This is a genomic window from Patiriisocius hiemis (assembly GCF_031846325.1).
GTDB lineage: Bacteria > Bacteroidota > Bacteroidia > Flavobacteriales > Flavobacteriaceae > Patiriisocius_A > Patiriisocius_A hiemis.
The window spans coordinates 57,672-173,014 of sequence record NZ_JAVRHZ010000004.1 but is presented as its reverse complement, the minus strand read 5'-3'; the positions used below and the strand labels follow the sequence as shown (position 1 = coordinate 173,014).

Sequence of the window (115,343 nt, the reverse complement as noted above, 5' to 3'; positions counted from 1 at the left end):
AACATTCGTAAACATGCAGATGCAAAAGAAATTTTAATTCAGTTACTTGGTGACAATCAAGAGGTCAATCTTATTATTGAAGATGATGGAAAAGGTTTTGATTATGAAAAGGCTTTAGAAAAAGGTGGTCTTGGACTTAAAAGCATTAATAGTAGAGTTCAGTTTTTAGACGGAAATATAGATTGGGACACACAATTAGGGCAAGGCTCTTCGGTTATTATTAATATTCCTGCAACATGATATGTAAGCGGAAAAACATATCAAAATTTATGCTAATAATCCTATTTGGATTCCTTAGCATCACGTTCTCTTTTTCCCAAGAAGTACTTAAGCAAAAAATAGATAGCACACTTCTTTCTATAAAAAACATAGAAGACTACGACCAAAAGAAAGCGGCATATTTTAAAATAAATAGACAGGTTTCTTTAAAAGGTGGTGATAACTATCAAGAACTCTTTACCTACATTATTACACAAGACAATTCTGCTCTTTCAAAAGCTGTGAACTATTTAACACACGCAAAAAAGGTATCACAAAAAGGAGATATTGATAAATCTATAGATTATAAACTGGCTGGACTAAAATTTGCAAAAGAGCTTGATGATGAGTATTTAATTATTGAATATTATATTGGCTTTGGGACTTCTTATGCATATAAAAATGAGCCAGACAAATCGCTTTTTTATTTAAATCAGGCAGAAGAGTTAGCCATAAAAGAAGAAAACAGAAGTTATTTATGGAGTGTGTTTTACCAAAAAGGAGTACTTGAAGTTACGAGAAAAAACTATGAAGTAGCCACCAATCATTACCTTAAAATGTGGGAGGAAATAAAAGACTATGAAAACACTTCTAGAAAACGTTTTGCCCTTTATATATTAGTTGATTATTTTTCTCAAATAGATAAGCCTTTAGAGCTTGCAAAATTTACGGGCTTATTAGCAGATGCATATCAAGAAGCTAACCCTAACTTGCCAAGTGGGCATATGCCTATTAAAAATATTTTTGAAAAAAATACTGATTCAGAAAATATACCTAGACTTAAAAAAGCAATTACTATAAGTGACAGTTTAAATAATATTAATTCACTAGCCTATTCTTCAATAGCACTAGCAAATACATACCTAGCAAATAAAAGGTCCAAAGAAGCAGTAAGCACACTCAATAGAGCTATTAAAAAAGTTGAAAGCACGCAGAAGCCGCAAGTACTTATAGACTTATATACAAAAATGGAGACCGCTGCTGTGGCAGCATCAGATTTTGAGAATGCTTGTAAATATAAAGCTAGAGAAGGAAAAATTAGAGATAGCCTTGCTTCAGAACGAATGCAAGAAAACATTGCCGAAGTTGAAGTTAAATACGACACCGAAAAAAAAGAACGCAAAATAGCAGAGCAAAACCTAGAACTAAAAAAAGAAGAACAACAAAAACAGAATAGCGTTTATGGGTTAATTGCATTGGTTGCACTACTACTGCTCTCCTTTTTATTTTTTAGGTATCGTTTAAAATCACAGCGAACTATTGCGTCCCAAACAGAAGAAATTCAGAAACAAGAGATTACTGAACTTCAACAAAAAAATAAATTACTAGCACTTAATAGCATGATAGAAGGACAAGAGGCAGAAAGACTTCGTATTGCAAAAGACCTTCATGATAGTTTAGGAGGGCTGCTTAGTACTGTAAAAGCTCATTTTACTACAATACAAAACGAAATAAAACAACTAGAAGAATTTAACCTAACAGATAAAACCAATCATCTTATTGATGAAGCCTGCATTGAGGTAAGGCGTATTTCTTATAATATGATGCCACACGCGCTTAGTATTTCTGGATTAAAGGGCGCAATAGAAGATTTTGGCACCCAACTCAATGATGAAGGATATACTACCACTATAGAAATTTCAAATTTGCCTGATATAGAAAATACTAAAGAAGTAATGATCTATAGGCTCATACAAGAAATTATTTCGAACATTAGAAAGCATGCAGAAGCTAAGGAAGTTTTAATACAGTTACTTGGTAATGAAGAAGGGGTTAATCTTATTATTGAAGATGATGGAAAAGGATTTAATTATAAAAAAGCAGTAAAAAAAGGAGGTCTTGGCCTTAAAAGCATAAATAGTAGAGTTCAGTTTTTGGATGGAACAATAGACTGGGACACCCAAAAGAATGAAGGAACATCAGTATTAATTAATATTCCAATATCATGATACACGTATTTATAGTAGACGATCACAAAATGGTAATAGATGGTATGCAACTATTACTAAAAGATGAACAAGATATTGTTGTTGTAGGTACGGCATTAAACGGAGAAGATGGTATTAAACAAATACCAGAAACAAAGGCAGATGTAATACTTTTAGACATCAATATGCCAGGTATTAATGGTATAGAAACCTGTAAAGAACTTTTAAAAATTAATCCTGATTTAAAGGTTATTGCCATTTCAATGCATAAAGAAAGTAGCCTAATAAAGTTAATGCTAAGTAATGGTGCAAAGGGGTATGTGCTTAAAAACGCAGGACAAGATGAAGTAATAGATGCTATTAAAACTGTATATGAAGGCAAGATGTATCTAGATGACACAGTTAATGAAATTGTACTTAATAGCGTAGCTAACAATGGTTCTGAAAAGTCTGTAAATCCATTCCCAAAGCTTTCTCGAAGAGAAAAAGATGTTTTGAATCTTATTTTGGAAGAGTATACTACACAGGAAATCGCAGATAAGCTTTTTATAAGCTTTGGCACAGTAGAAACACACCGAAGAAATATGCTAATAAAAACTGGTGCTAGAAACACAGCAGGATTGGTTAGAATAGCATTAGAATATGAACTTGTTAAATCTTAAATCATGAAAAAAATAATTCTATTACTAATTTGCATTGCTTTATTCTCTTGTGCCTCAGAAACCGAACAAAAAGGCCTAGATACTATCGCTAGCTTATATGATGCAACCGTAAGTTACTCAAAGGACTTTAATAGTTCAGCTGGACAAGAAACCCAAAGAACATTTAATGTAAAAGTATCAAACAGTAGTTTAATAGATAGTTTACAACCTAGTGTTACAACAGCTAACATAGCTATGCTTATTTTTGAAGGTTTTACTGCAGAGGAACAATCAAAGTACGATTATATAGATGTTGAACTTATTTCTACAAAACAAGATACTGCTGCTATTACTTACAATACTAAACTAGTAGAAAGGGTAAGTAAAAAATCAAAAAACTATAAACTCTTTTCAAAAAGTCTTATAGAGAAAGATTTTGCTACAATTGACAAGATTAAAAGTAAAAAAGACTTTCCTAAACCTATTGCTGCCGGTTTAAGACAACTTATTGACGAGCTAGAAAATGAGAAAGGGAAACTAATACGTTATCAACCTTTTGGTGTTGGAGAAACTAAAAACCAAGCAGGAGAAGTTGCTTTTCAATATCAAGGATTTCTAATTTTTGAAAATGGAAGAACTTCTTACTTTGTTTACGTGGAAGATGTCCTAGATAACGATAAAATTGTAGGCTTTAGAATTTTATAAATTACATGCGTTCTGGCACATTAATACCTAACAAATTAAAAGCAGTTTTTATTACCTCCCCTACTGCTCTACTTAGTTGGATTCTAAAAGATTTTTCAGCCTCTGAAGCAGCAGCAAAAATGGGTACATTTTGGTAAAAAGAATTAAATTCTTTTACTAAATCATAGGTATAATTAGCCAATAAAGCTGGACTATAATTTGTTGCTGCAGCATCTATGGTTTCAGGGAAAAGTTGTATTTGTTTTAAAAGTGACTTTTCTTTTTCATGAAGTTCTAGTGTCTGGTCGAGCGCAATCGAAACCTCATCACCTGCCTTTCTTACAATAGATTGTATTCTAGCGTATGTATATTGTATAAATGGGCCAGTATTTCCTTGAAAATCCACACTCTCTTCTGGATTAAATAAAATACGCTTTTTAGGGTCTACTTTTAAGATGTAATATTTAAGTGCTCCTAGACCAATAGTATGGTACAACGCTTCCTTTTCTTCATTAGAAAAATCATCGATCTTGCCGAGCTCTTCAGAAATATTCTTAGCCGTTGTAGCCATATCGCTTATTAAATCATCTGCATCTACTACAGTACCTTCACGGCTTTTCATTTTTCCACTAGGTAAATCTACCATTCCATAGCTTAAATGAAATAAGTTTTTTGCCCACTCAAAGCCAAGTTTTTTTAAGATTAAAAACAGAACTTTAAAATGGTAGTCTTGCTCATTCCCAACGGTATAAATCATCCCGTTAACATCTGGGTGGTCTTTTACACGTTGTATTGCTGTACCTATATCTTGCGTCATATAAACTGCCGTTCCGTCGCTACGTAGTACAATTTTTTCATCAAGCCCTTCATCGGTTAAATCACACCAAACAGAGCCATCTTCTTTTTTAAAGAAAACACCACTTTGTAGGCCTTCGGCAACAAACTCTTTTCCTAGTAAATAGGTATCACTCTCATAATATAATTTATCAAAAGAAACGCCAAGTGCATCATAAGTTATATCAAAACCATTGTACACCCAACCGTTCATTTTCTCCCAAAGGGCAACGGTTTCTGGATCACCTGCTTCCCATTTACGAAGCATTTCTTTAGCTTCAACTAGAATTGGTGCTTCTGCTTTTGCTTCTGCTTCAGTTTTACCTTCAGAAGTTAAGTGAGCTATCTCTTTTTTATACTCTTGGTCAAATTTTACATAGTAATTTCCAACTAATTTATCCCCCTTAATACCTGTACTTTCAGGAGTTTCATTATTCCCATAACGCTTCCAGGCCAACATACTTTTACAAATATGGATTCCTCTATCATTAATAATCTGGGTTTTATATACTTTCTTACCATTGGCTTGTAAAATTCGAGCTACTGAATCGCCTAGTAGAATATTTCTAATATGTCCTAAATGCAAAGGCTTATTAGTATTAGGTGAAGAATACTCTACCATAAAAGCTTCAGCACCTTCATTTTTAACTCCAAAGTTGGCAAAATTAGAAATGCTTGTAAAAAAGTCTAAAAAATAAGCATCGCTTAGTACAATGTTTAAGAAGCCCTTCACTACATTAAAGCCAGAAACCTCTTGTACGTGTTCAACTAAGTAGTTACCTATAGTCTCACCAATTTGTACAGGGTTTCCTTTTACTACACGAAGCATTGGGAATACAACTACTGTGATATCTCCCTCAAACTCTTTTCTGGTTGCTTGAAACTCTACAGTTTCTAAGGTAGCATCATACTTATTTTGTATTGCTTCTTTTATTTTTATAGAAAGGGTCTCTTGTAATGGCATCGCAATAATTTAGGCAACAAAGGTACGTGATTAACTATTTTTTAGGAAACCTAATTTGTATCTTTATATCAAGTAAAAATAAATATAGAATATGCTTCTAAACGTTTCCTACAACAACAAAGAAATTACTAGAAAAATTGATGCTGAAGTAGGTAAACCTTTTACCCTAGCAGAACGCATTAAACGAAAAGGAATAGGTTCTTCAAAACTTATTATTACAGAAACAAGTATCCAAATTCACAACCTATTAATTCTTGATACTAACAGAAACCAATGCAATATAGAGATGCGACCTAACGGAATAATCGTTGGTTTTAGATCGCTTTTGGAAAGCTATGCACTTGTAATACCCTATTACAAACTAAACCTATATAAAGGTAAAGCCGAGGAATACTCTATCTACAGAGACGATTATTTTATAAAAATAGAAGCGAAAGCAAAAGATAAAGCAACGCATAAGTTTATTCAGAAAGTTTTAAATGCAAAAGCGAACAATGCACCTACTCGTATTGAAGATTTGTAATGCAATTTTAGTTTTAAAGAATTGCTATAAACCAATTATGCGTCAGTTCGAGTGTCCCGAACTAGTTTCGGGATGTATTGAGAACAATTTTAAGAGCACAACGTTACTTCTCGATACAAATTTTTCTCATTCTACTCCAAAAATCCACTCGAAGAGACGAACTGTAAAAAATCAAATCCCTATTAACTCACTTTTAACGATTTGTCTAAATATTTCTAGTTATCTTTAAACAAACTAAACTGTCTTGAAAATACTTCTTACTGGAGCCAATGGATACATTGGTATGCGTCTTCTTCCTTTATTACTAGAACAAGGGCACGAAATTGTTTGTGCAGTTCGAAGCGCCAATAGGCTATCTGTAGATGAAGAAACAAGAGAGAAGCTTACTATTGTTGAAATAGATTTCTTAGACGAGCCAAATGCAGATATACTTCCTAAAAATATTGACGCTGCTTATTATTTAATTCATTCTATGTCTGCATCTACTTCAGATTTTGATGAAAAAGAAGAAATTTCAGCAAAAAATTTTAATACTTATTTAGCCGAAACTAACTGCAAACAAGTAATCTATTTAGGAGGTATTGTAAATGAAGATAATTTATCAAAGCATTTATGGTCTCGTAAAAATGTAGAAAATATTCTTTATCAAGGCACCTACAAGCTTACTGTTTTAAGAGCAGCCATTATAGTAGGTTCGGGAAGTGCTTCTTTTGAAATTATTAGAGATTTATGCGAAAAGCTCCCTGTAATGATTACACCAAAATGGGTAAAAACTAGATGTCAACCCATTGCCATAAGAGATGTACTCAACTACCTTACTGGTGTTTTAGGAAATGAGAAATGTTACAACGAGTCTTTTGATGTAGGCGGACCAGATATACTTACTTATAAGCAAATGATGCAGGGGTATTCTAAAACTAGGGGATTAAAATTATTTATCCTTGATGTTCCAGTAATGTCACCTAAGTTATCCTCCTACTGGCTGTACTTTGTCACTTCTACCTCATATAAATTAGCGCTCAACCTTGTGGACAGTATGCGTATTGAAGTGATTACAAAAGACACTAGGCTAGAAAAGATTTTAGATATTAAACCAATCTCATATAAAGAAGCTATCAACTTAGCTTTTAAAAAGATAAAACAAAATCAAGTAGTTTCTAGTTGGAAAGACTCTATGGTAAGTGGTCGTTTTAGGAACGATTTAAAAAAATATGTAGAAATCCCAGAAAAAGGTTGCTTGAAAGATGCTCAAAAAGTAAAATTGAAAGATACTAATAGAGCACTCGATAATATTTGGTCTATTGGTGGTACTAAAGGATGGTATTATGGTAGCTGGTTATGGAAGTTAAGAGGCTATATAGATAAACTTTTTGGTGGTGTGGGTTTACGTCGAGGGAGAACACATCCTACTAAAATTTATGAAGGCGATTCTCTTGATTTTTGGCGGGTTATTTTAGCTGACAAAAAACAAAAAAGATTGTTATTATTTGCCGAAATGCGTGTGCCTGGTGAGGCTTGGTTAGAGTTTGAAATTGACAAGAATAATGTTTTACACCAAACAGCTACCTTTAGACCCCGAGGCTTATGGGGACGTTTATACTGGTACGCTATGCTGCCGTTTCATTATTTTATTTTTAATGGAATGATAAATAAAATTGCTACTTCTTAAAACCAAAAAGGTATTAAGTTTGCTTAGGAAGAAACACCTCAGCCATCATACATCGAGCACTACCACCACCACAAGTTTCTATTGTTTCTAAGTCACTACTTAAAATCTCACAATGCTTTTCAATAGCTGAAATCTGGTCAGGTCTTAAACTTTTATGTGCTGCCAAACTCATTACCATATACTTTTTATCATTATCCCCTTTAACCTGAAGCATATTACCTGCAAATTGATGCATTTGCGCTTCGGTAATAGTTATGACCTCTTTTTTAGTTTCTTTGAGATGTCTAAGTACATTTTTCTTTTCGTGCTTATCATCTATGGTTTCTAAACAAATAACTGCAAAGTTTTCGGCAAGTGCCATCATCACATTAGTATGATAAATAGGCAATCTTTCATTATTAACTGATTGATTTGCTACAAAAACAACAGGATCATATTCAAAATCTTCACAAAATTCTATAAGTAACTCCTCGTCAGCTCTAGGAGATAAAGCACAGTATGCTTTTTTGTGTACTCTGTCTAATAATAAACTTCCGGTACCTTCTAAAAAATAACCTTCATCCTCAGCAGAGGTATAATCCATAAAGGCTTCAATTAGGTAACCTTCAGATTCTAAACGATTAATAATTTCTTCTCTACGTTCTCTACGTCTATTTTCGGCAAACATAGGGTATAATGTAACTATTCCATCATGATGAAAACTCACCCAGTTATTTGGGAAAATTGAGTCTGGTGTGTCCATTTTTACATCATCATTCTCTACCACCACATTCACGCCAACTGCTTTTAGCTTAGTCACAAAATCATCAAACTCTTTTTGTGCTTTGGTATTAATCTCGGCATTTTTTAACTCCAAATCTTCTTGGAAATAATTGTTTATAGCAGTTTCTTCGTTCATCCTAAAAGCTACAGGACGAATCATAAGTATTGTGTTTGTAATTTGTTGCATTAAGTAGAAAGTTTGAGATACAAATTTAGGGTTTTTACTATTCAAAAACTGAAAAAACTGTTTGCTTTAATAGCATTAATCTCTACTAAAATTATAACTTAATCCTGCTCCATAAATAGGACCTAAAAATATATTTCTCCCTCCTATGATATATGAAAAGGTGCCATATGCACCAAAACCATCTATTATTGGGGCAAAAATTGTAGCACCCACCTTGTGATATGAAACTCCAAACTCTCTAAAGTTTTGGGGACGAGGCGTGCCTAAATAATCTATTCCGCCTAGTCCAAACTGAGCATCATAATAAATGTCATAGTAAATATTTTTCTTAGCTCTACCAACTTTCAATGTTAGAGGTACACTATTGGGTACTTCTTCTAATTTATAAGAAAAGCCTGATTGAAGTGTAGCAAGCCAGCCACTATTTATTTTATAATGACTCATTACTCTGCTTTCTATAATGGTAGCTTGTTGTCCAATGTCAAAAAGACCACCAATTTTATAATCTGATACTGGAGTAGAAATGCCAGCACTACCACTTAATTCCAATACACTATTAGTATATACTTTATCAAAAAATCTATTTTTGAGCATAATAGAAATGTCTTGAAAGTTTTTATTTCTCCCACTTTCTATATAAGGCAATGATACATTTATGTCTAGATTATTTGTAATACCATAGCTCGTAAAAAGCGAAATGTAATAGGTCTTTCTTTCAAGCCCTGTTTTATCTTTCCCCGCTAAATATTCATTAGAATCTTCAATACCTCCACCTACAACAATAGTAGCATTTCCTTGGCCTTGATAAAATCCATCAATTTTACCCTGAGAGAAACAAAGACAAGTAGTAAACAACAAAAAAAGGGATAATAAAACTTTCATAACTATATATACGAAAGTAACGTTATAAGAGGTTTTTTATTCTCTAATTAATGGCATTGTACTGCATCGCAATAAGCCTTCTTGTTTCGAGATTTCGTAATATGGTACCTCCTCTACCGTAAATCCTTGAGAACGCAACCAAGTATTTAACCTAGTAAAGTTTTTTTCAGAAATGATTACATCTTCAGAAATAGAGAAAATATTACTATTCATATGATACATTTCTTTTTTATCAATATGAAAGCAATTTTCTTTTCCGAAGAAATCAATCAACCAATTATACTCTTCCTCTTCAAGAAAACCTTCTCTATGAATGATACATTTTCCTTTACCTATAGGTTGAAAACAACAATCTAAGTGTAATGCATTATCCTCTGCTACGGTATTGGATTTTCTAAGGTTAAAGGACTTTACTTTTTTATCTGGAAATACTTCTTGTAGAAACTTAACTGCTTCCATATTGGTGCGCGCGGTAATATAATTTGAATAATCATCACCTCGATACGTACCCACAAAAATGTATTCTCCATGCGGCATTACATCCCCTCCTTCTATATGTGCTTCCTCAGGAAAAATAATACGATTTTCCTTAGGAATTTGTGACCATACATGTTCTATAGCTTCATATTCACGCTCTCTGTCTGGTAAAATATTTGCTTTAATAAATTTATCTTCTATCACAAATGCAATATCTCTAGAAAATATCTGGTTATAACTCTCAATGGTTTCTGGGCGATAAACTGTAACTCCATACTTTTTAAAAACTACAGCCACAGCTTCCATTTCTTTTACCATATCCTCAATAGTAGGATAAGTACCTGCTTTAATATGTGCAGCAGATTTTGGATCATACGCGTCTTCTAATTTTGGAGTAGAACCGTTACTATCTGCACAGCCTAAAACAACTGCTTTTAAGGGAGAAAATTCGTTAGTTACATTGAGTTGTATCATAAAAGCAAATATAAAAAAAGCACCTTAGTTAACTAAGGTGCTTTACTAAATAGTATTCTAATTTTTTAATCCCCTAAAATAATGGGAAACTCTTCTCCGTTAAATATAAAAATTGCTTGATTATCACAATCACCGTTTCCAAAATCTAATTGAGCAGTAAAATCGTTTTGCTGTAAGTCTAATACACCACTTACAAGATATTGGCAAGACAACTCCCTTACTAAAGTTTCTGAAACCACACCGCTTCTAGTAAATCCGTTTGTAAGTTCGGTATTCCAGTTTCCAGTAATATTATAAACATTATCTGTCCAAGTTCCAGAACCAACACCTTCCACCCATTCTGCAATTCTAAGCCCTGTTCTTGTTGCAGTAACTGTAGTGTTTGGAAATGAAACAGTAATAGCAGCATTTACAGTAGATTGTGGATTACCATTGTCATTTGACAGCTCTCTAAAAATCTCTCCACCACCTATTACACCTTTATTATTGTAAGTAAAGTTATTATAGGTGTACGTAATAGTTCTTGTTGCAGATTCTATAGGACCATATTCAAGTAATACACTTCCCGTAACAAATGCCCCGTTGTTAAGTTGGCATCCATCTCCAAAATCAAGTATAATACTTCCTCCCCCATTTCCGTCTGGAGATATGGTTATTGTTGTACACTCTGGGAAAAAAGAATTGTTACTAGATCTACCCTCTTCGGTTTCGGAATAGCCATTTTCTATGATAGTTAAAGCTCCATCTGCTGCATTATCAGCTTGAGCTGCTCGTGTTGTATCTTCAGTAGAGAAGTTTACTTCGGTAGGTGTGTCGGTATCCTCACTACAACTAACAATAAAAAGTGAAGCAAGCAGTAGGATTACATAATTTTTGGCAAAAAAGGTTTTCATAATGGTTTTATCTTTAAAGTTCACAATATTAGGACTATACTAACGCTTAATAGTTTAATTTGGTATTAAATTTGTGTATATTTTTATATTATTCTCTTTAAAAGTTTTATGAAGTATCTAATCATTTTATTACTCCTTTATGCGCTCCCAGTCACAGGGCAGCAAAAGATTGACACGCTATCAATTTATTTTGAAAATGATATTTCAGCCGTAAACCCAATCCAAGAAAAAAGAATTGATAGTCTATTAGAAACTTCTTCAAAAATTAAAAGTATTATTGTTGAAGGGTATGCAAACATGTTTGCTAGTGAAACATACAATCAAAAGCTTTCAGAAAATCGAGCTACAAACGTTAAAGCAATTATAGGTGATAGTATTTCAGTAAAAAGTATTGGAAAAGGAGAGGTAGAAAGTCCCCTACCTGAAGAAAGAAGAGTAGACATTATTATTACTTACAAAGAAAAAACAATTGAAGCCCCACAATTTGTACCTCCAGAAACTTCACTAGAAATATCTTTATCCGAAGCTAACATTGGCGACACCGTTATATTAGAAGGTATTTTATTTATACCTGGACTAGATGTAATAAGAGAAGAAAGTTTACCAACTCTTTATAAAGTAAAAAGATACTTACTGGAAAACCCAGCAGTAAAATTTAAGGTTTTAGGACATGTTTGTTGCGGAATTAACGGAGAACCCTCCCCAATAGATGGTAGAAACAATAGAACAGGAAACCTTACTTTATCTCGTGATAGAGCAAAAGCAGTTTATAGATATCTACTAAAGGAAGGGATAAACGCATCTAGAATGAGTTACGAAGGAATGGCATTTAAATTTCCATTGGGTAAAGGAGACATTAAAGACCGAAGAGTGGAAATTGAAATTATTTCTAACTAAAAAGGATTTATCCCACATAATTTATTATTTTTGCGCTCTGATTATGAAAAACATAGTCAATACATAACAATCATTTACAATAATATTAGCATGTATTTAGCACCAGAAGAAAAAGCAAAGATTTTTGCAAAGCACGGAAAAAGTGCAACAGACACAGGGTCTGCCGAAGGACAGATCGCTTTATTCACATACAGAATTGAGCATTTAACACAACACTTAAAGAAAAATCACAAAGATTTTAATTCAGAGCGTTCACTAGTAAAACTAGTAGGTAAGCGTAGATCTTTATTAGATTATCTAATGAAAAAAGATATTTTACGTTACCGTGCTATCGTAAAAGAATTAGGATTACGTAAGTAATACATTTTAATGGGCTCTTAGGAGCCCATTATTTTTTAGTAACTTTGTTACTAAGTTGAGAGCAATCTCACTCTATATAAATTTCAAATACTGAAAAAGCTACCCTTAGGTTTTTCATTGGTCAACCACAACAACACAACAACACTACAATCGAAAACCGATTGTTGACCAATTTTTTAACTACGCATTTTGCTATGCGTATAATTTAATTAAAATGATACCTAAAGTATTTAAAGAGGTCATTGACCTAGGTGACGGGCGTGAAATCACACTCGAAACCGGAAAACTAGCCAAACAGGCACACGGATCTGTTGTGGTACAATCTGGAAAATGTATGTTACTATGTACAGTTGTTTCTAATTATCACCAAGCAGATGTTGACTTTTTGCCACTTACTGTAGATTACAGAGAAAAATTTGCAGCAGCAGGACGTTATCCTGGAGGTTTCTTTAAAAGAGAAGCAAGACCAAGTGACGGAGAAGTATTAACAATGCGTCTTGTGGACAGAGTATTGCGCCCATTATTCCCAAAAGATTACCATAGTGAAACACAGGTAATGATACAATTAATGTCACATGATGATGATGTAATGCCAGATGCAATGGCAGGATTAGCAGCATCTGCTGCAATTCAGCTTTCAGACTTTCCGTTTGAGTGTGCTATTTCAGAAGTACGAGTAGGACGTATTAATGGTGAGTTTATTATTAACCCTTCTAGAGCACAGCTTGACGAATCTGATATCGATATGGTTATTGGAGCTTCTGCAGATAGTGTAATGATGGTAGAAGGTGAGATGGATGAAATTTCTGAAGAAGAAATGACTGAGGCTATTAAAGCAGCTCACGAAGCTATTAAAGTACAATGTGCAGCACAAGTACGTTTAGCCGAAGCTTTTGGAAAGAAAGAAGTACGTGAGTATGAACCAGCTGTTGAAGATGCAGATCTTGAGAAAAAAATACACGATATGGTGTATGACAAAACCTATGCTGTTGCAAAAGCAGGCTCTGCAAAACATGAAAGAGGACAAGCTTTTAGTGATATTAAAGAAGAGGTTTTCAATTCTTTTTCTGAAGAAGAACAAGCAGAGCTTGGAAAACTTATCCATAAATATGTAGCAAAAGCAAATAAAGCGGCTATACGTGATTTAACCTTAAATGAGGGGTTACGTTTAGATGGTCGTAAAACAATCGATATTAGACCTATTTGGTGTGAGGTAGATTATCTACCTTCTGTACATGGTTCTTCTATCTTTACTCGTGGCGAAACACAAGCACTTGCCACAGTAACCTTAGGAACTTCTAGAGAAGCAAATCAAATTGACATGCCAAGTTTTGAGGGCGAAGAAACATTTTATTTACACTATAACTTCCCACCTTTTTCAACTGGAGAAGCAAGACCAATTAGAGGAACATCGCGTCGTGAAGTAGGACATGGTAACCTAGCACAACGTGCCTTAAAAGGAATGGTTCCAGAAGATTGCCCATACACAGTACGTGTGGTAAGTGAGGTGTTAGAGTCTAACGGTTCTTCATCTATGGCAACTGTATGTGCAGGAACTATGGCAATGATGGATGCAGGTGTGCAAATGAAAAAGCCAGTTTCTGGTATTGCAATGGGACTTATTTCTGAAGGTGAAAAGTACGCAGTACTTAGTGATATTTTAGGAGACGAAGATCACTTAGGAGATATGGACTTTAAAGTAACTGGAACAGCAGATGGTATTACTGCTTGCCAAATGGACATTAAAGTAAAAGGGTTGTCATACGAAATTCTTGTAAATGCATTAAAACAAGCAAGAGACGGAAGATTACATATCCTTAAACACCTAACAGATACAATTGAAACTCCAAGGGACGATGTAAAAGAGTACGCACCTAAAATGGTAACTACACGTATCGCCAATGAATATATTGGAGCACTAATTGGGCCAGGTGGAAAAGTAATTCAAGAACTTCAAAAAGAAACAGGAACTACCATTGTAATTAATGAAGATCCAGAAACCGAAGAAGGAATTGTAGAAATTCTAGGAACAGGTCAGGAAGGTATTGACGCTGTACTCGCAAAAATTGACAGCATAACATTTAAACCAGAAGTTGGTTCTGTTTATGAAGTGAAAGTGATAAAGATGCTTGATTTTGGAGCTGTTGTAGAATACATAGAAGCACCAGGAAACGAGGTTTTATTGCATGTTTCTGAACTAGCATGGGAACGCACCGAGAATGTAAGCGATGTAGTAAACATGGGTGATGTTTTTGATGTAAAGTATTTTGGTGTGGATAAACGTACTAGAAAAGAAAAAGTTTCTAGAAAAGCTATTTTACCTAAACCAGAAGGATATGTAGAACGCCCACCAAGAAACGATAGAAATCGTGACAACCGTGGTCGTGATAACAGAAATAAAGACAGAAAGAGGGATTAAGTAAATTTTCTTCCAATATCAAAAAAGCACCTTTCAATATTGAAAGGTGCTTTTTTTATGGAATAGTTTTTGGCGCTAATTTATTAAACCATCTTATTATGAAATATTTAAAATTACTCCTAGTATTACTTATTGTTGTTGCGTGTGAAGATGAACCTATTACAGAAGCAAATATTACAAGGAACTATATTGAAACAGACTCAGAATTATATAACCTATTAGATAGAGTCTCAGATGAGAATGATGATAACGAAGCAATAACCTGTATTGAATTTGACTACCCATTTGCAATATTCGTCTTTGACGAAAATCAAGAATTTATTGAATCTGTTGGACTTCAAAACGATCAAGAATTTGTTTTACTTCTTGATGAACTTCCAGATGGACATTCTATAAGTATTAGTTACCCAATTACTGGAACTAATGCTTCAGGAGAAGTCGTAGAAATAAATAATAATGAAGAATTACAAGAAGCTATAAAAAATTGTATGCAGACCCAAATTCTTATGGAATGTGAAAATCATATTGCAAGATTAAATTGTGTTTGGAATATTGAAAACCTCAGCAATACAAATACCAATTATGAAAGTTCACAATTTATTTTTAATTCCTTAGGTGTTGGAAAATTTTATCATAATGGAAATATTTACTTTGGGACTTGGACATTCTTATTCATAAATGAAGAGCTTCATCTTAATATTTTTGTAAATGATGACACAATTGGTCAGGATTGGAACTTTGATTGGAAAGCAGAAGTAGATTTTGAAAATAATATTACTACTTTAGTTAATGAAAATGGTGATGAGTATAAGATTTTTAGTGAGTGTAATCTTGATTGTAGCTCTGACGAAGCTTTTCAAGTTTGTGAAACAGAAGAAGGTTCTGGGACAGCTGATTTTATGTTATCAAATTATATTTATTGCTTTGGAAATGTAGCAGATATTAATAATGCGAATCCTGTAACCTATTCTTTTCATGAAACTGAAGATGATGCTCAAAACGGTACAAATCCAATTCTAGAAAATGTTTATAACAATACTGCCAACCCTCAAGATTTATATGTAAGAATTGAAGATATTGAAACTGAAAATCTGGTTGTAATAAATTACTTAACTATTGAGGCTGTTGTATGTGAAGATTAATAAATAGTAATTAGCAACTTCACTAAAAAAACACCCCTAATTCACTAAATATTATTACTTAACACCTATTGAAAATTATAATTACGAGGCTATATCTTAAAGAACAAAGAAATGAAATGATGCAAGTTAGTTAGCTACTTCACTAATAAATTTAATTCTATACAAGCGGAGTTCTTCGGTGTCATAATCGCCATCAAACTCTTCCATAGCAGCATCTATAGTATCGGTTTCAGCTTCTAGAAAATACTCGTGAATTTCTTCTTGTTGGTCTTCGTCTAAGATTTCTTCAATCCAATAATTAATATTTAATTTAGTACCGCTATATACAATAGCTTCCATTTCTTTTATAAAGTCTTCCATATCAAGACCTTTTGCAGAAGCAATATCATCAAGAGGTAACTTTCTATCTACATTTTGAATAATATACAGTTTTAATGCACTATTACTACCTGTAGATTTTACAACAAAATCGTCTGGACGAATGATATCATTTTCCTCAACATAATCTTGAATTAGTTTTAAAAATGATGCTCCAAACTTTTTAGCCTTGCTCTCTCCTACTCCATGAACATTAGAAAGTTCGTCCATTGTAATAGGGTATTTTAGCGCCATATCTTCAAGTGAGGGATCTTGAAAAATAACGAAGGGAGGGAGTTCAAGTTTATCTGCTACCTTTTTTCGTTCGGCCTTTAATAATTTAAACAAAGCTTCATCTGCGGTTGCATTTCCTCCTTTTTGATTAACTATAATAGCATCATTTACGTTTTCATCATAGGAGTGGTCTTCAGTCATCATAAAAGAGCTAGGCGCATCCATAAACTCTTTCCCTCTTTTAGTTAGCTTCACTACACCATAACTTTCTATATCTTTTCTAATATATCCAGCAACGAGTAATTGCCTCAATAATGCCATCCAATACGCTGCATCTTGCTCTTTTCCAACACCAAAATAGTCTTGACTACTAATACGGTGAGATTTCATTAATGCATTTTCATGCCCAATAAGAATATTTACAACCTCTTTTGCTTTGTATTGTTGATTAGATTTTTCAACTACATTTAATAGGGTAAGCGTTTCATCCTTAGCTTCATGTTGTTTTTTGGGGTGACGCATGTTATCGTCCATATCACCACCTTCGCCAGTTTCATTATCAAAATCTTCTCCAAAATAATGTAAAATAAACTTACGTCGAGACATAGAGGTTTCTGCAAATGCAACAATCTCTTGTAACAAAGCATGCCCTATCTCTTGTTCAGCCACAGGTTTTCCACTCATAAATTTCTCCAGCTTTTCTACATCTTTATAATTGTAAAAAGCTAAACAATGCCCTTCTCCTCCATCGCGACCAGCACGTCCTGTTTCTTGATAATAACTTTCTATACTTTTAGGAATATCATTATGTATAACAAACCTAACATCTGGTTTGTCTATACCCATTCCGAAGGCAATGGTCGCAACAACAACATCTACATCTTCCATTAAAAACATATCTTGATGCTTTACACGTGTTTTACCATCAAGCCCAGCATGGTACGGTACTGCTTTAATACCGTTAACCTGAAGCGTTTGTGCAAGTTCTTCAACTCGTTTTCTACTCAAGCAATATATAATACCGCTTTTCCCATCGTTTTGCTTTACAAAGCGAGTAATATCTGCATCAACATTCTTTGTTTTTGGACGGATTTCATAATAAAGATTAGGACGATTAAAAGATGCTTTAAAGGTATTTGCATCTGGCATTCCTAAATTTTTAAGTATGTCTTCTTGTACCTTAGGAGTTGCTGTAGCGGTTAATCCTATAATTGGAATGTCGTTTCCTATTCTATTAATTATACTTTTAAGATTTCGGTATTCGGGTCTAAAGTCATGCCCCCACTCACTTATGCAATGTGCTTCATCAATTGCTAAAAATGAAATTGTTTCATTCTGTAAAAAATCTACATATTCTTCTTTTGTCAGGGACTCTGGAGCCACGTACAAAAGTTTTGTGATTCCATTAGATATGTCTTCTTTTACTTGTTTTACTTCGGTTTTATTTAAAGATGAATTTAAAACATGAGCAATTCCGTTTTCAGAAGACAATGCTCTTAGAGCATCTACTTGATTTTTCATTAATGCAATAAGAGGTGATACTACAATTGCAGTACCATCCTTCATTAAAGCTGGTAATTGATAGCAAAGAGATTTCCCTCCTCCTGTAGGCATAATAACAAAGGTGTTATTATTAGCCATAATACTTTTTATAACATCTTCTTGTAGTCCTTTAAATTGACTAAATCCAAAATATTTCTTTAATGATGCGTAAATATCAATTTCAGCCACGCTGTTATTCGGTTTTTATATTTTATGTTAGACCTTAAATAAAATTGCAGAAACAGGGGAACAATTGTAATTTTGCAACCTTTAAGGTAATTATGTATCTACTTAATATAATTCTATACTAAATATAGTAATTTATGGATACAGTAACAAAAATTAAAAAGCGTAACATCTTGAATATCGAAGAAAGAGTAATATCTGTCGCTAAAAAGACCATTGTAACCGAGAGTAATGCTATTATGCATTTAGCAAGTTTGGTTGACAGGGAATTTTCTGATGCTGTAGACTATATCTTTAAATCTCATGGGAGAGTTATAGTTACTGGTATTGGTAAAAGCGCAAATATTGCTACAAAAATTGTTGCTACACTTAATTCTACTGGAACTCCAGCTATTTTTATGCATGCAGCAGATGCTATTCATGGTGATTTAGGAACTATTCTAGAAGATGATAGTGTAATATGTATCTCTAAAAGCGGGAATACGCCAGAGATTAAAGTTCTTGTACCATTAATTAAGGCTAGAGGCAATAAACTTATAGCAATTACTTCAAATAAAGCTTCATTTTTAGGAACGCAAGCAGATTATGTTTTAAATGCATATGTAGAAAAGGAAGCTTGCCCAAATAACTTAGCACCAACAACCAGCACAACTGCTCAACTTGTTATTGGTGATGCATTGGCTATGTGCTTACTAGATTTACGTGGTTTCTCAAGTAAAGATTTTGCGAGATTTCATCCTGGAGGATCTTTAGGGAAAAAGTTATATTTAAGAGTAAGTAACCTTACTTCTCTAAATGAAAAACCAGAAGTACACCCAGATACAGATGTAAAAGATGTAATAGTAGAAATATCAAAAAAAATGCTTGGGGTTACTGCTGTTGTTAAAGACAGTAAAATTATTGGCATAATTACAGATGGTGATTTACGTAGAATGTTAACCAAAGTAGATAGTTTTAAAGGACTTACTGCAAAAGACATTATGACCAAAAACCCTAAAAAAATTGATAATGATGCAATGGCTGTTGAAGCTATGAAGCTAATGGACAACCATGGCATTACACAATTACTTGCTGAAGATAAGGGAAATTACTGCGGCGTAGTGCATATCCATAATTTAACCAAAGAAGGAATTATTTAATGACAAAAAACGCAACCACATCTAATGAAAAAGAGATGTCTTTTCTGGATCATTTGGAAGAATTGCGTTGGCACTTAATTCGCTCAACTGCTGTTGTAGTAATAATGGGGACAATAGCTTTTATTGCTAAAACCTTCATTTTTGATATTTTACTACTTGGACCTTCTTATGGAAGTTTTCCAACATATGAAATTCTTTGTAAAGCAGCTACATTTTTAGGTTTTGAAGATAGCTTTTGTTTTGAAAAACTGCCATTTACTATCCAAAGTAGAACAATGGCAGGGCAATTCTCTGCACATATATGGACCTCTATTACAGCAGGCTTTATTCTAGCTTTCCCATATATTTTATATGAATTTTGGAAATTTATTAGTCCTGGCTTACGAGACAACGAGCGTAAAACTAGTAGAGGTTTTATACTAATCGCCTCATTCCTGTTTTTTATTGGAGTACTCTTTGGGTATTATGTTGTAACACCACTATCTATTAATTTTTTAGGAAGTTATCAGGTGAGTGAACAGGTTTTAAACGAGTTTGACTTAAGTAGCTATATAGGACTTGTAAGAGCTTCGGTTTTAGCAAGTGGATTAATTTTTGAGTTACCCATTATAATTTACTTCTTGACTAAAATAGGAGTTGTAACACCAGAAATTTTACGTAAATACCGTAAGTTCTCTTTAGTTGGAGTTTTATTACTTTCAGCTATAATAACACCTCCGGATGTTGCTAGTCAAATTATTGTTGCAGTACCAGTAATTATTTTATACGAAATATCAATTTTTATTTCTAAAGCGGTGATAAAAAACCAATTAAAAAAAGAAAAGAAAAGAAATGCCTAACATAGTAGATGAATTTAACGAGTATCGTTCAAAAATGAACGAGAAGTTACTAGAAGATAACAATAAGATTATAAAAAGAATTTTTAATCTAGACACCAATGCTTTTACCGAAGGTGCCTTACCCAAAAAAACAAAAGAACTATTAGGACTTGGTAATTCACTAGTACTTAGGTGTGATGATTGTGTACGATATCATTTAGAAGCTTGCCATAAGCTAAACATTACTAAAGAAGAAGTAGTTGAAGCATTAAGTGTTTCTTTACTTATAGGAGGAACAATAGTAATACCTCATCTTAGAAGAGCTTATGAATACTGGGAGGCTCTAGAGAATAACGCGTAATTTTTTCTTCGGAAAATTTAGCTGTACTTTTAACGTTTAGATGGTATCTAAAACATTAAAGTGCATAATTTTAAAAGATTTCCGTTTTCGCGGAAAAGAATATGAAACTAAGAGCTGAAAATCTTATAAAGTCTTACAAAGGCCGAAAGGTAGTTAAGGGTATTTCGGTGGAGGTAAACCAAGGAGAAATTGTTGGTTTACTTGGGCCAAACGGTGCTGGTAAAACTACTTCTTTCTACATGATTGTTGGTCTTATTAAGCCCAATGGGGGTCGAATTTTCCTAGAAGGAACAGAGATTACCAAATTCCCAATGTACAAAAGAGCTCAAAATGGGATTGGTTATTTAGCACAAGAAGCCTCAGTATTCAGGAAATTGAGTGTAGAAGATAATATTTTAAGTGTTTTACAACTCACTAAGCTTTCAAAAAAAGAGCAAAAACATAAAGCAGACACACTTATTGAAGAGTTTGGCTTAGGACATATTAGAAAAAACAGAGGAGATTTATTAAGTGGTGGAGAAAGAAGACGTACCGAAATTGCTCGTGCCCTAGCTACAGACCCTCATTTTATACTACTAGATGAACCTTTTGCGGGAGTTGATCCAGTTGCAGTAGAGGATATACAACGTATTGTAGCGCAACTTAAAAACAAGAATATTGGTATCTTGATTACAGACCATAATGTACAAGAGACCCTTGCTATTACAGACAGAACTTATTTAATGTTTGAAGGAAGCATCTTAAAACATGGAGAACCCGAAGAGTTAGCTGCAGACGAAATGGTACGTAAAGTATATTTAGGTCAAAATTTTGAGCTTAGGAAAAAGAAATTATCATTTTAAATTTCTTCCTCTTCACCAGTAAGTAGGTTAATTACTGGCATTCCTTTAATTTCTGCTAATCTAGTATCGCCTCTTAAATAAGAAAGAGAATAATCTTTATTTCTGCTTTCTCTAAATTTACTGTCTTTAAAAGCTTCTTCTATAGAAAGTTCACTAACATTTTTATTCAGAAGATCTCGACGAACAAAATAAGCATTGTTACCAGCTATCGTGCAGCCAACTAATGCATATCCTTTATTATTAGCTACATGCGTAAATGCAGGCAAAGAAGCTCCAAAATATAAGTTACTGTAATGCATATTGTTCCTTACAAAATCTTCTTTATAAGGTACTGTAATGTAACGATCTTTACCAAAGACCGCATTGTACTCTACTATAATTATTGAAGGGTTTAGTACACCTAAATCAATCTCTTCAAGAACATGGTAATCATTACCATCAATATCTACACTTAAAATTCCTAAACTTTTAAACCCAGAACTTAATAAAATAGAGTTTATATTATCTTTAGTAATAAAAGCACATTTCCCTCTTAAATCATATTTCCAATACCATTTATACTTCTTTAAATTTTTAATAAACTTATTAGAACCATCAATAATAAAGCCGGACCAATTATCGTGCATCATTAAAAAACGGGTATTCGACTCCAAATAATCTTCTACACCAAATTCGATAAAAGTGGTATTCTCTATAGATAAATTTTTAATTAAATATTGAATAATACCATCATCTCCCCATTGACTAAAAATTTTGAATTCATAATCATTTATATTACTTGATACCATTTGAAATTGTTGCTTGGACAACATAGTTCCAATCGCCAATAATCTGGTGTCCTCATTAAATATAGATTGTTTTAACCTTGACCTTAAAAAAGTTTTAAGTCCAGATAAAAGAGATACTATTTTCTTATGTCCAAGTCCCATATAATATATTAATATTCGAAAATGATAAAGTCACCAAAAATATATTAATCTGCTTTCCAAAACAAAGACAAAATAAAATAAAATAAAAGTATAATTGGTATTGCAATAAACTTAAAAACAAAGATTAAAACCAAAGAAATAAAAAGAAAAAAATATCTTTTTAAATTCTTATTAAACCCCCAGGTTTTAAATTTTAAAGAAAATAATGGAATTTCTGCATTTAATAAGAAGCAACTTACTACTGTTACTCCTAAAAGCAACCATGTATTAAGCACAACCGATGCTAAACTTTGAGTATATTGAAACTCTAGCATTAAAGGAATGCTTAATATTAAAAGTGCATTGGCAGGAGTTGGGAGCCCAATAAAGCTTGTAGTTTGACGTGTATCCACATTAAATTTAGCAAGTCTGTATGCAGAAGCTAATGTAATAAGTAGTCCAAAAAAAGGTAGGTATTGATATTTGCTAGCATTCCAATTTTCTGTAGAAAAAAGTTGATTAATATCGACTGAATCTCCTGTAATACTTAAGTAAAGTAATTGAACCATAACTATTCCAGGAACTACACCACTTGTCACCATATCTGCAAGTGAATCTAATTCTAGTCCAACTTTACTTTGCGCTTTTAATAGTCTAGCAGCTAAACCATCAAAAAAATCAAAGAATATTCCTAAAAAAACAAATATTGAGGCGGTAATTAAATCTCCAGAAATTGCAAAAAACAAAGCAATTGTACCACACAAAAGGTTTAATGAAGTAATTATGTTAGGAATTTGCTTTATCATGTTAGTTAAAAAGGTATAAATTTCAAAAAACCTTCATTTTTTGTAAAAATAACAAAGTATTTCCGTCTTAGAGGATAAACATACAATATGTATTCAATTTTATAGTTTAGTATTCTAGAAATTAATGAGATATTTGTGCAAAAATTCTAGCTTGAAAAGGAATCTATTTATTGCTTTTTTACTACTCTCACTAACTGTTTCTGCCCAGACAACACGAAAATACTCTAATGAGTTTATGAACATAGGTGTAGATGCAGCTTCTTTTGGGATGGCCAACTCTGTGGTAGCATCTACTGGCGATGTAAATTCTGGATATTGGAATCCTGCTGGATTGGTTAATGTAGAGGATAAGCAACTAGCATTAATGCACGCTTCTTACTTTGCTAATATTGCAAATTATGATTATGCTGCATTTGCAATGCCTTTAGACGATAGAAGTGCTGTAGGGCTTTCAGTAATACGCTTTGGTGTCGATGACATTTTAAATACTACCCAGCTTATAGATGACCAAGGTAATATAGACTATAATAGAATAAGTCTTTTTTCTACTGCAGATTATGGAGTAACATTTTCATATGCACGCAGGCTTCCTTTAGATGGTCTAAATGTTGGAGTAAACGCAAAAGTAATTAGAAGGATTATTGGAGACTTCGCTTCCTCTTGGGGGTTTGGTCTCGATGCTGGAATACAGTTTGAAAGAGGAGATTGGAAATTTGGTTTAATGGCTCGAGACATAACAACCACCTTTAATGCTTGGACTATAGATGAAGAGCAATTTGCAACCATACAAGGAGCGGTAGAAGGTCAAAACCAAGAATTACCAGAAACTACAGAAATAACAATACCAAAATTACAGCTTGGAGCTTCAAGAAAATTTGTTTTTCATTATGACTTTTCACTCCTAACAGAAATAGACCTAAATTTTAGATTTGCAGAAACTAATGATATTATTTCTTCTGGCTTTACAAGTATTACTCCTTCTGGGGGATTTGAGTTTGGCTACATAGATATGGTTTTTGTAAGAGCTGGTGTTGGTAATTTTCAAAACATTCAGCAATTGGACGGAAGTGACTCTGTTGGCTTTCAGCCCAATATTGGTGTAGGTTTTAAATATAAAGGTATACAAATAGATTACGCTTTAACAGATATTGGAGACCAAAGCGCTGCATTATATTCTAATGTTTTTTCTCTTAAAATGGATTTAAGCATCTTTAGGTAGCGAACTAATCTTGTATCTTTGTATTAAATCCTGAAACCCATAAGTGTGTTTAAAAAAATCACTTCATTACTGTTTTTTCTCTTTGTTTTAAATTTTTCTCAAGCTCAGTACATTCCAATTTCTGAGAGTGCTGAAGTAAGTATTATTACTATTGGACCTGGACAACAACTATATGACAAATTTGGTCATAGTGCTTTTAGAGTCAAAGATGTAGCAACTGGTTTTGATATTGTATATAATTACGGTACGTATGATTTTTCAACACCTAATTTTTATACAAAATTTGCGAGAGGAAAGTTATTGTATCAATTAAGTGAACGAAACTTTCAACCCTTTTTAGAAAGCTATAAAAGACAAAATAGATGGGTAAAAGAACAAGTTTTAGATTTAACCTATTTAGATAAAGAAACATTGTTTAATTATCTTCAAAATAATGCAAAACCTGAGAATGCCAGTTATAAATACGATTTCTTTTTTGATAATTGCGCTACTAAAATAAGAGATGTACTTGTTGAAGTACTTGGTAGTAAAATTAGTTATACGGACTCATTTATAGAGGATCCTTATACCTTTAGACAACTTATTCAAAAAAACGTAAAAGCAAATTCTTGGGGAAGTTTAGGAATGGATGTAGCAATTGGTTCAATTACTGATAGAACGGCTAATGCATGGCAACACCAGTTTTTACCAAATTACGTTTTTGAAGCTGCAGCCGTTGCTACTATTAAAAAAAACAACAATACGATACCGCTAGTAAAAGAAACAAAAACACTTTTTAAAAATAGTCAAACACGTACGGCAACCAACTTCTTCACAAGTCCTGTTTTTGTGTTTTCAATACTAAGTTTAATCATGTTAGTTGTTACTTTCTTAGATTATAAAAAAAATAGAAGAAGTAGGTATTTAGATAGTATCCTATTTTTTACTACAGGTGTTATAGGAGTTATTTTAGCATTGCTTTGGTTTGGTACTGACCATACTGCAACAGCAAACAACTATAATTTATTATGGGCTTTCCCTTTTACTATTTTGTTTTTTGTGGCGATAGGAAAGAAAAAACCAAAAAAGTGGTTGCAGCGCTATCTTATTTTTTTATTACTACTTATGACGCTACTTTTTATCCATTGGTTTACAAGTGTGCAAGAGTTTTCTATTGGATTTTTACCCTTATACATCGCCTTAATTATTAGGTATATTTATGTTGTGGTATATATTAAAAAGCAATAATACTTACTGCCCTCTATAAAAGATAATAGTACTCAAAGTTTTTATAACAATACTAATGTCAAGGAAAAGACTTCTTCTTTTAATATAATATAGGTCGTACTGCAGCTTTTCTAAAGCATCTTCTTTTGAAGCGCCATATTTTGCATTTACTTGTGCCCACCCTGTCACTCCAGGTTTTACAAGATGACGGACTTCATAAAAGGGTATTTGTTTAGATAATTCTTTAACAAATACTGGTCGCTCTGGACGCGGTCCAATAACACTCATTTCCCCTTTAATAACATTTATAAATTGAGGTATTTCATCAATACGAGTTTTACGCAAAAACTTACCAAACTTAGTTATTCTCGTATCATTAGTAGAAGCATATCTAGCCCCTTCCTTCTCCGCATCTACTATCATTGTACGCAGTTTATAGATTCTAAATTCTTTACTGTTTTTACCAACTCTTACTTGTGAGTAAAAAAGAGGGCCCCTATTTGCAAATAGATTCCCTAACAACACTATTGGGAAGATTACAATACCAAAAATTAAACCTATAATTGAAAATAGTAAATCTAATACTCTATGAAAAAAGAGGTAAAATTTATTTTGGTTACTTCTACTAAAAGGGAAATATCTATAAAAATCTTGTTCAGCATGATGTACAGGAACTCTTCTCGTATTTTCTTCATATACTTGAGTATACTCTCTTATTGGAGTTCCTTTTTCTAGTAGTCTAATTAGTAAAGAATTTAAGGTTGGAGTCATTCCTTTACCATTAGGAAGTGCCACTACTATTTCAGAAATAAAATCCTCTTCGACATCATTAATGAGTGATTTTTTTTGATACGCTTTTATTCCTTCAACAGAAACACTCTCTTTAACAGTACTTGTATCTACATAGCCTACTACTCTGTAATTGGGGTCGGATTTATGTAAAGAATTAATTATAGGTTTTAGCGAGTCAAAGCTTGTTATTAGAAGTACTTTTTTATTGAACCTAGGGGTAGATATTAAACTAATGTAAGCATACCTCCATATTAATAATGCTATATTAACTGCCAAGTAAAAGTATACTATTTGTAATCTATTCTCTGGAAGCTCTGGTGTAAAAAAGGGTGTAAGTAAATAAAATAGTACTGTGACAGATGAGGTAAGTATTATATTTTGAATTACTACTTCAAACTTGCTTGCTTTCTGAAGGTTATATAGTTCGAAAATTGTAGCAAAAACTGCTATATAAAGTCCCAATACAATAGACCAGACCCAATGCTCTTCATTTATTTTAAAATAATCAAAATCAAATACAAGACCAATTCCATATAAGAGAGAAAGCACCGATGCAATATCTAGAATACGCAATAATACTTTACGTTCCGATATATCAAAATGGATACTCGATTTCTTAGACATTTGGCTGGAGAGTTAGGCTGTAAATGTATGGAATTATTTATTGGTTTAAAAGCTGTAACCATTGATGCTTTACAATCTTCCAATCAAAACATTCTACTTTTTTTCTAGCCTTTTTAGATAATTTTTGAGCGTTTCCTGGTTGTTCAATGAGTTTTATTATTTCTTTCACAAAAGCTTTCGAATTATTAGGCGGAACGAGTATACCATCTTTATTTGTTTCAAGTAAATATGGAAGCCCACCAACATTTGTGGAAATTACAGGTAGTCCAAGTGCCATAGCTTCTATTGCGCTAATAGGAGTATTATCAAAGTTTGTAGTATTAATAAAAATGTCAAATTCTTCAGATTTTTTAATCCATTTTTCTTTAGGTAATCCTCCAGTAAAAGTTATTGGTAAGTTTTGTGTAATTGCAATTCTTTTACACTCCTCAAGCGAACCGTCCTTATCAGGCCCTATCATACATAAAGTAGCATTATATCCTTCAGAAATTAAAGAAGAGACTACATCAATTGCTAATTTTGGGTTATAAATTTTATTAAAGGAGCGCACCCATAATAAGTTAAATTCTGGTTTTTCTCTTAATTTAAATTCATAATTTTTTATTTCTATGGTATTAGGGATATGCCTAAGATTATTGTAGCCTTCTTTTTCAAAAACTTCCTTAAGATATAAGGATGGGGCTATATTTAAATATGCACTCCCAAAGAATTTTTTAGACTGTGAAGGGCTATTTTTTAGTCTTGAAGGCAAGTCTCCTCCTCTGAGTATTGGAATATATTTTATTTTAAACAATCTTGCTAGATTACCAACTGCAACAGCATAGTAAAAATTTTGAGTGCTGTATGTGTCTATTAAAATATAGTCAACTTTTAAGGCGTTTTTAATTACCGCAAAAAGCATATCAATGAGCCTGAGTGCTTTGTTTTTTTTTGAAGAAGAAAACATAATTTCAAAACCTTCCTGCTGTAATAAAGCCCCTAAAGTCTCTATGGATGTAATTGTATTACCAGCTTTAGATAGTTTATTTCCTATGTATAATAGCTTTCTTTTTTTTGACATTTATAATTGAGATTAAACATAGTCCGTATATAAAAGCTGGCGCAGCAATCCTCATCGAGGAGTGATTTATAGTTAAAAACCAGAAAGCAAAAAAGGAAAGAGCAAAAAGATTAGACCTATCTTTTATTCTTATTATTAATGGAGTAAAAAATAAAATAGCTAAAGCTCCCATCCCAAATATTCCATGTTCTGATAAAATTCTAGTCACCTCGTTATGTGTTGCTACAATTTTACCCGTTTGAGCTTCTCTATATTCCTTAATTTTTCCAACTCCAATACCTGTAACTGGATTTTCAAAAAAAGCATTTAACTCAGCTAAAATTAACTCAGATCTACCCGTTGTTATGTCTTCTTTGACGCGACCAGCTGCATCTTGATTAGAATAACGCTTATCAATTAACCCTAGAGTTGAAATTGAACTAACAATCCAAGTTGCAGCAAAAATAGCTACTATAGTCACAATTTTAGGAATTAAATTGGCTTTTTGTTGTGCCTTAGAGCGTATAAAGTATATAATTAAAAAGATTATTATACAACCTACTCCAGTAATAATTCCACCACGAGAAAAAGTAACAATACCTCTGTAGCCTATAAGTGCTAAAAGAGCAAAATCTAAAATGTTTATTGTTTTATTTTTTACAATTAACAGACGTGTAAATAATATAAAAAGCCCTAAACCAAGTATAGTTGCTACTTGATTTGGCCCAAATCCTCCAGAAGCTTCAAAATTAGATTGTGTACCACTTAAAACATCTCTAATGTTTGGCGTATAAAAATACAAATAGACCGTCATGCTAATAATTGGCAATAATATAGCTAGTGTAATATTTTGAAGCCTTTGAAATGGAATTTTCCTTCCATTGCAATACAATGCACAGATACCTATACAAATAGGACCACTCAAATTAAACCCTATTAAGTTAAAGAAAGGACTATCATAATTTAAGTTGATTGCTGAAAACAATATCCCCGGTATCAAGAATACGAGGTACATAAAATAGGGCAAAGAATTTCTTTTAAAACCTTTAAAAAACAGCCCTAAAACCATGAATCCCATTACTGCATATTTAGCAAACTCATATGAGAAGCTAATACCACCTGTCATTCTAGAAAACACTTCAAACCCTACCACATAACCAGCAGCGACAAGAACTTCTTCATTCTTGTTTTTATTTTTAAGTATTCTGTACAAGAAATAACATAGCGCTACAAAAAAAAACAACCTCGAAGTAATTTCAAATAAGTACGTTGCAAAACCAAGAGCACCATGGAGCGCAATGAGTTGCATATAGTTTATTTTAGTAAGTTGTTTAATGACTATAAATTTTTATAAGTTGTGGAATAACTGACTTTGATGAATAATGTTTCATCACAAAATTATATTGCAAAGTAGCAAACTTATCTTGCAAGTTACCATCGTTGTACAAAGTAATAATTGCCTTAGCTAATTTTTTTGAGTCTTGAGGAGGAACAATAATTCCTCTTTCTTCAATAACATCTGCACATTGCCCCACATTAGTGACAATTGTAGGTAGTTTTGCATTTGCATATTCCAAGATTGCTACTGGCAACCCTTCAGAACGCGAGGACAAAACACCTATATCAAACTGTTTTAAAAAAGTTTGAGTTATTTGCTTAGAACCATAAAAATAAACCTGATTTATTTTATGCTTATCTATATAATTTGAGAGCTCTCTATAAATTTCAGATTCTTTATTTACACTTCCAATTAAATGTAATGAAATATTAGAAAGTTGCTTTTGCGCAATACTATAAGCTTTCAATAAGTTTAAATGATCTTTTTGAGGTCTAACATTTGCCAAACAAACTATCTTAAAAGTTCCCTCCCCTTTTATTTCTTCATTTAAAACTTCTGATTGATTATCATTTACAAAATTGATTATAAAATAAACTTTGTTACATTTTAAATTAAGTTCACTCCAAGTTTTCAGTTTTTCATTGACTGCTATGATACAATCAAAATAACGAGAAAACCATTTTAATACTTTAAAATCTCTTTTTTCTAAATGTTCACTATCTCCATAATGATCATGCCAAATAATCTTTATTTTTCGGTTTAAGAAATAAACCAATACTCCTAAGAAAAATGAAGTACTATGCGCATGTATGTGAGTTATCTTATTAACTCTTACATATTTTGAAAGACGAATTAATGACAAAATATCTAGTGTGTTATTCCTCTGTAAGTGAAGATACTCTACTTTATTAGAGATTGTACTCTTTAAAATACCCTCTTTTCTAGTAGCACATAAAAAAGACTTCTCTGTATGGGTTGATAAACAGTTCGCCAAATTAATAGCAATACGCTCTGCTCCTCCGCCATCTAAAGAATCTATAAGTTGTAAAACACGCATTATAACAGTTTTTTTATAGCGGCTTCAAAACTATCCAATGTATATTCATGAGACCAGGTTTGTGCTTCTTTACTCATTGTTTCTAATTGTGTTCTTTCATTTAATAAGGTAACTACTTTTTGTTTATCCTCGTCTAAAGACAATGTTAGAATGTGACCTCTTTTTCCTTTTCCTAACATCCATGGTACACATGAAATTTTGGTTGCCAAAGGAATACATCCCCAAAACATAGCTTCTGCTACTACTTTTGGCCATCCTTCAGATTTTGAGGGTAAAATTAAAAAATGACCTACCTTATAAGCTTCTATTATAACGTTACGAGATTGATTTCCATGTAAAGTTATTGATTGGGATAAATTATTAGTTTCAATATAATTTTTTAATTCTGAATATAATCCCCCATCACCATATATACTCAAAGAGCAGAATATACCATTCTTAAGTAGTTTTTCAACTAATTTAATTGCATAGAGCGGTCTTTTTCCGGGAACAAGACTCCCAACAAATAGGAAATGAAAGGGAGAACTTATTTCTTTTGTAAGAGAAGTATTAATTTGGGAAGTAGTATAACTTGCAGTAAAAAAAGGTCGAATATTATCGCTTTGCTCCTTCCATTCTCCATACACCAATACTTTACAGTTCTTGGTTAAAAAAGTATTACTCACTATCCATTTTTGAATTTTGTAGCTTAATGGTTGTTTAGATTGTGGATCCCAATTTCCAGCATATTTTACAGTTTTAGATTTTTTTGGAAAAAAAATCTGTGCAAAACAGCCTATTAGACCAATAATACCTGGACATCTAAGGTGAATATGATCTGTTTTTTGCATTGCTGAAGATACTCTTAAAAAGAGAAGCGGTATACTAAAAATTGCTTTTAACGCTTCAAAAAAACTAATAAATGAAATGGATGGTACTTTTGTAAATCGATTAACTTTAGATTCATATGAAGAAAAAATTGTGGGTATAGGTTCTGTTTTAATAGGTGCTACAATATGAATCTTTGATACATTACGCATCCAAAGATTCATTTCCCTTACGTAAGGTTCATAGGCATAATAAGATTGGTTTTTAACTATGTGAGACGTATGTGTAATAATTAAAAACTTCATGAGTCAAGCAATGAATGGTAAAACTCTATATTTTTTTTCAGTATTAAAGCAATATCGTATTTTTCTTTAACAGTTTTTAAAGCTCTTTGGCCTATAGCTTTAACCTCTTCTGGGTTTTCAATATACCAACATATTTTTGATGCAATATCCTTTGGATCATATACATCACAAAGTAGTCCATTATCTTTATGAGAAATAGTTTCAGGTCCCGGGCCATATTTTGAAAAAACTACTGCTTTACCCAAAGACATCGCTTCTAGTGTGACTAAGCCCTGCGTTTCCATATGTGATGGGAAGACGCAAAAAGCAGCATTATTATACTGTTTGTATAACTTTTCTCTAGTAACAGCTCCATGGAAAGTGATATTCTCAAAAAAATTTTTAGGATACTCCTGTTGTATTTTTTTTATGTAAGAACTCCCATCAGGGTAAAACCAATCTCTACCATATAGGTCTAATTGATAGTCTGGATACCTCTCTTTTACAACTTGAAATGCTTGTAACAACTCTCTCACGCCTTTTTTTTCACAAATGGTCCCTGCAAACAAAATGCTTTTTGAAGTGTTTTCTGTTTTCGAAAAAACTGATGGTATTTTTACAGGGTGAGGAATAATATGCACTGGTGAATTATGATAACTTAGGTACTTACCTGTATGTTCTTTTACATACCTTGATACAGCAATAAAACCATCTGCTTTTTTAAAGGAACGCTTTTCTAACAGTCCTTTTCGCCAATTAATTCCTCTTTTTTCAGCTTCTGAAAAAAAATGATGCCCTCCATGTAAACGTATTACTTTTGGGACTTTAGAAAGCACAAACAAAAGAGCTAGTCCAAGTTCTGAAGCTTCAATTACATCAATAGGGTGTTGTTTATTTATTTCAATAAGTTTTTTGTTAAGCTGTATTGAATTAAAAATAAACCCAGGAATGAAATTTTGAGAAACAGGAAGACGATATAAAGAAACTCCCTTATCATCAATACACCCCTCTTTTGAAGAGGTACCCGCTCCAATTATTGTAACCTTATGACCTTCTTTTGTAAGCGCACGGCCAAAAGTTTGCAAAAAAGATCCTATACCTCCAGAAGCCCAAAGTGGATACTCATGTGAAATAAAAGCTACATGCATGATTGTATCGTTTTTGAAATATGTATTGAGGCATCTTTAGGAAAATCTACAATAGTTTTAAACCACTTGTCTATATTGGTATTGGGTTTTTCAATTGCTTCTGAAATTTTAGGGACTATATCTTCTTTATTAGAAAACCAATAAACCACATCTTCACTTGGCATACTTCTAAAATGTTGATAATTGTATATTGTTCTAACAGACCAGTTACTATCTTTTTTTGTATCATAATTAATGTAGATACATGGTTTATTGAACATTCCAAAATCAAATGCCATGGTTGAACCTACATTTATAACTAGTTCACTATAGTACGCCAAACTTACTAAGAGCTTAATATCATCTTTGGTTGGGTAAACTGCAGACCATACCTTTTTGTTATAATTCCATAGTGGAGGACATTCTTTTATAAGTTCTGGAAATTTTTTTAAAACCCAATCATAACGGCCTGAAGTATCTACTGGACACCTTCTAAAAACTATTTGAATATCTTTTACCATACTACTCTTTTCGATAGCAGTTGCAATATCATTAAGATAAAAGGGGTCATATGGGGAGGTACGCACATCATCTCCAGAAAAACAAATTAGTTTTTTTTGAGTATCGAAACCGTAGTATTTAAAAAAAGTTTGTTTTTCAATTATGTTTTCAGAATCGAAATAAAATTCGAATTGCGGAGTTCCAGTTACTTTTATTTGTTTCTCTTTTATTTCTGGATAAAACAATTGTAATTCTTGTTTCATGTACTTTGACCAAACAAAATAATAGTCTGATTTTAACGCCAATCGAGCTTTTGGAATATTATCCCAAGAATATATTACTGTAGCTGTGGGTATATTTAAGCTCCTAGCTGCGGCAAAAATAGTAGGAACTTCCATTGCTCTTTGATGTGTACAAAAAATAAATGTGGGTATATCTTTCCTAAAAGTTTCAATAGTACTTTTATATAAGGGATTTTTTGCAAGAGTGTTATAGTACCTTTTTTCTAGTTTTTCTATTGAAGAGTACTTCTTAAACAAAGTACTAACTAATGGTATAAATGAATAAAAAAGCCGATTTTTTAAATTGTGCTTTTTCTTCTTCCAAAACTTTAAAATACTCTTATTAGTAACTTTTTTGGCATTATAGCTTAATCTACAGTAACAAATAAGTTCTTTTAAAAAGGTTTCTTTAAATGAAGAAGTATAAGGTTCTAAACGCACCTCCTTTTCTATATTAATTTCAGATTTAATAGTATTTAAAGTAGTGTCATCAAAACTATGAAACAATGTAATTGTTCCGTCAAAATCTTTGAAGACTCTAGAGTACAAATAGTTTTTTATACCTACTCCATCTGGAACAACAAGAACAATGTTTTTTGATGTATTCACTTATATCACTTTTTGAACAATTCCGTAGCAACAAATGGCTATCATAATAAGGTAATGTGCTACAGTAATGAAATTATGTAACTGTTTTTTTTGTATTAATTCAGAAAAAGCCAAAATAGCAAGTAAAAAAAAGCTTCCAAACCATCGTAATTCTATGTAAGATATTATAATTAAAGCAAAAATGGTAGTCATTATTGTTATTATAGAACAGGCATAAGAAGTTGATGTGATTTTTTTCTGTTTCATAAAAAGTAAAAAACCAAAATAAAATAAGATTGGTAAAATGAGGCCTAATTGACGGGAGCTATATACAATTATATATCCTAGATCCTTAAAAAACTCCTTTATTGTTAGATCTATATTAAAAGTTAATCCAGATAAAATACCCTTTGGTAGAGAGTCTTCTCCATTTACGATAAGATATTGGTCAGTTTCTTTCCAACTAGGATGTGTAAAATTATCCCTTTCTCCATTGTTAACTTGAAGTTGTGCTAGGTATTGTCTCTGTGCCCAATTTGAAATAGCATTAGGTGGTGGGTCTTTAGCATCATAAGATAATGTATTGTTTTTTGCTATACTCGGGATATTTATAATACTAAAAAGCATTAAGAAAAATATAGCAGGTATCATTTTTTTAAATGAAAGTTTTATCTGCTTTCTTATAAGATATATTGAAAATAAAATAGCAGGTAAAAAAACAACAAACAAAGCTCTTGTAAAAACTACAAATATTAAAGCAGTAAAGAGGACGGCAATGTTTTGTTTTTCTTTAGTCTTTAGTATAAAATAAGTTTCTGTAAAAAAGATTACCAATGCTATTACAAATAGTGGGTCATTAATTCCTTTAAAGAAATAACCTGCGGTTGCGAAGTAAAATAACAGAAGTGCATAAAAATCTAGGTTTCGTAGTTTTTTTATTTTAAAAAAATAAAAGATTAATCCTATAAAAAGGAAAATGTTTACAACCCGAAGTGCGATATACTCTTCAAAAAAGAGAGAAAAAAGGTAAGAAATAAGCATGTATGGTATTGAAATTCCTTTTTCTATGGCCGCCTGCCAGCCATACTTAGAAATATAGTTCAAATCATATATAAACAAAGCCTCATCTCCTGCTCCAACATTAATTTGGGTGAAATAATTTATGGATACAATTAGGTAAACTATGACAAAAGCAAAAAAGCCATAGCGAAAAATATGTAGATATTTACTCACCATAAGAAAGCAGTACATTAATTACATGATTAACATCTAATTCGTAATACATAGGCAACCGCAATAATCTATCTGTGTAAACCTCACTCATTGGCAGGATTCTACCATCATGTTTATTTAAAAAATAAGGGCTAGAATGCAAACTAATATAATGGAATACTGAGAGGATATTTTGGTTTTTTAAATAAGCTATGAGCTGTGCACGTTGTTCACTATTTTTACAAATTAAATAAAACATATGCCCATTATTGGTAGCAAAATTTGGAACAAATGGCAGTTGTATTTGATTTGCCTTTGTCCATTCTGTTAATGACTCAAAGTAATGCTGCCAAAGATTTTTACGTTGCTCTTGTATATTTTTTAATGACTCCAGTTGAGCAAAAAGATATGCTGCATTTAACTCACTAGGTAAGAAAGAAGAACCTACATCTACCCAGCCATATTTATCGATTTCACCTCTAAAAAAAGCGCTTCTATTGGTACCTTTTTCCCATAAAATTTCTGCTCTTTTTACAAATCGATTATCGTTTATCATTAACAACCCTCCTTCTCCACATTGGATGTTTTTTGTTTCGTGAAAAGAGAATGTTCCTAAGTGACCTATACTCCCTAATGGCTTTCCTTTATAATAACTATCTATAGCTTGTGCTGCGTCTTCCACTACAAATAAATCATGCTTGTTTGCAAGCTCCTTTATTACGTCCATATTACAAGCAACACCAGCATAGTGAACTACAACAATAGCTTTAGTTTTAGGAGTAATTAAGGAAGCAATTAATTGCTCATCCATACCAGGATGATCTTTTCTAGAGTCAACAAATTTTATTGTGGCACCGCGTAACTCAAATGCGTTTGCTGTAGAAACAAAGGTATAAGAAGGCATAATCACCTCATCGCCAGGCTTAATATCAAGTAATAATGAAGCCATCTCTAATGCGTCTGTGCAACTAGTAGTTAACAATACTTTCTTAACACCATAGTTGGTTATAAAAAAATCATGGCATTTTTTAGTATAATAACCGTCTCCTGAGAGTTTACCTCTCTTTACAGCATCTTCTATATAATGAAGTTCTTTTCCGGAAAGATAGGGTTTGTTAAAAGGGTTCATTTTATAAATCTTGAAGGGTTACCAACATATAACCCCGCCAAAGTTAAATCATTTATAACAACAGTCCCTCCACCTGTTTGAACATTTGAAGTTATTGTTACATTATCTATCACAGTAGTATTGATACCAATATTGCACTTTTCACCAATGTTAACAAATCCTGCTATAGCAACACTTGGGGAAATAAAGCTATGCTTGCCTATAAATGAATCATGTGCAATTGTAACCCCTACATTAAGCAAAACATTATCCTGTATTACAACTTTTCTATCTACTACTACACCCGGTAAAACAAAAACTCCAGAACCAATTTTACAAGATGAATCAATAACAGAAGAAGGATGTATAATTGTAGCGAATGGAATGTTTTTAGAAAACTGGTTGTATAACCTAGCTCTTAAATCAAAATGCTTATAACCTATAGCTATTATAAGCTCATCAAAAATACTGTTTTGATAAAGTTCTTCAATATCATTAACAGTACCAAGAATAGGAAGGTTTTCTACAAAAGAATCTTTTTCAGCAAAATCATCTATATAGCCAACCACAGTATAACTTGTAGTACTATGGTAAGCAATAAGTTGCCCCAAATCACCAGAACCTATAATAGCAAGGTTTTTCATTCTTTAGTATCAATATTAGTAAGTTCAAGAACTGAAAATAATGGCCGTGATTTAGATTCTTTATAAATTTTACCAATATACAATGCTGCAATTCCTATAAAGAATAATTGTAATCCCGTAGCAACTATAAGAGCCCCTATTAATGACGGCCAACCTGATTGAAAGTTTATCAAGTATAGCTTCAAAAAGATTAAGACTAATAATAGCAGTACACCAATAAAAATTAAAAAAGAACCCAACTTTACAGCAAATTTTAATGGAAGTTCAGAAAAATCAAAAATCGCATCAAAAGCTAAATTCATTTTTCTTTTAAAATTAAATTTTGAAGTACCTGCAAACCTTTCACGCTGTTCAATCTTAATAGAAGTTTGTTTCATACCTATGTGCATAAAAATTCCTTCTATAAATCTATTTTGTTCTTTATATTCTAAAAATTTGTTAGCAAATTTTCTGTTAAAAATTCTCATTACAGCTAAGCCTTTTGGAATTTTAAGTCCAGTAAATCGTCTAAGAACACTCCAAAAAATCTTTGAGAAAATTGAGTTTATAAAGGTGTCTTTCTTTTCTTTTCTAACTCCAAAAACTAAGTCGTACCCTTTTTCTATTTCAGTAATAAACCTTATAATTTCTTTTGGCGGATCTTGTAAATCAGGATCCATATAAAGTAAGTAATCACCCTTTGCATAGGTAATACCAGCAGTTAGAGCTGCTTGCTTTCCGTGATTGTAAGAAAGCTCTATCAACTTAATAGCAGTATTTTTTTTTGCTTCTTTCTTTATTAGGCCTACTGTATTGTCTGTACTACCATCGTCAATAAAGACTATCTCATAGACAATATCTATTTCGTTTAATGCTTCTGCTACTTCTAAAATAAATCTAGAAATAACTGCTTCTTCAAAATAAACAGGGACTACTAATGAGAGTGTTTTATCCATTTTATAAAATTCATCAAAATAGTGTTGCTAAGGTAGCAATTCTATATTGAGAAACTTTAAAGTTACCTATTCTATCTATTAATTTTACTTGCATACCTAACTTTAAAGCAGGGATTATATCTAATTTCATTGAATCTCCAACATAAAGTACTTCTTCAGGCCGCAATGAAATCTCCTGTAATGCAAGTTTAAAGAAATGCAAATCGGGTTTTGCCACTCCTAATGACTCAGATATAAAAATATTTTTAAACTCTATTCCTGGTAACTTCTTGGATAGTATTGAAGCAAGTCTGTTATTAAAATTAGACAATACACCTATAGGCAAAGTACTATTAAGTAAATGTTTTGTGTCTGTGTATGGCTCCCAAGGTAAGTTTTTACAGGAAAAAAATATAGAATTAAGTAATTCTTGAGAACTAACAATACCCATAGATTCTAAAAATGAAACATTAAACTTTGAGTAAAAATCCTCTGATGTTATATCGGGAAAAGTATATAATTCACTAACTATTTTGTGATTAAATTGTAATGTTCTAAGTGATATATTATAACCATAATTTTTTAATATATCTTGTATGTTAATATATAATTGAGGTTTATATATTAGTGTATTTGCGGCATCAAACAATATATATTTTATAGTAGACATTAGTACAGGAAATGTGGAGATGAATTAGTTTTTGTATCATTAAAATCTTTAGCTTCTTTATAAATCACATCCATAAGTATTCTAGTTGCGACTCCTTTTCTAATTGATGGTTTTGAGGGTTTTAAATTGTAGAGATGTTCTTCTAAAGTGTATTCAACATCTTTAAAACCAAAATTAGAGCGAATAGAGTTGGTTCCAGAAATTCTACAATTTATTTCAAACGGAATTATCCTACCATCATTAGTGACTATGGATTGAAGATTAATAGAACCTTTAAACTTAGATACTGCTAATAGTTTTCCCAAAATTAATTTTAAAGCATTATCATAATCTGTTACAACTTTACAATGTGTTGTTGTCCCATTTTCTAAAAAGCGCTCAAAAGTTATAAACCCATTAAGCTCATTCTTTTTTGTAACATAAAAAGCTGTTGTTATTTCAACACCTTTTATAAGTTCTTGCACAAGATATTCTGAATCATCAAATTTCGAAATATTTTTAGGGTTAATAAATAGCCCTCTGGAGCCTCTTCCCTCTCTAGGCTTAAGAATAATATTTTTAAATTCTCCATTGTATTGACTGGGTAAAAATGAGTGTGCAAAAGGAATTTTATTATCCCTCAAGTGTTGGTAGGTAAGATATTTGTCTATATAAATAGCAGTAGTAGTTGCATTAGATACGGCAATAGTACAACCTATATTTTTTCTATGCTTAGCTAAATAATAAGCCTCAAGGTCTGTAGATGGTAATATTAGACTCACTTGCTCCTTAGAAACTAACTCATTTATAATTTTTATATAGTCTTCATCATCTGCATAAGGGACTTCATAAAACTGATCACATAAATGATTGCCTGCAGAAAATGGAGTTATATTAGTCCCTACTAGACGTAATGAAAATCTTGATGACTGGCAATTTCTAAGAATGCCTTGTCCTACATTACCACCAATTCCAGTAACTAATATTGTTTTTTTATCCATGTAACTAATGATGCAATACCTTTTTTAAAAGGAACAGTCTGTTCTATATTTAAACTTTGTACTGTTTTATTATTATTATAAATATAAGATGGCGAAATATCTTTACCTTCAAATTGTATAGAAATATTATCAAAAAAGAGAGCAACTTGCTTTGCAGCTTCAAGATTTGATACTGAAGTACTCGCAACTCCAAGGTATAAATTAGATGTCAATTGTTTTCCTGATGCAATCAAATAAGATACAGCATCTAAAACATGCAAATAGTTTTGAGCTCTGCTCCCATCTCCATATAAAGTTATTCTTTTATTTGTAATAGCACTTTTAATTATGTTAGGTAAAAAAGTAGTTAACTTCATCCCTTCTCCATAAAGCGACGAGAATCTAACGATTGCAAAATTTTTATGATTTTTTACTATTGTTTCTGCCCATATTTTAGATATTGCATAACCAGTATTAAATTGTAAAGAGCTAGATTCATTTAAAATCAATGTGGATGGGTCATAAACTGAAACTGAAGAAACAAATACTATTTTCGCTCTTTTAAAGTAAGAACATACTTTCTGGACTAAATGCACATTTACATTATGAATAGCCTCGCTATAAACTATGTTCATATCCTCTGGTATGCATGCACTAACTAAGTAAACAGTTCTATAAGTATCTGGCAAATTATGTAATGAAGCAACTGCATGATGTGTAACTTTAGTATGAAGTCTATCTTTTTTTACATGGTAAACTCCTTCAACACTTTCACTTTGATCATACAATGTCTTTATTAGATGACTACCTAAAAAACTATTAGCACCAATAACAAGAGAAGTATTAGTTATCATTTTTTAAGGGCTTATCAAGTGTTAATCTAGCTTTTCCATATTTAAATGTAAGTATTCCAGAAGGGTTCCATGGTTCGCTTAGGTTTTTTTGCAATAAGTCTTTTTCCCATTTAAATGTATAGTGAACTTTTTTTTCCAAAACATCAAATTCTGTATTATTTAAATCAATATCATTCTCTAGGGACCAATATATAGCATACCTAGATAGACCATCTTTCAGGTTTTTAGTTGTTTGTTTTTCAACATGCCTGTTAACTCTAAAGTTATAATGAACCCAAGAACCACTACTCAAATAACGCTTTGGAATTCCTTGATTTGAATAAATAGGCAACAGTTTATCTTGATATGAAAGTGTATATATTTTTTCAAAGCCATTGTAATGACTATCTACAAAAACCCCATGAGCGGTAATTCCTAAATAACGCTTGGAAAATTTACGCCCTTTTTCTTTAAACTGTTTCAAGTGATAAAAAAAAGGTTCAAATTTTGCAGAAATTTCTAAAGCTTTTCTTTCTATTGGTTTACTAGCTGGAAAATTAAATGTAGAGTTAAACTGTAATAATAATAGCATAACAATAATAATAGTATAACCGGTAACTTCAAGCTTTTTAGAAAAACCTGAGAAGTAAAGTAAATTAAAAAATTTAGTGACGCTAGACGGGTTCTCCGCAGGTTTTAGTTTTTCTGTTTTTATATTAAATATTGGAATAATCTCCCAAAACTTTAAAGGCACTAATAGCATATAAACTCCAATAGCCCCCATTGCAAAATAAGGAATTGGAAACTCTATTAAAATGCCTATGTGCAAACCTAGCCCAATAATTAACAAAGGTATTCTAAACCTTTTCCTAAAAAATAAAAAGCAAAAAATTGCCTCGAAAACAATAGTTAAATAACCAAAAAATAATAGAAGGTACTTTTGATTTAATAACCATTGATCTTTTAAAATGGTAAAGTGAGGCAACGAAGCTGGAAGCCACATCCCTGTTCCATTCATCCATACTTCGGTTTTTAGTTTAAAAAAAATAGAATCTATGTAAACAAAACCAATTCCAACTAAAACAAATAAATAATATGCTAATACAGTTACTTTAGTGTCTGAGGACGAAGTAACCTTATATTTTATCTTCAATAAAGCATCTATTGAAAAAGATTTAGAAAGAGGAAATAACATCATTAAAAAACCTATTCCCAAATATGTGTAGGCCATATGATATATTAAGCCTTGAAATTGACTAAGTAAAAAAAGCGCTAATGCGTAATTTAATATTGTCATAATCTTTGACAAAAAACCAAAGGCAAGAAATATTAAAACTAAAAGCCAAGCCTGTAAACCAACAGTTATTGAAGAAGAAACTTCAAGGTTTGGAAAAGCTCCATAATACAATTCTTTGTAATTGTAAATTCGTAATACTTCAAAAAAAAGTGTTGATGAAAAAAGTATTCTAAAAATAGCTAAGCCTTTTGAGGACACTTTTTTGTTGTATAGACCCTTAATTAGTTTTAGCATAATTTAGAACATATTTAAATTTGCTAATAGCTGCTCTGCCCTTTCCCAATCTTGTTCAGTATCAATATTTACATAGGTTTCTGGGTTAGAAACTATATAAGAGGTTGAAGTACCATAAAATGAATTTCGATCTAATAATACTTCCGTTTTAGTAATATAAATAGCACCATCTCTAATATAAGCTGGTGGCAAATCTTGTCTTCTTTTTATTATTTGAGCATCCTTAGTAGCTATTACCAAATTTCCCATTTCATTTTTTTCAAATACCCAATGCGGATTGTATTGATGTGGCACTTCTTGCACAGAAAGTAAGCTATCGGTTTGCGAATTTTTAAAAGTAGTTATAGCCTTATCTATATCTTGGTGTGTTCTAAAAGGACTTGTAACTTGTAATAAGCAAACAGCATCATAATGTCTGTCTAATTTGGCTAATGCCTTTACAGCGTGTTGTACTACTTCTAATGAGCCAGCTGTATCTGTAGCCAATTCTTGGGGTCTTACGAAAGGAACTTCAACTCCTAAATCTTTAGCTAGATTAATAAGTTTTGAGTCTTCTGAAGAAAAAACTACCGAATCTAAAGATGTCGCATTCAAAGCGGCCTCTATAGTATAAGATAGTAAAGGCTTCCCTCCAAGTAGCTTTCGATTTTTATTAGCAATACCTTTACTACCACCTCGCGCAGGTATAAGTCCTAAAATTTTCATTAATACATAATAGTTTTGTGAAAAGGTAAAGATGTCGTTGCAAGAATATTTGCTATTTGTTTACCACTAGTTCCAGTTCCATATACTTTGCTTTGCTTGTTTTTTGGGTTTTCTATTTGAGCTATAATGGCTTTTTTTATACTTTTTTCGTCATACATCACGTCAATTACATTGCTTCCACGTAAACGTCTGTTTTGTCGAGTACCAATATTTACAACAGGTACACCTAAAAATGCACATTCTCTAATCCCCACACTACTATTACCAATAAGACATTTACTATTAACTAGAAGTTTTAAAAAATCTTCTGGTTCCATATTCTTAAAAAAACGAATATGCTGTGGATTATTTTTTTCTCTGTAAGACCGAATTCCATTTGAGGTACCATCTGCACCAGCATCTACATTGGGCCAAAACCAAAACGTTGGAATCTGTAAATCATCTATTACTCGAAGTGTTTTTAAAATAGCCTCTTTTGCATCATTATATTCGGTTGTTACTGGATGCTGCATCACAACTAAATAGTCTTCTTTTTCTGAAAAAACACCTCCTACGCCGCCATATTTTTTAAAAGGATCAAAATCTAAGTTTGGATTATTTAAAACTTGCGCAGCTATATCTATTGAGGGACAGCCTGTATTAAAGACATATGTGGGATTTTCACCTAGCTTTATTACACGGCTTTTTGCATCTTCTGAAGTAACAAAATGAATATCTGCTAGTTTAGTATTGGCATGCCTTACTTTTTCATCTATATTACCAGTAACCTCTCCTCCTTGTAAATGTATTAAAGGTATGTTTTGATAGGAAGCTGCAATAGAAGTTGCAATAGTCTCAAACCTATCTGCTATAGTTAAAACAGCATCTGGCTGAAGGTTATAAAAAACATTAGCAAGTTCCATCACTCCAAGCCCTGTTGTCTTTGCCATTGCAGTTTTGTTTTCACCTTCTAGCACTATAAAAACCTTTTCGTTAATAGTAAAACCATCTTTTTCAATAAAATTTACGGCATTACCATAGCGATCCAATAAAGCAGAACCTGCAACTACCAATTGTAGTTCTAGTGCTTCATGATCTTTAATTGCCTGTAAAACTGTTTTTACACGACTATAAGATGGTCTTGCTGTAATTACAGCACATATTTTTCTTTTATGGCTCATAAGGCTATATCTGCTTCATTTAAAAAATCCCATTGTTGCATTGCCTTTTTTAAAGGTTTTCCAATCACTTCTTTGTAGCTTGCGGCATCAATACCATATCCTTTAGGTTTTTTGGCTTCTAAATCTGAGAATTTAAGAACATGTCCTTTTGGTAAATCTTTATTTATAGCCAAAGACTTTTCGAAAATAGCCTTTAAGCTTTTTACATCATCGTTGGTAGATTTATCTACTGGGTTCTGAAGTGCTTTGTCGATGGACTTAACACCATCTATTAACTGTTTTACTTCAGAAATTGTTAAAGAAGATGTTACATCTGGGCCAAACTGCTTTTTATCAAAAACTACATGAAACTCTATTATAGAAGCACCTAATGCGACAGCGGCAATTCCTGTTGCTACTTTAGCAGAATGGTCTGAAAAACCGACTGGGACACCATATCGTTCTTTCAATTCTGTAATAACATTAAAACCATACTGCTGTGGTTGCGTTGGATAACTAGTAGTACATTGTAATATTGAAAATTCTACATTATGGTCTTTGAGAAAAGCAACTGTTTTATCTAATTCTGAATACGAACTCATACCACTAGAAATAATAATAGGCTTTCTAGTATCTATTACTTTTTTTAGCAATAAAAAGTTATTGACTTCTCCGCTACCTATTTTGTAAATTTCAACGCCTGCTTCTTCTAACACATCTACGGCGGCATTACTAAAGGGACTGCTTATAAAGGTGAGGCCAGCTTCCTTGCAATGAGCCCCAATACCATTCCATTGGTCTTGCGTAAATTCCATACGCTTCCAATAGTCAAAACGCGTAGCATCTTGCTTTGAGAATTTAATACGAAAAGGTTCGTGAATACTGCTTTCTGCAGCAGCAATATGCGTTTGAAATTTTACAGCCTTCACTCCTGTTGTAGCAAGAGCATCAATATAAGCATGCAGCATTCCTAAGCTTCCATCATGTGCTTGTCCTATTTCGGCAATGGTAGTTATCACAATAGCGTGTGTTTAGTATCTCAAAGTTACTATTTCTTTTTTTTAAAAAATTTATTCCCAATCTTTTTCAACATAAAAGTGTCTCCAGACATCAAATGTTTGTTCTTTAATGTTCGAAATCTCATTTTGAGTTAAACGCTGTTTCCAACTTTTTATATTTTTTAATACATCTCTTTCGTGTTCCGATTCAACTTTAGGTTGTGTAGTCTCAATAATTTTATTTTTAACGTTTTCAGAAAATGTTAATTGAGAAAAACTAAAAATTTTTTTAAACTCATCTATTGTATTTTTTGATAAAGTTTCATGCTTTACGAACATCCAATCTTTATTTTCAGATTTAGTTTGTTTAAAGTTATAGACGATACTATAAATACAGTTCCAAAGTAAAATTCCTTGCTCAATTATTGAATATTCATTTTCACAAAAATCCTTTATTTTTTCTTTATAGGGCACTAAATAACTCTCCATTAATTCTTTTTGATCCAGAAAATTTTTAAAATCAAATCTCCAGTTTTTTAATTTAATACTTGCAACAAAAGCTGCTGGATGCCTTATTGCAATAATTACAAAACAATTTAAGTTTTCGTAAATCCAAAGAGTGCTCATTAATGCTATTGGATCTTTGATTAAAGGACGTTTTTCCCTTCTATTATTTCTATCTTTTATAAATTTATATAAACCTTTTACTGTTGAAATTCTGAACAGCTCTTTATAAAAACCTGAGCCTTTAATACTATATAGAGATTTTAAATATTTTAGAGTGTTTTCCTGTAATAAATTTGATGACTTAGAGTTCAAGTAATGAAACCAGTATTTAAATGGAGTATAACCTCTTTTATTTTGAATATTAAAAGGTTCATGTATATAATATACCTCGTTTGAGCTTTCTAAAACTCTTCCTATCCATGTAGTTCCAGATCTATGTGCGCCAGTAATAAGTATGGGCTTTTTTTTAGTCATTAATTCGTGCTAAATAATTCTTAACCTCATTCTTTTTAAGACCTTTATACTTCAATAAAAAAGGAAGAAGAAAACTAGAAAAAACTAGTTTTTCGATGAACAAGCGCTTCATTTTTGTAACTGTAGATGGTGATAAAGTAGTTGCTACTAGCGGTGTAGGTTCTGGAATATCTTTAGACTTTTTTATGTTTTCTATTTTTTTTACCATCCATGATTCAATTTTATTACCTAGGTGATAAGTATAATTATCATATGTGGCTAATCGCCAATACCCCATATTAGCAGCAGGTTTGTCTAAAAAAACACGAACCGCTTTTGCTCCCAGTTTATAATTAGAGTATTGGTTAGCAACTTGCTTTAAAATTGCTCCTCTATAGGTTGCAACAAAATGTCCGGCTCCTAAAACAGCTTTACAATTATTATCTGTAATTGTTAATACCTTTTCTAGATGAGAATTTGTAAAAAAAGAAGGATTCCCTATACTCTTAGCAAATGCTGTAAGTGCTTCACTATTTCCTGAACGTTCAAAACGGAGTTTTTTAGAGAACAAATACTTAAACACTATGGGAAAAGTATGGTACTTATATAACTTAGGGTTGGGAGTTGTAGAAACAAAACCTGTTCTTGGAAATGCCTTAAAAACATCATAGCTAGCTTGTTGCCATCTATTTAAGAATAACACATCTGCATCTGCTATGGTAATTAGCGGGAAATTATGACCTACGACCCCTTTAAATATTGCATTTATTTTGCCAATATTATGGCTATGAATCACTTCTTGAACAGATCCAGCTTCTAGAAGTTCGTCCAAATAAACCTGTACTTTCTTGCAGCTTCCATTATTTACTAATGTTATATAGGTTTTATCATGGGCGGTAGTTAATAAAGAGTCTATGCAATAGGTAAGAATTGTAAAATTATCCTCAAAATATCCTTCTTCTTCTGGAATATAAATAGGGATTATTACTTGATGGTAATAATCAAGCTCTTGATTTTTACTATTTTTTGTTGGATTTACTCCTACCCTCATTTTATATTTTTAAAACCAGTCTTTAAATACGTTATTGGTGAAAGGTAATATTTTATAATATTTTTCTTCTTTTTTTGATGAGGAAAAGCAAGGTTCCAATTTCTAATTGCTTGAATGACAAGCTTCCTTGCAATCTTATTAAGCAAGAAAATGTTAGAAACTCCCATTTTTTTAAAGTTTTCAATCATTTTAATTTCCAAACCTATGTATTTACTTCGTTGCCTAGAAAGTCTTTTTTCATCTCCAAAATCTCTATAATATGCCAATGGCTCATTAACATAATAAATTTGATGTCTGTAAAACAGTCTTTGGTAAAAATCTACATCTTCTCCTATTAATATAGTTTCATCAAAAAGTAAGTCTTTTGTAAAAACATTTTTTCTTATGAGTGGTGTAGGAGACTTAACTACCCAAGTACCAAGGGCATTCCAAAATACATTACCAGATCGTTTTGATGTTTTTTTATCTGATGCACCAATAACTTTTCCGGTTGTATCCCCCTTTTCATTAACAACAAGAGCACTAGAATGAATTAAATCAACTTCAGGGTACTTAGACATAATTTCTATTTGTTTTTCAATTTTATCTATTTTCCAGAAATCATCATCGTCTAAAAAGGCAACAAAATCTCCTTTAGCCTTTTTAATTCCAAAATTTCTTGCTGAAGAAAGACCTCCATTGTCTTTATAGAAATAAAAGCAGTTCTTGTATTTGCTACAAAGATCTTCGGCATAATTATGAGTAGAACCGTCATCAATAACAAGTACTTCAATATTAGTATAGGTTTGCTTAATAGCACTATTTACAGCTATATCTAGGTATTTATCCCTATTATATGTAGGTATTATGACACTTACAAGGGGTGTGCTCATAATAGCTTTATTTTATTTAACACTCTTTTTAATATTCCTCTTAAGCTATTTCTTTTCTTTCTGTTTATTCTTTTTTCAAGTGCTATTTGATCTTTATACTCTTGGTATTTCTCTCCAAACAATTGTTTAAATATCGTTTCATCTTCAGTTTTCTTTTTTTCTCTAAAAGCTGGATCATTACTTATTCCTCCTTTGTCAAAAAGCACCAAGAAATAAGGGGTATGTTTAAAAATAAATTGGTTGCTTAAATAGCATTTTATGTAGAATGCCCTATCTGATGCAATAACATAATCTTCATTATAAAGCCCTATAGCATCAAAAACTGTTTTTTTAAATAAGGTGCTTTGATGTGGTAATGAAGTTTTAATAAAATATGCTGGATATAAATCATCTGGATATTCCTTTTCCCCATCTTCAAACTTATAGTCCCCGTAAATTATGTCTCCCTCAAAATTAGGGTGTTTAATAAAGTTCTCTAATGCAGTTGGAGAGGTAAAAACATCACCACTATTTAAAAACTGAATGTATGTACCTCTTGCCTTTTTAATTCCTTTATTCATGGCATTAAAAACACCATTATCTTTTTCTGAAACCCAGTATGTCAAAGTATCTGAAAATTCTTCAATAACAGTAATACTATCATCATTTGATCCTCCATCAATTATAATATATTCAAAGTTTGTAAAAGATTGAGAAACTACAGAAGTGATCGTTTTTTTTAGCCCCGTTGCATCATTATAATTTACTGTTATAATAGTTAAAAAAGGAACCTCCATATATTAAGCATTACGATACCATTGATATAGACGTTCTATACCATCTTGTAGGTTTATTGAAGCTTCCCACCCCATCTGGTTTATTTTTGAAACGTCTGTTAGTTTTTTTATTGTACCATCGGGTTTATTAGTATTGTAAACAAAAGAACCTTTAAACCCTACAATTGTTTTAATAAGCTTGGCAAGCTCAGCAATCGAAATATCCACCCCTGTCCCTATATTAATATGAGTGTTTCTAACTTCAACCATTCCTTTTGTTTCTGACTCAAAATTATAGTTGTTCATTAAAAATAAACAAGCATCTGCCATATCTTCTACCCATAATAACTCTCGCATAGGCTTTCCACTTCCCCATATTTCAACATTAACTTTTTCTCCAACTTTTGTAATCCCAAATTTTGAAAAGATAGCTACAATTTCTTCAGTAGTAGCATTTCCATTTACATTCATAATTGGGAGCTTATTAAGGTCTTCTTTAATAGCTTTCCAATTATTTTCTTCCCATAACTTTCCTAAATAAATCTTTCTAAGTAATGCTGGAAGCACATGTGATTTTTCTAAATCAAAATTATCATTAGGACCATACAAATTAGTTGGCATTGCAGAAATAAAGTTAGTCCCATATTGTAAATTATAGCTTTCACAAAGCTTAATCCCTGCTATTTTTGCTATTGCATAGGGTTCATTGGTATATTCTAGTGGGGCAGTAAGCAAATAAGCTTCCTTTAAAGGCTGTGGTGCTTCTTTTGGATAAATACAGGTACTTCCTAAAAACAAAAGTTTTTTTACATTATGAATATAGCTTTGGTGCACAACATTATTCTGAATCATTAAATTTTCATAAATAAAATTGGCTCTATAGGTATTATTTGCAACAATTCCACCCACTTTTGCCGCAGCAAGAAAAACATACTCTGGTTGTTCTTTCTCAAAGAAAGTAGCTACTGAATTGGTATTAATAAGATCTAATTGAGACCGAGTTCTTGTAATAATATTGGTATAGCCCTTTTCTTTAAGTCTTCTTACAATGGCACTACCAACAAGTCCCCGATGTCCAGCAACAAATATTTTAGAGTTTGTATTCATTACTCAAAATAATTATTAATTCTAAATCCTCCTTCTTTAAGGTATTGATCTTTTTGCATCAATTTTAAATCACTTTGTACCATGTCTTTTACCAAGTCTTGTAAATCATACTCTGGTATCCACCCTAGTTTTTCTTTTGCTTTGGTAGCGTCTCCTACAAGCAGTTCAACTTCAGTAGGTCTAAAATATTTTGGGTCAACAGCTAAAACCTGAGTGCCTTCTGGCAACTGAAAGCGTTCATCGCTACAGGAGGCGATATACCCTTTTTCTTCAACGCCTTCCCCTTTAAATTGCAGGGTAATTCCTATTTCTGAAAATGCCATGTGTATAAAATCACGTACCGAAGTTGTCTTCCCTGTTGCAATTACCCAATCTTCTGCAGTATTGGCTTGCAATATCATCCACATCATCCTTACATAGTCTTTAGCATGCCCCCAATCCCTTTTTGCATCAAGATTACCCATATAAAACACATCTTGTAATCCTAGGGCAATACGTGCGACAGCTCTCGTGATTTTTCGAGTTACAAAGGTTTCACCACGAACGGGTGACTCATGATTAAACAAAATTCCATTACAAGCAAAAATTCCATAAGCTTCTCTATAATTTACGGTAGCCCAATACGCGTATAATTTTGCAACTGCATAAGGACTTCTAGGATAAAAAGGAGTAGTCTCTGTTTGAGGAACTTCTTGTACTTTTCCATATAATTCGCTTGTAGAGGCCTGATATACTTTAGTCTTTTTCTCCAGTCCTAGAAACCTAACAGCTTCTAAAATTCGTAACGAGCCTATCCCATCTGCATTTGCTGTATACTCAGGTATCTGAAATGAAACATGCACATGACTCATAGCAGCCAAGTTATAAATTTCGTCTGGTTGTATTTCCTTAATTAATCGTATAAGGTTTGTACTATCGGTCATATCCCCATAGTGCAGAATAAAATTTCTATTATCGGTATGAGGGTCTTGGTACAAATGATCTATTCTATCTGTATTAAATAAAGACGAGCGTCTTTTAAGTCCATGTACTACATATCCTTTTTTAAGTAAAAATTCACTTAAATAAGCACCATCCTGTCCTGTTACTCCTGTTATAAAAGCTACCTTCATGGGTTATATTATAAATTAGTATAAATATCTAAATATTTTTTTGCCTGATTTTCAGGAGCAAAATTTGCCTCTGCATAGGCTTTTATTGTTTTGCTATTGTACGTATCAATAGACTTATAAAATGTTGTGATTGCTTCTGCCAGAGATGCTGCATTTATAGTATTTGCTAACACACCTGTAACTCCTTCCTTTATGTGTTCTTTCAAGCCACCGATAGCAAAGCCAATTACGGGAGTTCCTGCACTTAGAGACTCTAACATTGTATTTGGCAAGTTATCTTCTCTACTTGGCAAAACAAAACCATCTGCAATTGCATAATACTTTTGTATTTTAATTGCATCATCTACATAGCCCAAAGGTATTACTTTTACTTGGTTGTTTAAAGTTGTTAATTGCCCCTTTCCCAAGGTTAGAATTGTAAGTGGAAATGAGATTATACGTAAGGCCTCTTGAAATAAGTCTATCCCTTTTCTATAATTATCTAACGAAACTGCTGAAACGAGAAGAACTCGCTCATTTGTATCAATACCCAAAGTAGTTTTTAAGCTATCATTATTACCTGAAACATTAGTCTTATCTATACTATTTGCAACTTTATTTAATGAAACCCTAGGTGAATAAAATCCAGAGGTATGAGCATCATCTAATAACCATTGGGATGGACTTACTATGGCAAGTTTATTAGAATATGCTACAGCATTTTTTTTAAGGGCTTGTACCGCATCATCAATTGTTTTAACAGCTTGATTACGTTGTCTATCGTTTTTATAGTGAAATAGGCCCATAAATGGATTTGCGTCATGTAGCGTCCATACAATTGGTTTTGACACTCTAGAAAAAAAGCTGGGATAATCAAGAATAAGCCCAACCCAATGCAAATGGATAATTGTAGCCTCCTTAAGTAGCGGATGAGAAGCAAGCTTGATGTTACTAAAAGGAACACTTAACATTTCATAATTAAGTGATTCTTTATGCTTTGTGAGTTGCTTTTGCAACTTCTGGGCTCTAGTTGGAAAAAATATTCTATAAAGTTTTTGTCCTAATTTTTGAAAAAAAGTAGGCTTCCTGTATGAAAAAAAAGAAGATAAAACTTCGTTTCCTTCAAAATCTACCGTTAAGTCTTTTGATACATATGCAGAAGCAACACCTTGCTTTTGTAGTGCTTTGTGTAATCGTAAAGCAGCTATGCCAGCTCCTCCTCTAGAAGATGTTGTAACGTGAACTACTTTCATGTATTACGACCAGTTAATTTATAATACAATTTACGCCCAAATTCTTTAAAATAACGCTTAAAATAGGCATTGGGATATCCATGCATAAAATAATCTCCACATACTATACTAAGTTTTTTTACTAATACGCCAATGGTTTCTGTAGATTTTTCTTCCCAGGAGTGTTCCCATAAATGTACCGCGTAACTCGATGGTGTTATAAAGTCTACGTACTCCTCGTGTCTATCTTTATACGGCAAGGGATAAAAAGTTATGGGCTCAAAAATACGCTCGTTAGGTTGTAAAGCTTCCTTTATAATAACCTTTTTAAAGGTATGAGTGATTACTGGTAATGAAAAAGGGTTAAAATAATTAGTATCATAATATTCCTTCATTTCTTTAAAAAAACGATGTTTTGAAACTCCACCAAAAATACCAAATGCCGGTCTCCCTGCTACCTCATAACCTATAAAAAAATCTAAATCCAATAAGGCATCAATTGGTTTAAGCAACAGCATATCCAAGTCTAGATAAATACCACCATGCACATGCAATACTTGTACTCTAACACAATCTGCCACAAAGGCAAATTCTCTCTTTCGGTATGCATCCTTATAAAATTTATTCTGAAAATCTTTTGTGTTATTTTCATTCCATTCTATAAATTTATAATCTGGGCAGTATTTTTTCCAACTAGCAATACATTGCTGTGCTATGTTACTTTTACTTGCACCTCCAAACCAACAGTAATGGATTATTTTTGGAATCATAGCTTTTACAAGTCTTTTAACTGCTTACCCTTAAAAATAAAAAGAAAGATTCGCAATAAAACTGAAAGTAACTTTCTTCCCATTTTAGATTTCTCTAGGGCTCTAAGGATTTTAAAGCGATTGGTTTGCATAAGATTTAATTGCTCGTAATCATTGTTAAAAAGTCCATATTCCTTTTCTAAAATTTCCCTACGTTCTTTTTTTCGTTGATTCGTTCCGGTTCCTGTAGCACTTATACCATCTAAATAATAAGTGGTTAGCGTTTTATGGATTGCGCTATACGATACATTGTATTTTGATAAGGCATCCATAAAAAATTTCCAGTCGGCTACTATTTTTAAGCTTTCATCATAAACTCCTACTTTGCTAAACAGCGTGCGTTTTATTATGGTAGACTGGTGTGCAAAAGTATTATTATATAGGTAAGAAAATTGAACCAAGTCTGGGTGCTGTTTTATGATTTTTTTGTTTTCATGAATAACTTCAATATCAAAAGCTAAAATGTCATACGTGTTTAAAAATTGCTTACTATTTTTTAAACTATCCGTATCATAAAAATGATCGCCACTATTTAAAAAAAGTATATATTCTCCAGTAGCATGGGATATTCCCTTGTTCATTGCATGGTAAATCCCATTATCTTTTTCGCTTACCCAAAAAGCTATTTCCGCATCATTTTTTTTAAGAATAGAACTACTATTATCACTAGAACAACCATCAATGACAATAAACTCTACCCAATCACATTGTTGATTAATCACACTATCTATTGTTCTTTGCAGACCATTTGCATTGTTATAATTTACTGTGATTATTGATAATAGTGACATATGCAACATAAGCTATATTTTGTATAGCCTAGAGAAAAATATATTAATTAAGTTAACTTTGTAAATATAGCTTTTTCAAAAATGAAAGGCATTTTCCCTTTAAATGATTTCAAAAGAAAAGAAATTTATTTTCATCCACAATTTTAAAACAGGTGGAACTAGTATTGAAAAAAAACTAGGTCATTTTAATTCGCTTAAGCGCGATGTACAAGACCATAGAACTATTAGAGAAATAGAAGCGCTTACTAAAAAAAAAGAGCACTTTAAAAAAAGTCTTTATGCAATAAAAAAAGGAAAATTAGATAGATTTCCACTACACTTCTCAAAAGCTATACAACCAGAACTCACTAAAAAACAATTTTTATAATACTATAAATTCACTTTTATAAGAAATACATGGGCTAGAGTGTATTCTTGGTACAGCAATGTAATGAAAGATGAAATTCATAGAAAAGAATATGGAATATACGACGATGAATATAGCTACTTAGCATTTTTAGAGTCTAAATTAAATCACGAAACTTTTGGACTATTTCATTTTATAAAAGACAGTAATGGAGAAATTCCGATGGATTTTATTGGTAGGTTCGAAAATTTACAGGAAGATTTTAAAATTGTTTGTGATAAATTAGATATCTCAGACCATTCACTTCCGCAGTTACTTAAAAGAAGCTATACTCACTATACAGAAGCGTATACGCCTAAAACAAAAGACTTAGTTTATAATTTATACAAAGAAGAAATAGAGTATTTTAATTTTGAGTTTGGAGAGTAAACTTACTTAGCTAGATAGTTTTTTAGAAATTTTTTTAAGTAGCAAAGTATAATTAATTTTAAGGTGCTGCCATTTCTCTGCAACAAACCTAATCTCATAATTAGAGTTAGTAGTCAACTTACTTTTTGGAATAATTCTTACTGTTATACTTGATATTTTTAAAGTATTAGGGCTAAAGTCCTCCATTTTTTTCGTGTGCGTGGCATTTTCATTAAAACCTATATTATTAATTAAATTCACATTAGGCCGTATAGAAAATTTTTCAGCTTTTAAACAAGTATACGCCCATTGGTAATCCCACGTATCTATTTTATCATTTAGTGTATTCTTAAAATGATTTCGCCAAAGCGAATACCATTCATCTAGCGGCCAGATAGTTTTTAACTTAAGTGATTTTAATAAGCTAGACCCGTGAGAGAAATCAGCTTTAATATCAATCTCATCCCAATTTTTTTTAACCAGTTCATGAGATTTTCTCCAAGTCGCCCAACCCCACATGTTAAAGTATCTTGTAAGCCCGTAAGAATAAGTACTACTTTCGTAACCAAAATTACAGCCATTAATGGAAAAAATAGTATCGTCATCTCTATACTCATCAAGTAACTTTGTAGCGTAGTCAAAAAATGATACATCTGGCACTATATCATCTTCAAGAATAACACCCATTTCTTCTTCTTCAAAAAACCAGTCTAAAGCACCTTCAACTGCTTTTCTACAACCCAAATTTTTATCTCTAAAAAGAGTTTTAATTTCACAATCCCAATTAATATTTTTTAACAAATAATCACGTACCTTTTGACACTTTTCTTCTTCTCCATATCTAGCAAGCCTAGGACCATCTGCTGCGATATATAGTTTCTTAGGTTTAACTATTTTTAAGACTTCGAAGCTTTTTTTAGTTTCAAAAAGCCTATTAAAGACTAAGTATAATATAGGTGTTGTCATTTAAGTTCCTTAATAGGATTAAGTTTTCTCCAAAATCTACGTAATATATTTTTAATTCTATTTGTCTTGAATGTGTTTTCAACTAAAGTTACTAAACTATCTTTTTTTAGTTGATTCATTTCTGAAACTTTTATTAATCTATTGTAAAAGCTAATTGCTCTTTGATTATAATGATAGTAATCTCCTAATTTATTAATTAATAATTTAGAGTTTATTATAGCTTCTTTGTAAAATGTTTGGTTATTGTAAAGATCTTCTGTTGTAGCTTTTTGATGTTTTCTATAGTATGATAGAGGTTCTTTAACAAAATATACGTTAGATTTAATTAATATTTGGTTCCAAAGAAACCAATCACCACATATAGTAAAATTTTCTATTTTCCTGAGATGCTTATTATCTAAAAATTTTTTATTGAACACAACACAATTTGCATTAACAAACAGGTTTCCGGTAATCATTTTGGAACGTAGGAGTTCTTTACCATTATGTTCCCCTATTTTTAATGCTTCATAAAGTGTACTTTTATTCTTTTCAACAATAGTTAGACTCGAAAAAACTATACCTACATTGATGTTAAAATATGGAATTAAGTTCTCTAAAAATGTTGTTTCATTGTAGTCATCACTTTCTGCAATCCATATATAATCATATTTAGAAAGCTCAATACCCTTTCTCCATTGTTTAAATGGACTCCCTGAGTTTATTTTGTTAACTATAAAATGTGATACTTGCGGTTTGTTTGAATATTCAGCTAAAATTGCTACACTATTATCTGTAGAGCAGTCATCTAGTAATATAACCTCAAAATCTATAAAGGTTTGGTTAAAAATTGTATCTAATCGTTGCCTTAAATAAGGTTCGTGATTATAATTTGGAACTATAATAGAGACCATCTTTACTTATAATTTTCTAAAACACTTTTTGTAGCTTCTAAAAAAGACTTTCCATACTTTCTACAGGGCTCTAAGTGATTTCCCTCAGCCCACTCGTTCATTGCATTTATAAAGATAAAATTCTCTTCTTCACCATATGCTTTGGATTTTAAAATAGCATCCTCAAGCCATTTCTTATAAACTTCAGGACTACTACCTAATGATACTATACCGTTAATTCCTTTTCTTGCTGTATTATCCCAAGATGGAGTTACAGACCTAAAAAAAGTATAATCTGGTTGTTTTCTTTTAATTGAATCACTAACTCCTCTTTTGTAATCTCTAAATTCTAAATTATGCTTTTCTTTTTTAAAAAAAGATGTTTTGTACTTAGGCTTACATTTATGTTTTAGGACAGCATGTGCAGAAAACTCAACTGCTGCGTCAAAACCAAATTGGCAAGGATTATCTTGAAGGTTAAAGCTTTCTGCCATACATAAGTATAAATCGGGAAAGCCATACTCTTCTATAGCAATTTTTCTCCATAACTCAAGGGTTCTTTTTATATTAGGAAAAAGATTATGTCGGTAAATCATAAATACTGGAGCCCCATTAACTTTTATATACCTATCGTCACTGAATACATTTTCACATAACCATTTTATGTGTTTTTTATCATCTTCTGTAGAGTATGTTTGTTTTATTAAAATATCATTTTCTTGTCCATCCCAGCGTCTTGTCCAATTTTCGTTTGCCCAACAATACATAAATGGCATATTGGGAGTTCTTAGGCGTAACATATCGTCTAGTGGTTTATTTAATAACCGTTTTCCATTAAACCAGTAGTGATAATAACAAAACCCATAGATATTATGATCTTGAGCTAATGTTGCTTGTGCCAACCTTGCCTCAGGTAAGCGTAAATCGTAAAAACCTAAATCTGTTGGGAGCTGTGGTTGATAGTGGCCATGAAACAAAGGAGTAGCTTTTGTGACATTAGTCCATTCGGTAAAGCCTTTACCCCACCATTCATCATTTTCCGGAATAGGGTGAAACTGTGGTAATACAAAAGCAATAGCTTTCACTTTATTCATTCTAATTATCTTTTTTAGCAATTATTATTTCCCGAAACTCTGCTCTAATTCCATAATTTAAGTCATCATAATATAAAATTTCACAATTAGCTCCTGTATGTTCCTCTATAAAATCTACAATATCATATCCCCAATGCATTGTTACAGGTGATCCCTTTTGGTCTATTGGGTTTCCATGCCATTCTGGCTCAAACAAAAAAATAGGTTCTCCGTTTTTACCTTTTTTGGCCCAACGTTGTGTTGGTTTAAACCTATTAATCAAGGGTACAGAAAAAATATGCGCTCCTCCAGGTTTTAATGTTCTGTGTATCTCTTTAAATGCTAGTTCGGGATTATATATATGTTCCATAACATCTGAAGTAATCACAAGATCAAAGCTCTCATCATCAAAGGTTTGCTTTTCTAAATCTTCATTTCTAATTCCATTAACCTTATTACCTAATACTTCCTTTAAAAAAAATTGAGTTTCTAGGTAATGCCTTGCTTCTTTTTTTAATCGTAAACTGTGTCCGCTATGACCCGGTGAAGACTCATGTATTTTTAACTCACTCCAATTTGGATAATGCTCAATAATTGTTCGCATTAAAGCACGTTCTCTAGGAATTGACTTACAAGAGTTACAAAAAAAATAATCTCTTAGCCAGGGATGCCTAGAGGTAAAAGTCACATTCTTATTACAGCAAAAGCAAAACCCCCTATGTTTTAGAAAAAAACCGCCTATCCTTTTTTCATATATAGCTGTAATTTTCTTTTTCAGATAATTTTTAATCCTACTTTTAATCATTACCTAACATTTGTTTTATAAATCAATTTCATATAATTTAATAAAAAGCATGCTTACTTTGACAAATTCATAATTACACTTTTAACTCTTTGAAGTTTATAACGTATTGGATATTTTGATTTTTGTAATTTAATAACGTCATTATATTTTAAAAAACTTGGAGTATTAACAAGTTTGTGAAAAGGTGTAATACCAAAGTATTTTATAACATTTGATAAATAATCATTCATAAACAAAGTATCTATGGCGTCTGTAGAAACTCCACCCGCTTTAAAGTTTGACACAATTAAATCTACAAATTCAAAAGGTTGTTTGGACCAACATCGTAAATTAAAATCCCAATCGCTACATTGTTTATAGTTTAAATTAAAATATCCTATATTATTTAAAATAAAATCTCTCTTATAGAAAATTGCTTGATGACAAATGTTTTTTTTAAATAATTTCTGAATATTAAAGATTCCATCATAGATATCACCGTCATTTGCCCATCCTGTATTGCCTATAATCTTCGCATTCCCATAGACAACATTTGCATTTGATTTTTGCAAAATAGAAGTACTCATTTCAAGAGTCGTATTTTCATATAATTGATCATCGCCCCCCAAAAACAGTAACCAATCACCCGTGGCTTTATCCATACCTTTATTCATAGCATCATAAATACCGCTATCCTTTTCTTGATAAATATGTAGGCTTGGTATAAGCTTTTTAAAACTGTTTGCTATTTCTATTGTTGCATCATTAGATTTTCCATCTTGTAGTATTATTTCTATGTCTTTGCAAGTTTGGGATACTATAGAGTCTAGTACTACAGCTAAGGTGTTTTCTGAGTTATAGGTAGGTATGATTATGGTAAAAAAAGGCATATTAATCAATCCAATTTATGCTAGTTCGATGCTTAACAAGCTTTTGTTTAATTTTTTCAATCATTGAAAAGCTTTTAAAGTATTTATGTAAAGATTTCTTAGTTTCTTTTATATAAGTATCCATGTTTTCAGACTGTTGTCCTTCTCTTTTCCTAAAAGCTCCTAAAACCCTGTGGGAGCAATATAAGTTAGTTTTTCTAAAAAACTGCATCCAAAGATCGAAATCTGCGGCTAGATTAAAACTTGTGTCTATACCTTCTGTTCTATCCCATAACTCACGACTCCAAAAGGTGGATTCTTGCTGTATAAAATGATGTGTTTTTATGTAAGATTTGTCAATAAAGTGGTTAACTGTTGCAACAGGGTCTCTTTGGTAGATTATAACGCCATCTTTATCTATAACAGTAGGATAGCCTTGTAGCCAATGAAGGTTTTTATTTGCTTTAAAAAGATTTGCAACATAGTGTAACGCGTTTTCCCACAATATATCATCGCTATTAATCCAGCACATAATATCTCCTGTAGCCATTGAAAACCCTTTGTTTATAGCATGATACATACCATCATCTTTTTCACTTACCCAATGGTGGATTTGGTTTTGATATTTTTTTATAATAGATACCGACTCATCAGTACTACCCCCATCTATCAATATATACTCTAAGTTTGGGTATTTCTGCTCTAATACCGAAAGGATCGTTTTTTCAAGAAAATCTCCTCGATTATAATTGGGAGTAATTACTGATACCTTTAGATGGCTATTTTGCATTAACGGTACTGGATATAATTAAACATTGGGTTATCCTTTTTAACAAAAAATATATCCATTTGCCAAAAAGCTTGATCATATTCTCTTGCCATTAAATCGACTACTTCCAAAGGTCGAAAACCTAAATTACCCATATAACTGCATAATTCCCAGAAACAAAGACTTTTTTCTTCTATATTAAAATTATAAGCTTCAATAATAATTAAGTTAGCTTGAGAGATTACCTTTTTGGATCCTTCAAGTATTGGTACTTCATAACCATGGGTATCTAATTTTAATAGGAAAGGGGGGTGCAAGTTTCTTTTTGCAACTTCCGAATCTAGAGATACAACTGGAACTTCTATGGAGTTTGTATCAAATGGCGTTTCAGAAGCAACGCCTCCAAAAAGCTCTGCATTGTTAAAATAAACAGTACCGTTTTCCTTACCAGCAGCAGCCAAAATAAAAGAGACATTTTTATGTGAAGCTTCAAAATGTTTTAACCCTTCGAGGTGATCGTTTTGTGCTTCCACTAGAAAATAAGCTGCTTTAGGATAATAATTCATACAATCTTTAGACCAACGACCATCTGAAGCCCCTACATCTATTACAGTATTAATTATTAGGTTTCGCTTATGTGAACGGCGTAATGCTTCATGGGTCGAAAAATGGTTTCGTTTATCATGAAAACTCTTTAATGCAGGTTTAGTTTCAATTTTTGAAATTTTATAACCAGCTTTTTGCACTATTTTTTTTAGTAGCTTTTTCATAGCTTATTAAATAAACCAAAGAATTTCTTTTTTAAGGGATGTATTTCTTCATTGACCCAGTAATGATCTCTATGATGTAAGGTCTTAAAATATTCAAAAGCAAAAGATTTTTTATTGGCTATATGGGCTGTATTGGCATATCCATATTGGTTTAAAAATGTAACACCAAGAAACTTAAGATAGGCACTTATAAATTTTTCTTGCTTTTTTGATAGTTGATAATTTGAATTTACTGAAGATACACTTTTATAAGGACCACTAGAATTTTGGTAAGGATCTCCAAAAACTCCTTTTATTTTATTGTTTTTTTCTATATCCAAAACAGTATCGTTGTATGGAAGTTGCAACCAGTTATAAATAGTTTTGGTTTGATCAGACAAGTTTTGCATTAGGTCTTCATATTTTAATTCAAAAATATTGTCATTATTATGATTTCTATCAAGAAAATTTTGAATTTCTGCTGGTGCTAATAATAAATCTCTTTGAAAGCGACTCAATGCTTCCACGCTTTGAAGTTGCCAAGTCTTCATCATAGAACGGACTACATCTTCAGGATTTCTTTTAAGAATAATGATTCTGGCATTAGGAAATATTTGTGGTATTTCATTAATGAGCTCCCAATACCTAGGAGTTTTATCAATCACATAACTATATCCCTGCGCCATAGGTTGATACAAAGAAAGAATATACTCTTTTTCTATTTTTTGAAAATCCACCGTTGGAAATCCCTTTTTGTATTCATTAAACGCCCATTGTGTAAGTGTATTACTAAAAGTAGCATTAAGCAACTCGGGTTTTAAAATAGAAGCACATTGTAGTAAAACCCATGGCTCACTAGTCGTGTTTACAAACTCGTTATTAGAAATTAAACGTTGTAAAAAAGTAGAACCACTCCTTGGTTGTGATATAATAAATAGCAAAGAAGATTCTTTCATAGGTAGCTAATTTACTTCTTTATAATCCTTCTTATATAATATTTAAAAAATAATTTAAAACTAGATACTTTCATTAAAAAAGGTAAGGTCCGACTGAAAAAATTAAACCTCATAATCCCAAGTAATGAAATATGATTTCTTGGTAAATGGTCAATAATCCTTTTATAAAATAAAGAAACCGTTGCCAAAGCTTCTTTGCTAAATTTATAATTATAAAATTGTAAACCAAAATCCCAAATAGATATCCAATTTTTGAAATGCCTTACAATAAATTTTCTATTACCTAATGTCGTTTTCCCTGCGGTTGATAAACCTTGATTTGTTTGCCTATAAACAGCCATGGGCTCATCTATAAAATAAAAACTTCCTAATTTCCCTAAAAGAAAACTTAATGCAACATCTCCAAAAGCCACTTTTGTGTACCAATCTGGAAAAAAATTCTCCGTTATTACATTTCTAAAAAGTAAGCTACGTGATTTTACACGAAGCTTGTTTTCAAAAACTTCTTTTACGGTCCCATGGGTATTAGGAAAATAACCGTGTCCCTTTTTTGGTGCAGCTACCTCTACCCACTCCTCGTTTTGGTAAATAGCATATTTCTGCCAATGATGGCATAGAATATAGTCTTTATTCTTTTCAAGTATATCAACTTGTTTTTGAAGTTTTAATGGGTCCGCCCAATAATCATCTCCCTCACAGAGGGCAATATATGTTCCCTTAGCAACTTTTAAACTTTCTCTAAAATTAAACCTCCCAGTAGGGTTTCCATTAATATAAATTACATCCTTACGAGATCTTAAAAACAATTTAATTTTTTCAGGATGCTTTAAGGCATATTGTTTACATATATCTCTAGTGCCGTCTTGGCTCTCATCTTCCCCTATTATAATTTCGAAAGGAAAATTACACACTTGAGAAAGGATACTATCTAGGCATTCTTTAATATAGTCTTTGTGGTTATATGTCGTGACTATTACACTTACCATGCCATTCACTATCCTCTAAAAGTTAAGATTAAAGTACTCTTCAGGAAGTTTTTGGTCTAAAAGCGCAGCTACCTTATGATTTCCTTCTTCGTAAAATTCTTTAAAAAAAGAAATCCATTTAGGATTTGTATCATAAACTAGTTTGTTTGTTTTATCTGAAGACACTGCCCTTTCAATTAATTCCGTTTTTATAATCACATCAGAAAATGTCTCCTTTTCTTCTTCAAAGAAGGATAAATCTTCTTCCAAATACTTTTTTATTCTATGTTTTTCAGCCGATTCTAAAAGATGGTTACCTAAATCGTGAGGATATTCAGCATTAAGGACAGCCTTTGTCATTATTTTATTTGAAGGTATTGCTTCGTTATAGTGCCCAAAATCCATTTTTGTTTCGGAAATACCTAAAAACCTATTTAAATCTGAAAAGAGTTTTATGCGACCATCCTGTAGAATTAATTCATTCTTTTCATTTCTGTAATCTTCAAAGAAAAAGACTCCAACGTTTTCTTTTCCAAACAACTGGGTGTAAGTTTCAACAACATAATCGTATCGAAAATCATAGACAAAATTTCGATCTTGGTATTTGTAGAGTAACTTAATAAAATCTGAAAAATTGGATGCAAACCCAACTCTTACACATTCTCTATATAATGATTTTAGTAAGCTAAACTGATTTCTAATAATCATTACAATTTTAGTATCAGAGCCAAATATTTGTACTAATCGTTCTGCCTTTTCCTTTCCGCTTAATCCATCATAACTAAATGCAAATCCAAGGTGTTCTCCCGAAACTCCAATAACTTTAGCACCCCTCTCATGTTTTTTGAATAATGATTGAAAATGCTCAATAATGGTTTTCTCAACCTCCTTGTACTTATAATATTTACAAGTCTTTAAATAAACTTCTAATGTTTTTTCAACAATGCTATCGCGGTATCCCAAATTATTATCGACACCAATTCCTAAATGAAATATATCTGGGTGTTTTGAAAAATAATCTCTTTGCAATGAAGTAGAGAAATTTTTAGGAAATCCAATATGTATATATTTCTTCATCACAATTCCTTTTGAATAGCATACCCAAATCCCGAAGCACCAAATCCGTTACCGTTATAAATTAAATATCTTTTCCCTTCAAAGACATAGGTCGTGCAATATTCAATCATAATAGAATCCCATCCTTCTTCGCTTTTAGCAATACCAACTTTTTCATCTAACCGCTCCCAATGAACTCCATCTTTTGATTCAGAATATCCAATAGAATACCCTGCGTTTTTTTGATCTCTATATCCTGCGGCTTTTCTATTAGAGTGCAGCATTTTATAGACACCGTCTTCTTTATAAACACAAGGTCTGCCAATGGCATCTATAGTACCAAACTTAAAGTCGATACACACTTTATTCGTTCTTTCCCAAGTGATTCCATCTTGTGAATGAGCGTATTTTACATTATAAAAAGGTTCTGGATGATTATTAATAATTTCAATTTTTTCACAATTTAAGTACCACATTTTCCATTCGTTCGCTTCTTTAATTACACAGGGTTGCCCTACCCAAATAGGATCGTGAATACTTCTATCCATCAAAGGCCCTTTAAATACTTTTTTAAATGTAAACCCATCATCTTCACTAACAGCCAATCCAATAGATAGTCTATAGGACGCTATATCACTTTTGTTCCATCCAGTGTAATATAAATAGAGTTTTCCTTCATGATACAGAAACCAAGAAGGCATCGTTCCAGAATCGTCATATGCACCAGGACTTCCTTTTGTCAAAACTGGTTTTTGATGAATATATAAAATTTTTGAAGGCATTTTAGGGTCAACATCTATAAAAGATACCGAAGAAGCACTATCCTTGTTTCTTGTTGAATAAAATATTCTTAGTTGTTTTTCATTAAGCAACAAAGCAAATGGAACTTGCGCATGGCTCTTGCTCCATTCGTGTTCGCCTGTGGGTTTAAAAATCAATCCTTTCTTTTCCCACTTCATATTAGTACATTTTATAACTAAGTTTTCCTTCTAGCTTTTTTGCAGGATTTCCTACATATACCCCCCACTCATCGGTTTCTTGTTTTGTAATACTTGCTCCCATAGCGACCAAAGTCCCTTTTTTAAGGTGTGTATAATCCCTAATCGTGGCATTTACGCCAAAAAAACAATGAGACTCTACTACACAATGCCCAGAAAGCACCACATGCGAAGTAAAAAAAACATGGTCTTTTATTTCTCCATGATGCCCAATATGATTGCCACTCCATAAAACCACATTATTCCCAATTTTAGTAAAGGGCTGTATGGTATTATCTTCCAAAATAAAGCAATTCTCCCCTATCTCATTATCAAATATTGTTGCCTTACTGCTTATATAAGATATAAATGCATACCCCATCTTCTTTCCCTCCAGATAAATTTTCTCTCGATGCTGGTTCATACTTTTTGCAGTCATAGGGGCAAACAATTTATAGTCGCTAGGTGGATAAGCAGTTGTAATATCTTCAAAAGCTACAACGGGCAAGCCTTTAAATGCAGTCTCTTTTAAATACTCTTTTGAAACGGTAAAAGCTACTACCTCGTGCTCGCTATCATGCTGTAAATAATAATGAGCGAGCTCTGCTGTATCTAATAATCCAAAAATAACAACTTTTGCCATGGCTAATTGAGTTTATATTGTTCTATTAAATGAAGCGTCTCTTGTTTAGAATTAAACATCAATACATCTATTATAGATAACCCTACTACAGATGGATGCCGAAATTGTGGGTAAGGCACTAAATTGTTTTCAATAAAATGAAGCCGTACTCCTTGATCCGAAAAATACGATTTTTCATACAATTCTTTTCCTCCCGAAGGATTAATATAGTCTATTACTCCCTTTTGTTTTGTTATTGCTATTAATCTGTCTGCCTTTTCCATTCCTACGGTCTCATGGTAGGCTTCAGAACTCAATTCAAATTTGGTATTGAGGGAAAGGTAATGTGAAATTTTTTCAATTCCATGAATGGCCAAATCTGCAATAGTTTCATATTCCAGCTTAAAAATCTCTTTTAATAATGCCTCAACAACCAAAAAATAAGGTGCCTTTTTATAATTAAACGCTAGGGTTTGAAAGAATTTTTCTTCCCACTTTCCGCTTTTCTGAATATATGTTTCCTTAATTAGTTTATTTTGAGATGCCTCCTTGAGCGGCACCGTAAAAAGGCTTTCTTTTCCTTGAACCAAAAGCTTGTTTCTATTTATCCAACCCCGTTTTATATAATGTACATCATCATAAAACACAAAAGTATCCACGGCGTGAATTAACTGAAAATACCCTATATAAGGAAACAAATAGGGCTGCATAATGGCTATAGAAGATTTCATCCGGCAATCGCTTTAATAACGATACGTTGTTGGTCGTCCGTAATGTCATGAGAAAGAGGTAAACACAAGACTCTTTTTGAAATACTTTCAGAAATGGGCATATCGGTATGAGATACGTAAGGGAGGGTGTTTAAACTAGGATAAAAATAGCGTCTTGGAAAAATATCTTGCGTATTTAGTTTTTGCTGTACCTGTAGTAATTGCGCTTCAGTATCAAAAATAAGAGGGAAGTACGAATAATTCCATTGGGTTTCCTCTCGTATTTTAATTGTCTCAAATTGTGACAAATGATCTTTGTAAAATGCAACAGCAGCTTTACGATGTTTTATAATATCATCTATATACGGCATCACAGCCAATCCCATAGCAGCTTGTAACTCACTCATTTTCCCGTTAATCCCAACCCCTTGAAAATCTTCTTTACCTTTATGCCCAAAATTATGATGGTAAAACAACTTTTCAAACAATAAAGCATCGTTGCAAAAAGCAGCACCTCCCTCCCCTGTATGAAAAAGCTTGGTGGCATGAAAACTACATGTACTTACATCGCCAAAATTAAATATGCTTTCCCCCTTATATTGCACCCCAAAACAATGAGCCGCATCGTAAATTACTTTAAGATTGTGTTTTATAGCAATGGCTTCAATCTCTTTAATGGCACAAGGATTTCCAAATACATGCGTTGCCAATATAGCGGTAGTTTTAGGAGTAATGGCTGCTTCTATTTTTGTCTCGTCTATAGTTAAATAATGGGGGTGTATATCTACAAAAACAGGAGTACAGCCTTCCCAAGAAATAGTAGAGGTAGTTGCCACATAACTAAAAGGGGTAGTAATAATTTCTCCTTGTAAACCCAAAGCCTTAATTGCTATTTGCAAGGGTAAGGTGCCATTGGTCATGGTTAGTAACGGTACGCTTTGCAAATACGCCTGTATTTTCTTCTCCAATTCCTTAACCAAGGCTCCTCGATTGGTAATCCAAACCTTATCCCAAGCCCGTTTCAAAATAGCTTGATAGACTTCTTGAGGGGGTAAAAAGGTTTTGGTGACGTTTATCATTATTATTTTAGGCTTGTTTTATTCTCCCAGGGGAAGGTTTCATAAAGCATTGTTTCGTTTAAAAAAGAACACAACATTTTATATGCATTATTATGGGCTACATTTAGCACCAACAAATTATCTCTATTCTTGAAATAATCTTGTACCGAAGCATTATGAGTATTGTAATACGTCTTTAGCTTTGTTTCGTCATAAGGATTCTCGTCTTCCTGAATCCCAAAAACTTTTTTTCGTACATCAGCGCGGTAGCCTCTATATCGATAGGGTGAGTTTTTTAAATCTTCCCATGTTGGAAGTCGATTTCCTTCTGTAATTGTTTTCGCATGGAAGTTTATCAAAGAACTATACCAATGATCATCAGAGTCTCTTACCGTGAGAATAAACTTCGAATTTTTAAAATATTGGTCTAAGGCAATATATGTGTGCTGAAAACAAAAAGGAGCGTCTTGAAAAGCATCTGCTGTTTTACAGAAATCTATTATGGCTTTAAAGTTTCTATTGGCATACTCATTTAGTAATAATTCAGCCTTTATTTGATCGCCCATTTTGTAACGAAAATCACTAAGGGCTTTTTCAACAGATGTTGTTCCTGTTTTTCCAGATCCAATACAAAAAACTTTATTTTTCTTTTTTCTTCTAATCATGTGTGCTTAAAAACCAATCCAGTTTTATCTTAATAGGGGCAATGGATTTACCCATCCATTCTCCGAGTTTCCTAGTACTTTCTAGTACTTGAAATGAAATAATATCATCCAGTTTAACCGTTACTGTTTTTTTATTTTCAACAAATAGCACGTTTACAAAAAACTCTTCCGAACTAAAAAAACTTGAAGGAAACCGAACGCTATGCTCTACTGTACCTGTTTCATTTTTGTTTTCAATATTTTGAGATAATCCACTTCCACAACTTATTACATAATTACCTTTTGAATCTTTAATTTGTAGCGTAGTATCTATTTGAATATTTTCTGATAGTTTATTAAACTGAATCTTAAATTCAATTTCATCTTCAAATTCTATTGGCTCTTCCAATGCTTTTCCAACAGCTCCTACACTAATAGATACAGGTCTTACGTGAGGGGAGTATTCAAATTCATTTGGATTAAAAATACTATTGTTTCTAATTCCTCTATTTGAGGAATTTAATTTCAAATAAAAATCTATAGCTTCGTCTGTATGTCCATTAAATGCTAATCCACCATTATCCAATACAATACATCGAGTACATAAGCTCTTTACAGCAGCCATGTTATGACTTACAAACAACACGGTACGACCTTGTCCCCTACTAATATCTTGCATTTTCCCTACCGCCTTTTTCTGAAACTCGGCATCCCCTACTGCCAAAACCTCATCAATAACCATAATATCGGGCTCTAAATGCGCAGCTACGGCAAATGCCAAACGCACTGTCATTCCACTACTATACCGCTTGGTAGGCGTGTCTATATATAACTCACAACCAGAAAAATCTATAATTTCATCTATTTTACTGGCAATTTCTGCTTTGGTCATCCCTAGTATAGCCCCATTAAGATAAATATTTTCGCGTCCTGTTAACTCAGGGTGAAACCCCGTCCCTACCTCCAGTAAGGAAGCAATACGCCCTCTACTTTTTATAGTTCCCGTAGTTGGGCTAGTAACTTGAGATAATATTTTAAGCAAGGTGCTTTTTCCTGCTCCATTTTTACCTATAATACCTAGTACTTCACCTTCTTCAACTTCAAAATTAATATCCTGTAAGGCCCATACATAATCTTCAGTAGCTTTTTTGGTTCTATCATTTACTCCACCAACTTTTAAATAAGGATCTTCTTTACCTCGAATACGATGCCAAAACCGGTTAAAATCATGTTTTAAGGTACCAGTACCTACCAGACCTAAACGGTATTGTTTACTTATATTTTCAGCTTTAAGAATAATACTCATTATACAGTATCTATAAATGTTTTTTCGGTTCTATTAAATAATATAAGCCCTACCAGAAATAATGCAGTTGCTAATAGCGATACATATAGTAAAGGTGTCCAGTTAAAAGCTACGCCAGGTGGGTTAAACAAAATATACCTAAACCCTTCAATAATATGAGTTATTGGGTTATACTCAACCACCCAAGCATATTCAGGTTGTTTTTTTTGGATTTCGGCTAATGGATAGGGTACCGCAGAAACATACATCAACATTTGCATTACAAAGGACATTAAAATAGAGATATCTCTATATTTTGTTGTCCATGTAGAGAGAATCATCCCCACACCAAGCCCAAACAACATCATTAATAGTATATAAACTGGAAACAATAAGGTATATACACTCAAAGAAATTTGTGCTCCATTTACTAGGTAATAGATATAAAAGCCTATTAAAATGAGCAATTGTATCCCAAACTTAAAAAGGTTGGATATTACTTTTGATAATGGTACTATAAATCGAGGAAAATACACCTTCCCAAAAATACCAGCGTTACTCCTAAACGTATTTGAGGTTCCTGTTAGGCATATTTTAAAGTAATTCCATGCTGTAATACCAGAGAGGTTAAACAAAAAAGCAGGAACAAAACCGGTACTAATACTTGCAATGTTGTTAAACACCAACGTAAAGATAACAGAGGTAAAAAAGGGTTGTATAAAAAACCATAGTGGCCCTAATACTGTTTGCTTGTAAACAGTAACAATGTCTCGCTTTATAAATAAGACCAATAAATCTCTATACCGCCATATCTCCTTAAAATTAAGGTCTATTAATTTCCTTTTGGAGGAAATTTCAAAAAGCCATTGATCTTGTTGTTTATTCATTATTTGATAAAGTACTTCCATGTGATGTTTAAACCATCATGGACTGAAAATTCTGGATTGTAATTTAGTAATCTTTTTGCTTTGTCAATATTAGCTAGTGAATCTCTTACATCTCCTTGCCTTGGAGGACCATAGACTGCCTCTACATTTTTTTCTGAAGTACTAACCAGGTTATCCCAAAGTGTGTTTAAGCTTATTCGCTCACCGTAGGCAATATTAAATACATTATTTACAGCTTTTTCTGAAGCAAAAAAGCCTTTAATATTTGCTTGTACTGCGTTTTCTACATAAGTAAAATCACGAGTTTGTTCGCCATCACCATTTATGGTTGGGGGTTTTTCATCTTTTAGCGCTTGCATAAACAAAGGAATTACAGCAGCGTAGGCACCATTAGGGCTTTGTTTTGGTCCAAAAACATTAAAATACCTAAGTCCTATGGTATGCGTATTATAGGTTTTATAAAACACATCTGCATATAACTCATTCACATATTTTGTAACGGCATAGGGCGAAAGCGGTTTACCTATAATTTCTTCTTGTTTTGGTAAACTTTTACTATCTCCATAGGTTGAACTTGACGCTGCATAAATCATTCTTTTCACACTAGGAGAATCGTTTTGAGCTACTAGCATATTTAAAAAACCAGAAATATTTACCTCGTTAGATGTAATGGGGTCATTAATAGAACGAGGCACAGAGCCAAGCGCAGCTTGATGGGAAACGTAATCTATACCTTCCATTGCCTTTTTGCAGTCCTCCAAGTTTCTAATATCCCCTTCCATAAACTGAAAAGCGGGATTTGTTTTAAATTCTTCTAGGTTTGTTAAAGAACCTGTTGCTAGATTGTCTAAAACGCGAACTCTTTTTGCCCCATTGGTAAGTAAATAACCTACAATATTTGACCCTATAAACCCAGCTCCTCCGGTTATTAAAAATGAATACTTTGAAAGGTCTTCGCTATGATACTTATTTTCGAACATTATAATCTTCCGTCTATTAAGTTAGTATCTAAAAATGCTTTAACATCAAATACAACAGCTTTCTCTGAGGTGTAGTTTGAAATTTTAAAGTCTTTGAAAAGGTCATGTGCTACTGCTAGGATAATAGCATCATAATTATTAATTAACTCTTCTTTTTTGGTTTTTAAATCAAATCCAAATTCGTGTTTTACCTCTTCAGGGTTTGCCCACGGGTCATAGACATCAACTTTAAGGTTGAATTTTTTTATTTCATCAATAACATCTATCACTTTGCTATTTCTAATATCTGGACAGTTTTCTTTAAAAGTAGTTCCAAGAACCAAAACATTACCATTTTTTACTTTGGCATCTTTTTGAATCATTAACTTAATTACTTCTTGAGCTACATAATTCCCCATGCCATCATTCATGCGTCTTCCAGCAAGAATAATCTCTGGGTTGTAGCCTTCTTCTTGAGCTTTTTGAGCTAGGTAGTATGGATCAACACCTATGCAATGTCCTCCTACAAGTCCTGGAGTAAATTTTAAGAAGTTCCATTTGGTTGCTGCTGCTTCCAGTACTTCTTGTGTATCAATATTTAGAAGTCTAAATATTTTTGATAGCTCATTAACAAAAGCAATGTTGATATCACGTTGCGAGTTTTCTATAACCTTCGCTGCTTCTGCCACTTTTATAGAGGGTGCAAGATGCGTTCCAGCAGTAATAATAGAGGCGTATAAATTGTCTATATATGATGCGGCTTCAGGAGTTGAACCAGAGGTTACTTTTAATATTTTAGTAACGGTATGTTTCTTATCACCTGGGTTAATTCTTTCTGGAGAATATCCTACATAAAAATCTGTATTAAATTGTAATCCTGAAACTTTCTCTAGGATAGGCACACAGATATCTTCGGTAACACCTGGATATACGGTAGATTCATAAATAACAGTATCTCCTTTTTTAAGAACACTCCCAACAGATTCACTAGATTTTTCAAGTGGAATTAATACTGGCTGGTTGTATTTATTGGTAGGTGTAGGTACAGTAACTATAAAAACTGTTGCTTCTTTTATATCATCTAATGTAGCTGTGACTTTTAAACCTATCTCTTTTGTAGAGAGAACTTCTTCTAATTCTTCTTTAGAAACTTCTAGCGTAAAATCATCTGCGTTATTTAGTTCTTTGACACGTTTTAAATTAATATCAAACCCAATGACATTGTATTTTTTAGCAAAGGCAACTGCTAAAGGCAACCCTACGTAGCCAAGGCCTATAATTGCTATTGTTGGTTTTTGTTTCATTACTATATTTTTTTGGGGCTTTTAAAGTGATTTAAGTAAATAATAAATATCTTTTGTAAAACTCCAGGTGAGTACATATTCTTTATTAATAGCTACTTTATCTGGCCAAATGACTTCATCATTATATTTTTTGGGATTGTCTTGTTGTAACAAGATTTCTTCTTCGTTTTTATATTTTATTGTTGCTGGTCCTGTAATTCCGGGTCTTACACTTAGAATAATTCTATCGTCATTGCTCAATGTATCTGCATACCCAATTATATCTGGTCTTGGTCCTACAAAACTCATATCTCCTTTTAACACATTAAATAATTGAGGGAGTTCATCGAGTTTTGTTTTTCGTATCCAACTTCCAAAAGGGGTCTCACTATTTTTAATCGCTTTAATATCCTCATGCCAAGTCCCTTTTAAAGATCTAATTTTATAAAAGGAAAATAAAGAGCCATATATTCCAACTCGTTTTTGAACAAATAACCCATTTTGCTTTGTGCTTATACTAGCGATTATTAACAGCAAAATTAATGGAATTATAACGAATGGAAGCATTAAAAACGAAAGGATTACATCAAAAAAGCGCTTGCTTATTTTTTGCTTTTTGGTAAGCATTATTATTTTCTAAACTTTAAAAACCTACTTATTTTTTCCCAGAGACTAGGCTTAGCCCCATCTTCGTGATATCCATTACCATATTTTCCGTAACCATATCCATAACCGTAACCATAACCGTAACCATATCCATACTTAGGTTTATCATTAAAAAAGTTTAGAATAAAACTTATGTTTGATACTTCGCCACGTTTATATTTTTCATTAATTAAAGAAAACATACCGCGTTTGGTATAGTTCTGTCTTACCATGTAGATTGTTGCATCTGCAAACTTAATTAACTCTAGAGAGTCTGTCACTAGTCCTACTGGCGGGGAGTCTAATATTATATAATCGTATTCTTTTTTAAGTTCATTAATTAAATGCTCCATACGTTCACCCATTAATAATTCTGAAGGATTAGGTGGTATGGGCCCCGAAGTAATAATATCAAGATGTGGAACTTGAGTTTTTTGAATAATTTGAGGTAGTTCTAAATCGTGAATAAGATAGTTAACTATCCCTCTGTCATTATCAATATTAAAATCTCCAAAAATTTTAGGTTTGCGTAAATCTAACCCAAGTAAAACTGTTTTCTTTTCACTTAACGCAAATACCGAAGCTATATTTATAGAGGTAAATGTTTTACCTTCTCCACTTACAGAAGAAGTAATAAGTACTGTTTTTGTACCTTCAATACCCTGCTTTTTATACATAAATTGAAGGCTTGAACGTATGCCTCTAAAGGATTCGGCAATTGCAGATTTTGGTTTCTCTAACACAGCAAGATTATTATCAAGGCGACTTTTTCCTATAACACCTAGCATTGGTATCTTAGAAAGACGTTCTACATCCTTAACTGTATGAATTTTTGTGTCAAAGAAAACCCTTAAAAACACAATAACAAAGGGTATTAAAAAACCATATAGTCCTGCTAGAATATAATTTAACTGTGTATTGGGACCCACTTGACCTCCACCAGTATCTTTAGCAGAGTCAATCACCAATACATCACTTACATTGGCAGCTTTTACCAAATTAGCCTCACTTAATTTAGAAAGAAACAAATTGTATGAACCTTGACTTAGATTGTATCTACGTTCAATCTTAATTAGGTCTTGTTGTTCTTTTGGTAAACGACGAATCTCCGCTTCATAGCGAGCAATATCTCTATTAATATTACTTAGCTCTTGATTTATTAATCCTTTTGAAGAAGTAATATTTTCTAATAAAACTTTTTTAAGAGCGTCTATTTGCCTATCTATATCGTTAAAAACCGGGGCTCCTTCCTTAAAGGAATATTCTAACTTACTTCTATCTTGAGCTAAGGCTACAATTTTACCTACTCCAGAAACTATACTACCTTCTGTTATTCCTGCAACAGAGGGAGCCGGAACACTTCTATAGTCTTTTCGGTTTACTAAGTAGTCCTCTAATACCCTATAGTAATTTAACTCTTGCTCAACACCTTCTTTACGAATATCTAGGCTATTTAAACGTGCCTGCAATTGAGCTCCTTCAGATTCTAAACTAAGTACAGCACTTCTATTTTTAAAGTTATTGAGTTCATCTTCAACATCTAATAATTCTTCAGACTTTCTCTGAAGCATACTATCTATAAACTTAATCGTTTTGGTTGCAAATAAATTTTTTCGTTCTAAGGCGTTATCTTGAAGTACTTCTACTGAAGTGTTTAGATAATCTACTAATTTTGCTTTGTTTGTACCTACCATATTAAGTCTCAATACAGATGAGCCTGGAGGTTGTTGTAAAATTGAAATTTTATAGCGTTTTACAGCTGCATCAAAATTTGAAAAAGACAGGTAGTACGGAACTCCTGGTCTTGTAGTAAATCCTTCTCTTGATAATAAACGCCCATTAAAAAAAGGGAGTTCAATCTTTTCTCCTAGTTTAAAATCTTGAGAAAAAGTACCAGATTCAAAATTACGGTTTACTATTGCTTTAGTGTCGTAAACTTGAAGTCTTTTAATACCTCCTTCACCAAAGTCTGTAGCAACTGTAAAAGTTATACTATCCTTAAATTGAATGTTTATTTCTTGACCTAAAATTTGAGGTTTTAAAGTATCTACCTCTACATAAAAGGGCGTTTTTTTATAGGCGTCTATTTTTTTATACTTCCCATCTTTTTTGTAATTAAGGTAGTATTGTAAACGTTCAACAACAGACTCGTTATGAGATCTAGATTCTAAAATAGTAATTGCAGTATTTACTTTATCTGTTGTTCCTCCCCAATTAAAGGTTAAGCTTGTGTTAGTAGTAAAAAAGGGGTTTTGGTCATCCTTAATGGTCACCAAATTTTGCATTCTATAAACTGGAAGCTTACGCACATTAACGTAGTAAGCAACACCAAAAGCAATTGCTAACGAAATTAAAAACAAAGGCCAATAACTTAAAAGCTTTAATAAAAAGCCTTTAAAATCAAACGTAGACTCTATTTTTTCAATTTCAAACTCTTCTTCCATAGTTGTTAAAGCCTAGTAAATAGCAAAATTGTTGTAGAAAGCGCTGTAATAACAGTTAGTATTGTTCTAAAACTCTCTAAACCTGTTCTTCCAGTTCCAATTGTTTTTTGAGGTAATGGATTAATCAAAATTAAATCATTTGGCTGCACAAAATAATAGGGTGATTGCATAGCATCAATACTTGTTAGGTCTACATGATGTACTTTTTGACCTAAAGGATATTGTCTTATTATAACTACATTTTTTCTATCCCCTTCCAAAGTAATATCTCCACTATTAGCAATTGCCTCCATTAAGGTAAGCTCGTTTCTAGGTTCTATTCTAGTTCCTGGACTTCCAATTTCTCCATTAATAGTGTATCTAATACCGCCAAGCTTTACTGTAACAAAAATGTTAGCCTGATCTTTGTAATAATCCTTTAGCAACAGCTCTTCAATCTTAACCCTAACCTCTTCAACCGTGTAACCCAATACATTAATCTCGCCAAGTATGGGAACTCGGATATTTCCGTGCCTATTTACCGTAAACCCATCGTAATAGAGCCTATCTTCATCGGTGGCATTAGGATCATTATTACCTACTGGGTTAAAAATATCTATAAACTCTGGGTCTAATGCTTTAGTCCTTATACTTATAACGTCGTTAACTCTTAGTCTATAAGGGTTTGCTTTTTTTTGGATAGGCAACAAACTATCAATTGTATTTTTGTTTTCTTGAAGATACGTCAATTGTTTTTTTGAAATACAAGACGATATACTTATTGTAAAAATGAGTAGTACAATTATGTATGCAAACTTCATATAGATTGGGTTGTTACTTAGACAAATATAGCCTAACCATACTAATAATAAAATATAATTTACGCTAAGTAATTAAAAACAGTTTATTTTGTAAAAAATTGTAAATGTGAATTACCTTTCGGTTGAAAATATATCCAAATCTTTTGGCGAACGTATCCTTTTTAAAAACATATCCTTTGGAATTAACGAAGGACAAAAAATAGGTTTTGTAGCAAAAAACGGAACAGGAAAAACATCCCTTCTTAATATTATTGCTGGAGATGAAACTCCCGTTACAGGAAATGTAGTGTACAGAAAAAATTTAAAAGTTGCCTTCCTACCACAAGAACCTAATTTAAATACATCATTAACTGTTGAAGAAACTATTTTTACAGGAGACAACCCTATTTTAACTACCATTGCTAATTACGAAAAAGCATTAAAAAATCCGGAAGATACTGAAAGCTATCAAATAGCTTTTGACAAAATGGATGCTGCAAATGCTTGGGATTTTGAGACACGTTACAAACAAATTCTATTTAAACTAAAGCTAGAAGACCTAAACCAAAAAGTCGAAACACTTAGTGGAGGTCAAAAAAAGAGATTAGCACTTGCCAACGCATTGCTTACAAAACCAGATTTGTTAATTCTTGATGAACCCACTAACCATCTAGACTTAGAAATGATAGAATGGCTTGAGCAACTATTTGCTAAAGAAAATTTTACGTTGTTTATGGTTACACACGATAGATACTTTCTAGAGCGTGTATGCAACGAAATTGTAGAATTAGACCAAGGCAAATTATATAGTTATAAAGGTAACTATAGTTATTACCTTGAAAAAAGAGAGGCTAGAATTGAGAATGAGGCTACAGAAACCGCAAAAGCAAAACAACTCTACAAACAAGAACTTTCTTGGATGCGAAGACAGCCCAAAGCAAGAACCACAAAAAGCAAATCTCGCATTGACGATTTTCATGAAATAAAATCTAGAGCTCATAAAAGAAGAAACGACCATGAAGTGGAGCTAGAACTTAACATGGAACGGCTAGGAACAAAAGTGGTAGAGTTACATAATATCTCAAAATCTTATGATGATAAAAACCTCTTTCAAAAATTTGATTATAACTTTTTACGAGGTGAACGTGTAGGTATTATAGGGAAAAACGGAACAGGAAAATCCACATTTCTTAATATAATTACTGGAAGCTTAGAGCCTGATAATGGAAAAGTTGTAATTGGAGATACTGTAAAGTTTGGTTACTACACCCAAAAAGGCATCACTATAAAACCTGGACAAAAAGTTATTGAAGTAATAAGAGAGTTTGGAGATTATATTCCGCTTAAAAAAGGGAGGCAAATTTCTGCTCAACAATTATTAGAACGTTTCCTATTTGACAGAAAAAAGCAATACGATTTTGTCGAAAAACTAAGCGGAGGTGAGCGAAAGAGGCTGTATCTATGTACCGTTTTAATTAAAAATCCAAACTTTTTAATACTAGATGAGCCCACCAACGACCTTGATATTGTAACTCTCAATGTACTCGAAAACTTTCTACTAGACTTCCCGGGTTGTCTTATTGTAGTATCGCATGACCGGTATTTCATGGACAAGATAGTGGATCACTTATTTGTTTTTAGAGGCGATGGTGTTATTGATGATTTTCCAGGAAATTATTCAGATTTTAGAACTTATGAAGATAGTAAGGCTATTGAAAAGAACGAAACTAAAGACACAGTATCAAAACCCAAAAATGATTGGAAAAAAGATACTTCAAAAGCAAAATTGAGCTATTCTGAACAAAAAGAGTATAGTAAACTTGAAAAAGAAATAGCCAAGCTAGAAAAAGAAAAAGAGATCTTACAAAACAAATTTGCTACTGAAAATTGGGATGGAGATGAAATAGACAAACAATCACAATACCTTCAGCAAATAATAGACAACATAGAAACAAAAACAGAACGCTGGTTTGAACTCTCCGCAAAAATGGAAGAATAATGTATCCATTTCTAGCTTACATAAAATTTTTATGCTCCTCCACAAATCAACATGGAGTACATTCTCCTTTTGTGTATGATTTGTTAACCAAAAGTCTCTACAAAAAAGAACAGCACATAAAATATTTAGTACTAAAAAAATACAGAGAAACACTTAAAAAAAGTAGCGATACTATTGAAGTAACAGACTTTGGAGCTGGCTCAAGAGTATTTTCTAGTAACAAAAGAAAAGTAGCTCGCATTGCTAAGCATGTGGGAATATCAAAAAAAAGACAAAAGCTATTATTCAAACTCACTTACTATTTTAAACCTAAAGAATGCTTAGAGCTTGGAACTTCGTTGGGGATGGCAACAGCAGCAATGAGTCTAGCAAATCCAGAAAGCAATATCACTACTGTAGAAGGTTGCCCTAGTACTGCAAATTTTACAGCTTCACTATTTAAAGACTTCAAACTTCAAAATATAGAGCTAGTAAATGCTACTTTTAAGTATTTTTTTTCTTCTGAAGGCTTTAAAAAAAATTATGACTTTATCTATGTTGATGGTAATCACGATAAAGAAAAAACCATTTCTTATTTTGAAATATTATTAAGCCGTGTTCATAACAATTCAATAATAATATTTGACGATATTTACTGGAGTAAGCCTATGACCGAAGCGTGGAAATATATTTATAGCCATCCTAAAGTTACTGTAAGCATAGACACCTTTCAATGGGGTATTATTTTTTTTAGAAAAGAGCAACCCAAACAACATTTTAAAATTAGAGTGTAACAAGTATCTTTGTGTTGCGTCTTATTGGCAAGTTAAAACCAACCCTCTCTTCAAAAAGGGATAAAAAAGCTATATGAGTTTAGTCATAAAAATTAGAGGAATTAAAAGAGATTTTCCACTTGGACAAGAAATTGTAAAAGTACTTAAAGGTATAGACCTTGATATAGAAAGAGGCGAGTACGTTGCTCTTATGGGGCCTTCAGGTTCTGGAAAATCAACTTTAATGAATTTACTCGGGTGCCTAGACACACCAACAGCAGGTAGTTACGAGCTTAATGGAGCAGATGTGAGCAATATGACAGATGATGAACTAGCCGAAATACGTAATAAAGAAATAGGTTTTGTATTCCAAACGTTTAACTTACTTCCTAGAACTACTGCTCTAGAAAATGTGGCTCTGCCTATGATTTATGCAGGAGCTTCAAAAAATGATAGAACCAAAAGAGCTGAAGAAGTGCTTACAGATGTTGGTCTAGCAGACCGTATGGACCACAAACCTAACCAGCTTTCTGGAGGGCAACGCCAGCGTGTTGCTGTAGGACGTGCTTTAGTGAACAAGCCTTCTATTATTCTTGCAGATGAGCCCACAGGAAACTTAGACTCTAAAACTTCGCTAGAAATAATGACCCTTTTTGATGATATTCACGCTGCTGGTAATACTGTTATTTTAGTCACGCATGAAGAAGAAGTCGCTATGCACGCGCACCGTGTAATCCGACTTAGAGATGGTATGGTAGAGAGCGATGAACGTACAAGGTAGATTTTAGATTCTTGGTGTCATTTTGAGGAAGCAAATTATAACCATGTCTTCCCTTTATTCCTTAACCAAAAAACTTTCAAACTTACTCCTAAGTATGTACCTTTATAATTATGAAAATTTACACTAAAACTGGTGATAAAGGGACTACAGCACTTTTTGGAGGCACGCGTGTTCCCAAACATCATATCCGAATAGAAAGTTATGGTACTGTAGACGAGCTTAACTCATACATTGGTCTAATAAGGGATCAAGAAATAGACTCACGTTCACAGGAAATACTAGTCCATATTCAAAATAAATTATTTACTGTTGGTGCCATTCTTGCAACAGACCCAGAAAAAGCTGTTTTAAAAAGCGGAAAAGAACGTCTTAACATCCAGAAAATAGATACCGAAGAAATTGAACTTCTCGAAAAAGAAATGGACAGTATGAATGACGACCTTCCTCCTATGACGCATTTTGTATTGCCTGGTGGTCACACTACGGTGTCATATTGTCACATAGCACGCTGTGTGTGCCGTCGTGCCGAACGATTAGCAACACAATTACACGAGCAAGAACCCATAGATGAGCATGTTTTAAAATATCTTAACCGACTATCTGACTACCTATTTGTACTGGCACGGAAGTTGTCCAAAGAGTTACAAGCCAAAGAAGTAAAGTGGATTCCAGAAAAACTGTAAATCCATTTCTTTTTTAGATTTAATTATTTGAAAATCAGATAATTAAAAACGATCTTTAAAATAATGTAGAAATAATTGCGTTTTTTCTTGACTTTTTAAACTAAAAAATTATTTTTGCAGCAAATTAAAAATGAATTCGTAACATGTATTGGACGTTAGAATTAGCATCTTATTTAAGCGATGCACCTTGGCCAGCGACAAAAGACGAACTAATAGATTACGCTATTAGGACAGGAGCTCCACTAGAAGTGGTAGAAAACCTTCAAGCTATTGAAGATGAAGGAGACTCTTATGACTCTATCGAAGAAATTTGGCCAGATTATCCAACAGATGAAGATTATCTGTGGAACGAAGATGAGTATTAATAAATGCTACACTTTACAAGTATAGTATTAAAAACATAAAAAAGAAAAGTCTCACATTGGTTGAGGCTTTTTTTATGGGTATTTTTACCCTTCAAAATAAAAAATAGAATCGATGTTAGTATAACATCGTAATAAAATATATCATGGGAATTTTAGACAATGTATTAAAAATGTTTGTGGGTGATAAGTCCAAGAAAGACATTAGTGATATACAACCGTATGTAGATAGAGTAAAAACGTTTGAATCTGAAATGGAACAACTCTCCTTGGACGCCCTAAGAGCAAAGTCTGATGGATTTAGAGCCAAGATTAAAGAAGACCAAAAAGAGATTCAAGATCAAATTGACGCCTTAGAAAAGAAAACGGAGTCTATGGATGATATAGACGAAAAAGAAGAAGTCTATAACCAGATAGATACGCTCAAAGAAGAGCGTTATGAGATTGAAAAGAAAACTCTTGATGAAATCTTACCAGAAGCATTTGCTGTTATAAAAGAAACTGCAAAACGCTTTAAGAACAATGAGACCCTTACCGTAACCGCTACTACTTTTGACAGAGAACTCTCTGGAGAAAAAGACTATGTAAACTTAGACGGCGAGAAAGCTATATGGAAAAACTCTTGGGATGCCGCAGGTAAAGAAGTTACCTGGGATATGGTACACTACGATGTACAACTTATTGGAGGGGTTGCACTTCACCAAGGGAAAGTAGCAGAGATGCAAACAGGAGAAGGTAAAACCTTAGTGGCAACGCTTCCTGTATATCTTAATGCCCTTGCGGGGAACGGGGTTCACCTTGTAACAGTAAACGACTACCTAGCAAAACGTGATAGTGCTTGGATGGCTCCAATTTTTGAGTTTCATGGGATGACGGTAGATTGTATAGACTATCATAGACCTAATAGCGAAGCCAGAAGAAAAGCTTACAATGCAGATATCACCTACGGAACCAATAATGAATTTGGTTTTGACTATCTACGTGATAATATGGCTCATGCACCACAAGACTTAGTACAACGTCCGCACCACTACGCCATTGTAGATGAGGTAGATAGTGTATTAATTGACGATGCACGTACACCGCTTATTATTTCAGGACCTGTTCCAGAAGGAGATAGACACGAGTTTAATGAATTAAAACCAAGGATTAGTGATTTAGTTTCGGTTCAACGTAAAATGTTGACAAAAGTACTTGCCGAGGCTAAAAAACTAATTGCCGAGGGTGATACTAAAGAAGGAGGGTTTCAATTATATCGAGTATATCGAGGACTTCCCAAAAACAAAGCCCTAATTAAGTTTTTATCTGAAGAAGGAATCAAGCAAATTCTTCAGAAAACCGAAAACTTCTACATGCAAGATAACAACCGTGAAATGCCAAAGGTAGACGCAGAGTTGTATTTTGTTATAGACGAAAAAAACAATCAAATTGAACTTACAGATAAAGGAGTAGACTACCTTTCAGGAAGCGATGACCCAGATTTCTTTGTAATGCCAGAGATGGGAACTGAAATTGCCAAAATTGAAAAAAAAGGGCTCACTCCTGAGGAAGAAGCATCAGAAAAAGAAGTTCTATTTAGAGATTTTGGAGTTAAAAGTGAGCGTATTCATACCATGAATCAGCTACTTAAAGCGTATGCTCTTTTTGAAAAAGACGATCAATACGTTGTTATGGATAACAAAGTAATGATTGTAGATGAGCAAACGGGTCGTATTATGGATGGTCGTCGCTATAGTGACGGACTTCACCAAGCTATCGAAGCAAAAGAAAACGTAAAAATTGAAGCTATGACGCAAACCTTTGCGACTATTACGCTTCAAAACTACTTTAGAATGTACAACAAACTAGCTGGGATGACAGGTACTGCCGTTACCGAAGCTGGTGAGCTTTGGGAAATCTATAAACTAGATGTTGTTGAAATTCCAACAAACAGACCTATTGCTCGTGATGATAGAGAAGATAAAATTTATAAAACCAAGCGAGAAAAATACAATGCTGTAATTGATGAAGTAACAGAACTTTCAAATGCTGGGAGACCTGTATTAATTGGTACAACTTCGGTAGAAATTTCAGAATTACTAAGTAGAATGTTGAGTATTCGTAACATTCCGCATAATGTATTAAACGCAAAGCTTCATAAAAAAGAGGCAGATATTGTAAGTGAAGCTGGTAATAGTGGGATGGTTACTATCGCTACAAACATGGCAGGTCGTGGTACCGATATTAAACTAAGTGACGAAGTGAAAAATGCAGGCGGTCTTGCAATTGTGGGTACTGAGCGTCATGATTCTAGACGTGTAGATAGACAGTTACGAGGACGTAGTGGTCGTCAAGGAGACCCAGGAAGTTCGCAATTCTATGTTTCTTTAGAAGATAATTTAATGCGTCTCTTTGGTAGTGAGCGTATGGCAAAATTAATGGATAGAATGGGATTAAAAGAAGGAGAAGTGATTCAACATTCTATGATTTCTAAATCTATTGAACGGGCACAGAAAAAAGTAGAAGAGAATAACTTTGGAGTTCGTAAAAGATTACTGGAGTATGATGATGTAATGAACGCACAACGTGAAGTAGTTTATAAAAGAAGATACCATGCCCTTTTTGGAGAACGATTACGCGTAGACATTGCCAACATGATTTATGACACGGCAGAGGTAATTACTGAAAGTAATAAACTAGCACAAGATTACAAGAATTTTGAGTTTGAGTTAATACGATACTTTTCAATGAGTGCTCCTGTAGATGAAGCAGCGTTTGAAAAGAAGAGTCAACAAGAAATTACAGGTATAGTTTATAAAGCTGCTTTTGCACATTATAAAGAAAAAATGGAGCGTAATGCAGAAATGGCATTCCCTGTAATTAGTAATGTGTACGAAACTCAAAAAGATAAATACAAGCGTATTTTAGTTCCGTTTACAGATGGTGTAAAAACTTTAAATGTAGCCACAGATCTAGAGAAAGCTTATGAAACACAAGGAAAGCAACTAGTAAACGACTTTGAGAAAAACATCTCGCTTGCTATTATTGATGATGCATGGAAAACGCATTTACGTAAAATGGATGAGTTGAAGCAGTCGGTACAATTAGCAGTACACGAACAAAAAGATCCTTTACTTATTTATAAGTTTGAAGCTTTTGAATTGTTCAAGAAAATGATTGAGAAAGTAAATAAAGATGTTATTTCTTTCTTATTTAAAGGAGAGTTGCCACAAGAAAATCAGCAGCAAATTAGAGAAGCACAAACAGCTAGACCTAAGCAAAAGTTAAACGAGCAAAAAGAGGAAATACAAAACCTAGATGAGCGTGCTGCAGAGTCTAGAGCAGCCGGGGAAACTCAATCACAGCGCCAACAAGTAACTGAAACAATAGTTAGAGAAAAACCAAAAATTGGACGTAACGATAGAGTCACTATTAAACACGTGATGAGTGGTGAAGCCAAAGAAGTTAAGTATAAGCAAGCCATCCCGCTAATTGAAAAAGGTGAATGGGTCCTAGTAGATTAGATAGATAGACATATTAAGAGATTAAAGCAGGTTATTTGTTATAACCTGCTTTTTTATATCTTAGAGTTTACAAAACAAAACCAATGAAACACATTAAAATAGAATTAAAGTGGGCCTTTATTTTTACATTTCTATCACTTGCCTGGATGCTATTAGAAAGAAGTCTTGGATGGCACGACGAAAATATTGCTAATCATAATTGGCTTACCATGCTCTTTGCTCCCTTTGCAATCTTGATGTATGTACTAGAAATGCGTGAAAAAAGGCGTAGAGTTTTAGGAAACAAAATGACTTGGCTGCAAGGGTTTGTTTCTGGGGTTATTTTGAGTGTTTTTGTAGCTCTCTTGTCTCCCTTAGCACAATATATAACACACAACTATATTACTCCAGAGTACTTTAATAACGTTATAGAATACTCAGTAACTAACGATTTAATGACACGTACCAAAGCAAATGATTATTTTAATATAACAAATTATCTTTGGTTATCTGCTTTTGGAGCGTTGGGTATGGGTGTTGTTACCTCAGCAATTGTTGCTTTGTTTCTAAGAAGAAAATAACTAGTACTTTTTAATAAAGTGATGTCTTAAAAAAGGTACTTGTAATAAAAATAAAGACATAAACCCTATTGCATACAGCATTATATTTGAAACCGAAAACACGGGTAAGTCATATTCTGGAAGTTTATAACCATCAAGTGTTAACTCATCAAAAATAGATGTGGATGAAGGTTCAGAAAGAAAGAAAATTATAATGCAGCTAACTATTAAAGCTATAAAAGACAACCATAAAACCCTTTTTGAAATTAATGGCTTATATGGAGCAGCAGTTACTTTCTTTTTAGAAATGGCTTGCATTACAGTATAACCAAAATTACTAGAAGGCTTTTGCAACCCAGCATCTTTAAGCAACTGTTTTGTTAGTAAGTCTTCATTTTTACCTGTCTGTTCCATTCTGTTTTAATTCTGGTTTAAAATAGTCTTGTAATAAAGAGAATAATTTTTTTCTACTTCTATACAATTTAACTTTAACATTGTCTTCGGTTAAATTAGTAATTGCACTAATCTCACGTACAGATTGTTCTTCAAAATAATAAAAAGTAATGATAGCTGCCTCTTCTTCATTCAACTTCATGATACAATCATTAATTTTTTGAGATTTTTCTTTTGCTTCTAAATAATGTAATCCATTTTCTATAGCCGCAAATGACGTCTCTGTTGTTTCATCTAAAAACTCGGTTGTTCGCTGTCTTTTATTTTTCTTTATTCTATCTAATGCCTTTCTGTATGCAATACTATACAACCAACTAGAAAACTGAGATTCACCTCTAAAACTAGCTAAGGACTCAAAAGCCTTTATAAAAGTATCTTGTGCAACTTCTTCAGCTTCTTCCTTTACCTTGACCATACGCACAATAATGGTAAATACAAAGTCTTGATAACGTCCCACAAGCACACCAAAGGATTTAGTATTACCCTCTAATGTTTCAGTAATGAGTTGTTGGTCAGTTACGTTCATTTTAGGGTTAGACGACTCGTTTACTTTATTGGTTACAAATTATCTGAGATAATTTTTTTGAAATTATTGTAACCAGATTAAGAAACGTATCGTCCTAAGAGCAAACAAATTCAAAAATAAATAATCATTAAATCAAAAAATTATGGGATCTGAAGTTATTGTAATACCTATTATATTCGGTGTTTTATTTGGAATATACTACCTCTACATTTCGGCTAGAAACAAAGAACGTTTGGCATTAATTGAAAAAGGAGCAGATGCTTCTATTTTCTACGGAAAAAACCGAAAAGCAACACCAATGTGGAAAGTAATTGTGGTTAACCTAGCATTATTGGCAATAGGTATAGGGGTTGGAATTTTTATTGCTGCGGGGCTTGTACAAGCAGGAATGGATGAAGAAGTTGCATTTCCAGGGACTATCTTTATTATGTCTGGTGTAGGTTTATTTACTGGATTCTATCTTACTAAGAAATTAAATCAAGACGCTTAAACAAAAGTTTATTTAGTTGTAAAACCACTTTGGGAAGTTCTACTTTTTAACGTGGTTTTTAATTTACTCTACAGTTATATTACTATAAAGCGCTTCGAACTTTAAGTTATTACTAGAATTTGAAGAGTTATTAAACCCTTTTACTAGTACTCTATCTCCTTTTTTGGTGTTAGTTAACTCTAGAGATTTAGGGTATTTAAGGGTAGATTTTTTCCCGTCAAAAAGAAATGAGAATGAGCTGTCTGGTATGTTAATAATGGCATCATTATTTTTGAGCACTATGTTTATTGTGCCAAAATTTTTAGCAATTCCGTTAATTTTAAAATTACCCAAAGAGCCAGTAAGGTTCGCATCTTTAATTATTGTACCTATTAATACATCACTAGAGTTAGACCTAAGTGTAATAGCCTCAATAGTACCAATACTACAATTATCTACAAACTTTACGTATAACGTTCCATACTTCCACTCATTTATAATTACAGGTGCATAAGAAGCATTGATGAGGGTTTTACCCCCATCAATACTATTAGCAATAAAAGGCGTGTGATTTAAAGTAGCCCTCACATTACGTGCGTCTGCCATTTTAATCTCACCATGCCTTACATCGATTTCTGTTTTAGAATCTTTAGGCATACGTATAATTAACGTTTTGGTAGCTTTAATATCCTTAATCTTACCATTTTTATTTGCCTTAAAGATTATGGTTTTATTTCCATTAGGTGTAGTAATGACCTCTTTGGTATAGCTTCCTTTGCCATTTTCCTTTTCATACTCTTCTACAAGTTTTTGCATGTCTTTCTCAAAATCGGCTCCCCAAGCTTCCATTTCTTTACCAAATTTCTCTCCCCATGCTTCCATCTTCGCCTCCCACTCTGCAGTTATCTTTTCTCCATTTTTAGCTTTCCATTCTTTGGCAAATTCTTCTCCCCATTTTTCCATCTTCATTTCAAAGTCTTTACCAAACTTCTTTTCAATTTGCTTTTCCCATTTCTTCATGTATTCTTCTTCGTTTTTATTAAACTCTTCATAATCAAACTTAAGATCACCCATGTTTTGTAATGCTTCCATAGGAAGTTCTGGCATCTCAAATTTTGTCATTACTGGCATATCCTTTAACATTGGACCCAAAAATTTTAATTCTTTTAGGGCATCCACATTAGAGAATGAAATATTATTCCCCCAAGCCATTTGTGGTCTAGAAGTTATCATAACAGTATTGCTATTTCCAAGTACTTGAAAATTCCAATTATCAAAAACTTCTTGTTTTTCTTCTTCAGTAAGGTCTTCTCCTTCAATAAAGGCTTCTACCTCAACTTTATTTTTGTTCCAAGTTTCAAAAACTATGTTTGTGTAAGAAGTATTTACAACAATTGTCGCGTCATCATTAACTTCAAAACTTTCTACATATTTTTTTTGAGCATTGGTAACTATAGCAGCTAGTGCTATAAAAACACTAAGGATACTACGTTTGTATGCTATTAAATTTTTCATTGTTTTGATTTTTTAGTTCTTTTAATTTGTTTTTAAGCTTGAACAGCAGCTGTAAACGCAATTGTAAATTATCTATTAAAGCGGTGATGGTTGACTCAGTTGGCCCCATTGTGTTAAGTTCTTCGTTTAGGGTTTCATATTCACTATTTAGCTCTGCCAATTGTTCCATATACCCATCTATTAGGTCTTTGGTATCATCTGTGATTTCTAACGAAGCTAATTGAACATTAATCCCTGCGGTATAAAAGTCCTCTACTTTTTTAAGGTCCGGTGATATATCTCCTAATGTCATTTGCTTATTTACCAATGTAACATTCCCATCATCTGTGCTATCTGCTATAATTACTTGGTTGTTATCTGTAAGGCTGTAATACCCAAAAATGCTAACTGTTATAAACACAAGAGCTACAGAAGCAATTTTAAGCCAAGGTAAGCGCTCCTTCTTAGAAGGTTCACTGCCAAAGTTTGATTCCAGTTTTGAAGCAAATTTTGCTTCGTGTCCTTGAGATAATCTTGGTGTTTCTTCAACACGTTCTCGCATCATTTTTCTAAGATCCTGTCCCATACTGCAAATGTTTTAAGGTTTTTTTTAGTTGTATTTTACCGCGATGTAAGTTCGTTCGCGAGGCACTTTCTGAAATGTCCAAAATTTGAGCAATTTCTTGATGGTCATAGCCTTCTAACAAAAATAACTTAACAACTACCTTATAATTTTGAGGTAGTTTTTCGATAGCTTTATACACTTCTTTTACTGAAGTCTCATCTGCCACCTCCCAGTTATCATCATCTGCGATTGTCATTACATCTTCATTTAAGGGTTGTATTTCTAACTTTCTTGCCTTAATAACATCAAGGCAATGGTTAATTACAATCCTTTTTAACCAAGCTCCAAACGTGACGTCTCCTTTGAATTGGTTAATTTTTTTAAACGCTTTAATAAACGCTTCTTGCATTGCATCTTCAGCAGCTGTATTGTCTTTTAAATACCTGTTTGCTACAATAAACATCCCATCACAATATTGCTTATATAAAGCCATTTGCGCTCTAGGGTTGTTTTGTCTGCATTGCTCTACAAGTAATGTATTGGACAAATTAGATGGTTTTAGTTGCTGTTCGATTAATAGACGAAGTTATTCGTGTCATGTTGCAAAATGTTATATTTTTTATGAAAATTAAAATTAAAGCATAAAAAAAGGCTGTAAATAACAGCCTTTGTAAAAATTTTAAAATTATTATGATCTCTCGAATCTAACTGAAGTTAACTTAAAGAAACTTGAAATCCCTAATAAACATAAAATACCTACAACTATGAGTAAGCTATTTTCTGGCAAAGGAGATAACAAGAAATGAATTCCTAAAGCTCCTAATGCAGATGCAAAGAGCAATATCTTGAATGTATAAATAATTAATCGTACCATCTTGTATAAGTTTTTAAAAATTAAGCGCTAATAGGAGGGTTGGCTATAGGTTGATTAACATTATTATAATGAAACAATAAAGATTTGTAGAAACGAACTTGAACTTCTCCATTCTCGAGACACCCCTTTAATGTTTCTTCTAGATTTGTATAAGATATTTTGGTTGAAACAGCTTCGTTTATATCATAGAGTCGAAACGACTCAAGAGATTTTGGTTTTGAACTCCACAATATTATTTGAGAAGAATCATAATCTATTATCACATCAACACAACCAAAATAAAATTTCAGTAATGCTTTATGAAAACTATTATGGTGTTCAGAAATTTCTTCGATTTTATTACAACTTTCTTTAACAAGTTGCCTCATTCTGTCTTGAACAATTTGGACTTCGGTTTTCATAACATTTAAGGTTTATACCCTAAATATATCGTGAGAATTAATTAAAAATTACTTAGAAAATCCTAATTGGCTATTATTTAACGCAATAATAATCAAGGTGTTAAAAAAATTAAGAAGCGAATTAATGTGAAAATTACTCTACAACTTCAAGTCCATCATCTGTCCAAGAAGTGATGCCACCTTCTAGGTCATATACTTTAGTAAAACCTAGATCACGTAGTATTTTTGCAGCACGAGCACTACGTCCTCCTTTTTTACAATAGACATATACAGGCTCGTCTTTATTAAGGTTTTTTACTTTTTCTTCAAAATCCTCTTCAGTAACACAAATGTTTTGAGAATCTTTAAGGTGTCCAACTTCAAATTCTTCTGCTGTTCTTACATCTATTAATTGTAGTATAGAGTTGTCTTCTAAAGTAACTGCTTTATTGAAGTCTGTAGGAGGTAAAACTTTTATATTTTCAGAAGAAGAGTTACAAGAGACTAGCAATAAAGATAGTGCTATAGTAAAAAAGAGTAGTTTCTTCATTTTAAAAAGGTTTTTCAATATCACCATTCCACTCACTAAATCCTCCAAGAAGGTTATAAGTGTTTTCAATCCCAACAGAATTAAATATCATACAAGCTTGTGCACTTCTTCCTCCAGATCTACAATATATGTAGTAATTTTTTGAGTCATCAAGTTCCTTTGCAGCATTCACAAAAGCAGCACTATCATAAATGTCTAGATGCATTGCATTTGGTATGTAGCCTTCTTCTCTCTCAATTTCAGTTCTTACGTCTACAATTACTGCATTAGTGTCTTCTAGTAGCTGTGAGCGCCACGCATCTTGTGTTAAATCCATAGTTCAAAAATAATAATTAAAACTAAACTATAGACACAAAAAAACCGAAAACGTTACAAGAACATCTTCGGTTTTTTTAATATATGAGCTGTGCTTTATTGCTTCACAGAGCATCCTATAGCACGAGTTTCTTTAACAGAAACTACTTTACCGGCTAATAATTCGTCTACGGCATTTGCCAAAAAGGTATCTGTAACAGCATCTGCATTACGAACGTTATCGTCTATTGCTCCTATATATTTTACAATGTTAGCACCCTTTTCTTTTTTTAATAAGTAGACGTGCGGTGTTTTAGTCGCTCCATATTTTGCATATACAGATTGACTTTCGTCATATAAATATGGAAAAGTAAACCCAGCTTTCTCTGCTTTTTGTTGCATTAACTCAAACGTGTCATCTGGCTGCACCTCTGGATTGTTAGGGTTAATTGCAATTACTGGATATCCTTTTGACTTATATTTTTTATCTAAAGCAACAATACGTTCCTCACTTGCTACAGCATATGGGCAAGTGTTACAGGTGAAAATCACGATAAATCCTTTGGCATCCTTATAGTCTTTTAATGATACCATCTTTCCATCAACATTTTTTAAAGAAAAATCTGTAGCAGAATCGCCAATTGTGTAACCCTTTACAGTTTCTTCTTTGGCAGGTTTTTCATTTATTGCAAGTTCTTTTGTATCTTCTTCAACAACAGTTTTCTTGTCTTTTGTTTCATTACAACCATACACCATTACAGCAGTAATACATAAGGTTGCCACTTTTAAAATTAAATCTCTTTTCATTTTTGTTATAATATTGATTGTACTTCAGTTTCTAATTCTTCGTAAGAAAATGACTTTTCATAAAATTTCCGGTCATTTTTGTTATATATTATAGTAGCAGGGATTGCTCCACTCCATTCTTCAGCAATTTTAGGAATCCATCCATTAGCATCAGGGTCATCAAAAACAATAACTTCAGATTGTAAGTTTCTTTTCTTAATAAAAGGAACTACTTGTTTTTCAATAATTTTTGGATTGTCTAGACTTACTAAAAGTATTTTTACATTTTTATCTGCATACTCTGCTCCTATCTTTTCAAAATAAGGTAACTCTTTGATACAAGGCTTACACCAAGTTGCCCAAAAGTTCACAACATAGGTAGTTTCGTCATTTTTTTCTAAATAGGGTTTTAGGCCTTCATAATCTACTATTGGTAATGCGCTAGAGACTTCATCTTTGGTCTCAGTAATAGCAATCTCTTTTTCTGTAGTTTCTGAAATATCATTTGCTTTCTTCTCGGTTTCATTACAAGAAAACAGCAACAGACTAATAATTAGTAAGGTATACAACTTGTTCATAACTATAAAAGTAAGAAAGCAACTAGAACTTACATTCTTTTTAACTTTTGTTTAGGTGTTAATTTTCTACACATACAACCTTATCATCTAAAATTTTGTTAAATAAATAAAATCAATGATAATTTGCATTACATTTGTATATACAAATATTGTATTTACAATTATGAAGATTGAAGAAGCCATAAAATCAATTCACAAATTAGGAATTACTACAAAAAGTGTAATTAACTTAATGTACACATCACGTATTGTTGAAGAAAAAGTTTCGGCAGAACTAAAGAAATTTGACTTAACAATGCAGCAATACAATGTGCTTCGAATTTTACGTGGACAAAAGGGGAACCCTGCTAACCTCTCCACCATACAAGAACGTATGGTAGATAGAAATAGTAATGCAACACGATTAGTAGATAAGCTAATAAAGAAAGAATGGGCAGAGCGATGTGTTTGTCCCTCAAACAGAAGAAAAGTAGAAATAACTATTACAAAAAAGGGATTAGAATTATTAAAAACTCTAGATCCAATTACTGAGCACAACAATAAAAAAATACTAGAAAACCTAACCGAAGAAGAATTAGAAACTTTAAATAACTTATTAGATAAATTAAGAACAAATGAGTAACTACATCCAAGACCTACAATGGCGTTATGCCACAAAAAAGTTTGACCCAACAAAAAAAATTGATGATAAAGATTTAGACTTTTTAAAAGATGCTATGCAACTATCTGCCTCTTCTTATGGATTACAGCCATATGAAATCTTAATTATTGAAGATGCTGAAATACGAGAAAAATTAAAACCTGCTGCTTGGAATCAAACACAAATTACAGATGCTGCCTATGTAATTGTCATTGCCAACAAAACAGACTTTGACGATAGTTTAGTAGATGAGTATATAACAAACGTGATGGAAACACGTGGACTTAAAGAAGAAGACCTAAAACAGTATGCAGATTTTATGAAAACTACACTAGCTGGTTTTACAAAAGAACAAAAGGCAGCTTGGACAGCAAACCAAACCTACATTGTATTAGGTAATTTACTTTCTGCTGCTGCGATAAACAAAATAGATGCGTGCCCTATGGAAGGTTTTGAAGCAGAAAAGTTTAATGAGATTTTAGATTTATCAAGTAAAAATCTTAATGCTTCAGTTATAGCAACTATAGGGTATAGGCACGACGATGATGCTACACAGCATTATGCAAAAGTGCGTAAACCAAAAACAAAATTATTTAAAAACATATAATCACTCAAAACAAAAAAAGATGAAATCAATTGTAAAAACACTCTTAGTATTAGCAGTAACTACTACAACAGTATTTGCTACTACAACACCCATTAAAAAGAAAATTAATATTAAAGAAAGTTCCATTGAGTGGAAAGGAAAAAAAGTCTTAGGCTCACACACAGGGACTATTCAACTCAAAGAAGGCTACTTAGAAATGGATGGCAACAAGCTAACTGGAGGTATGTTTGTTGTAGATATGACATCTATAAACGTAACCGATTTAGAAGGTGACAGTAAAGGAAAATTAGAAGGTCATTTAAAAAGTGACGATTTCTTTGGAACTGCTTCTCACCCTACAGCTACTTTGCTAATTAAAAAAGCGACAAAAACAAAATCTGGCTTTGAGGTAACAGCAGATATTACCATTAAGGATACTACTGAAGAAATTACTTTTATTTTAAAAATGAAAGACAACACAGCAACAACTAGCTTAAAAATAGATAGAACAAAGTTTGGAGTTCGTTATGGTAGCGGAAGCTTTTTTGACAACCTTGGCGACAACACTATTTCAGATAACTTTGAGCTAGATGTTACGTTAAAGTTTTAATAAGTATTACTTGATAATTAAAATATGATTTCTATATTTGACATCAAATTAATGAAAACAATAATAGTACATACTTGGTGGTGGATAAACTTACGTAACAACTCGTGAGAGCAACCCCTATAGTAGTATAAAACATACAAAGGCTTGTCATCACGACAAGCCTTTTTTTATGAAAGCATTATCAGGTTAAGCACAGTAAAACACTTAGAAATAAAAAATAGATGCCAAATAATAGGAAAACATATACACTTAAAGCCCACTCAAAAAAGTTGCTAGCAGATACGCTAACTCCTGTTTCTGTTTATTTACGATTACGAGATAAATTTCCTAATAGTTTATTATTAGAGAGTAGTGATTATAGAGCAAACGATAATACTTTTAGTTACATCTGCTCAAATCCAATTGCCTCAATCGAGGTTAAAAACGAAACCATAATTACAGTTTTTCCAGATGGAGAGAACAATGAAATAACAATAGATTCAAATTGCAATGTATCTGAAGAAATTGAAAAATTTGCGGCTTCATTTTCTTCTGAAGAGAACAACAGTAAATTTATTACAAATGGTTTATTTGGTTACATAGGCTACGATGCAGTTAGGTATTTTGATGACATTGCTGTAAACAAAAAAGAAGGGAATCTTGAAATTCCAGATATTTATTACGCAGTATATCAAAATATAATTGCAATTAATCACTTCAATAACGAAGCTTACATTTTTGCAAACTGTTACAATAAAGAAAGTAATATTGAAAGTATCGAGCAGCTATTAAAATCTAAATCTTTTGCTGAGTACCCTTTCTCTTTAGAAGGCGCTTTGCAAACCAACCTTAATGACGAAGCATTTAAAAAACTAGTTATAAAGTGCAAAGAGCATTGCCACAGAGGAGATGTCTTCCAGATTGTTCCAAGCAAACGTTTTTCGCAACAATTTAAAGGAGATGAGTTTAATGTATATCGCGCTTTACGAAGTGTAAACCCTTCACCTTATTTATTTTACTTTGATTACGGGAACTTTAAAATATTTGGAAGTTCTCCAGAAGCACAATTGGTAGTAAAAGGAGACCAAGCCGAAATTCACCCTATAGCAGGAACATTCAAACGTTCTGGTAACGATGAACAGGATGCAGCGCTAGCAAAACAACTTTCAGCAGATGAAAAAGAAAATAGTGAGCATGTAATGTTGGTAGATCTTGCAAGAAATGATTTAAGTAGACATGGTACTAATGTTACAGTAGAGACCTATCGAGAGGTACAGTTTTTTTCACATGTGATTCATTTAGTTAGTAAAGTAACTGCAAAAAAAAATAAAGATACAGCAACAATGCAAATTGTAGCAGACACTTTTCCAGCTGGCACTTTAAGTGGTGCTCCAAAACACAAAGCAATTGAACTTTTGGATAAATATGAAAATATATCTAGAGAGTTTTACGGAGGAGCTATAGGCTTTATGGACTTTAATGGCAATTTTAACCATGCCATTATCATTCGTTCATTTTTAAGCAAAAACCACACATTAAATTACCAAGCAGGTGCTGGTGTAGTAAGTGATAGTGTACCAGAAAAAGAATTACAAGAAGTGTATAATAAATTAGGAGCATTAACCAAGGCTCTAGAATTAGCTGAAACTATATAATATGAAGGTACTAGTTATTGATAATTACGACAGTTTTGTATATAATCTGGTTCACTACCTAGAGGAATTTGATTGTGATGTAACTGTAAAAAGAAATAACACATTTCATCTTGACGAAATTGAAGAGTTTGATAAGATATTATTATCGCCAGGACCAGGTATTCCTGATGAAGCAGGCTTACTTAAAGAGGTAATAAAAAAGTATGCTCACAAAAAACCCATTTTAGGAGTGTGTTTAGGGCAGCAAGCAATTGGAGAAGTTTTTGGAGGCACTTTAATAAACCTAAAAGAAGTATATCATGGAGTTGCAACTAAGACCAGTATTCTAGTTGAAGACGAAGTTTTATTTAGGGGTTTAAGCACAGAAATTGAAGTTGGAAGATATCATTCTTGGGTGGTTAGTACTGAAAATTTTCCTGACACATTAGAGATAACTGCTGTTGATGAAAATGGACAAATTATGGCTTTACGTCATAAAGAGTTTAATGTTAGAGGTGTGCAGTTTCATCCAGAAAGTGTGCTTACTCCAAAAGGTAAAGAGATAATTAAAAATTGGGTGACTAGTTAACAGGATTTAGCTTTTAGTTACTACACCAAAGAAAATAAAAACAGTTTTGAAACAAATATTAAACAGATTAATAAACCACGAACAACTTAGCTCTCAGGAAGCAAGAGATATTTTGGTGGCTATTTCCGAAGGAAAATATAACCAAAGTCAGATAGCAGCTTTCCTAACTGTTTACATGATGCGTAGTGTAACAGTTGAAGAATTAGAAGGTTTTAGAGATGCACTTTTAGATTTATGCCTTGCAGTAGATGTGAGTGAATTTAATACCATAGATTTATGTGGAACTGGCGGTGATGGAAAAAATACATTTAATATTTCTACGCTTTCATCATTTGTAGCAGCTGGAGCAGGTGTTAAAGTAACAAAGCATGGTAACTACGGGGTATCTTCGGTAAGTGGAAGTAGTAACGTGATGGAACATCTGGGAATTCACTTTAGTAACGACTCAGACTTTTTAAAAAAATGTTTAGACAAAGCTGGAATTTGTGTTTTACACGCCCCCCTCTTCCACCCTGCCATGAAAAATGTAGCTCCTATACGACGAGAACTAGGTATTAAAACATTCTTTAATATGCTTGGCCCTATGGTAAATCCTGCCTTCCCTAAAAACCAGTTGGTTGGTGTGTTTAACTTAGAACTTGCTAGGTTATATGGGTATTTATATCAAAAAAGCGAGAAAAACTATGCTATTTTACATGCGATGGATGGCTATGATGAAATTTCATTAACTGGAAAAACAAAAGTAATTACAAAGGCTTCTGAAGAAGTACTACACCCCAAAGATTTTAAAGTTTCTACCATAAACCAAGAGCAAATTTATGGAGGCAACTCTGTCCCTGAAGCTGCTACTATTTTCTTAAATATCCTAAAAGGTAATGGCACAAATGCCCAGAACAATGTTGTTTGTGCTAATGCTGGTATGGCAATTTCGGTAGTTGAAGGATGTACACCTATAGAAGGATTTGAAAAGGCTAAAGAATCGCTACTCTCTGGGAACGGATTGCAAGCATTAGAAAAACTTCAAAAGTTAAGTAGTAATAAATAAAACAGAACTAAAATTGAGTGGGATGAGATTCCCGCTTTTGAGTGAAATATATGACAATACTAGATAAAATAATAGCTTATAAACACAAGGAAGTTTCAGCAAAAAAAGAAGCCTTTCCAGTTTCACTATTAGAGCAATCCAGCTATTTTAAGAGAGAAACAAATTCACTTTCAAAAGCACTAAAAAATGGTTCTGGCATTATAGCAGAACATAAAAGAAAATCTCCAAGCAAGTCGGTTATCAACGACACAAATAAGGTACATGAAGTAGTCACGGGCTATGAAAATGCAGCAGTAAGTGGCATGTCTATACTCACAGACACAGTTTTTTTTGGCGGTTCATTAGATGATTTATTAGTAGCGAGAAAAACCGTTTCAACTCCTTTACTTAGAAAAGAGTTTATAGTAGACCCCTACCAAATTTTTGAAGCAAAATCATACGGAGCAGATGCTATTTTATTAATTGCTGCTTATTTATCTCAAAAGCAACTTATCGAATATTCAGAAACTGCTGCTAAGCTTGGTTTAGAGGTATTACTAGAAGTTCATAATGAAGAAGAACTTAACAAATCTATTATACCTAATGTGTCTATGATTGGTGTAAATAACAGAAACTTAAAAACGTTTGAAGTTTCTATAGAAATTAGCAAACAATTGGCTTTAAAAATCCCTGATGATTATGTAAAAGTTTCAGAAAGTGGAATTAGCAGTATTGCCGCTATACAAGAATTAAAAAAATATGGTTACAAAGGGTTTTTAATTGGAGAGAACTTTATGAAGACAGATAATCCAGGTGAAGCTGCAAGTAAATTTATTAATCAATTATAATGCAGCTTCACTTCAAGTGATATTTATAAAATAAAAATAGTATTGAGAAGTATGAAACTTAAAATCTGCGGAATGAAATATAACACTCAAGAAGTCGCTGCCTTGCAGCCAGACTATCTGGGCTTTATTTTTTATGAAAAGTCTCCCAGAAATTATGAGTTAGAGGCAATACCCAAGGTTTCAGAAAAAACAAAAAAAGTGGGTGTTTTTGTAAATGAAACGATAAAAAATATAATAAGTAATATTAAAAAATATGACCTTGATGTCATTCAATTACACGGAGAGGAATCTCCTGCATATTGTAATGATTTATTTTCAGGTCTACAAGATATATTTAACTCAAACAAAGTTGCACTTTGGAAAGTCTTTAGCATTAAAGACTCTTTTGATTTTTCAGTTCTCAAACCCTATGAAACTAGTATTAGTGCTTTTCTATTTGATACTAAAGGCAAGGAAAAAGGAGGAAATGGCTATCGGTTTGATTGGTCTATACTTAAAGAGTACCCTAGTAATAAACCTATTATACTTAGTGGTGGAATTGGTTTAGAACATATTTCAGAAATAAAAAAAATAAAAACTACAGGGCTTCCCATTAAAGCGATTGATGTAAATAGCAAGTTTGAAGAACGTCCTGGATTTAAAAAGATAAAAGAACTAACAACGCTTCAAAAAGCGTTACAAGAATAAAATACATGTATCACGTTAACGAAAAAGGATATTATGGAGAATTTGGAGGAGCATATATTCCAGAGATGCTCTACCCTAATGTTGAAGAATTACGGCAAAACTACATCTCCATAATTCAGCAAGAGAGTTTTAAAAAAGAGTTTAATGAATTGCTAGCAAAATACGTTGGGAGACCTACACCCTTGTACTACGCTAAACGATTTTCAGAAAAGCACAATACTAACATTTATCTTAAAAGAGAAGATTTGTGCCATACAGGAGCGCACAAAGTAAATAATACTATTGGGCAAATTTTAGTAGCAAAACACCTTAATAAAACCAGAATTATTGCCGAAACTGGAGCTGGGCAACATGGAGTTGCCACAGCAACCGTATGTGCACTTATGGGCCTAGAGTGTATTGTGTACATGGGAGAAATTGACATTAAAAGACAAGCTCCTAATGTTGCTAGAATGAAAATGCTTGGTGCTACTGTAGTCCCAGCAACCAGCGGAAGTAAAACACTTAAAGATGCCACTAACGAGGCAATACGTGATTGGATTAATAACCCTACAGATACACATTATATTATAGGTAGTGTAGTAGGACCACACCCCTATCCAGATATGGTAGCACGATTTCAAAGTGTGATTTCTAAAGAAATAAAACAGCAATTAAAAGAAGTAGAAGGCAAAGAAAACCCAGACTATGTGGTCGCTTGTGTAGGTGGGGGGAGTAATGCAGCAGGTGCCTATTATCATTATTTAGATGAACCAGACGTTGGTATTATTGCAGTAGAGGCAGCCGGCAAAGGAATTAATACAGGTGAAAGCGCAGCAACTTCGGTATTAGGAAAAGCAGGGATTATTCACGGTAGCAAAACGTTATTAATGCAAACCAACGATGGTCAAATTACAGAACCTTATTCTATTTCGGCTGGCTTAGATTACCCTGGTGTAGGCCCAATGCACGCACATTTATACGCTAGTGGACGTGGCGAGTTTATTTCTATTACAGACGATGAAGCAATGCAAGCTGGCCTGGAATTAAGTAAACTAGAAGGCATAATACCTGCCATAGAGACAAGTCATGCATTAGCTATTTTTAATAACCGAAAATTTAAAAAAGAAGATATAATCGTAATTAATTTAAGTGGTAGAGGTGACAAAGATTTAAATACCTATATAGATTATTTTAGCTTGTAGGGCGTTCCCACGCCAAAGGCGTGGTCAGGCTTTCGCCGTTACGCGATAACTTAGCTCAATCCTTAACGCAAAAACTTGCTTTTAAAGCAAATAAATTATAAAAAAAGTTTTCACTTCCGTAGAAAATAGACATGAATAGAATAAACCAAAAATTACAAGAAGATAAAAAATTGCTCTCTATCTACTTTACAGCAGGGTACCCATCTCTAGAAGATACCGTTCCTATTTTAAAAGAATTAAAAAAAAGTGGTGTGGATATGGTAGAAATAGGATTACCCTTTAGTGACCCACTAGCAGATGGCCCAACAATACAGAAGAGTTCAACTAAGGCATTACAAAATGGAATGACTACCCAATTACTTTTTAAACAACTTAAAGATATTAGAAAAGAAGTCTCTATTCCGCTACTAATAATGGGCTATTTTAACCCTATTCTACAATACGGAGTTGAAGCATTTTGTGCTAAATGTAAAGAGATAGGTATAGATGGTCTAATCCTACCAGATTTACCCCTTGCAGAATATAAAGAGCGCTACGAATCAATTTTTAAAATGTATGGACTCAAGAATATTTTTCTTATTACACCCCAAACTTCAGAAAAACGAATAAGAGAAATTGATGCTTCAAGCAATAGCTTTATCTATATGGTAAGTAGTGCAAGCACTACGGGAGCAAAAACTGCCGTTATAGATTCACAAACAGATTATTTTAAAAGAGTTGAAGCTATGGATCTTAATAATCCACAAATAGTCGGTTTTGGAATTAGTAATCATGAAACCTACAAAACAGCTATTCAATATAGCAAAGGAGCCATCATTGGGAGTGCTTTTATTAAAATGCTTACTACAAAAGGAATAAAAAATATTAGTAGCTTTATTAGTGATATTAAGATGCCTTAACAAGAGTTTAATAGCCTTTTAAGAGCTTTTAGAGTTAATTAATTGTATATTAAATAATGAATATAAAATAGAATGATTATGATAGATAGAAAATTTAAAAGAAAAGAAAAGCAAAATAACCCTACGAACCCTACTGGGGATTTAAACCAAAAAACAAACGACTTTGATATAGATGAGAAAACCATCAAAGATCAACAAAATAAAAGTTAATGGGAAAAGGTGACAAAAAAACAAAAAGAGGAAAAATAACAATTGGAACTTTTGGTAAACTTAGACCTAAGCGAGGTAAGTTTAAAATAAGAAATAAACCTACCAAAGGTGCTCCAAAAAAACAATAACAAAAAACCCTTAAAGATGGCATTCTTTAAGGGTTTTGCACTAAAATATACTAAGTGTCGTTTATCGTAACCTGTCAACAGATTTTACAAGGTCCTCGTCCCTTTTGATGGCTTTATTAGCCAACACTAAAAAAACGATAGAAATGATGGGTAAAAGCACCCCAATACCCTTCTCTGAAACTAATGTTTCTCCGGATAACGTTAGTGACTTGTACACGAAAACTCCCAGTAATACAAAATTTATGAGTATCCCTACTCTATTAAGAACAAATTGTAATTGTCTTTTTTTAAAATTTAAAATAGCAGCAGCAATTACTATAGCTCCAGCTACAATACAACCAATCATTAAAGGATTATTCTTATCTATAACTGGTAGTCCAGCGGCATCTGCTACAACAGGAAACCAAACATAAAGTGCAACAAGCGCTAGTATTGCAAGTAACATATATATGGTTTGTATTCTTTGTAACATACGTTTTGTCCTAGAATGGGAAGCAAAAATAATACTTCTTTTTGAAAGAATTAACGTTCATTTTTAAATTATTGTTGTATAATTGCACTATCTATTCGTAACCACTTCAAATCCGGTTACTTAGTCTTCGATTAAATTTCAATCAAATTATCTTCTCAAAAAAGATTACAATTATTTAAAAAAACGCATACCTATTTTATGTTAGAAATTTCAGAATTAAAAGCAAAGAAGCTTCCTGAACTTCAGGAGCTTGCAAAAGCTTTAAAAGTACCTAAGTACAGAAGCTTAAAAAAACTAGATCTAGTATATCAAATACTTGATTATCAAGCTGCAAATCCAAAAGCAGTTAAAGCTGTAACAACAGACAGCCCTTCTTCAGAACCAAAAAAAGAAGAAAGCAAAACAACAACTCAAGAAAGAAAACAGCCTCAAAAAAATCAACGTCAACGTCAACAACGTAATGACAATAGAGATCAAAAGGCAACGACTAAAAAAGATGACAAATCCTCTTCTAAAGACGACAAACCTTCTTCTAAAGACGACAAACCTTCTTCTAAAGACAACAATCCTAAGGAGAAAAGTAGTCATCAAGGCAGAAACAATCATCAAAAAAATCAATCTAAAGATTCTAGGAACAACAATGATTCTAGGAGAGATAATAAAAGCAAGTCTAGAAACAACGGAAACAAGGACAACAGAAACCGCTATAAAGAACCAGATTTTGAGTTTGATGGTATTATAGAAAGTGAAGGGGTTCTAGACATCATGCAAGATGGCTATGGTTTTTTACGTTCTAGTGACTACAATTACCTATCGTCTCCAGATGATATTTATGTATCTCAATCACAAATTAGGTTATTTGGACTTAAAACAGGGGATACTGTACTTGGAGAGGTAAGACCCCCCAAAGAAGGAGAAAAATATTTTCCATTAATAAAAGTAAGTAAGATTAATGGTCAAAACCCAAATGTGGTAAGAGACCGTGTTGCTTTTGAACACTTAACACCACTATTTCCTAAAGAAAAATTTAATATTGCTGAAAAGCAAAGCACTATATCTACTAGAATTATTGATCTTTTCGCTCCTATTGGAAAAGGACAACGTGGTATGATAGTATCGCAGCCTAAAACAGGTAAAACAATGTTATTAAAAGACATTGCCAATGCGATTGCCGCTAATCATCCAGAGGTATACCAAATTATACTATTAATAGACGAACGCCCTGAGGAAGTAACAGACATGCAACGCAATGTACGTGGTGAAGTCGTAGCTTCTACATTTGATAAAGAAGCAACAGAACACGTTCGTGTAGCAAATATTGTTATTGAAAAAGCAAAGCGATTAGTGGAGTGTGGTCATGATGTGGTAATTCTCTTAGATTCTATAACACGTTTAGCTAGAGCATATAATACAGTACAACCGGCAAGTGGTAAAATACTAAGTGGTGGTGTAGATGCAAATGCATTACATAAACCAAAGCGTTTCTTTGGTGCTGCTCGTAATATTGAAAATGGAGGTTCGTTAAGTATCATTGCAACTGCACTTACAGAAACAGGTTCTAAAATGGACGAAGTTATCTTTGAGGAGTTTAAAGGTACTGGTAATATGGAGCTTCAATTAGATAGAAAGATATCTAATAGAAGAATATTCCCAGCGATTGATTTGACTTCTTCTAGTACCCGTAGAGATGACTTATTATTAGACGAAAACACCATACAACGTATGTGGGTGATGCGCAAGTACCTTGCTGATATGAACCCTGTTGAAGCTATGGAATTTATTAACGACCGCTTTAAGCAAACTAAAAATAACGAAGAGTTTTTAATTTCAATGAATGGGTAATTATATAGTCTAAAACTCTTACTAATATAATAAAGCTCCTATGCAATTTGTATAGGAGTTTTTTTTATATACTAATATTACCATAATAATCTTTTACATACTATTAGCTGCCATAAATAATAATGCACCTATGACTTGGCTTTCAAATAAAGAAAGGACATTTAACGGTTACATACTTATAAAAGCTGTTAATTTTAGCTTTTTGTAAATCTATCATATCATTCAAGCCAAACTACTCCAGAATTAAACATAAGAGCAACTATTTTTAAATGTAGTAAAAGAGATTAAAGTTAACATGTTTCAAACTCTTTATGGTCTTAATATTTTAATTTTACTCAATAAAAAAAGTCTGCAGTTAAACTGCAGACTTTAATATAATAATTTATTTTCTGTAATTATCTCTTGATAATCTTCTCAGTTAAAGTACCAGCAGTAGTTTCAACGTTTAAAAGATATACACCTCTTGCAAGAGAAGAAATATCTAATGTACCATTAGAAACTTGAACACCAGTTCTTTTCCCTAATACATCATATAATGCACTAGAAGTAATTTCTACTGAAGAAGGAACTTTTACATTCACAACATCAGAAGATGGGTTAGGGTAAAAAGATACTTGAGATAAAGCGTTTTCATCAACACCTAAAACCTCAGATCCAACAAGGTTAATTACATACTCTTGAGGGTCTGCAACGATTGTGTTTGAATCAGAGTAAGGAATACTACATCCTGTATTTGCACCACCAGTACCAGTACCGTCAGATCTTAACCAAGCTGTGTTGTTTTGACCTGATGTATTAAATCCTGGGAAATATCTCTGAAAAGTAACTGCACCTTCATCTGGAGCAAAAATCTCAACAGCTATAATGCTTCCAGCAGGAGCTGTAGTAGAAATTGGAACTGAAATTAGAGTTAAATCGTTTGCAGCTTCTAGTGTTACACTAGTAGTTTCAAGTAAAGTAAATACTGCAGAAGATAAATCTTCTGTATCAACAGTATAGATGTTTACATCTACTGTCTTACCGTCATCAGCACTACCTTGTCCAAACTCAACAGTAGTAATTTCAAAATCTCCTGCGATTGCAAATGAAGATAGGTCATACGTTCTTGCAAATGCATTATCTCTGTATTCTCCAGTTCCAGATGCCCAACATGCAACACCGCCAGTATCAATAGTAGCTGGATCAACACTTTGAGATAATGTTGTTTGTGCGTTAGTGGTTAACGCTGTCAACATAAATGATGCTAACAAAAGAGTAATTTTTTTCATAATTAAATAAGTTTATAAGTTTAATATAATAACAAATATATAAAATGAATTTATAACTTACCACTCAAAATGATAAACTTTGTAATAAAATATTAGGTATATGACACGATTAAGCAAAATTTCTTACTTATTTTATGCTTTATTTGCGATTTTATTGATTTCATGTAATTCAAAAAAAGAAGAAAAAACTCACAATTTTACTACTCTTTTTGAAGAATCTAAAGGATTACAAACATCAAAATATCATGAAATAGTTTCATTTTACAGCAAACTATCTGACTCGTATAACTCAGTTAAAATGTACGAACTTGACAAAACAGATAGTGGAGAACCATTACACTTAATAACTTTTAACCCTAATAGAACATTTGAATCTGAATTCTCTGGAGATAGAGATAAGAATATCTTACTAATAAATAATGGTATCCATCCAGGAGAAAGCGATGGCATTGACGCATCAATGATGTTAATTAGAGATTTAGCTAACGGACAAATAAAAGCTCCAGAAAATACTATTGTTGCAGTCATACCAGTTTATAATATCGGAGGCGCATTGAATAGAAATAGCACAACAAGAACTAATCAAAATGGTCCAGAAGAGCATGGTTTTAGAGGTAATGCTAGAAATTACGACCTAAACAGAGATTTTATAAAAGCTGACACTAAAAATGCAAGAGCCTTTGCTAAAATCTTTAATAGGCTTAAACCAGATTTATTTATAGACAATCATGTAAGCAATGGAGCAGACTATCAATATGTGCTAACACACTTATTTACTCAGCACAATAAATTAAATGGTGCCTTGGGAAATTATCTTCATACGTCGCTGATGCCTAGCTTAGAAGATTCTTTACAACAAAAAAATTGGGATATTACTCCCTATGTTAATGTGTTTAATCGAACACCAGAAAAAGGGTTTAGCCAATTTATGGACTCACCCAGATACTCAACTGGTTATACCACATTGTATAATACACTTGGAATGATGGTAGAAACTCATATGCTTAAACCTTATAAAAATAGAGTTGAAGGCACTTATGAGCTCATGAAAAGTTTTATAAACATTGCAGATAAAGATGCTGAAGTAATAAAAGAGCTACGTAAAAATGCTCAAACCAATTATAAAGTAGGTAACTACTACCCTATTTCATGGGGAATAGATTCAACACAAACAACTACCCTACAGTTTAAAGGCTATGAAGCCGAAATGATCCCTAGCAAAGTAACTAACAATGATAGGCTAAAGTACAATCGCGATAAGCCCTTCACTAAAGATGTTACTTACTACAATTATTTTAAACCAACAGATAGCATACAAATCCCTTCTCAATACATTATACCAGAGGGCTATTGGAATATCGTAGACTTATTAAAACTTAACGGAATTACTTGTGACAGAGTACAAAAAGATACCATAATTACTGCTGAAGTGTATCGAATAAAAGAATATAAAACCTTCTCTAATGCATATGAAGGTCATTATCCGCACTATAATACAAGGATTGAAAAGACAGTAGAAGAAGTAGCAGTTAAAAAATACGATTACGTCGTAAACACACAACAAAGAGGAGTTCGCTATTTACTAGAAACACTAGAACCAACTGCTCCAGACTCTTTTTTTAATTGGAATTTTTTTGACACTATACTACAACAAAAAGAAGGGTTTTCACCGTATGTTTGGGAAGACAAAGCCGAAGAGTTTCTCAACAACAACCCAGCTATAAAAGCAGAATTTGAAGAAAAAAAGCAAAACGACGTAAACTTTGCAAAAAATTGGTTTGCTCAATTAGATTGGATACACAAGAAATCTCCAAATTACGAAAAAGCACATCTAAGATACCCTATCATTAGGGTGGGTAGTTAAATACTCTTTAGGAAACAAAAGCTTTATATTTTCGTAAGAATCTTGAAGCGCTTTTTGCGTTTTTTCAAAATTCTTCCATTTTACTTTTTCAATATTTTCACTTTTTTCAGGTTTAAATTTTCCATCATAATCAGAAAACATTTCGTACCAATAAGTAATCTTTAATTTAAACTTCCCGTTTCGTTTAAAAATATGATATGTCTTAGTAATAAATTTTTTAACCTCTAATCCTTTAATTCCTGTTTCTTCTTCAGTTTCTCTCACAGCAGCTTGTTCATGGGTTTCATTCTTCTCAAGCTTTCCTTTAGGTAAGTCCCATTTAGAATTTCTATAAATAAATAATATTTCCTTCTTCGAATTAATAACCATCCCTCCTCCTGCTTCAACTACTGGTAGTTTTTTTCGAAGAAATTTTTCCAGTTTTTCAGGATTTTTGTGATATAAATTAACGTAAATAAGTTTCCCTTTATTAATCTTTTTTATCAACCTTTTAAATCTTACAAATTTAAGCGGGATCGCTGTGTATTGTTTTCCAATATATTTTTCAGTAGAAAGAATTATAGGAATATCTTTTACAAAAACTTTATACATTTGCAGAATGATTTTAAACAAAGAGACGGCTCAAAAAACTGCCGAATTACTGCTGCAAATTAATGCAATAAAATTGCAACCACAAAAACCTTTTACTTGGGCCTCTGGATGGAAATCTCCTATCTACTGTGACAACCGTGTAACACTCTCATATCCAATAATTAGAAATTTTTTAAGAGAGAATTTAGCAAAGCAAATTGAAGAATTGTACGGAAAACCAGATGTTATTGCAGGTGTTGCAACTGGAGCTATTGGCATTGGAGCATTGGTTGCAGATTATCTCAATCTGCCATTTTGCTATATAAGACCAGAAGCAAAAAAGCATGGTAGGCAGAATAAAATTGAAGGACACATAGAAGCTAACCAAACAGTTGTCGTGATTGAAGATTTGATAAGTACCGGAAAAAGTAGTTTGCTTGCTGTAGAAGTTCTAAAAGAGTTTAATGTTAACGTTAAAGGGATGGCGGCTATATTTACATACGGATTTGATATAGCCGAAGAAAATTTCAAAAAAGCAAATGTTACCCTCTACACTTTAAGTAACTACGATAATTTATTGGAACAGGCAGAAAGTTCGGCTTACATTTCAAGGGAAGAGGCACAATTATTGTCTACTTGGAGGCAAGACCCTGCAAACTGGTCACTTTAATAATTTAAATTTATAAAATGCAAATAACAAGCAAAAAAGTAACCGTAAAAAAATCGAATGCGGAATTATGTGAATTTTTAAGTGATGTAAAAAACTTTGAAAAATTAATGCCCGAAAACACAAGTAAGTTTGAAGTAATTAAAGAAAATGCTTTTGTTTTTGCATTACAAGGAATGCCAGAAATTGCTTTAGAAGTTAAAGAAGTGAATGCTCCAAATCAAGTGATTTTGGGTGCTATGAGTGACAAGCTTCCATTTACGCTTACCGGAAATATTGAAGCGATAGATGAAACTACGTCTAATGCAGAGTTATTATTTGAAGGAGATTTTAATCCTATGATGAAAATGATGATTAAAGGCCCTATTACAAAGTTTCTAGATGCATTAGCTACTAACATGGAACAACTTTAATAAAGCAAAGTAACTTCCTTAAAGCCAAAAGCTTTTATTTTCTCATCTTCAGTTTCAATTAGGAGTTTCCCATCAGAGTTAACTCCTTTTATAATTCCATTAAAGAGGTTCCCATTAATATCTTTAAATGATGAAACTTGATCTTTTCTAAAAAGATTTTCTTCATAATTGGTTTTAATTTTCTGAAAAGCATTTGCATTTAATAAGTTAAGCGCATCTAAAACTGAAGTACAAACAACTTCAAGCACTTCAGATAAAATAAAGTCTTTTCCTGAAACTAGCCTTAGAGATGATGCCTTAGGCAGCTCGATAAATGATGTTTCATTTACATTAATCCCTAAACCAATTATTGAAGAAACAATTTCATTACCAGCTAATTGTGTTTCAATTAATATTCCACATACTTTTTTACCATATGACAATATGTCGTTAGGCCATTTTATAGTGACATTTTTTATTTCTAACTTTTTAAAACCGTTATAGACCCCAACACTTACTGCATAATTAAGGTAAGCTTGATCATCAATTTTAAAACCAGTAAATTTCTTTAAAACACTAAATGTTAGGCTTTTACCGTTTTGAGATTGCCAAGAGTTTTCCATCTGCCCCCTCCCTTTAAGCTGTCTTTTTGCAACTACAACTGTCTCATCAACAATGGTTGTATTTCTAGCTAACTCCTTAAGGTAATTATTAGTGGAGTCAATGGCATCAAGTTTGATTAATTTTAAAGACAAAATAAGGTTTATAGTATTACATATTTAAAACGTTTCAAGAAACAAAAAAGTAATAACTTTGTAAAACTAACAACAAACTTATTTTTAAACATACAATCAAGCGTTTAGTAAGAAACAATAGTAATTAATGACTAAGGATAAAGTAGCAGCAGACCAACTAGTAACAGAAATTATTAGAGGAATAGAAGAAGTAAAAGGACAACATATTGAAATATTGGACCTTAGAGATATTGAAAATACCGTATGCGACTACTTTGTAATTTGTGATGGTACTTCAAACACACAAGTAAACGCAATTGTTAACTCTGTACAAAAATTAGTAAGTAAAGCCATTAAGGAAAAGCCCTGGCATGTAGAAGGAAATGATAATTCTGAATGGGTTTTAATTGACTATGTAAATGTCGTAGTTCATGTTTTTCAAAAACACATTAGAGAATATTACGACATAGAAGGGTTGTGGGGCGATGCAAAAACAGTAAGAATAGAAACATCATATTAAAAAAAATGCCTAATGGCTGAAGAAAAGAAAAATAATAAAAAACCTGACCTAAAAAAACCAAAATTTAACGCATATTGGATATATGCTGCTATAATTTTGGTCATACTTGGTATACAATTTTTTGGTGGAAATAGCTGGTCTCAGCCTAATAAGGTTACTGTAGGTGAGTTTAAAACATACCTTAAGGAAGGAGATGTAGATAAAATACTTATTGTAAACAAAAAGATCGCAAAAGTATTTCTTACTCAAGATGCAAAGCAAAAAGAAATTCATTCAAAAAAGCGACCTAAGGGATTATTAAAGCCATCTGCAAGTGATCCAGATTATCAATTTGAATTTGGTGACTTACAAAACTTTGAAAATACTTTTTATGACCTCAAAGAAAATAACAATCTTAATACAGCGCTAGATTATAAAACCGAAACAAACCTCTTAGGAGAGTTTTTACCATCTATCATTTTCTTTGTAGTGATTATAGCTATTTGGATATTTATAATGCGTAGAATGTCCTCTGGAGCTGGTGGAGGCGCTGGTGGTCAAATATTTAATATTGGAAAGTCCAAAGCAAAATTGTTTGATGAAAAGACAGACGTTAAAACTAGTTTTAAAGATGTTGCAGGGCTTGAAGGTGCAAAAGAAGAGGTACAAGAGATTGTAGACTTTCTTAAAAACCCAACAAAATACACCTCTCTTGGCGGTAAAATACCAAAAGGAGCATTATTAGTTGGAGCCCCTGGAACAGGTAAAACGTTACTTGCAAAAGCAGTTGCTGGAGAAGCTAAGGTTCCTTTCTTCTCGTTATCAGGTTCAGATTTTGTTGAAATGTTTGTAGGTGTTGGAGCTTCACGAGTAAGAGATTTATTTAAACAAGCTAAGGAAAAATCACCTGCAATTATATTTATTGATGAAATTGATGCCATAGGGCGTGCTAGAGGAAAAAGCAACTTTTCTGGGTCTAATGACGAACGTGAAAATACGCTTAACCAACTATTAACTGAAATGGACGGTTTTGGAACAAATACTAATGTCATTGTACTAGCGGCTACCAATAGAGCTGATGTTTTAGATAAAGCATTAATGCGAGCAGGACGTTTTGATAGACAAATTTATGTAGATCTACCCGATGTTAGAGAACGTAAAGAAATTTTTGAAGTACACTTGCGACCTCTTAAAATTGATGAGGAATTAGATTTAGAATTCTTATCAAAGCAAACACCAGGGTTTTCTGGTGCAGATATTGCAAATGTATGTAATGAAGCTGCTTTAATTGCTGCCAGAAAAGAAAGAAAATTTGTTACCAAACAAGACTTCTTAGATGCCGTAGATAGAATTGTAGGAGGGCTAGAAAAGAAGAATAAAATTATTACGCCTGGTGAGAAAAAAGCAATTGCTTTTCATGAAGCTGGTCACGCAACAGTAAGTTGGATGCTCGAACATGCAGCACCACTAGTAAAAGTTACTATTGTACCTAGAGGACAATCTCTTGGAGCTGCATGGTATTTACCAGAAGAACGCCTAATTGTAAGACCTGAGCAAATGCTTGACGAAATGTGTGCTGCACTAGGTGGTCGTGCCGCTGAAAAAGTAATATTTAATAAAATCTCCACAGGCGCATTAAGTGACCTAGAAAAAGTTACTAAACAAGCTCGTGCAATGGTTACAATTTATGGGCTTAATGATAAAATAGGAAACCTTACTTATTACGATTCTTCTGGGCAAAGTGAATATAACTTTAGCAAGCCATATAGTGAGAAAACTGCAGAGATGATTGACAAAGAAATATCAAACATTGTAGAAAAGCAGTATCAAAGAGCTATAGATTTACTTGAAAAAAATAAAGATAAGCTTACTTTACTTGCTAATCAATTGCTTGATAAAGAAGTGATTTTTAAGGACAATCTAGAAGAAATATTTGGAAAGCGCCCTTTTGTAAAAGAGGAACCAATTGCAGCTAAGAAAGTAATAGAGGAAAAAGAAATAGAAAAAACTGAAGAAGAAGAAAAAGAAGAAAAAGAAGAAACCACTTCTTAAATTTCATTTTCGCTAAAGAACTCAAGTTTAGGGCTAACAATTGAATTGTTAGCCCTTTATTTTATATATTTGATATTTAACAGAAAATCTCCTCAAAATCTCACTAATGAGTTTGCTTAAGCGGCTTTTCCATTCCAAGTCAAAGTCCGAAGAAAAAAAAGCTTCTTCCGACCATAGCAAGTATTATCCTCAAGAGCAACTTCCTACTGATGAGAAGTTTACCGAAAATTTTAGAAAAAACGGAGGTAAGTTTCTATACTGTGAAAGTTTTAAAGAAGCACAAGATAATTTTGATAATATTCTTCTTGAAAATGACTGGTACGAAAAAGATGTTTTATGTGTTGATAAAGAACTTAGTGAACAATTTGACGGGTATAATTTAAATTTCACAAAAGATTCAAAAAGCACTTTTTTCTTTTCTAAGTGTGAATCTCTTATTGCTAATAATGGCTCTATACTGTTATCCTCAAACCAGATTAAAGAAAAGAAACTAGATGAACTTCCACAAAATTTTATTGTTCTTGCTAAAACTAGTCAGTTAGTAGATAGTATAAGTGAAGGTTTAAGAAATATAAAAAATCAATGTAAAGGTAGAATCCCAAGCAATATTACTACCATTCAAGATTTTGGAGCTCACGAAGAAAAGGACTTTATGAGTTATGGAAGTAGCACAAAAAACCTATATTTGTTGCTCTTGGAAGACCTATAATTTATGAAAGAACTTATAGTACGTGGTATATCGGGATTACTATATATCTCGATAGTCATAACTTCAATGTTTGTTTCATATGAGTTATTCATTTTTCTGTTTCTACTACTTTCTGTAATTACACTTTCTGAATTTTTAAAACTAGTACACCTTAAAAGTTATATAGCTTATATATTACTTTTGGCTGCTTTTTATTTTTTAAGCTATGAGGTTTTTGATAAAAATGCCGTTAACCTCTATATAATAATTTCATTATTTGTCAACCTATTTTTACTAAAGGATCTTTTATGGACAAGCAAAATCCCTATGTTTGAGAAGAAGAAATACATTACTGTGTTTTTTTACCTTATTAGTGGTTTTATTTTTCTTACGCTTATTCCCTTTCAGAAAGAGAAGTTTGTGCCAGAGCTAATAGGTGGTATTTTTGTTTTAATATGGACTAATGACAGTTTTGCCTATTTAGTTGGAAAAAACTTTGGCAAAAAGAAATTACTAGAGCGTATTTCACCCAAAAAAACGGTTGAAGGTTTTTTAGGAGGGCTTCTTGGGTCTATTGCTTTTAGTTTTATTGTCTTTAATTATACAGAACTTTTAACTTTGCAATTATGGATTGCTATTGCACTCTTTGTATCTGTATTTGGAACAATTGGAGATTTAATACAATCTAAGTTTAAAAGGCAAGCAGGAGTAAAAGATAGTGGAACACTAATGCCAGGACATGGCGGATTATACGATAGACTTGACAGTATTATTTATTGCAGTCCATTTATTTATGCACTTTTAGAAATTATAGACTATGTTTCACCGGGAGGGATATAAGATTATTGCAATAACACTCATTCTTTGTATTGGGCTAAGTATTGCTATTGATCAATTAATTATAAACACCATAGCAAGAGCAATTCTTTTTGCTGGAGTAGTAATTTTATTGATTTTAATTCTGCAGTTTTTCAGAAACCCAAAAAGAAAATTTATAAATAGCTCTAGCCAGGTCCTATCACCTGTAGATGGAAAAGTTGTTGTTATTGAAGAAGTTTTTGAAAAAGAATACTTTAAGGATAAACGCCTACAAGTTTCAGTATTTATGTCACCTCTAAATGTGCATGTTACAAGATATCCTGTTGGTGGTAAGGTCACCTACAGTAAATATCATCCCGGTAAATATTTAGTAGCTTGGCATCCAAAATCTTCAGAAGAAAACGAAAGAACTACTGTTGTTGTAAAATCAGAAAGTTTTGGAGAAGTATTACACAGACAAATAGCTGGTGCCCTTGCGAGACGTATAGTTAATTATGCTGTTAAAGATCAAGAGGTAGACCAAGCTAGTGATAGTGGTTTTATCAAGTTTGGTTCAAGAGTAGATATATTTTTACCAATTGGGACTAAAATTGATGTACAACTTAACCAAGTAGTAAAAGGAGGTATTACAGTTATTGCAAGTACATGAACCAAAAAGAATTACATACTGCCTTTGAGAAAGCGGTTACTCAAATAAATGAGCACACCGAACCTTTCCCAGCAGATGTACTTCTACGTCTTTATGCTTACTACAAAAGAGCAACTAATAGTGACGATAGGCCAAGTGGAGGAAAACCCCTTATAAACGCTTTTAAAACCAATGCGCTCTTTCAAACTAAAGAAATGAACGAAGATGAAGCCAAAGAAGCGTATATTGAAACTGTGAACCAGTACTTTTTATACAGAAAATGAACTCCTTAATGTCAGGCTTTACTATCTACTATGATTTGGTGATTGATGCTTCTACAGAAAGGGTTTTTCAAGCAATTTCTGAGCCATCGTATCTAATTAATTGGTGGCCATTACATTGTACTGGAAAACCCAATATTGGAGAAACATATAACTTTTTCTTTGCTGAAGATTACAATTGGTTTGGTAAAGTAATTGAATTAAAAGAAAAAGAATCTTTTTATATTTCCATGACGAGTGCAGATAGTGACTGGAATCCCACTACTTTTGGTTTTGATTTAAAAAATAGAAACAACGTTACAAAGCTTTCATTTTTCCATACAGGTTGGAAGCACACAAACGAACATTATAAAAGAACCTCTTACTGTTGGGCTTTGCTACTTAATGGCTTAAAAAATTATCTTGAAAAAGGAATAGTTATACCATTTAAAGAAAGGAATTAAGCTTTTAAACCAGTTAAACTTGCTTTAATAGTTTCAATTTTTGCAAGTGCATCGGCCTCCTTTTGTTTTTCTATAGCAACCACCTTTTCAGGCGCTCCATTTACAAAACGCTCATTACTCAATTTTTTCTGAACACTTTTCAAGAAACCTTCAGTATAGGTGAGTTCTTCTTGCAACTTTGCAATCTCTTCTTCTACATCTATAGCCCCTTCCATAGGAATAAAATACTCATTGGACTTTATTCTAAAAGTCAATGCTCCTTCTATTTTTTCTGAAACATAATTAATTTCTGAAAGGTTACCTAGTTTTCCAATAACAGCATCAAAGTCTTTTGAAGTGTTTTCATTATTTATAACAAAAAGGGAAATCGTTTCTTTAAATGAAATATTTTTTTGTTTTCTAATAGTCCTGATTGCCGAAATAACTTCAGCAGCAAAATCAAATTGTTTGTTTAAATTTTCATCAAAAGTGGTTTGTGTTGGCCAAGTGGATATAATTAATGCCTCCTCGGTAGTTCTTGATGAAATATGTTGCCATATTTCTTCAGAAATAAAAGGTACAAATGGGTGTAATATTTTAAGATTATCTTCCAGCAATGCAATAACTTCCTTTTTAGTCGCAACATCTATTGGACCACGATAAGCAGGTTTTACCATCTCAAGCAACCACGAACAAAAATCATCCCAAATAAGTTTATAGGTCGTCATCAACGCATCGCTAATACGGTATTTTGAATAGTGGTCCTCCAATGTAGCCAATGCCATTTGAAATTTATTTTTGTACCATTGAATAGCAATTTTAGAAGCCTCTGTTGCTTTTGAAGTTTCTGAAACTTCCCAACCATCAATTAGCCTATAAGCATTCCATATTTTATTCACAAAACCACTACCCTGCTTACATAAGTCTTCATCAAACATAAGGTCGTTTCCTGCTGGGGAGCTTAATAACATACCTACACGAACACCATCTGCGCCATAGTTATCCATCAAACCTATAGGGTCCGGTGAATTACCTAGAGATTTACTCATCTTTCTGCGTTGTTTATCACGTACAATTCCTGTTAGATAAACATTTTTGAACGGTTTTGCATCACGGTATTCATAACCAGCAATAATCATACGAGCAACCCAGAAAAAGAGAATCTCTGGTGCTGTAACTAAATCGTTTGTAGGGTAATAGTAGTTTATTTCTTTATTATCAGGCTCTAGTATTCCATTAAAAACACTCATAGGCCATAACCAAGAAGAAAACCAAGTATCTAGCGCATCAGGGTCTTGTTTTAGGTCTGTTGCCTTTAACTGGTTGTTACTGGTTTTTTCTTGAGCAAGTTGTAGCGCCTCTTCTTTAGTTTCTGCTACTACAAAATCTTCTTTTCCATCTCCATAGAAATAAGCTGGAATCTGATGTCCCCACCATAATTGACGGCTAATATTCCAATCACGAACATTCTCCATCCAGTATTTGTATGTATTTATAAACTTCTCTGGAACCAGATTTACTTCTTTTTCTAGTACTGCATCCAAGGCTGGTTGCGCCAGCTCTTTCATTTTTAAAAACCATTGGTCGCTTAGTCTTGGTTCAATTACAGCTCCAGTACGCTCACTAGTACCTACTTTGTTAACATGTTGTTCTACTTTTTCTAAGACACCTAGTTCTTTAAGCTCCGCTACTATTTCTTTACGAACTACAAACCTATCCTTACCCTTGTAATGTAATCCATAACTATTAAGGGTAGCATCTTCGTTAAGAATATCTATTACCTCTAGGTTATGTTTATCTCCAAGATTCTTATCATTCTCATCATGAGCTGGCGTTACTTTTAAACAACCTGTCCCAAACTCTATATCTACATAGTCATCTTCAATGATTGGTATTACTCTATTACAAATTGGCACAATGGCTTTTTTACCTTTAAGATGTGTAAAGCGTTCATCATTAGGATTTACACAAATAGCTGTATCACCAAGTATTGTTTCAGGC

Annotated in this window: 120 protein-coding genes and 1 pseudogene (2 of these 121 cut by a window edge); 49 read left to right on the top strand and 72 right to left on the bottom strand. The window is 32.7% G+C overall.

All coding sequences use genetic code 11. The features are described 5' to 3' along the window. The 4 genes in view from RM538_RS08710 to RM538_RS08695 are tightly spaced (at most 29 nt apart) and all read left to right on the top strand, a layout consistent with a single transcriptional unit that may run on beyond the window. Positions 1 to 240: the 3' end of a tetratricopeptide repeat-containing sensor histidine kinase gene (locus tag RM538_RS08710; RefSeq protein ID WP_311333034.1), read on the top strand. Its footprint begins 1,620 nt before the window's first position; the window shows 240 of its 1,860 coding nt (coding positions 1,621-1,860); its start codon lies beyond the left edge, outside the window; the stop codon is at positions 238 to 240. Between the two features lie 29 nt (positions 241 to 269). Then, a complete protein-coding gene (locus RM538_RS08705; RefSeq protein WP_311333033.1) occupies positions 270 to 2,207 on the top strand; it encodes a sensor histidine kinase in 1,938 nt (645 codons plus the stop codon). Further along, on the top strand, positions 2,204 to 2,848 hold the full coding sequence (locus RM538_RS08700) for a response regulator (RefSeq protein ID WP_311333032.1): 645 nt from the start codon (positions 2,204 to 2,206) through the stop codon (positions 2,846 to 2,848). Before RM538_RS08705 ends, RM538_RS08700 begins: the two co-directional genes overlap by 4 nt. Before the next feature lie 3 nt (positions 2,849 to 2,851). After that, positions 2,852 to 3,532, top strand: a complete 681-nt coding sequence (locus tag RM538_RS08695; RefSeq protein ID WP_311333031.1) for a hypothetical protein — start codon at positions 2,852 to 2,854, stop codon at positions 3,530 to 3,532. Position 3,533: 1 nt separating this feature from the next. On the opposite strand, the gene argS is transcribed toward RM538_RS08695, so the two are convergent. Next, positions 3,534 to 5,309, bottom strand: a complete 1,776-nt coding sequence (gene argS / locus RM538_RS08690) for an arginine--tRNA ligase (RefSeq protein WP_311333030.1) — start codon at positions 5,307 to 5,309, stop codon at positions 3,534 to 3,536. A gap of 91 nt (positions 5,310 to 5,400) precedes the next feature. Between argS and RM538_RS08685 the strand changes: the two genes are divergently transcribed. After that, positions 5,401 to 5,832 (top strand): hypothetical protein, encoded by a 432-nt coding sequence (locus RM538_RS08685; protein WP_311333029.1) that lies wholly within the window; start codon positions 5,401 to 5,403, stop codon positions 5,830 to 5,832. Between the two features lie 244 nt (positions 5,833 to 6,076). Then, entirely contained in the window at positions 6,077 to 7,501 is a 1,425-nt protein-coding gene (locus RM538_RS08680; protein WP_311333028.1) for an SDR family oxidoreductase, read from the top strand. A 13-nt stretch (positions 7,502 to 7,514) separates the two neighbouring features. Here RM538_RS08680 and ctlX read toward each other — a convergent pair whose 3' ends face one another. From ctlX to RM538_RS08660, 4 genes are all read right to left on the bottom strand, one after another. After that, positions 7,515 to 8,450: a citrulline utilization hydrolase CtlX gene (ctlX, locus tag RM538_RS08675; protein ID WP_311333027.1), complete on the bottom strand. Its 936-nt coding sequence runs from the start codon at positions 8,448 to 8,450 to the stop codon at positions 7,515 to 7,517. A 75-nt stretch (positions 8,451 to 8,525) separates the two neighbouring features. Then, positions 8,526 to 9,332 carry a hypothetical protein gene (locus tag RM538_RS08670; protein WP_311333026.1) on the bottom strand — a complete coding sequence of 269 codons (807 nt, stop codon included), beginning with the start codon at positions 9,330 to 9,332 and terminating at the stop codon, positions 8,526 to 8,528. Between the two features lie 36 nt (positions 9,333 to 9,368). Further along, the gene (locus tag RM538_RS08665; RefSeq protein ID WP_311333025.1) at positions 9,369 to 10,283 is read right to left on the bottom strand and encodes a dimethylarginine dimethylaminohydrolase family protein; all 915 of its coding nucleotides are present in this window, start codon (positions 10,281 to 10,283) and stop codon (positions 9,369 to 9,371) included. A 65-nt stretch (positions 10,284 to 10,348) separates the two neighbouring features. After that, positions 10,349 to 11,176, bottom strand: coding sequence for a hypothetical protein (locus RM538_RS08660; RefSeq protein ID WP_311333024.1), 828 nt, complete (start codon positions 11,174 to 11,176; stop codon positions 10,349 to 10,351). Positions 11,177 to 11,284: 108 nt separating this feature from the next. Here RM538_RS08660 and RM538_RS08655 point away from each other — a divergent pair, with 108 nt between their 5' ends. The 4 genes from RM538_RS08655 (at position 11,285) to RM538_RS08640 (ending at position 15,994) form a co-directional block, all read left to right on the top strand. Further along, on the top strand, positions 11,285 to 12,073 hold the full coding sequence (locus tag RM538_RS08655; RefSeq protein ID WP_311333023.1) for an OmpA family protein: 789 nt from the start codon (positions 11,285 to 11,287) through the stop codon (positions 12,071 to 12,073). Positions 12,074 to 12,163: 90 nt separating this feature from the next. Next, complete coding sequence (gene rpsO / locus RM538_RS08650) at positions 12,164 to 12,433, top strand: 30S ribosomal protein S15 (protein WP_311333022.1); 270 nt, start codon at positions 12,164 to 12,166, stop codon at positions 12,431 to 12,433. 214 nt (positions 12,434 to 12,647) lie between these two features. Beyond that, a complete protein-coding gene (locus RM538_RS08645; protein ID WP_311333021.1) occupies positions 12,648 to 14,852 on the top strand; it encodes a polyribonucleotide nucleotidyltransferase in 2,205 nt (734 codons plus the stop codon). Between the two features lie 98 nt (positions 14,853 to 14,950). After that, complete coding sequence (locus tag RM538_RS08640) at positions 14,951 to 15,994, top strand: hypothetical protein (RefSeq protein WP_311333020.1); 1,044 nt, start codon at positions 14,951 to 14,953, stop codon at positions 15,992 to 15,994. Between the two features lie 126 nt (positions 15,995 to 16,120). On the opposite strand, the gene recQ is transcribed toward RM538_RS08640, so the two are convergent. Continuing rightward, the gene (gene recQ / locus RM538_RS08635) at positions 16,121 to 18,316 is read right to left on the bottom strand and encodes a DNA helicase RecQ (protein ID WP_311333019.1); all 2,196 of its coding nucleotides are present in this window, start codon (positions 18,314 to 18,316) and stop codon (positions 16,121 to 16,123) included. A gap of 134 nt (positions 18,317 to 18,450) precedes the next feature. On the opposite strand from recQ, the gene RM538_RS08630 reads away from it, so the two are divergent. The 4 genes from RM538_RS08630 (at position 18,451) to lptB (ending at position 21,473) form a co-directional block, all read left to right on the top strand. Further along, positions 18,451 to 19,452, top strand: a complete 1,002-nt coding sequence (locus RM538_RS08630) for a KpsF/GutQ family sugar-phosphate isomerase (RefSeq protein WP_311333018.1) — start codon at positions 18,451 to 18,453, stop codon at positions 19,450 to 19,452. Continuing rightward, entirely contained in the window at positions 19,452 to 20,291 is an 840-nt protein-coding gene (gene tatC / locus RM538_RS08625) for a twin-arginine translocase subunit TatC (protein WP_311333017.1), read from the top strand. Before RM538_RS08630 ends, tatC begins: the two co-directional genes overlap by 1 nt. Next, positions 20,284 to 20,631, top strand: coding sequence for a carboxymuconolactone decarboxylase family protein (locus tag RM538_RS08620; protein WP_311333016.1), 348 nt, complete (start codon positions 20,284 to 20,286; stop codon positions 20,629 to 20,631). Before tatC ends, RM538_RS08620 begins: the two co-directional genes overlap by 8 nt. Positions 20,632 to 20,732: 101 nt before the next feature. Then, positions 20,733 to 21,473, top strand: a complete 741-nt coding sequence (gene lptB / locus RM538_RS08615; RefSeq protein ID WP_311333015.1) for an LPS export ABC transporter ATP-binding protein — start codon at positions 20,733 to 20,735, stop codon at positions 21,471 to 21,473. Here the strand turns inward: lptB and RM538_RS08610 are convergent. Next, on the bottom strand, positions 21,470 to 22,402 hold the full coding sequence (locus RM538_RS08610) for a hypothetical protein (protein WP_311333014.1): 933 nt from the start codon (positions 22,400 to 22,402) through the stop codon (positions 21,470 to 21,472). The two genes, lptB and RM538_RS08610, sit on opposite strands and share 4 nt — an antisense overlap. A 44-nt stretch (positions 22,403 to 22,446) precedes the next feature. Continuing rightward, the gene (locus RM538_RS08605; RefSeq protein WP_311333013.1) at positions 22,447 to 23,187 is read right to left on the bottom strand and encodes a CDP-alcohol phosphatidyltransferase family protein; all 741 of its coding nucleotides are present in this window, start codon (positions 23,185 to 23,187) and stop codon (positions 22,447 to 22,449) included. 151 nt (positions 23,188 to 23,338) lie between these two features. Between RM538_RS08605 and RM538_RS08600 the strand changes: the two genes are divergently transcribed. Together RM538_RS08600 and RM538_RS08595 are read left to right on the top strand one after the other, a co-directional pair. After that, positions 23,339 to 24,406 (top strand): putative type IX sorting system protein PorV2, encoded by a 1,068-nt coding sequence (locus RM538_RS08600; RefSeq protein WP_489753168.1) that lies wholly within the window; start codon positions 23,339 to 23,341, stop codon positions 24,404 to 24,406. A 45-nt stretch (positions 24,407 to 24,451) separates the two neighbouring features. Further along, the gene (locus tag RM538_RS08595) at positions 24,452 to 25,633 is read left to right on the top strand and encodes a lipoprotein N-acyltransferase Lnb domain-containing protein (RefSeq protein ID WP_311333012.1); all 1,182 of its coding nucleotides are present in this window, start codon (positions 24,452 to 24,454) and stop codon (positions 25,631 to 25,633) included. Positions 25,634 to 25,636: 3 nt separating this feature from the next. Here the strand turns inward: RM538_RS08595 and RM538_RS08590 are convergent, their stop codons facing one another. Genes RM538_RS08590 through RM538_RS08460 form a run of 27 tightly spaced genes read right to left on the bottom strand, consistent with a single transcriptional unit; the run spans position 25,637 to position 53,432 of the window. Further along, positions 25,637 to 27,028, bottom strand: a complete 1,392-nt coding sequence (locus RM538_RS08590) for a sugar transferase (RefSeq protein WP_311333011.1) — start codon at positions 27,026 to 27,028, stop codon at positions 25,637 to 25,639. Between the two features lie 37 nt (positions 27,029 to 27,065). Next, positions 27,066 to 28,088: a glycosyltransferase family 4 protein gene (locus RM538_RS08585; protein ID WP_311333010.1), complete on the bottom strand. Its 1,023-nt coding sequence runs from the start codon at positions 28,086 to 28,088 to the stop codon at positions 27,066 to 27,068. Then, positions 28,051 to 29,376 carry an O-antigen ligase family protein gene (locus RM538_RS08580; protein WP_311333009.1) on the bottom strand — a complete coding sequence of 442 codons (1,326 nt, stop codon included), beginning with the start codon at positions 29,374 to 29,376 and terminating at the stop codon, positions 28,051 to 28,053. The genes RM538_RS08585 and RM538_RS08580 overlap by 38 nt, the downstream gene beginning before the upstream one ends. 22 nt (positions 29,377 to 29,398) lie before the next feature. Next, entirely contained in the window at positions 29,399 to 30,463 is a 1,065-nt protein-coding gene (locus RM538_RS08575) for a glycosyltransferase (protein ID WP_311333008.1), read from the bottom strand. Next, the gene (locus RM538_RS08570; RefSeq protein WP_311333007.1) at positions 30,463 to 31,575 is read right to left on the bottom strand and encodes a glycosyltransferase; all 1,113 of its coding nucleotides are present in this window, start codon (positions 31,573 to 31,575) and stop codon (positions 30,463 to 30,465) included. The genes RM538_RS08575 and RM538_RS08570 overlap by 1 nt, the downstream gene beginning before the upstream one ends. Continuing rightward, on the bottom strand, positions 31,572 to 32,702 hold the full coding sequence (locus RM538_RS08565) for a glycosyltransferase family 4 protein (protein ID WP_311333006.1): 1,131 nt from the start codon (positions 32,700 to 32,702) through the stop codon (positions 31,572 to 31,574). Before RM538_RS08565 ends, RM538_RS08570 begins: the two co-directional genes overlap by 4 nt. Beyond that, entirely contained in the window at positions 32,693 to 34,072 is a 1,380-nt protein-coding gene (locus RM538_RS08560) for an MGDG synthase family glycosyltransferase (protein WP_311333005.1), read from the bottom strand. Before RM538_RS08560 ends, RM538_RS08565 begins: the two co-directional genes overlap by 10 nt. Further along, complete coding sequence (locus RM538_RS08555) at positions 34,073 to 35,284, bottom strand: hypothetical protein (protein ID WP_311333004.1); 1,212 nt, start codon at positions 35,282 to 35,284, stop codon at positions 34,073 to 34,075. Next, entirely contained in the window at positions 35,277 to 36,392 is a 1,116-nt protein-coding gene (rffA, locus tag RM538_RS08550; RefSeq protein WP_311333003.1) for a dTDP-4-amino-4,6-dideoxygalactose transaminase, read from the bottom strand. Before rffA ends, RM538_RS08555 begins: the two co-directional genes overlap by 8 nt. Further along, complete coding sequence (locus tag RM538_RS08545) at positions 36,389 to 37,015, bottom strand: NeuD/PglB/VioB family sugar acetyltransferase (protein WP_311333002.1); 627 nt, start codon at positions 37,013 to 37,015, stop codon at positions 36,389 to 36,391. The genes rffA and RM538_RS08545 overlap by 4 nt, the downstream gene beginning before the upstream one ends. After that, positions 37,012 to 37,950 carry a glycosyltransferase family 2 protein gene (locus tag RM538_RS08540; protein WP_311333001.1) on the bottom strand — a complete coding sequence of 313 codons (939 nt, stop codon included), beginning with the start codon at positions 37,948 to 37,950 and terminating at the stop codon, positions 37,012 to 37,014. Before RM538_RS08540 ends, RM538_RS08545 begins: the two co-directional genes overlap by 4 nt. Positions 37,951 to 37,963: 13 nt before the next feature. Further along, complete coding sequence (locus RM538_RS08535; protein ID WP_311333000.1) at positions 37,964 to 38,599, bottom strand: HAD family hydrolase; 636 nt, start codon at positions 38,597 to 38,599, stop codon at positions 37,964 to 37,966. Then, positions 38,599 to 39,579, bottom strand: coding sequence for an ATP-grasp domain-containing protein (locus RM538_RS08530; protein WP_311332999.1), 981 nt, complete (start codon positions 39,577 to 39,579; stop codon positions 38,599 to 38,601). Before RM538_RS08530 ends, RM538_RS08535 begins: the two co-directional genes overlap by 1 nt. After that, positions 39,558 to 40,412, bottom strand: a complete 855-nt coding sequence (locus RM538_RS08525) for an NAD-dependent epimerase/dehydratase family protein (protein ID WP_311332998.1) — start codon at positions 40,410 to 40,412, stop codon at positions 39,558 to 39,560. The genes RM538_RS08530 and RM538_RS08525 overlap by 22 nt, the downstream gene beginning before the upstream one ends. Continuing rightward, the gene (locus RM538_RS08520) at positions 40,402 to 41,922 is read right to left on the bottom strand and encodes an HTTM domain-containing protein (RefSeq protein ID WP_311332997.1); all 1,521 of its coding nucleotides are present in this window, start codon (positions 41,920 to 41,922) and stop codon (positions 40,402 to 40,404) included. The genes RM538_RS08525 and RM538_RS08520 overlap by 11 nt, the downstream gene beginning before the upstream one ends. 3 nt (positions 41,923 to 41,925) lie before the next feature. Further along, positions 41,926 to 42,627 (bottom strand): acylneuraminate cytidylyltransferase family protein, encoded by a 702-nt coding sequence (locus tag RM538_RS08515; protein WP_311332996.1) that lies wholly within the window; start codon positions 42,625 to 42,627, stop codon positions 41,926 to 41,928. Further along, a complete protein-coding gene (gene neuC, locus RM538_RS08510) occupies positions 42,627 to 43,787 on the bottom strand; it encodes a UDP-N-acetylglucosamine 2-epimerase (protein ID WP_311332995.1) in 1,161 nt (386 codons plus the stop codon). Before neuC ends, RM538_RS08515 begins: the two co-directional genes overlap by 1 nt. Further along, entirely contained in the window at positions 43,784 to 44,782 is a 999-nt protein-coding gene (locus RM538_RS08505; protein WP_311333072.1) for an N-acetylneuraminate synthase family protein, read from the bottom strand. The genes neuC and RM538_RS08505 overlap by 4 nt, the downstream gene beginning before the upstream one ends. Positions 44,783 to 44,836: 54 nt before the next feature. Beyond that, a complete protein-coding gene (locus RM538_RS08500) occupies positions 44,837 to 45,745 on the bottom strand; it encodes a sulfotransferase domain-containing protein (RefSeq protein WP_311332994.1) in 909 nt (302 codons plus the stop codon). Next, entirely contained in the window at positions 45,738 to 46,775 is a 1,038-nt protein-coding gene (locus RM538_RS08495; RefSeq protein ID WP_311332993.1) for a glycosyltransferase family protein, read from the bottom strand. The genes RM538_RS08500 and RM538_RS08495 overlap by 8 nt, the downstream gene beginning before the upstream one ends. Further along, positions 46,772 to 47,647, bottom strand: coding sequence for a glycosyltransferase family 2 protein (locus tag RM538_RS08490; protein WP_311332992.1), 876 nt, complete (start codon positions 47,645 to 47,647; stop codon positions 46,772 to 46,774). Before RM538_RS08490 ends, RM538_RS08495 begins: the two co-directional genes overlap by 4 nt. Continuing rightward, positions 47,644 to 48,423: a glycosyltransferase family 2 protein gene (locus tag RM538_RS08485; protein ID WP_311332991.1), complete on the bottom strand. Its 780-nt coding sequence runs from the start codon at positions 48,421 to 48,423 to the stop codon at positions 47,644 to 47,646. Before RM538_RS08485 ends, RM538_RS08490 begins: the two co-directional genes overlap by 4 nt. A 3-nt stretch (positions 48,424 to 48,426) precedes the next feature. Next, entirely contained in the window at positions 48,427 to 49,509 is a 1,083-nt protein-coding gene (locus RM538_RS08480; protein WP_311332990.1) for a GDP-L-fucose synthase family protein, read from the bottom strand. Then, positions 49,509 to 50,621, bottom strand: coding sequence for a GDP-mannose 4,6-dehydratase (gene gmd, locus RM538_RS08475; RefSeq protein ID WP_311332989.1), 1,113 nt, complete (start codon positions 50,619 to 50,621; stop codon positions 49,509 to 49,511). Before gmd ends, RM538_RS08480 begins: the two co-directional genes overlap by 1 nt. Before the next feature lie 8 nt (positions 50,622 to 50,629). After that, positions 50,630 to 51,853 (bottom strand): glycosyltransferase, encoded by a 1,224-nt coding sequence (locus RM538_RS08470; protein WP_311332988.1) that lies wholly within the window; start codon positions 51,851 to 51,853, stop codon positions 50,630 to 50,632. Beyond that, the gene (locus tag RM538_RS08465; protein WP_311332987.1) at positions 51,850 to 52,602 is read right to left on the bottom strand and encodes a glycosyltransferase family 32 protein; all 753 of its coding nucleotides are present in this window, start codon (positions 52,600 to 52,602) and stop codon (positions 51,850 to 51,852) included. Before RM538_RS08465 ends, RM538_RS08470 begins: the two co-directional genes overlap by 4 nt. Before the next feature lie 5 nt (positions 52,603 to 52,607). Continuing rightward, the gene (locus tag RM538_RS08460; RefSeq protein WP_311332986.1) at positions 52,608 to 53,432 is read right to left on the bottom strand and encodes a glycosyltransferase family 2 protein; all 825 of its coding nucleotides are present in this window, start codon (positions 53,430 to 53,432) and stop codon (positions 52,608 to 52,610) included. 103 nt (positions 53,433 to 53,535) lie between these two features. Between RM538_RS08460 and RM538_RS08455 the strand changes: the two genes are divergently transcribed. Both RM538_RS08455 and RM538_RS08450 read left to right on the top strand, forming a co-directional pair. Beyond that, positions 53,536 to 53,799 (top strand): hypothetical protein, encoded by a 264-nt coding sequence (locus RM538_RS08455; protein ID WP_311332985.1) that lies wholly within the window; start codon positions 53,536 to 53,538, stop codon positions 53,797 to 53,799. Between the two features lie 12 nt (positions 53,800 to 53,811). After that, positions 53,812 to 54,207, top strand: a pseudogene (locus RM538_RS08450) (sulfotransferase family protein); the annotation flags it as partial. Between the two features lie 6 nt (positions 54,208 to 54,213). Here RM538_RS08450 and RM538_RS08445 read toward each other — a convergent pair. From RM538_RS08445 to RM538_RS08340, 22 genes are all read right to left on the bottom strand, one after another. Beyond that, on the bottom strand, positions 54,214 to 55,152 hold the full coding sequence (locus tag RM538_RS08445) for a nucleotide-diphospho-sugar transferase (protein ID WP_311332984.1): 939 nt from the start codon (positions 55,150 to 55,152) through the stop codon (positions 54,214 to 54,216). Further along, positions 55,149 to 56,045 (bottom strand): glycosyltransferase family 2 protein, encoded by an 897-nt coding sequence (locus tag RM538_RS08440; RefSeq protein ID WP_311332983.1) that lies wholly within the window; start codon positions 56,043 to 56,045, stop codon positions 55,149 to 55,151. The genes RM538_RS08445 and RM538_RS08440 overlap by 4 nt, the downstream gene beginning before the upstream one ends. A 2-nt stretch (positions 56,046 to 56,047) precedes the next feature. Further along, a complete protein-coding gene (locus tag RM538_RS08435; RefSeq protein ID WP_311332982.1) occupies positions 56,048 to 57,118 on the bottom strand; it encodes a glycoside hydrolase family 99-like domain-containing protein in 1,071 nt (356 codons plus the stop codon). A 1-nt stretch (position 57,119) separates the two neighbouring features. Then, positions 57,120 to 57,701: a class I SAM-dependent methyltransferase gene (locus tag RM538_RS08430; RefSeq protein ID WP_311332981.1), complete on the bottom strand. Its 582-nt coding sequence runs from the start codon at positions 57,699 to 57,701 to the stop codon at positions 57,120 to 57,122. A gap of 254 nt (positions 57,702 to 57,955) precedes the next feature. After that, positions 57,956 to 58,771, bottom strand: coding sequence for a glycosyltransferase family 2 protein (locus RM538_RS08425; RefSeq protein ID WP_311332980.1), 816 nt, complete (start codon positions 58,769 to 58,771; stop codon positions 57,956 to 57,958). 1 nt (position 58,772) lies between these two features. Next, a complete protein-coding gene (locus RM538_RS08420) occupies positions 58,773 to 59,540 on the bottom strand; it encodes a glycosyltransferase family 2 protein (RefSeq protein WP_311332979.1) in 768 nt (255 codons plus the stop codon). After that, a complete protein-coding gene (locus tag RM538_RS08415; protein WP_311332978.1) occupies positions 59,540 to 60,289 on the bottom strand; it encodes an FkbM family methyltransferase in 750 nt (249 codons plus the stop codon). The genes RM538_RS08420 and RM538_RS08415 overlap by 1 nt, the downstream gene beginning before the upstream one ends. Beyond that, complete coding sequence (locus tag RM538_RS08410; RefSeq protein ID WP_311332977.1) at positions 60,286 to 61,224, bottom strand: sulfotransferase family protein; 939 nt, start codon at positions 61,222 to 61,224, stop codon at positions 60,286 to 60,288. The genes RM538_RS08415 and RM538_RS08410 overlap by 4 nt, the downstream gene beginning before the upstream one ends. Positions 61,225 to 61,235: 11 nt before the next feature. Then, positions 61,236 to 62,210: a glycosyltransferase gene (locus tag RM538_RS08405; RefSeq protein WP_311332976.1), complete on the bottom strand. Its 975-nt coding sequence runs from the start codon at positions 62,208 to 62,210 to the stop codon at positions 61,236 to 61,238. Between the two features lie 15 nt (positions 62,211 to 62,225). Beyond that, a complete protein-coding gene (locus RM538_RS08400; protein WP_311332975.1) occupies positions 62,226 to 63,266 on the bottom strand; it encodes a hypothetical protein in 1,041 nt (346 codons plus the stop codon). Continuing rightward, positions 63,266 to 64,204 (bottom strand): hypothetical protein, encoded by a 939-nt coding sequence (locus tag RM538_RS08395; RefSeq protein WP_311332974.1) that lies wholly within the window; start codon positions 64,202 to 64,204, stop codon positions 63,266 to 63,268. Before RM538_RS08395 ends, RM538_RS08400 begins: the two co-directional genes overlap by 1 nt. 1 nt (position 64,205) lies before the next feature. Then, positions 64,206 to 64,865 carry an acetyltransferase gene (locus RM538_RS08390; RefSeq protein WP_311332973.1) on the bottom strand — a complete coding sequence of 220 codons (660 nt, stop codon included), beginning with the start codon at positions 64,863 to 64,865 and terminating at the stop codon, positions 64,206 to 64,208. Between the two features lie 2 nt (positions 64,866 to 64,867). After that, positions 64,868 to 65,575 (bottom strand): WbqC family protein, encoded by a 708-nt coding sequence (locus RM538_RS08385; protein WP_311332972.1) that lies wholly within the window; start codon positions 65,573 to 65,575, stop codon positions 64,868 to 64,870. Next, the gene (locus tag RM538_RS08380) at positions 65,572 to 66,633 is read right to left on the bottom strand and encodes a DegT/DnrJ/EryC1/StrS family aminotransferase (RefSeq protein ID WP_311332971.1); all 1,062 of its coding nucleotides are present in this window, start codon (positions 66,631 to 66,633) and stop codon (positions 65,572 to 65,574) included. Before RM538_RS08380 ends, RM538_RS08385 begins: the two co-directional genes overlap by 4 nt. 2 nt (positions 66,634 to 66,635) lie before the next feature. After that, on the bottom strand, positions 66,636 to 67,277 hold the full coding sequence (locus tag RM538_RS08375) for a sulfotransferase (RefSeq protein WP_311332970.1): 642 nt from the start codon (positions 67,275 to 67,277) through the stop codon (positions 66,636 to 66,638). Next, on the bottom strand, positions 67,270 to 68,562 hold the full coding sequence (locus RM538_RS08370; protein WP_311332969.1) for an ABC transporter ATP-binding protein: 1,293 nt from the start codon (positions 68,560 to 68,562) through the stop codon (positions 67,270 to 67,272). The genes RM538_RS08375 and RM538_RS08370 overlap by 8 nt, the downstream gene beginning before the upstream one ends. Beyond that, a complete protein-coding gene (locus RM538_RS08365; RefSeq protein ID WP_311332968.1) occupies positions 68,562 to 69,428 on the bottom strand; it encodes an ABC transporter permease in 867 nt (288 codons plus the stop codon). Before RM538_RS08365 ends, RM538_RS08370 begins: the two co-directional genes overlap by 1 nt. Continuing rightward, on the bottom strand, positions 69,428 to 70,408 hold the full coding sequence (locus RM538_RS08360; RefSeq protein ID WP_311332967.1) for an SDR family oxidoreductase: 981 nt from the start codon (positions 70,406 to 70,408) through the stop codon (positions 69,428 to 69,430). The genes RM538_RS08365 and RM538_RS08360 overlap by 1 nt, the downstream gene beginning before the upstream one ends. Then, on the bottom strand, positions 70,408 to 71,691 hold the full coding sequence (locus RM538_RS08355) for a nucleotide sugar dehydrogenase (protein ID WP_311332966.1): 1,284 nt from the start codon (positions 71,689 to 71,691) through the stop codon (positions 70,408 to 70,410). Before RM538_RS08355 ends, RM538_RS08360 begins: the two co-directional genes overlap by 1 nt. Positions 71,692 to 71,712: 21 nt before the next feature. Next, positions 71,713 to 72,297: a sugar transferase gene (locus RM538_RS08350; protein ID WP_311332965.1), complete on the bottom strand. Its 585-nt coding sequence runs from the start codon at positions 72,295 to 72,297 to the stop codon at positions 71,713 to 71,715. Between the two features lie 2 nt (positions 72,298 to 72,299). Next, a complete protein-coding gene (locus tag RM538_RS08345; protein ID WP_311332964.1) occupies positions 72,300 to 74,759 on the bottom strand; it encodes a GumC family protein in 2,460 nt (819 codons plus the stop codon). A 5-nt stretch (positions 74,760 to 74,764) separates the two neighbouring features. Beyond that, on the bottom strand, positions 74,765 to 75,559 hold the full coding sequence (locus tag RM538_RS08340; protein WP_311332963.1) for a polysaccharide biosynthesis/export family protein: 795 nt from the start codon (positions 75,557 to 75,559) through the stop codon (positions 74,765 to 74,767). Between the two features lie 106 nt (positions 75,560 to 75,665). On the opposite strand from RM538_RS08340, the gene RM538_RS08335 reads away from it, so the two are divergent. From RM538_RS08335 to RM538_RS08305, 7 genes are all read left to right on the top strand, one after another. After that, entirely contained in the window at positions 75,666 to 77,537 is a 1,872-nt protein-coding gene (locus tag RM538_RS08335; RefSeq protein ID WP_311332962.1) for an ABC-F family ATP-binding cassette domain-containing protein, read from the top strand. Further along, positions 77,537 to 78,310 (top strand): O-methyltransferase, encoded by a 774-nt coding sequence (locus tag RM538_RS08330; RefSeq protein ID WP_311332961.1) that lies wholly within the window; start codon positions 77,537 to 77,539, stop codon positions 78,308 to 78,310. Before RM538_RS08335 ends, RM538_RS08330 begins: the two co-directional genes overlap by 1 nt. A gap of 73 nt (positions 78,311 to 78,383) precedes the next feature. Further along, the gene (locus RM538_RS08325; protein WP_311332960.1) at positions 78,384 to 79,070 is read left to right on the top strand and encodes an ABC transporter ATP-binding protein; all 687 of its coding nucleotides are present in this window, start codon (positions 78,384 to 78,386) and stop codon (positions 79,068 to 79,070) included. 110 nt (positions 79,071 to 79,180) lie between these two features. Continuing rightward, the gene (locus RM538_RS08320) at positions 79,181 to 79,753 is read left to right on the top strand and encodes a cob(I)yrinic acid a,c-diamide adenosyltransferase (protein WP_311332959.1); all 573 of its coding nucleotides are present in this window, start codon (positions 79,181 to 79,183) and stop codon (positions 79,751 to 79,753) included. A gap of 143 nt (positions 79,754 to 79,896) precedes the next feature. Next, complete coding sequence (locus tag RM538_RS08315) at positions 79,897 to 80,118, top strand: DUF2795 domain-containing protein (protein WP_008272287.1); 222 nt, start codon at positions 79,897 to 79,899, stop codon at positions 80,116 to 80,118. Positions 80,119 to 80,261: 143 nt separating this feature from the next. Further along, on the top strand, positions 80,262 to 83,618 hold the full coding sequence (gene secA / locus RM538_RS08310; protein ID WP_311332958.1) for a preprotein translocase subunit SecA: 3,357 nt from the start codon (positions 80,262 to 80,264) through the stop codon (positions 83,616 to 83,618). An 83-nt stretch (positions 83,619 to 83,701) separates the two neighbouring features. After that, entirely contained in the window at positions 83,702 to 84,178 is a 477-nt protein-coding gene (locus tag RM538_RS08305) for a DUF4199 domain-containing protein (RefSeq protein WP_311332957.1), read from the top strand. On the opposite strand, the gene RM538_RS08300 is transcribed toward RM538_RS08305, so the two are convergent. Together RM538_RS08300 and RM538_RS08295 are read right to left on the bottom strand one after the other, a co-directional pair. Beyond that, a complete protein-coding gene (locus RM538_RS08300; RefSeq protein ID WP_311332956.1) occupies positions 84,179 to 84,571 on the bottom strand; it encodes a hypothetical protein in 393 nt (130 codons plus the stop codon). Further along, on the bottom strand, positions 84,555 to 85,136 hold the full coding sequence (locus RM538_RS08295; RefSeq protein ID WP_311332955.1) for an RNA polymerase sigma factor: 582 nt from the start codon (positions 85,134 to 85,136) through the stop codon (positions 84,555 to 84,557). The genes RM538_RS08300 and RM538_RS08295 overlap by 17 nt, the downstream gene beginning before the upstream one ends. A 142-nt stretch (positions 85,137 to 85,278) precedes the next feature. On the opposite strand from RM538_RS08295, the gene RM538_RS08290 reads away from it, so the two are divergent. Further along, positions 85,279 to 85,626: a DUF6249 domain-containing protein gene (locus RM538_RS08290; RefSeq protein ID WP_311332954.1), complete on the top strand. Its 348-nt coding sequence runs from the start codon at positions 85,279 to 85,281 to the stop codon at positions 85,624 to 85,626. Positions 85,627 to 85,689: 63 nt separating this feature from the next. On the opposite strand, the gene RM538_RS08285 is transcribed toward RM538_RS08290, so the two are convergent. From RM538_RS08285 to RM538_RS08250, 8 genes are all read right to left on the bottom strand, one after another. Next, positions 85,690 to 87,120 (bottom strand): hypothetical protein, encoded by a 1,431-nt coding sequence (locus RM538_RS08285; RefSeq protein ID WP_311332953.1) that lies wholly within the window; start codon positions 87,118 to 87,120, stop codon positions 85,690 to 85,692. Next, positions 87,092 to 87,685 carry a hypothetical protein gene (locus RM538_RS08280; protein ID WP_311332952.1) on the bottom strand — a complete coding sequence of 198 codons (594 nt, stop codon included), beginning with the start codon at positions 87,683 to 87,685 and terminating at the stop codon, positions 87,092 to 87,094. Before RM538_RS08280 ends, RM538_RS08285 begins: the two co-directional genes overlap by 29 nt. Further along, positions 87,669 to 88,211, bottom strand: a complete 543-nt coding sequence (locus tag RM538_RS08275; protein ID WP_311332951.1) for an RNA polymerase sigma factor — start codon at positions 88,209 to 88,211, stop codon at positions 87,669 to 87,671. Before RM538_RS08275 ends, RM538_RS08280 begins: the two co-directional genes overlap by 17 nt. 347 nt (positions 88,212 to 88,558) lie before the next feature. Then, positions 88,559 to 88,939: a hypothetical protein gene (locus RM538_RS08270; protein WP_311332950.1), complete on the bottom strand. Its 381-nt coding sequence runs from the start codon at positions 88,937 to 88,939 to the stop codon at positions 88,559 to 88,561. A gap of 133 nt (positions 88,940 to 89,072) precedes the next feature. Beyond that, entirely contained in the window at positions 89,073 to 89,468 is a 396-nt protein-coding gene (locus tag RM538_RS08265) for a rhodanese-like domain-containing protein (protein ID WP_311332949.1), read from the bottom strand. 1 nt (position 89,469) lies between these two features. Next, the gene (locus RM538_RS08260) at positions 89,470 to 89,784 is read right to left on the bottom strand and encodes a rhodanese-like domain-containing protein (RefSeq protein WP_311332948.1); all 315 of its coding nucleotides are present in this window, start codon (positions 89,782 to 89,784) and stop codon (positions 89,470 to 89,472) included. 95 nt (positions 89,785 to 89,879) lie between these two features. Then, entirely contained in the window at positions 89,880 to 90,569 is a 690-nt protein-coding gene (locus RM538_RS08255; protein ID WP_311332947.1) for a thioredoxin family protein, read from the bottom strand. A 5-nt stretch (positions 90,570 to 90,574) separates the two neighbouring features. Continuing rightward, positions 90,575 to 91,126, bottom strand: a complete 552-nt coding sequence (locus RM538_RS08250) for a TlpA disulfide reductase family protein (RefSeq protein WP_311332946.1) — start codon at positions 91,124 to 91,126, stop codon at positions 90,575 to 90,577. A 163-nt stretch (positions 91,127 to 91,289) separates the two neighbouring features. On the opposite strand from RM538_RS08250, the gene RM538_RS08245 reads away from it, so the two are divergent. From RM538_RS08245 to RM538_RS08190, 12 genes are all read left to right on the top strand, one after another. Further along, entirely contained in the window at positions 91,290 to 91,748 is a 459-nt protein-coding gene (locus RM538_RS08245; RefSeq protein WP_311332945.1) for a MarR family winged helix-turn-helix transcriptional regulator, read from the top strand. Beyond that, a complete protein-coding gene (locus tag RM538_RS08240) occupies positions 91,741 to 92,373 on the top strand; it encodes an NAD(P)H-dependent oxidoreductase (protein WP_311332944.1) in 633 nt (210 codons plus the stop codon). The genes RM538_RS08245 and RM538_RS08240 overlap by 8 nt, the downstream gene beginning before the upstream one ends. Before the next feature lie 19 nt (positions 92,374 to 92,392). Then, a complete protein-coding gene (locus tag RM538_RS08235) occupies positions 92,393 to 92,962 on the top strand; it encodes a YceI family protein (protein WP_311332943.1) in 570 nt (189 codons plus the stop codon). Positions 92,963 to 93,183: 221 nt separating this feature from the next. Then, positions 93,184 to 94,596 carry an anthranilate synthase component I family protein gene (locus RM538_RS08230; protein ID WP_311332942.1) on the top strand — a complete coding sequence of 471 codons (1,413 nt, stop codon included), beginning with the start codon at positions 93,184 to 93,186 and terminating at the stop codon, positions 94,594 to 94,596. Position 94,597: 1 nt separating this feature from the next. Then, the gene (locus RM538_RS08225; protein WP_311332941.1) at positions 94,598 to 95,164 is read left to right on the top strand and encodes an anthranilate synthase component II; all 567 of its coding nucleotides are present in this window, start codon (positions 94,598 to 94,600) and stop codon (positions 95,162 to 95,164) included. Between the two features lie 46 nt (positions 95,165 to 95,210). Continuing rightward, a complete protein-coding gene (trpD, locus tag RM538_RS08220; protein WP_311332940.1) occupies positions 95,211 to 96,209 on the top strand; it encodes an anthranilate phosphoribosyltransferase in 999 nt (332 codons plus the stop codon). 50 nt (positions 96,210 to 96,259) lie between these two features. Continuing rightward, positions 96,260 to 97,036, top strand: a complete 777-nt coding sequence (trpC, locus tag RM538_RS08215) for an indole-3-glycerol phosphate synthase TrpC (RefSeq protein WP_311332939.1) — start codon at positions 96,260 to 96,262, stop codon at positions 97,034 to 97,036. Between the two features lie 51 nt (positions 97,037 to 97,087). After that, positions 97,088 to 97,723: a phosphoribosylanthranilate isomerase gene (locus tag RM538_RS08210; protein WP_311332938.1), complete on the top strand. Its 636-nt coding sequence runs from the start codon at positions 97,088 to 97,090 to the stop codon at positions 97,721 to 97,723. Positions 97,724 to 97,728: 5 nt separating this feature from the next. After that, positions 97,729 to 98,907 (top strand): tryptophan synthase subunit beta, encoded by a 1,179-nt coding sequence (trpB, locus tag RM538_RS08205; protein WP_311332937.1) that lies wholly within the window; start codon positions 97,729 to 97,731, stop codon positions 98,905 to 98,907. 131 nt (positions 98,908 to 99,038) lie between these two features. After that, entirely contained in the window at positions 99,039 to 99,806 is a 768-nt protein-coding gene (gene trpA / locus RM538_RS08200) for a tryptophan synthase subunit alpha (RefSeq protein ID WP_311332936.1), read from the top strand. A 78-nt stretch (positions 99,807 to 99,884) separates the two neighbouring features. Next, positions 99,885 to 100,016, top strand: a complete 132-nt coding sequence (locus RM538_RS08195) for a hypothetical protein (protein WP_311332935.1) — start codon at positions 99,885 to 99,887, stop codon at positions 100,014 to 100,016. After that, the gene (locus RM538_RS08190; RefSeq protein ID WP_311332934.1) at positions 100,016 to 100,144 is read left to right on the top strand and encodes a 30S ribosomal protein THX; all 129 of its coding nucleotides are present in this window, start codon (positions 100,016 to 100,018) and stop codon (positions 100,142 to 100,144) included. Before RM538_RS08195 ends, RM538_RS08190 begins: the two co-directional genes overlap by 1 nt. A gap of 61 nt (positions 100,145 to 100,205) precedes the next feature. Here RM538_RS08190 and RM538_RS08185 read toward each other — a convergent pair whose 3' ends face one another. Next, positions 100,206 to 100,616 carry a DUF4293 family protein gene (locus RM538_RS08185; protein WP_311332933.1) on the bottom strand — a complete coding sequence of 137 codons (411 nt, stop codon included), beginning with the start codon at positions 100,614 to 100,616 and terminating at the stop codon, positions 100,206 to 100,208. Positions 100,617 to 100,814: 198 nt separating this feature from the next. Between RM538_RS08185 and rho the strand changes: the two genes are divergently transcribed. Then, a complete protein-coding gene (rho, locus tag RM538_RS08180) occupies positions 100,815 to 102,458 on the top strand; it encodes a transcription termination factor Rho (protein WP_311332932.1) in 1,644 nt (547 codons plus the stop codon). A gap of 395 nt (positions 102,459 to 102,853) precedes the next feature. On the opposite strand, the gene RM538_RS08175 is transcribed toward rho, so the two are convergent. Next, complete coding sequence (locus tag RM538_RS08175; RefSeq protein WP_311332931.1) at positions 102,854 to 103,726, bottom strand: T9SS type A sorting domain-containing protein; 873 nt, start codon at positions 103,724 to 103,726, stop codon at positions 102,854 to 102,856. A gap of 100 nt (positions 103,727 to 103,826) precedes the next feature. Here RM538_RS08175 and RM538_RS08170 point away from each other — a divergent pair, with 100 nt between their 5' ends. Next, a complete protein-coding gene (locus RM538_RS08170; protein WP_311332930.1) occupies positions 103,827 to 105,590 on the top strand; it encodes a M14 family metallopeptidase in 1,764 nt (587 codons plus the stop codon). Here the strand turns inward: RM538_RS08170 and RM538_RS08165 are convergent. Continuing rightward, the gene (locus tag RM538_RS08165; protein WP_311332929.1) at positions 105,558 to 106,181 is read right to left on the bottom strand and encodes an NUDIX hydrolase; all 624 of its coding nucleotides are present in this window, start codon (positions 106,179 to 106,181) and stop codon (positions 105,558 to 105,560) included. The two genes, RM538_RS08170 and RM538_RS08165, sit on opposite strands and share 33 nt — an antisense overlap. A gap of 7 nt (positions 106,182 to 106,188) precedes the next feature. Here RM538_RS08165 and pyrE point away from each other — a divergent pair, with 7 nt between their 5' ends. Together pyrE and RM538_RS08155 are read left to right on the top strand one after the other, a co-directional pair. Beyond that, a complete protein-coding gene (pyrE, locus tag RM538_RS08160) occupies positions 106,189 to 106,830 on the top strand; it encodes an orotate phosphoribosyltransferase (protein ID WP_311332928.1) in 642 nt (213 codons plus the stop codon). A 17-nt stretch (positions 106,831 to 106,847) separates the two neighbouring features. Further along, positions 106,848 to 107,240 carry an SRPBCC family protein gene (locus RM538_RS08155; RefSeq protein WP_311332927.1) on the top strand — a complete coding sequence of 131 codons (393 nt, stop codon included), beginning with the start codon at positions 106,848 to 106,850 and terminating at the stop codon, positions 107,238 to 107,240. Here RM538_RS08155 and RM538_RS08150 read toward each other — a convergent pair. Then, positions 107,237 to 107,974, bottom strand: a complete 738-nt coding sequence (locus tag RM538_RS08150; protein ID WP_311332926.1) for a biotin--[acetyl-CoA-carboxylase] ligase — start codon at positions 107,972 to 107,974, stop codon at positions 107,237 to 107,239. The genes RM538_RS08155 and RM538_RS08150 overlap by 4 nt on opposite strands. A gap of 127 nt (positions 107,975 to 108,101) precedes the next feature. Here RM538_RS08150 and rsfS point away from each other — a divergent pair, with 127 nt between their 5' ends. The 7 genes from rsfS (at position 108,102) to RM538_RS08115 (ending at position 113,363) form a co-directional block, all read left to right on the top strand. Beyond that, a complete protein-coding gene (gene rsfS, locus RM538_RS08145; RefSeq protein ID WP_311332925.1) occupies positions 108,102 to 108,473 on the top strand; it encodes a ribosome silencing factor in 372 nt (123 codons plus the stop codon). A 12-nt stretch (positions 108,474 to 108,485) separates the two neighbouring features. Beyond that, positions 108,486 to 110,504, top strand: coding sequence for an ATP-dependent zinc metalloprotease FtsH (gene ftsH, locus RM538_RS08140; RefSeq protein ID WP_311332924.1), 2,019 nt, complete (start codon positions 108,486 to 108,488; stop codon positions 110,502 to 110,504). A gap of 106 nt (positions 110,505 to 110,610) precedes the next feature. Beyond that, on the top strand, positions 110,611 to 111,213 hold the full coding sequence (locus tag RM538_RS08135; RefSeq protein ID WP_311332923.1) for an LUD domain-containing protein: 603 nt from the start codon (positions 110,611 to 110,613) through the stop codon (positions 111,211 to 111,213). A gap of 3 nt (positions 111,214 to 111,216) precedes the next feature. Further along, entirely contained in the window at positions 111,217 to 112,032 is an 816-nt protein-coding gene (locus RM538_RS08130) for a phosphatidate cytidylyltransferase (RefSeq protein WP_311332922.1), read from the top strand. Beyond that, entirely contained in the window at positions 112,010 to 112,660 is a 651-nt protein-coding gene (locus RM538_RS08125; RefSeq protein ID WP_311332921.1) for a phosphatidylserine decarboxylase family protein, read from the top strand. Before RM538_RS08130 ends, RM538_RS08125 begins: the two co-directional genes overlap by 23 nt. Further along, positions 112,657 to 112,923, top strand: coding sequence for an acyl-CoA-binding protein (locus RM538_RS08120; RefSeq protein ID WP_311332920.1), 267 nt, complete (start codon positions 112,657 to 112,659; stop codon positions 112,921 to 112,923). The genes RM538_RS08125 and RM538_RS08120 overlap by 4 nt, the downstream gene beginning before the upstream one ends. Then, positions 112,920 to 113,363 carry an SRPBCC family protein gene (locus RM538_RS08115; protein WP_311332919.1) on the top strand — a complete coding sequence of 148 codons (444 nt, stop codon included), beginning with the start codon at positions 112,920 to 112,922 and terminating at the stop codon, positions 113,361 to 113,363. Before RM538_RS08120 ends, RM538_RS08115 begins: the two co-directional genes overlap by 4 nt. Here the strand turns inward: RM538_RS08115 and RM538_RS08110 are convergent. Then, a protein-coding gene (locus RM538_RS08110) for a valine--tRNA ligase (protein ID WP_311332918.1) crosses the window boundary here: on the bottom strand, positions 113,360 to 115,343 show its 3' portion. The gene runs 650 nt beyond the window's last position; 1,984 of the gene's 2,634 nt are visible here — the last part of the coding sequence; the start codon falls outside the window, past its right edge; the stop codon is at positions 113,360 to 113,362. The two genes, RM538_RS08115 and RM538_RS08110, sit on opposite strands and share 4 nt — an antisense overlap.

Bases quoted from the DNA above. Each gene is read 5' to 3' on its own strand.
- RM538_RS08460 (WP_311332986.1), bottom strand. From the start codon at position 53,432: ATGTCACTATTATCAATAATCACAGTAAATTATAACAATGCAAATGGT.
- RM538_RS08670 (WP_311333026.1), bottom strand. From the start codon at position 9,332: ATGAAAGTTTTATTATCCCTTTTTTTGTTGTTTACTACTTGTCTTTGT.
- RM538_RS08455 (WP_311332985.1), top strand. From the start codon at position 53,536: ATGATTTCAAAAGAAAAGAAATTTATTTTCATCCACAATTTTAAAACA.
- rffA (WP_311333003.1), bottom strand. From the start codon at position 36,392: ATGAACCCTTTTAACAAACCCTATCTTTCCGGAAAAGAACTTCATTAT.
- RM538_RS08240 (WP_311332944.1), top strand. From the start codon at position 91,741: ATGAGTAACTACATCCAAGACCTACAATGGCGTTATGCCACAAAAAAG.
- RM538_RS08620 (WP_311333016.1), top strand. From the start codon at position 20,284: ATGCCTAACATAGTAGATGAATTTAACGAGTATCGTTCAAAAATGAAC.
- pyrE (WP_311332928.1), top strand. From the start codon at position 106,189: ATGATTTTAAACAAAGAGACGGCTCAAAAAACTGCCGAATTACTGCTG.
- RM538_RS08325 (WP_311332960.1), top strand. From the start codon at position 78,384: ATGAGTTTAGTCATAAAAATTAGAGGAATTAAAAGAGATTTTCCACTT.
- RM538_RS08355 (WP_311332966.1), bottom strand. From the start codon at position 71,691: ATGAAACAAAAACCAACAATAGCAATTATAGGCCTTGGCTACGTAGGG.
- RM538_RS08125 (WP_311332921.1), top strand. From the start codon at position 112,010: ATGTTTCACCGGGAGGGATATAAGATTATTGCAATAACACTCATTCTT.
- RM538_RS08255 (WP_311332947.1), bottom strand. From the start codon at position 90,569: ATGAAAAGAGATTTAATTTTAAAAGTGGCAACCTTATGTATTACTGCT.
- RM538_RS08250 (WP_311332946.1), bottom strand. From the start codon at position 91,126: ATGAACAAGTTGTATACCTTACTAATTATTAGTCTGTTGCTGTTTTCT.
- RM538_RS08645 (WP_311333021.1), top strand. From the start codon at position 12,648: ATGATACCTAAAGTATTTAAAGAGGTCATTGACCTAGGTGACGGGCGT.
- RM538_RS08170 (WP_311332930.1), top strand. From the start codon at position 103,827: ATGACACGATTAAGCAAAATTTCTTACTTATTTTATGCTTTATTTGCG.
- RM538_RS08270 (WP_311332950.1), bottom strand. From the start codon at position 88,939: ATGAAAACCGAAGTCCAAATTGTTCAAGACAGAATGAGGCAACTTGTT.
- RM538_RS08440 (WP_311332983.1), bottom strand. From the start codon at position 56,045: ATGGTCTCTATTATAGTTCCAAATTATAATCACGAACCTTATTTAAGG.
- RM538_RS08260 (WP_311332948.1), bottom strand. From the start codon at position 89,784: ATGGATTTAACACAAGATGCGTGGCGCTCACAGCTACTAGAAGACACT.
- RM538_RS08305 (WP_311332957.1), top strand. From the start codon at position 83,702: ATGAAACACATTAAAATAGAATTAAAGTGGGCCTTTATTTTTACATTT.
- RM538_RS08225 (WP_311332941.1), top strand. From the start codon at position 94,598: ATGAAGGTACTAGTTATTGATAATTACGACAGTTTTGTATATAATCTG.
- RM538_RS08520 (WP_311332997.1), bottom strand. From the start codon at position 41,922: ATGCTAAAACTAATTAAGGGTCTATACAACAAAAAAGTGTCCTCAAAA.
- RM538_RS08500 (WP_311332994.1), bottom strand. From the start codon at position 45,745: ATGACTAAAAAAAAGCCCATACTTATTACTGGCGCACATAGATCTGGA.
- neuC (WP_311332995.1), bottom strand. From the start codon at position 43,787: ATGAGCCATAAAAGAAAAATATGTGCTGTAATTACAGCAAGACCATCT.
- RM538_RS08685 (WP_311333029.1), top strand. From the start codon at position 5,401: ATGCTTCTAAACGTTTCCTACAACAACAAAGAAATTACTAGAAAAATT.
- RM538_RS08590 (WP_311333011.1), bottom strand. From the start codon at position 27,028: ATGTCTAAGAAATCGAGTATCCATTTTGATATATCGGAACGTAAAGTA.
- RM538_RS08420 (WP_311332979.1), bottom strand. From the start codon at position 59,540: ATGCAAAATAGCCATCTAAAGGTATCAGTAATTACTCCCAATTATAAT.
- RM538_RS08365 (WP_311332968.1), bottom strand. From the start codon at position 69,428: ATGAATAAACAACAAGATCAATGGCTTTTTGAAATTTCCTCCAAAAGG.
- RM538_RS08565 (WP_311333006.1), bottom strand. From the start codon at position 32,702: ATGCATGTAGCTTTTATTTCACATGAGTATCCACTTTGGGCTTCTGGA.
- RM538_RS08465 (WP_311332987.1), bottom strand. From the start codon at position 52,602: ATGATTCCAAAAATAATCCATTACTGTTGGTTTGGAGGTGCAAGTAAA.
- RM538_RS08570 (WP_311333007.1), bottom strand. From the start codon at position 31,575: ATGAAGTTTTTAATTATTACACATACGTCTCACATAGTTAAAAACCAA.
- trpA (WP_311332936.1), top strand. From the start codon at position 99,039: ATGAATAGAATAAACCAAAAATTACAAGAAGATAAAAAATTGCTCTCT.
- rsfS (WP_311332925.1), top strand. From the start codon at position 108,102: ATGACTAAGGATAAAGTAGCAGCAGACCAACTAGTAACAGAAATTATT.
- RM538_RS08175 (WP_311332931.1), bottom strand. From the start codon at position 103,726: ATGAAAAAAATTACTCTTTTGTTAGCATCATTTATGTTGACAGCGTTA.
- RM538_RS08130 (WP_311332922.1), top strand. From the start codon at position 111,217: ATGAAAGAACTTATAGTACGTGGTATATCGGGATTACTATATATCTCG.
- RM538_RS08165 (WP_311332929.1), bottom strand. From the start codon at position 106,181: ATGTATAAAGTTTTTGTAAAAGATATTCCTATAATTCTTTCTACTGAA.
- RM538_RS08380 (WP_311332971.1), bottom strand. From the start codon at position 66,633: ATGATAAACGTCACCAAAACCTTTTTACCCCCTCAAGAAGTCTATCAA.
- RM538_RS08360 (WP_311332967.1), bottom strand. From the start codon at position 70,408: ATGTTCGAAAATAAGTATCATAGCGAAGACCTTTCAAAGTATTCATTT.
- RM538_RS08530 (WP_311332999.1), bottom strand. From the start codon at position 39,579: ATGGATAAAAAAACAATATTAGTTACTGGAATTGGTGGTAATGTAGGA.
- RM538_RS08545 (WP_311333002.1), bottom strand. From the start codon at position 37,015: ATGAAAAACCTTGCTATTATAGGTTCTGGTGATTTGGGGCAACTTATT.
- RM538_RS08230 (WP_311332942.1), top strand. From the start codon at position 93,184: ATGCCAAATAATAGGAAAACATATACACTTAAAGCCCACTCAAAAAAG.
- RM538_RS08480 (WP_311332990.1), bottom strand. From the start codon at position 49,509: ATGAATACAAACTCTAAAATATTTGTTGCTGGACATCGGGGACTTGTT.
- RM538_RS08660 (WP_311333024.1), bottom strand. From the start codon at position 11,176: ATGAAAACCTTTTTTGCCAAAAATTATGTAATCCTACTGCTTGCTTCA.
- RM538_RS08705 (WP_311333033.1), top strand. From the start codon at position 270: ATGCTAATAATCCTATTTGGATTCCTTAGCATCACGTTCTCTTTTTCC.
- RM538_RS08585 (WP_311333010.1), bottom strand. From the start codon at position 28,088: ATGTCAAAAAAAAGAAAGCTATTATACATAGGAAATAAACTATCTAAA.
- RM538_RS08375 (WP_311332970.1), bottom strand. From the start codon at position 67,277: ATGATTAGAAGAAAAAAGAAAAATAAAGTTTTTTGTATTGGATCTGGA.
- RM538_RS08245 (WP_311332945.1), top strand. From the start codon at position 91,290: ATGAAGATTGAAGAAGCCATAAAATCAATTCACAAATTAGGAATTACT.
- RM538_RS08640 (WP_311333020.1), top strand. From the start codon at position 14,951: ATGAAATATTTAAAATTACTCCTAGTATTACTTATTGTTGTTGCGTGT.
- RM538_RS08190 (WP_311332934.1), top strand. From the start codon at position 100,016: ATGGGAAAAGGTGACAAAAAAACAAAAAGAGGAAAAATAACAATTGGA.
- RM538_RS08470 (WP_311332988.1), bottom strand. From the start codon at position 51,853: ATGAAAGTAGTTCACGTTACAACATCTTCTAGAGGAGGAGCTGGCATA.
- RM538_RS08155 (WP_311332927.1), top strand. From the start codon at position 106,848: ATGCAAATAACAAGCAAAAAAGTAACCGTAAAAAAATCGAATGCGGAA.
- rpsO (WP_311333022.1), top strand. From the start codon at position 12,164: ATGTATTTAGCACCAGAAGAAAAAGCAAAGATTTTTGCAAAGCACGGA.
- RM538_RS08525 (WP_311332998.1), bottom strand. From the start codon at position 40,412: ATGATAACTAATACTTCTCTTGTTATTGGTGCTAATAGTTTTTTAGGT.
- lptB (WP_311333015.1), top strand. From the start codon at position 20,733: ATGAAACTAAGAGCTGAAAATCTTATAAAGTCTTACAAAGGCCGAAAG.
- RM538_RS08540 (WP_311333001.1), bottom strand. From the start codon at position 37,950: ATGGATAAAACACTCTCATTAGTAGTCCCTGTTTATTTTGAAGAAGCA.
- RM538_RS08490 (WP_311332992.1), bottom strand. From the start codon at position 47,647: ATGAGCACACCCCTTGTAAGTGTCATAATACCTACATATAATAGGGAT.
- RM538_RS08575 (WP_311333008.1), bottom strand. From the start codon at position 30,463: ATGCGTGTTTTACAACTTATAGATTCTTTAGATGGCGGAGGAGCAGAG.
- RM538_RS08285 (WP_311332953.1), bottom strand. From the start codon at position 87,120: ATGAAAAATTTAATAGCATACAAACGTAGTATCCTTAGTGTTTTTATA.
- RM538_RS08115 (WP_311332919.1), top strand. From the start codon at position 112,920: ATGAACTCCTTAATGTCAGGCTTTACTATCTACTATGATTTGGTGATT.
- RM538_RS08580 (WP_311333009.1), bottom strand. From the start codon at position 29,376: ATGCAACTCATTGCGCTCCATGGTGCTCTTGGTTTTGCAACGTACTTA.
- RM538_RS08185 (WP_311332933.1), bottom strand. From the start codon at position 100,616: ATGTTACAAAGAATACAAACCATATATATGTTACTTGCAATACTAGCG.
- rho (WP_311332932.1), top strand. From the start codon at position 100,815: ATGTTAGAAATTTCAGAATTAAAAGCAAAGAAGCTTCCTGAACTTCAG.
- ftsH (WP_311332924.1), top strand. From the start codon at position 108,486: ATGGCTGAAGAAAAGAAAAATAATAAAAAACCTGACCTAAAAAAACCA.
- RM538_RS08665 (WP_311333025.1), bottom strand. From the start codon at position 10,283: ATGATACAACTCAATGTAACTAACGAATTTTCTCCCTTAAAAGCAGTT.
- RM538_RS08195 (WP_311332935.1), top strand. From the start codon at position 99,885: ATGATAGATAGAAAATTTAAAAGAAAAGAAAAGCAAAATAACCCTACG.
- RM538_RS08280 (WP_311332952.1), bottom strand. From the start codon at position 87,685: ATGGGACAGGATCTTAGAAAAATGATGCGAGAACGTGTTGAAGAAACA.
- RM538_RS08425 (WP_311332980.1), bottom strand. From the start codon at position 58,771: ATGCCTTTTTTTACCATAATCATACCTACCTATAACTCAGAAAACACC.
- RM538_RS08120 (WP_311332920.1), top strand. From the start codon at position 112,657: ATGAACCAAAAAGAATTACATACTGCCTTTGAGAAAGCGGTTACTCAA.
- secA (WP_311332958.1), top strand. From the start codon at position 80,262: ATGGGAATTTTAGACAATGTATTAAAAATGTTTGTGGGTGATAAGTCC.
- RM538_RS08485 (WP_311332991.1), bottom strand. From the start codon at position 48,423: ATGGAGGTTCCTTTTTTAACTATTATAACAGTAAATTATAATGATGCA.
- gmd (WP_311332989.1), bottom strand. From the start codon at position 50,621: ATGAAGGTAGCTTTTATAACAGGAGTAACAGGACAGGATGGTGCTTAT.
- RM538_RS08235 (WP_311332943.1), top strand. From the start codon at position 92,393: ATGAAATCAATTGTAAAAACACTCTTAGTATTAGCAGTAACTACTACA.
- RM538_RS08135 (WP_311332923.1), top strand. From the start codon at position 110,611: ATGAGTTTGCTTAAGCGGCTTTTCCATTCCAAGTCAAAGTCCGAAGAA.
- RM538_RS08300 (WP_311332956.1), bottom strand. From the start codon at position 84,571: ATGGAACAGACAGGTAAAAATGAAGACTTACTAACAAAACAGTTGCTT.
- ctlX (WP_311333027.1), bottom strand. From the start codon at position 8,450: ATGCAACAAATTACAAACACAATACTTATGATTCGTCCTGTAGCTTTT.
- RM538_RS08330 (WP_311332961.1), top strand. From the start codon at position 77,537: ATGTATCCATTTCTAGCTTACATAAAATTTTTATGCTCCTCCACAAAT.
- RM538_RS08430 (WP_311332981.1), bottom strand. From the start codon at position 57,701: ATGCGAACAATTATTGAGCATTATCCAAATTGGAGTGAGTTAAAAATA.
- RM538_RS08400 (WP_311332975.1), bottom strand. From the start codon at position 63,266: ATGAAGAAATATATACATATTGGATTTCCTAAAAATTTCTCTACTTCA.
- tatC (WP_311333017.1), top strand. From the start codon at position 19,452: ATGACAAAAAACGCAACCACATCTAATGAAAAAGAGATGTCTTTTCTG.
- RM538_RS08295 (WP_311332955.1), bottom strand. From the start codon at position 85,136: ATGAACGTAACTGACCAACAACTCATTACTGAAACATTAGAGGGTAAT.
- RM538_RS08700 (WP_311333032.1), top strand. From the start codon at position 2,204: ATGATACACGTATTTATAGTAGACGATCACAAAATGGTAATAGATGGT.
- RM538_RS08435 (WP_311332982.1), bottom strand. From the start codon at position 57,118: ATGAATAAAGTGAAAGCTATTGCTTTTGTATTACCACAGTTTCACCCT.
- RM538_RS08370 (WP_311332969.1), bottom strand. From the start codon at position 68,562: ATGAGTATTATTCTTAAAGCTGAAAATATAAGTAAACAATACCGTTTA.
- argS (WP_311333030.1), bottom strand. From the start codon at position 5,309: ATGCCATTACAAGAGACCCTTTCTATAAAAATAAAAGAAGCAATACAA.
- RM538_RS08405 (WP_311332976.1), bottom strand. From the start codon at position 62,210: ATGGTAAGTGTAATAGTCACGACATATAACCACAAAGACTATATTAAA.
- RM538_RS08350 (WP_311332965.1), bottom strand. From the start codon at position 72,297: ATGCTTACCAAAAAGCAAAAAATAAGCAAGCGCTTTTTTGATGTAATC.
- RM538_RS08515 (WP_311332996.1), bottom strand. From the start codon at position 42,627: ATGAAAATTTTAGGACTTATACCTGCGCGAGGTGGTAGTAAAGGTATT.
- RM538_RS08390 (WP_311332973.1), bottom strand. From the start codon at position 64,865: ATGGCAAAAGTTGTTATTTTTGGATTATTAGATACAGCAGAGCTCGCT.
- RM538_RS08340 (WP_311332963.1), bottom strand. From the start codon at position 75,559: ATGAAGTTTGCATACATAATTGTACTACTCATTTTTACAATAAGTATA.
- RM538_RS08210 (WP_311332938.1), top strand. From the start codon at position 97,088: ATGAAACTTAAAATCTGCGGAATGAAATATAACACTCAAGAAGTCGCT.
- RM538_RS08415 (WP_311332978.1), bottom strand. From the start codon at position 60,289: ATGAAAAAGCTACTAAAAAAAATAGTGCAAAAAGCTGGTTATAAAATT.
- RM538_RS08315 (WP_008272287.1), top strand. From the start codon at position 79,897: ATGTATTGGACGTTAGAATTAGCATCTTATTTAAGCGATGCACCTTGG.
- RM538_RS08605 (WP_311333013.1), bottom strand. From the start codon at position 23,187: ATGATAAAGCAAATTCCTAACATAATTACTTCATTAAACCTTTTGTGT.
- trpB (WP_311332937.1), top strand. From the start codon at position 97,729: ATGTATCACGTTAACGAAAAAGGATATTATGGAGAATTTGGAGGAGCA.
- RM538_RS08630 (WP_311333018.1), top strand. From the start codon at position 18,451: ATGGATACAGTAACAAAAATTAAAAAGCGTAACATCTTGAATATCGAA.
- RM538_RS08610 (WP_311333014.1), bottom strand. From the start codon at position 22,402: ATGGGACTTGGACATAAGAAAATAGTATCTCTTTTATCTGGACTTAAA.
- RM538_RS08395 (WP_311332974.1), bottom strand. From the start codon at position 64,204: ATGAAGTGGGAAAAGAAAGGATTGATTTTTAAACCCACAGGCGAACAC.
- RM538_RS08535 (WP_311333000.1), bottom strand. From the start codon at position 38,599: ATGTCTACTATAAAATATATATTGTTTGATGCCGCAAATACACTAATA.
- RM538_RS08385 (WP_311332972.1), bottom strand. From the start codon at position 65,575: ATGAAATCTTCTATAGCCATTATGCAGCCCTATTTGTTTCCTTATATA.
- RM538_RS08265 (WP_311332949.1), bottom strand. From the start codon at position 89,468: ATGAAGAAACTACTCTTTTTTACTATAGCACTATCTTTATTGCTAGTC.
- RM538_RS08290 (WP_311332954.1), top strand. From the start codon at position 85,279: ATGGGATCTGAAGTTATTGTAATACCTATTATATTCGGTGTTTTATTT.
- RM538_RS08695 (WP_311333031.1), top strand. From the start codon at position 2,852: ATGAAAAAAATAATTCTATTACTAATTTGCATTGCTTTATTCTCTTGT.
- RM538_RS08320 (WP_311332959.1), top strand. From the start codon at position 79,181: ATGAAAATTTACACTAAAACTGGTGATAAAGGGACTACAGCACTTTTT.
- RM538_RS08410 (WP_311332977.1), bottom strand. From the start codon at position 61,224: ATGAAAGAATCTTCTTTGCTATTTATTATATCACAACCAAGGAGTGGT.
- RM538_RS08655 (WP_311333023.1), top strand. From the start codon at position 11,285: ATGAAGTATCTAATCATTTTATTACTCCTTTATGCGCTCCCAGTCACA.
- RM538_RS08345 (WP_311332964.1), bottom strand. From the start codon at position 74,759: ATGGAAGAAGAGTTTGAAATTGAAAAAATAGAGTCTACGTTTGATTTT.
- RM538_RS08445 (WP_311332984.1), bottom strand. From the start codon at position 55,152: ATGACAACACCTATATTATACTTAGTCTTTAATAGGCTTTTTGAAACT.
- RM538_RS08495 (WP_311332993.1), bottom strand. From the start codon at position 46,775: ATGAGGGTAGGAGTAAATCCAACAAAAAATAGTAAAAATCAAGAGCTT.
- trpC (WP_311332939.1), top strand. From the start codon at position 96,260: ATGACAATACTAGATAAAATAATAGCTTATAAACACAAGGAAGTTTCA.